This window comes from Streptomyces sp. NPDC001351 (assembly GCF_042896045.1).
In the GTDB taxonomy this organism is placed as follows: Bacteria; Actinomycetota; Actinomycetes; order Streptomycetales; family Streptomycetaceae; genus Streptomyces.
The window spans coordinates 565,790-681,132 of sequence record NZ_JBIAWS010000006.1 but is presented as its reverse complement, the minus strand read 5'-3'; the positions used below and the strand labels follow the sequence as shown (position 1 = coordinate 681,132).

Here is a 115,343-nt window from a genome sequence, read left to right as displayed (position 1 = left end):
TCGGACCGGACGGACGCCGTAGGGTCCTGAAGGCGTCCGGCGACAAGGAGCACCCCGCGAACTTCGGCCGCCTCTGCACCAAGGGCGCGACCACCGCCGACCTGCTCGCCGCGCCCGGCCGGCTGACCACGGCCCTGGTCCGGCACGAGCGGGGCGAGGAGCCCGTGCCGGACGCCGTCGGCGCGGCCGTCAGGGAGACGGCCCGGCGCCTTCGCGCGATCGTCGACGAGCACGGGCCGGACGCGATCGCCTTCTACGTCTCCGGGCAGATGGGCCTGGAGGCGCAGTACCTGGCGAACAAGCTGGCCAAGGGGTTCGTGCGGACCAACCAGATCGAGTCGAACTCACGGCTGTGCATGGCCAGTGCCGGCACCGGCTACAAGCTGTCGCTCGGCGCCGACGGACCGCCCGGCTCGTACCAGGACCTCGACAGCGCCGACCTCTTCTTCGTCATCGGCTCCAACATGGCCGACTGCCACCCGATCCTCTTCCTGCGCATGAGGGAACGGGTGAAATCGGCCGGCGCCAAGCTCGTCGTCGTCGACCCGCGCCGCACCGCCACCGCCGAGAAGGCCGACCTGTTCCTGCAGATCAAGCCGGGAACCGACCTCGCGCTGCTGAACGGCCTGCTGCACCTCCTGTACGAGAACGGTCACACGGACCCCGAGTTCATCGCCCGGTACACCGACGGCTGGGAGGAGATGCCCGCCTTCCTCGCCGACTACCCGCCCGCCACCGTTGCCCGGATCACCGGCATCCCGGAGGACGACATCCGGGAGGCCGCCCGGCTGATCGGCGAGGCGGGGGAGTGGACCAGCTGCTGGACCATGGGCCTCAACCAGTCCACGCACGGCACCTGGAACACCAACGCCCTGGTCAACCTGCATCTCGCGACGGGTGCGATCTGCCGGCCGGGCAGCGGCCCGTTCTCCCTCACCGGCCAGCCCAACGCCATGGGGGGCCGCGAGATGGGCTACATGGGCCCCGGTCTCCCCGGCCAGCGGTCCGTGCTCGTCGACGAGGAGCGGGCGTTCGTAGAGGAACTCTGGGAGCTGGAACCCGGCACCATCCGCGCCGACGGGGTCGGCAAGGGCACCGTCGAGATGTTCCAGAAGATGGCCGACGGCGAGATCAAGGCCTGCTGGATCATCTGCACCAACCCCGTCGCCTCCGTCGGCAACCGCAAGACGGTGATCGAAGGCCTGGAGGCAGCCGAGTTCGTCGTCACCCAGGACGTCTTCGCCGACACCGAGACCAACGCGTACGCCGACATCGTCCTGCCCGCCGCCCTGTGGACCGAGACCGAGGGCGTCCTCATCAACAGCGAGCGCAACCTCACCCTCGCCCGGCCCGCCGCCGACCCGCCCGGCGAGGCCACGGCGGACTGGCGGATCATCGCCGCCGTCGCACGGGAGATGGGCTATGAGAAGGGCTTCTCGTACGACAGCGCCGAGGAGATCTTCGAGGAGATCAAGCAGGCCTGGAACCCGAAGACCGGCTGGGACCTGCGCGGGGTGACGTACGAGCGGCTCCGCGGGGCCCCCGTGCAGTGGCCCGCCGCGAGCGAGGACGGGCCCGACCGCAACCCCGTCCGCTACGTCGGCGAGGACGGCTCCCTCACCTTCCCCACCGCGAGCGGCCGTGCCGCCTTCTTCGCCCGTCCGCACCTCCCGGCCGCCGAAATGCCCGACGACGACTACCCGTTCGTACTGAACACCGGGCGGCTGCAGCACCAGTGGCACACGCTGACCAAGACGGCGAAGGTGCCCAAGCTGAACAAGCTCAACCCCGGACCGTTCGTGGAGCTGCACCCGCAGGACGCCGCCGCACTCGGCGTCGGCGACGGTGACTCGGTGGAGGTCGCATCGCGGCGCGGCCGGGCCGTGCTGCCCGCGGTGGTCACCGACCGGGTGCGGCCCGGGAGCTGCTTCGCGCCCTTCCACTGGAACGACCTGTTCGGCGAGTACCTGAGCGTCAACGCCGTGACGGGCGACGCCGTCGACCCGCTGTCCTTCCAGCCGGAGCTGAAGGTGTGCGCGGTGTCGCTGACCAAGGTGTCGACTCCGGTGACGGTGCGAACTCCGGGCGCGGAAGCGGCAGTTGAGGCGGCACCGGTTACGGTTCCCGCTTCTGATCCCTTCGGGCTCGCGCCCGCCCCGCCGCCCGTGCTCACCGCGCAGGAACGGCAGTACCTCGTCGGGTTCCTCGCCGGCATCCCCTCCGGTGCCCCGGGCGTGCCGGTGCTGCCGGCCTCCGCGCCCTTCAGCCCCGAGCACGCCCTGTGGGTCAACGGGGTGCTGGCCGGCATGTACTCGCGGGCCGCCGACACGGCCGTACCGACCCCGTCGTCACCCGGCCGTGAGGTCGTGATCCTCTGGGCCTCGCAGACCGGCAACGCCGAGGAGTTCGCCGCCGCCGTCGCCGAGCGGGTCAAGTCCCACGGGCACGCCGCCTCCCTGCTGGGCATGGACGAGGCCGACCCCGCCGCACTGCCCTCCGGCGCCGACCTGCTCCTGGTCACCAGCACCTTCGGCGACGGCGACGCACCCGACAACGGCAGCGGGTTCTGGGAGACGCTGACCGCGCCCGACACCCCGCGCATGGAGGGACGGCGTTTCGCCGTCCTCGCCTTCGGCGACTCCTCCTACGACGACTTCTGCGGCCACGGCCGCCGCCTCGACCAGCGCCTCGACGAGCTCGGCGGGCTGCGCCTCGCCCCGCGCACGGACTGCGAGCCCGACTACGAGGACGCGGCACACGCGTGGCTCGACCAGGTGCTCACGGCCCTGTCCGGTACGCCGGAACGGCCGGCCCTCGCTCCGGCGGCCCCGCCCGCCCCCGCCCCGCGCACGAAGAAACCCGCCCCCGCCCCGCGCACGAAGAAACCCGCCCCCGTCACCGCCCGCCTCACCGGCAACCGTCTCCTCAGCCTTCCCGGGGCCGGCAAGGAGGTCCGCCGGTTCACCTTCGACACCCGCGACAGCGAGACCCCACTCCTCTACGAGGCGGGCGACGCGCTCGGCGTCCGGCCCCTCAACTCACCTGAGCTGGTGGCCGAGTGGCTGGCCGTCACCGGCCTGGACGCGGAGACGGCGGTCGAGGTGAAGGGCGCCGGCGAGGTCCCCCTCGGCGAGGCCCTGCTCCGGCACCTCGACATCACCCGCGTCAGCCCCGACCTGCTCCGCTTCGTCGCCGAACGGGCCCGCGACCCAAGGGAGCTGAAGAAGCTGCTGCGCCCCGACAACAAGGGCGAGCTGGCGAAGTGGTCCTGGGGCCGGCAGGCCGTGGACGTGGTCGCCGAGCACCGGGTCGGGGCCGACGCCCAGGAGTGGGCCGACGCGCTGGGCCGCCTGCGGCCACGCCAGTACTCCATATCGTCCAGCCCGCTGACCGACCCCCACCTGGTCTCGCTGACCGTCTCCGTCGTCCGCTACGAGAACCTGCGCGGCCGCCCCCGCCAGGGCGTCTGCTCCCCCTTCCTGGCCGACGCCGGGCAGGGCACCCCCGTACCGGTGCACGTCCAGCGCTCCGCACACTTCCGCCCGCCCGCCGACCCCGTCACCCCGATGGTCATGGTCGGCCCCGGCACCGGCGTCGCCCCCTTCCTCGGCTTCCTGGAACAGCGTCGCGCGCTCGGCCACCGTGGCCCGAACTGGCTGTTCTTCGGCGAGCAGCACCGGGCCACCGACTTCTACTACGAGGAGGAGCTCACCGCCTTCCTCGCCGACGGCACCCTGGCCCGCCTGGACACCGCCTTCTCCCGCGACCAGCGCGCCAAGGTCTACGTCCAGGACCGGATGCGCGAACACGGCCCGCTGCTGTGGTCCTGGCTCCAGGACGGCGCCCACTTCTACGTCTGCGGCGACGCCTCCCGCATGGCCAAGGACGTCGACCAGGCCCTGCGCGACATCGCGGTGCTGCACGGCGGCCTGGACGAGGCGGGCGCGACGGCGTACTGCAAGCAACTCGCGAGCGAGAAGCGCTACGTCAGGGACGTGTACTGACCTGCGGACTAAGCTGGATCCATGCGTGATGTGGCCGGTACGGCAGCACAGTGGGCGGCGGAGGGCCGCGCGGCCGTCCTTGCGCGACCGCTCAGCGAGCGCGGTTTCGGGCCGCGGCATCCGGCCGACGCGATCCTCGTCGACGAGGACGGGCACTGCCACGGCCGGCTCTACCGGGGCGCCTTCGACCGGCAGCTGGTCGCCGAGGCGGCCTCGCTTCCGCCCGGTCACACCGCCCGGGTGGTCGCGGTGGCCGTGCACGAGGACGGTGTGAAGGAGGCAGGGCTGACCTGCGGCGGGCAGGCCGAGATCCTTCTCCAGCCCCTGGCCGCCGTTCCGGCCCGCTGGTGGGAGCTGCTCGGTGCGGGAGCCGACGCGGCGCTGGTGACCTGGCTGGACGAGCGGCGTACGCATGCCGTCAGCGCCGTCGTGACCCCGGACGACAGGGCCGACGGCCCGGACGTGCCGCCCCAGGCCGCCGCCAGTGCCCGTGACCTGCTCGCCCGCCACCGCGCCGGGCGTGAGGTGCACGCGACCGAGGCCGGACTCTGTCTCGTCGAGACCTGCCCCGCCGTCCCCCACCTCGTCATCGTCGGCGGCGGCGAACTCGCCGAACTCCTGGTCGCCCAGGCCGGGTTGCTCGGCTGGCAGGCCACGGTGACGTCGGTCGCCCGGGACGCGGGCAAGGTGCTTGTTTCGCATCCGGCCGCCACCTGCCTGATCATGCTGAGCCACGAGCCCGATGTGGACGTGCCCACTCTGCACACCGCGCTGACCTCCGGAGTCCCGTACGTCGGTGCGTTGGGCTCCCGCCATACGCAGGAGCGGCGCGCCGCCGGGCTGCTGGCGGCGGGCCTGGACGAGGGCCGGCTCGGGCGGATCCATGGGCCGATCGGGCTGGACATCGGGGCGCGTACGCCGGCCGAGACCGCCATGGCCATCTGTGCGGAGGTGCTGGCGGCGCTTTTCGCTCCGCGGGGTGCGCCGTGATGGGTCGTCTTTTGACTGCTGCGCCGTCGTGGCTGGTCGCGCCCCGCGGCGGAGCCGCATATAGATACAGCCCCGCGCCCCCTGAGGGCGGGGGAGGGGCCGGCAGCGGTCCCTCCCCCCGGGGTGTCAGCTCTTGCCGAGGAGCTTGGTCATCTCTGTGATCTCGGCGGTCTGGCCGGTGATGATGTCGTCGGCCATGGAGGTGGCGGGGGCGTAGGCCCCCTTTGACTTCTCCGTGCCGGCCATCTGCACGGCTCCCTTGTGGTGTTCGATCATCATGGTCAGGAACATGGTGTCGAACTCCGCGCCGGATGCCTTCTCCAGCTTGTCCATGTCCTTGGTGCCCATCATTCCGGCCATGCCGGAATGGGCCGAGTGGTCCATGCCGGGCATCGCCGACGGCACGCTCTGGCCCCAGGACTTCAGCCAGCCGCTCATGGTCCGGATCTCCGGGTCCTGCGCCTTCTCGATGCGCGCCGCGAGATCCTTGACCTTGGCGGACGAGGCCCGGCCGGCGGCCAGCTTCGCCATCTCCAGGGCCTGCTGGTGGTGCGGGATCATGCCCTGCGCGAAGGACACGTCCTGGGCGTTGTGGGCGGCGGTGCTCGACGAAGGCGAGGACGAGGACGAGCCGGAGGCGTGGCCGTCGTGACCGCCGCTCCCGCTGTCGCTGCTGCCGCCGCAGGCGGCGAGGACGAGCCCGGCGGTGACGGTCGCGGCCACCAGGGCGGTACGACGGGCCATGGACGTACGGGTGTTGCGCATGCTGGAACTCCTGCGTTGCTGCGTGAAAGGGATCTGGACGTGCCGAGGCGCACCGCGTCGCCGGTCGTGTGCGGACGCGGTGCCGCGTGGTGTCTAGATCCGCAGGAGCTGTAGTTCCGCCAGGGAGGGCGGCGCGCGTGCACCGTCCGGGGCCGAGCCCGCACAGGGGCAGGGGGCGTCGGAGAGCGCGGGCACGGCCACCGGGTCGGCAACCAGCGCGGGCAGCGTGGGCCCGCCGCTCAGAGCGCCGGACGCACAGGTCTGGTCGGCGTGATGGACATGGCCGCCACCACAGTCGTGGCCCGCGCAGTCATCGTGCAGGGCGACCGCAGCGGTCATGTGCGGTGCGGCGGAGTGCTCGACGACACCGCCGCCGGGCGCCAGGCCATGCATGGCGAGCAGCCCGGCCAGCAGCCCGAGCACGAGCAGCACCCGCCACCGCAGGGAAGGCGGCGGCGCGTCGCGATGCTGTGCAGGGGCTGTCACGGCGCTCATGTTACGCAGACCGCCGCGGGCTCCGGGCCCTTACCCCTGTTCCGCGCTCCAGGCGATCTGCGGCGGTACCACCCGTGCGCACAGCGGGTTTCCGCGGGCGTCGGTCAGCCGCAGCCGCCCCACCAGCAGTCCCTCGCGCACGGCGGCGCCCAGTACCTCGGCGGGCACGGCGTCCAGCATCAGCTTGGCGCGCCGGAACATGCCGAAGGCACCGGAGTCGTCGACCGTCCCCCAGGACAGATAGACGAACCGCCCGCCCGGACGCCCTTGAACACAGGGCCCCTTGACGTCCGTACCTGTGACCGTGCACCCCAGCGTCCAACTCGCGGACACGGCGTCGCCGGGCTGTGGATCGAGAAGCTCGCCCGGCCGGTCCCGGCGCTGCACGGCCACGTGGATGTCGGTATACGACGGCATGTCCCCGTCGGGCCCGCACGCACGGCCCGGCAGGTCGACGCCCTCGATACGGATGCGCAGTCCGGCCGTCACCCCGTCACCTCCTTCGCCCGGCACTTCCTGGTGGGTCTCCAGTCTGCACCTGTGCGCCGGGGGATCCGCCGGGCGCAGCCACTCCGGCGCATGGCAGGATCGGGCGCCATGACGGCGTCTCCTTCGGTACGCGCGGTGCGCGCGGCGGTGTTCGCCGCGCTGTGCGTGCTGCTCGCCGCCGGGGGGCACGCACTCGCGACCGGGACGCCACCGCCCGTGTGGGTGCAGGCCTCGGGGTTCGTACCCGTCTTCGGAGCCGGCTGTCTGCTGGGCGCCCGGGAGCGCTCGCTGGCCGCGATCGGCGCGGGCACGCTCACGGCCCAGGGCGGCCTGCACCTCGCCTTCGACGCCGTACGCCCGCACCCCATGATGCTCATGCACGGCATGTACGGCATGCAGGGCATGGGCGCCATGCCCATGGACCACTCCCACGCCCTGACCCCGCACGCCACCGCCGCCCATGTCGGCGCGGCGGTGGTGCTGACCTGGTGGCTGCGGCGCGGTGAGGCCGCGCTGTGGTCGCTGCTGCGGCGGGCGGTCACGCTCGTACCGGGCCTCGCGGCCTGGTGGCGGGTGCGCGGCGGGGCGCAGAGCCTGCCGGCCGCGCCGGACGCCGTACGCCCGGGTGCCGACGGCCCGCGGCCGCTGCGACGGCTGCTGCTGCGGCACGCGGTGCAGCGGCGCGGTCCGCCGCCGGGGATGTCGTACGCGATCTGACCTCGACATCCCTTCCTCAGTACGGAGATCAGCTCACCCATGTCCACTGCACGCACCGCCCTGCGCCGCGCCGGCACCGTGACCGCGCTGACCGCCGGCGGGCTCCTGGCCGCCGCGGGAATCGCCTCCGCACACGTCACCGTCCACCCCGAGAGCTACGCGAAGGGCGCCACGGACGGCGTCCTGACCTTCCGTGTCCCCAACGAGGAGGACACCGCGAGCACCACCAAGGTGCAGGTGTTCCTGCCCACCGACCACCCCGTCCTCGGCGTGCTCGTGTCGCCGCCGCAGAACGGCTGGACGGCGAAGGTCACCAACACGAAGTTGAAGACGCCCGTCAAGACGGACGACGGCACCATCACCGACGCCGTCTCCGAGATCACCTGGACCGGCGGCAGGATCGGCGCAGGGCAGTACCAGGACTTCAACGTCGCCTTCGGTCAACTACCCGACGACACTGACCAGTTGACCTTCAAGACCCTCCAGACGTACTCCGACGGCAAGACCGTCCGCTGGATCGACGTGGCCCAGTCCGGTGCGGACGAGCCGGAGAACCCGGCCCCGGTCCTCAAACTGACCGCCAAGGGCGCCGAGGAGGGGGCCGCCTCGGCCTCGTCGGCGGCGCCCAAGAGCGCCGGCAGCTCCACGTCGAGCGCGGCCGGCAGCGACTCCACCGCCCGCGGACTCGGTGTCGCCGGGCTGGTCGTGGGCGTACTGGGCCTGGCGGCAGCGGCGTTCGCGGTCGTCCGGGGCCGCTCCGCCAAGACCTCCTGACCGCGGCGGCCCTCACCGCCGCAGTCCGCGGGTCAGCCCCGCCACGGCGGCCGCCGCGCTCACCCCGACCCCGGCCAGGGCGAGGGACCCGGCGCGGCGGCCCGGCGGGTCCGGCCGTACGCCCGCGCCGACGCCGTAGGCGCTGCCGTGCGCACCGTCGGGCAGCGCCGAGGCCAGCAGCTCCGCGAGGTGCACCGCCTCGTGGCCGCCGCTGTCGAACTCGTGGACCTGGGTGCGGCAGCTGAAGCCGTCGGCCAGCAGGACCGTCGCCGGGTCGGTCTCGCGCAGCCGGGGCAGCAGTACGCGTTCCGCGCAGGCCTCGCTGACGTCCAGGTGGCCGCGTTCGAAGCCGAAGTTGCCCGCCAGCCCGCAGCAGCCGGACTCCAGTTGCTCCGCGTCGACGCCGGCCCGGCCGAGCAGTTCGCGGTCGGCGTCCCAGCCGAGCACGGCGTGCTGGTGGCAGTGCACCTGCGCCAGCGCCCGCGCCGAGCGGTCCGGCACCTGCGGGGGCTGGTAGCCGGGGGAGTGCTCGGTGAGCAGTTCGGCGAGCGTCACCGTCTGGTCGCGGAGCCTGCGCACGTCACGGTCGCCGGGGAAGAGCTCGCCCATGTCCGAACGGAACACGGTGGTGCAGCTCGGCTCGAGCCCTACCACCAGTCCGCCCGCCCGGACATGCCCGGCGAGACGACGCACCGTTCGGCTCAACACCCGTTCGGCGACGGCGAGTTGCCCGGTGGAGATCCACGTCAGCCCGCAGCACAGCGGTTCGCGCGGCAGCTCGACCCGCCACCCGGCGTGCTCCAGCACCTCCACGGCCGCCTGCCCGACATGCGGGTGGAAGAAGTTGGTGAAGGTGTCCGGCCACAGCAGGACGCTGCCGCGGGATCCGTCGCCGTACGACTCGCGACGGCTCGCGAACCACTGCTGCAGGGTCCGCCCCGCGAACAGCGGTATCTCCCGGTTCTCGACCCCGGCCGCCGCCACGGCCGCCCGGGACAGCGGCGGGGTGTGGGTGAGCGCGTTGACGAGCGGCCCGAGCCTGGCCCGGCCGACGGCCTGGGCGACGGCCGGCAGCCAGCCCATGGACAGGTCGGAGCGGGGCCTGCGCCAGGGCCGGCCCTCGTAGTGGTGGGACAGGAACTCCGCCTTGTAGGTCGCCATGTCCACATCGGCCGGGCAGTCCTTCTTGCAGCCCTTGCAGGCCAGACAGAGGTCGAGCGCGTCCCGTACCGCCTCCGAGCGCCAGCCGTCCCGGATCGCGCTGTCGCCGTGCCCGTCGAGCATCTCGAACAGCAGCCGCGCCCGCCCCCGCGTGGAGTGCTCCTCCTCCCGGGTCACCTGGTACGAGGGGCACATCACCGCGCCGCTCTTGTTGGTGAGCTGCCGGCACTTGCCCACGCCGACGCACCGGTTGGCGGCCTCGGCGAAGGACCCCCCGTCGCCCGGGAAGCGGAAGTGCAGGTCACGCGGGGCGTACGGGGCCCAGTCGCCGCCCAGGCGCAGGTTCTCGTCCAGCCGGTACGGCGCCACGACCTTCCCCGGGTTCATCCGGTCGAGCGGGTCGAAGACCGCCTTCAGCCGCCCGAAGGCCTCGACCAGCTCCTCGCCGAACATCCGCGGCAGCAGCTCACCGCGGCTCTGCCCGTCCCCGTGCTCCCCGGAGAAGGACCCGCCGAACTCGGCGACCAGATCGGCCGCCCGTTCCATGAACCGCCGGTAGGCGGCCACGCCGTCGGCCGAGTACAGGTCGAAGGGGATCCGGGTGTGCACACAGCCCTGCCCGAAGTGGCCGTAGAGGCTGGGCCCGGTGTCGCTGAGATACCCGAACTCGTCGTAGAGGCGGCGCAGTCGGCGCAGATAGTCGCCGAGCCGCTCCGGCGCCACCGCCGAGTCCTCCCAGCCTTCGAAGGTGTCGGGCTTGCCCGGGATGTGCGCGGTGGCGCCCAGGCCGGCCTCGCGCACCTGCCACAGCTCCTCCTCGTGGGCGGGGTCGTCGAGGAAGGCGACCTCGGCGTCGTGCTCGGACTCGTGCAGCCCGTCGAGCATCCGGTGCGCCCGCTCGTCCGCCTCCTCGACGGTGTCCCCGCCGAACTGCACCATCAGGAAGGCGTTGCCCTCGGGCATCTGGGCGCGGGCCTTCGGATTGAGGTGCTTGATCCGCTCGTCCCTGACGAGCCGCGCGTCGACGCCCTCCAGCGCCATCGGCTCGTACGGCAGGATCGCCGGTACGGCGTCGGCGGCCACGGCGATCTCCGGGAACCCGAGCACGACCAGCGTCCGTTCCTTGACCACGGGCACCAGCTCCAACTCCGCCCGCAGGACGGTGACCAGCGTCGACTCGCTGCCCACGAGCAGTCCCGCGACATCGAAGCCGTGCTCGGGCAGCAGCGAGTCCAGGTTGTAGCCGGAGACCCGGCGCGGGATGTCCGGGTAGCGGCGGCGGACCTCGTCGCCGTACCGGTCCCGCAGGGCGCGCAGCTGCCGGTAGAGGGCGGCCCGCAGATCGCCGTGCCGCTCGATCCCGGCGTACTCCTCGTCGCTCGTCTCGCCGCACCAGAAGCGGGTGCCGTCGTAGAGCAGCACCTCCAGCCGGGCGATGTTGTCGACGACCTTGCCGGTCGCCTGGGCGGTGGCGCCGCAGGAGTTGTTGCCGATCATGCCGCCGATGGTGCAGTTCATGTGGGTGGCGGGCTCGGGGCCGTAGCGCAGGCCGGTCGGGGCGAGCTGCCGGTTCAGTTCGTCGAGGACGATGCCCGGCTGGACGACACAGGTGCGGGCCTCGGGGTCCACGGACTCCAGCCGGTGGCAGTACTTCGACCAGTCGATCACCACGCCCGCGTTGGTGCACTGCCCGGCGAGGCTGGTCCCGCCGCCGCGCGACAGGACGGGCGCGTCGTGCTCGCGGGCGACGGCCACCGCCTCCGCGGCCGCTTCCGGGGTGCGGGGCACGACGACGCCGATCGGGGTCTGCCGGAAGTTGGAGGCGTCGGTGGAGTACGCGGCCCGGCTCCCGGCGTCGAAGCGGATTTCGCCGTCGACCCTCTCACGCAGCGCGGCCTCCAGCCCCGCCGTGTCGACCGGCGGCGCGGCTCCGCTGCGGACGACGGGTTCGGGCAGGTCCAGTGCGCCCATGGAGCCCTCCTGCGATCGCCGGCACGGGACCGCCGAGTACCCAGGAGCGGGTGGGTCACCACGCGCTACGGCCGCTCGGACTCCTCGGCGAGTTCGGACTCCTGGGCGAGTGCGGCCTCCTTGGCCGGCTCGGGCAGCAGGCCGCACATCGCCTCGTGCTGGTCCGGGCCCATGACGTGGGTCAGGGCCCGGGTGACTGTCGAGGCGAGGGTGCCGGAGGCCTCCTCCAGGCGGCGGCGGGCCTTGTCGGTGAGGGCCACCTCGATGCCCCGCTTGTCTCCGCAGACCGACTGGCGGGTGACCAGCCCGGCGTGCTGGAGACAGGCGATCTGGTAGGTGAGCCGGGTCTTGGGGCGGCCGAGGAGTTCGGCGATCCGCGTCATGCGCAGCCCCGTCCTGGGCTGCTCGGCGAGCAGGCACAGGATCAGGAACTCGTCGTGCGAGACGTCGAGGCGCTCCTTCACGACCGACCGCAGCTCCTGCTCCACCGCTCCCACCGCCCCGAGCATCACCATCCAGGCCCGCAGCTCCTTGGGCAGCAGTCCGCCACCCTGCGCGGACGGGCATTCGGGCAGGGTGGTGGGGTGCTCCTCGGGGTCGGCCATGGTGTCGAGTCTACCCATGGTTCAAATTTGGACCGAAGGGTTGTCCAGATTTGGATAATGGCCTACGGTCGTAGTCATCCAAATTTGAAGCACTAGCTTTCCCCCGGATCTTCCGGACCCCCCGCTCACTGCTCACCGCTCACTGGAGAAGATCATGACCGTCGCCGTCGAAACCGGTGTCTGGCAGCTCGACGCCACCGCATCCACCGTCGCCCTGCGCCACAAGACGATGTGGGGTCTCGTCACCGTCAAGGGCACCTTCGGCTCCATCGGCGGACAGGGCGAGGTGCAGCCCGACGGCTCCGCCACCGGCACCCTCACCCTGGACGCCGCCACCCTCGACACCAAGAACAAGAAGCGGGACGAGCATCTGCGCTCCGCCGACTTCTTCGACACCGCGAACCACCCCGAGATCACCTTCGCCGTCCGCAGCGCGAAGGCCGGCGCCTCGGACACCGTCGAGGTCTCCGGCCGGCTGACCGTGCGCGGCATCAGCCGCCCGCAGACCCTCACCGCGCGCCTGGCCGGTGCGGACGCCGACGCGCTCACCCTGGACACGGAGTTCACCGTGGACCGCGGCGAGTTCGGCCTGGGCTGGAACCAGCTGGGCATGATCCGCGGCCTGACCACGGTCACCGCCACCCTCCGCTTCGTGCGTACGGCGGCCTGACGCGCGTCAGCGGGTGCCGCGCACCCGCAGGTGGAGGTCCATGCTGGACAGCGTCTGCGGTGCGGGCGTGAAGGCCCGCAGCCTGAGTCGGGCTTTCGGCCCCGGCAGGGTGAACCTCCCGTGGTCCGGCGGCCGGATCACATAGTCGGCCGAGGCGTGCGCGGGCAGGGTGGCCGGTCCCTTCAGGACCGTCCAGTACTGGTTCAGGCCCTGGCCGACGGTGAGCATGAAGTGCGGTTCCAGGGCGCTGTCGTCCTTGTTGGTGACCCGCAGTGTCAGCCGGCTGAGGACGTTCGCGTCCCCCGCCGTCCGGCGCACGGAGGCGATCTCCATCCTGAGCGGCGGCTTCCCGGTGACCGCCACGACGGCGCTCACCAGCGCCGGGGCGACCAGCAGCGCGGCCGTCGCGGCCAGCGCCGACCTCCGGTGGGGGCCGGTCAGCAGACGCGGGCGCGGCTGCCAGGCCCGCGTGAACTCGGACGGCGGCGCGGTGATGGCGGTCGCCAGCCACAGCGGCGTCATCATCAGGTAGTAGCCGTCCTGGGACCGGGTCGCCAGATAGAAGGCGCACCAGGGCAGGACGGTCGCCGCCGGCCCCAGCCGGCGCATGAACAGGATCAGCAGCCCGAGCAGGGCCGCGGCCAGCAGCATGCTCGCGTGTCCGTACCATTCGACCCGGTCGCTGCCGTTCGTGTAGTACAGGGACACGCCCACGAGGCCCTGCCCGTGCAGCGTCGCTCCCTGGGTCAGCGGCAGCGCGATGCCGCTCACCCAGGTGCCCGGCTCGCTCGCGATGAAGTACGTGTTGATCAGCAGCCACACGGTCGCGGCGATCCCGGCGATCCGCGCCACCACCAGCGCCGCGGCCCGTCCGCCCAGCTCACCGCGGCGCACCGCGTAGATCCCGGCCAGCAGAAACGGCGTCAGGAACCAGGGCAGCTGCTGCGCGGCACACGCGGCACCCAGGCATGCGGCCCGTGCGACACCGGCCGCCCCGAGCCGCCCGCCCTCTCCGATCCGCGGCCAGCGCACCACCACCGGGATGAGCAGGGCCAGCGCGGTGATCGCCGGGTAGCCCTCACGGCCGTAGGTCGGCAGAAACCCGAAACCCAGGCACGCCATGGTCGCCGCCGACCGCCACTGCGCGGGCAGCATCCGCCACAGCACGACCGTGCCGACGATCAGCGCGCCCGTGCTGACCGCCGTCGCCGGGGCGCCGCCGTGGCCGATCCACAGCAGGGGCGCGGTGAGCAGCGTGGCGAGCGGGGGATAGCCGTAGGTGTAGTCGTAGCCGCCGTCGAAGGTCGTGGTGAGGGCGATGCCCTTCTGGAAGAGCCACGGCCACGGATGCCCGTAGACGTGGTGGCCCGCGACCAGCTCCTTGGCGGCCTGGGTGGTCAGCACCGCCTCGTCCGAGCCGCCGTGGTTCATGGCCCACGCGCACAGGGCGAGCACCACGGCGGTCACCAGCACGACCGCGTCGAGCCGCGCGAGCGACCGGGACCGGCGCACGACGAGCGCCAGCACCCCGCACACCAGGATCGAGGCGTAACACACCGAGATGACGGCGGCCACGGCCGGCCGGTGACTCGCCGCCTGTGCCCACACCGTGCGTGTACCGATGAACAGGCTGACGTTCGCCAGCACCGTCAGCACGCGATGCCACTGCGCGGGAGGTTCCGGTACGGCGGGTACCGCCGACTGCGTTCGCCGGCCGGATGTCACCAGCTGCGTTTCTGCCAAGTGCACGTCAGGGCACGCTAGTGGCACTCGGTGACCAGTACGTGGCCGGAGGTGAAGAGTCCGGTGTGAGGCGGGTAAGAGCCCCGTTCGAGCAGGAACCGGTCCATACCCCGACCGGTTCTCGTCACCGTGAAACGGTTGTGACGGTCGCGGACCGTGTCGCTGTTGGGCCGAACGGGTGACTTGGCGTAAGAATTGGCTGGTGCAGGCAATGAGTGCGAGTCAGTTCGGGGGGAGCCGGTGAACAGCCACGACGTCACCGATGAACAGTGGGAAGGGCTCGCCCAGGTCGTGCCGCTGCGTGGACGCGACGCCTGGCCGTCCGCAGTGGACCACCGCGCGCACCCCGAAGCGCTGACGGAGGCCCGTCGCCGTTTCGTCGTCCTCAGGGTCAATGTCTTCGCCGACGCCCGCGAGGTCGCCGAGACCCTGATGGCCGGAGTCCCCGTCCTGCTCGACCTGAGCGGCGCGGAGGCCGAGGTCGCCAAGCGCGTCCTCGACTTCAGCACCGGAGTCGTCTTCGGCCTCGCGAGCGGCATGCACCGCGTGGACCGGAACGTCTTCCTGCTGGCCCCTTCGGACACCGAGGTCACCGACCTGGTGGAGAGCGCCTCGGTGGCCGGCTCCTGACCCTGGTCCCCCGATCGTAGGAAGCTCCCGACGCCGTAACGGTTCACCTTCCGGGCATGGTCCTACGGTCCGGACATGACCGTGTCATCCGTGCCGCCCGCGGCGAACTCCGATACGTCGTACCCGCTGCGAACCGTCGCGGACCGCCCGCGCCCGGACCGGCCCTGTGTCACCGAGCTGCGGCTGTCCGCCTTCGCCGGACACCGGCGGGCCGGGTTCGAGCTCGGCCCGGTCACCCTTTTCGCCGGGGGCAGCGGCTGCGGGAAGACCAGTGCGCTGCGGGCGTACGAGGCGCTGGCCCGGCTCGGCGGCGGAGCCGAGGTCGGGGAGGTGTTTCCCGACGCGGCCGACTGCGTGCCGGAGCGGGCGCGGCCCGATGCGCAGCGGCGGCGCGGATTCCGCATCGGCTGTACGGCCGACGGGCCCGAGGGGCCGGTCCGGCTCGACGTCGCCGTGCAGGCCGAGCCCGAACTGCGCATCGTGGGCGAGCGGTTGACCGCGGGCGGTCTGGTGCTCCTGGAGACCGCCCTGCGCGACCCCTCCCGCCGCACCGTGCAGGCCGCCTGGCACACCGCGGGTTCGGCACCGGTGACGCGGGCGCCGCTGCCCGACGACCGGCTCGGCACCGCACTGCTGCCGCTGCGCGTGGCCGGCAAGACCGACGGACAGCGCCGGGTGCTCGCCGCCGCCGAACAGATGGTCGTCGCCCTGCGGTCCGTCTTCGCCTGCGATCCGCGCCCCGGCCGGATGCGGGCCCCCGCCCCGCTCGGCTCCGGACTGCTCCTCGGCGGCTGCGACAACCTCGCCGACGTTCTGTGGCGCACCCGCGCCGAGTGCACACGACGGCACGCGCAGCTCGTCGAGGTGGCGCGCGCCGGATGCGCGGGACCGGTGGCCGACGTGCTCGCCGAGCCGCTGGGCGACGGGACCGTGCAGGCGCTTCTCGACCGCGGCGACGGTTTCCGGACAGCTCTGCGGCGCCTGGGCGACGGCGAGCTGCGCTATCTGGCCCTCGCGCTGGTCCTGCTGACCGGGCCGGGCGTCCTGGAGGTGGACACCGCGGGCGAGGTGCCCGCGGCCATGCAGACGCTCACCGTCCTCGCCGACGGCTTCGACCGCTCCCTCGACCCACGGCAGCGACGGGAACTGCTGCGGCTGGCCCTGCGGACCGCGGGCCGCGGCCACATCCGCGTCGTGGCCGCGGTCAGCGATGCCTCGTGGGCCGCCGGCGCGGCCGGGCCGGAGCCCGTCGCGGTGGTACACCTGGAGCCGTGACCGATCATCTCGACGTGGCGAAACTGCAGCGCAGGCTGGCCGACTTCGCCGCCGCCCGCGACTGGCGGCAGTACCACACGCCCAAGAACCTCGTCGCCGCGCTCAGTGTGGAGGCCTCCGAACTGGTCGAGATCTTCCAGTGGTTGACGCCGGAGGAGTCGGCCCGCGTCATGGACGACCCGGACACCGCGCACCGCGTGACGGACGAAGTCGCGGACGTGCTCGCCTACTTGCTGCAGCTGTGCGACGTGCTGGACATCGACCCGCTCGCGGCGCTGGACGCGAAGATCGACCGCAACGAACGGAGGTTCCCGGCGCCGTAGTCGAACAGGGCGGCCACCAGGAGTGGTTCAGTCCACTTTCACTCTCCGGAGTCAAAAACCGGCCCGAAACCGATTTGTTGTCCACAGATTTCGGTCTTCCTCTGGCTTTTCGTCCCGCACACCCTCACTCTGGGTAGTGGACAGCGGAGTTCGGGCGGACGTGCGGGCAGCGCGTCCAGACAGACGGGGGCAGCGGCATGGACGCTGTGCGGCTCATCGTGACGAGCAGACGTGCCCTTGCAGGGAGCGGCGATGCTCCGGAGACCATGACCGAGGTGTGGCAGGCACAGGCCCTGGCGCAGGCGATAGGCAGCCGCCTCGCGGTCTCCGGACCACCCGAACTGCGCGGCGAGGCGCTGGGGTTGACGGAGCTGGCGGGCCGGGGCTGCGGGGTCCTCGACAACCCGCACATCGCCACCGAGGACCTGCGCGCGGCCCAGCTCACCGACCTGGGCGACGCCCGCCAGGCCCTCCTGTGCCTCGGCAGCCTCCTGGGCGAGGTGGGCATCGCCCTGGTGGGCCTCGCCTGCGCCGCGGACGACGAGAGCACCTACTGGCAGTGCATGGAGGCCATCGACGCGGCGGACGAGTCCAGGGACCGGGTCCGGGAGATGCTGCGCAGACTCGCGGACCGGGAAGAGGTGTTACCCGAGAGGGAGGCCGGCTAGAGACGGGGTCTCAGTCTGCCTCGCTCTCCTCCACGCCCCGCCCCGCGGACTGCAGATCCGCGTCAAGGGCCGACAGGTCCGCGTTCAGCGCCGCCATCAGCTCCTCCATCTGCTGCAGCAAGCCCTTGGGCCGGCCGGTGCCGCCGCCCTGCTGCGGCACGGACTCTTCGGACATGACGGCCTCCTCGGCCCCAGGCCCCCGCGGGGAGGCCGATCGGGTGACATCCCGGCGACGGCCGCCGGCGCGGGTGCCGGGCGGTCCGGCTCCGCACGAGCCAACGACCACCACCACAACGGGTCACTGGCCAGGTACGCCCCGGGCCGGGCGACCACGGTTTTTCACCCGACCGTGGACGGGAGTGGCCGGAGGGACCGGTGGGGTTGACCGGCACCGTGGCGTGCAGGATGGAGGTATGGACCTTCGCATCTTCACCGAGCCCCAGCAGGGGGCCTCCTACGACACGCTGCTCGCGGTGGCCAAGGCCACCGAGGACCTCGGCTTCGACGCCTTCTTCCGCTCCGACCACTTTCTCCGCATGGGCTCCGTGGACGGCCTGCCCGGCCCCACCGACGCCTGGATCACCCTCGCGGGGCTGGCCCGTGAGACCAAGCGCATCCGCCTGGGCACCCTCATGACCGCCGGCACCTTCCGCCTCCCCGGCGTGCTCGCCATCCAGGTCGCCCAGGTCGACCAGATGTCCGGAGGCCGCGTCGAACTCGGCCTCGGCGCCGGCTGGTTCGAGGAGGAGCACAAGGCGTACGGCATCCCGTTCCCGAAGGAGAAGATCGGCCGGCTCGAGGAGCAGCTCGAGATCGTCACGGGCCTGTGGCAGACCAAGGTCGGCGACACCTTCGACTTCCACGGCACGTACTACGACCTCACCGGCTCGCCCGCGCTGCCCAAGCCCGCCCAGGAGAAGATCCCGGTCCTGGTCGGCGGCCACGGCGCGACCCGCACCCCGCGGCTTGCCGCCCGGTACGCCGACGAGTTCAACATGCCCTTCGCCTCGATCGAGGACAGCGAGCGTCAGTTCGCCCGGGTCCGAGCCGCCGCCGAGGATGCCGGCCGGCGGCCCGAGGACCTCGTCTACTCCAACGCGCTGGTCGTCTGCGTCGGCAAGGACGACCAGGAGGTCGCCCGCCGGGCCGCCGCGATCGGCCGCGAGGTCGACGAACTGAAGGCCAACGGCCTGGCGGGCACCCCGTCCGAGGTCGTCGACAAGATCGGCCGCTATGCGCAGACCGGCGCCAGTCGCTTCTACCTCCAGGTCCTCGACCTCGCCGACCTGGACCACCTGGAGCTGATCTCGGCCCAGGTCCAGTCGCAGCTGTCGTAGCGGCGCCGGATCCGGGTCAGGGGCCGCTCGGAGGTGAGCGGCCCACAGCACGGCATTGCCGCCGCGGTACCCGTCGCGCAGTCGGCGGACCGCGGCGTGCACCGCGTGGGCCGGCCCGGTTCCCCGGAAGAGCCGGAAGATGCGGAGGGTACGTGCCGGCCGCGACCGTCACGGCCGCCGAGTCGCGTACGGGCCGGAGCGTGGACACGACGTGCGGACAACCCGCCGGCTGGAAGGCCGACGAAAGGTGAATCACCTCGTCGGCCGGCCGTTCCCCTCGCGGTGGTCCGGGAAATGGGCGCGTGCGGCAGCCGCTTCGGCGTCGGCCTGGGGAAGCGCCTCCAGTCCCGGCAGCGCGGAGACGGCGACGGCGACGGACAGAAGTCTCCCCGGGTTCTCGGCCTGCGTTCCGGTGAGGTCCTTCGCCACGGCACGCGCGTGCCGTGGCGAAGGGGGTGCAGGGGAGGCGTGCAGGGTCGGGGTGCAGGAGGAGGCGACCCGGTCCATGACGGTGCGTCCGTCTCCCGCCGTGGTGACCGGCCGCGTGCAGTGGCAGGAAGCAGAGCTCGCCGGTCGGCATCCGCCACAGGCGGGGCAGCGGGTCGGCCGGCCCTCGGCCGGGTCCGATGCCGGGGGCGTCGAGCACCGGACGGCAGAGGGTGTCCCACAGCCACTGCAGGGTGCGGTCGACATAGCGGGAGGCCGCCCAGCGGAGCGGTACGGCGCGCACCCCGGACGTGATGACGGCCAGGGCGTGGCAGCTGTACGGACTGACGTTGACCGCGACCACCGGGCCCTGGACGGCGAGCCGCCCCGAGGCCGCCGGAGTCCGCCGCGGCCCCCAGCCCCAGTACAAACCGTGGCCCGTGGTGCGTACGACGTGCAGAGGGGAGCGACGGCAGTCTGCAAGGCAGCCTCACAGGTGCCGCCGGATCTCCCGAAGTGCCCGGTGGCCTCCGCCCGCCTGAAGTACGGTGACTCGGCATGATCGAATCCGAGATCGAGATCAGCGAGGATCTGGTCCGCGGACTGCTGCGGGAACAGCATCCGGACCTGGCCGAGTTGCCCATCCGCGAAGTGGCGGGCGGCTGGGGCAACCAGATGTGGCGCCTCGGCGACGAGTTGGCCGTCCGGATGCAGCGGATGGACACGAGCCCCGAGTCGCAGCTCAAGGAGCGCCGGTGGCTGCCGACCCTGGCAGCGCGCCTGCCGCTGCCGATTCCCGTCCCCCTCCGGGACGGCGCGCCGTCCGAGCGCTTCCGCAAGATCTGGACCGTCATGACATGGGTCGAGGGCACGCCGCTGGACCACGGTTCGATCACTCGCGGCGACCACGCGGCCGAGACGCTGGCGGGCTTCCTCAGGGCGCTGCACGTGGAGGCGCCCGCCGACGCACCGACCGCTTCGGACTTCGGCGCTCACCCCAAGGACTGCACGGACGGCTTCGAGCACTTCTTCCAGGACGTCGCCCCTGCCGGCCTCGCCGACGAGATCCGTGAAGTCTGGGGCGAGGCGGTGGCGGCCCCGGGGTGGGCGGGCTCACCGGTGTGGGTGCACGGCGACCTGCATCCCGCGAACGTGGTCGTCGCGGACGGGACATTGGCGGGTGTCGTCGACTTCGACGCACTCGTCGCCGGCGACCCGGCGTGGGACCTCGCGGCCGCCTGGCTGCTCCTCCCCGCGGGCGGTGCCTCACGGTTCTTCGACAGCTACGCACAGGCGGACGAGGCAGCGGTGCGAAGGGCGCGCGGACTGGCCGCGATGAGGAGCCTGTTCCTGATGGCGATGGGCCAAGCCGGGGACCGCGGCCTGCCCGGCGGCAAGTCGCACTGGGGGCCCCTGGGCCGGTCGGCACTTGATCGCGTCCTGAAGGGCCTTTGACGCGCCCCCACCGTAAATCAGGCGGTGGAGCGGCCGTACCGGTGTGCCGAGTGATCGCGGGGCGCCGGAAAATCCTGAGTGCGCAGTGGGGGGATCGCGTACGTTGGGCGGGCGCGCCGACGAGAGCGCTCCCGTGGCCGTCACGGCGAGTATCCGCAGTTCAGAACCCATTTTGAGGTTTCCGTCCCATGTTCCTGACCATCACCACCACCGGCACACCCGAACGCCCCGCCACCGACCTCGGCTTCCTGCTGCACAAGCACCCCGAGAAGGCGCAGGCGTTCTCCACGTCCTACGGCACGGCGCACGTCCTCTACCCCGAGGCCGATGTCCGGCGCTGCACGGCGGCGCTGCTCCTGGAGGTCGACGCGGTGGCGCTGGTGCGGCGGGGGAAGGGCAAGGGACGCGGCGGTGCGCCCGACGCGGCACTCGCGCAGTATGTCAACGACCGCCCGTACGCGGCCTCTTCGCTGCTCGCGGTGGCGCTGAGCAGTGTGTTCTCCAGTGCGATCCGCGGCGTGTGCAACGCCCGGCCGGAGCGTGCCGCGCAGCCGCTGCCGCTGCGTGTCGAGGTGCCCGCGCTGCCCGCCCGCGGTGGCCCGGAGCTGGTACGACGGCTCTTCGAGCCGCTGGGCTGGACCGTCACCGTCGAACCGGTGGCGCTGGACACCGAGTTCCCCGAGTGGGGCGACTCGCGGTACGTGCGGCTCGTTCTGGAGGGCGAGACACTCACCCTCGCCGAGGCCCTGCGCCACCTCTACGTCCTGCTCCCGGTCCTCGACGACGCCAAGCACTACTGGGTGGCCTCCGACGAGGTCGACAAGCTGCTGAGGGCGGGGGAGGGCTGGCTGCCCGACCACCCGGAGCAGAAGCTGATCACCAGCCGCTATCTCTCGCGCCGCTGGTCGCTGACGCGTGAGGCGATGGAGCGCCTTGAGCTGGTGCGGCTCGCGGAGGCGGACGACAGCGAGGTCGAGGACATCGACAACGCCGTCGAGGCGGAGACCGAGACGGAGGAGAAGCCGACCCCGCTCGCCGTGCAGCGGCGCGACGCGATCATCGCCGCGCTCGGCGCCCGCGGCGCCGCCCGGGTGCTCGATCTCGGCTGCGGACAGGGGCAGTTGGTGCAGGCGCTGCTGAAGGACCCGCGGTTCACCGAGATCGTCGGTGTCGATGTGTCGATGCGCGCGCTGACCATCGCCTCCCGGCGGCTGAAACTGGACCGCATGGGCGAGCGGCAGGCCTCGCGCGTCAAGCTGTTCCAGGGCTCGCTCGCATACACCGACAAGCGGCTCAAGGGGTACGACGCCGCCGTGCTCAGCGAGGTCATCGAGCACCTCGACCTGCTGCGGCTGCCCGCCCTGGAGTACGCGGTGTTCGGCTCGGCCCGCGCGAGGACCGTCCTGGTGACGACCCCCAACGTCGAGTACAACGTCCGCTGGGAGTCCCTCCCGGCCGGCCATGTCCGGCACGGTGACCACCGCTTCGAGTGGACCCGGGAGGAGTTCCGCACCTGGGCGCACACGGTGGCCGAACGGCACGGGTACGACGTGGAGTTCGTGCCCGTCGGGCCGGACGACCCCGAGGTGGGCCCGCCCACCCAGATGGCCGTTTTCGAAATGAACACAGCCACCGCAAAGACAGAGAAAACCGAGAAGACCGAGAAGACCGACAAGGCTGAGAAGACCGACAAGGCTGAGAAGACCGAGAAGGAGGCGAAGGCAGCATGACCGAGACGCAGAAGCAGGGACGGGTCCTCCCCGTCACCGACCTCTCCCTCGTCGTCCTCGTCGGCGCCTCCGGCTCCGGCAAGTCCACCTTCGCCCGCCGGCACTTCAAGCCGACCGAGGTGATCTCCTCGGACTTCTGCCGCGGCCTGGTCTCCGACGACGAGAACGACCAGAGCGCGACCAAGGACGCCTTCGACGTCCTGCACTACATCGCCGGCAAGCGTCTGGCGGCCGGCCGCCGTACCGTCGTCGACGCCACCAGCGTGCAGCAGGACGCCCGCCGTCAGCTGATCGACCTGGCCAAGCAGTACGACGTGCTGCCCATCGCCATCGTGCTGGACGTGCCGGAGGAGTTGTGCGCCGAGCGCAACGCGGCCCGCACCGACCGGGCCGACATGCCCCGCCGGGTCATCCAGCGCCACATCCGCGAACTGCGCCGGTCCATAAGGCACTTGGAGCGCGAGGGCTTCCGGAAGGTCCATGTCCTGCGCGGGGTGGAGGACGTCGAGAACGCCTCCGTCGTCACCGAGAAGCGCTTCAACGACCTCACCCAGCTCACCGGTCCCTTCGACATCATCGGCGACATCCACGGCTGCGCCTCGGAACTGGAGTCGCTGCTGGGCAAGCTGGGCTATGTCGACGGCGCGCACACCGAGGGCCGTACGGCCGTCTTCGTGGGCGACCTCGTCGACCGCGGCCCGGACAGCCCTGGCGTGCTGCGCCGTGTGATGTCGATGGTCGAGTCCGGCAACGCGCTGTGCGTACCCGGCAACCACGAGAACAAGTACGGCCGGTATCTCAAGGGCCGCAAGGTCCAGCACACCCACGGCCTCGCCGAGACCATCGAGCAGATGGAGGGCGAGAGCGACGAGTTCCGCGCCCGGGTGCGGGAGTTCATCGACGGGCTGGTCAGCCACTACGTCCTCGACGGCGGCCGGCTGGTGGTCTGCCACGCCGGTCTGCCCGAGAAGTACCACGGCCGCACCTCCGGCCGGGTCCGCTCACACGCGCTGTACGGCGACACCACCGGCGAGACCGACGAGTTCGGGCTGCCGGTGCGCTACCCGTGGGCGGAGGACTACCGGGGCCGGGCGGCGGTCGTCTACGGCCACACACCCGTCCCGGAGGCCAGTTGGCTCAACAACACCATCTGCCTGGACACCGGCGCCGTGTTCGGCGGCAAGCTCACCGCCCTGCGCTGGCCGGAGCGTGAGCTCGTCGACGTACCGGCCGAGCAGGTCTGGTACGAGCCGACGCGCCCCCTGCGGGCCGAGGCGCCCGGCGGGCACGACGGCCGGCCGCTGGACCTGAACGACGTGCACGGCCGCCGGGTCGTGGAGACCCGCCACTCGGGCCGGGTGTCCGTCCGCGAGGAGAACGCGGCGGCGGCCCTGGAAGTCATGAGCCGCTTCGCGGTCGACCCGCGCCTGCTGCCGTACCTGCCGCCGACCATGGCACCCACGGCGACCAGTCACGTCGACGGCTATCTGGAGCACCCGGTCGAGGCCTTCGCGCAGTACGCGGCCGACGGGGTCGCGCGAGTCGTGTGCGAGGAGAAGCACATGGGCTCGCGGGCGGTCGCCCTGGTGTGCCGGGACGCCGACGCGGCGCGTAAGCGGTTCGGCGTCGACGGTCCTACGGGGGCGCTGTACACCCGGACCGGACGGCCGTTCTTCGACGACGAGTCGGTCACGGAGGAGATCCTCGGGCGCGTGCGGACGGCGGTTGAGGCGGCCGGTCTCTGGGCGGAACTCGACACGGACTGGCTCCTGTTGGACGCCGAGCTGATGCCGTGGTCGCTGAAAGCCTCCGGGCTTCTGCGGTCCCAGTACGCGGCCGTCGGTGCCGCCTCCGGCGCTGTGTTCCCCGGTGCGCTCGGCGCGCTGGAGGGTGCCGCGTCCCGGGGCGTCGAGGTGGCCGGCCTGCTGGCCCGCCAGCGGGAACGGGCCTCGAACGCGGCCGCGTTCACTCAGGCGTACCGCCGCTACTGCTGGACGACCGAGGGCCTGGACGGCGTACGACTCGCCCCCTTCCAGATCCTGGCCGTCCAGGGCCGCAGCCTCGCCGGGCTGCCGCACGACGAGCAGCTGGCCCTGCTCGACCGGCTCGTCGAGCACGACGCGGGCGGCCTGCTGCAGACCACCCGACGGCTCTACGTCGACACCGGTGACCCGGAGTCGGTGCAGGCCGGCATCGACTGGTGGCTGGAGATGACCGGTCGCGGCGGCGAGGGCATGGTCGTCAAGCCACTGGGCGCGCTGGTGCGCGGCAAGGAGGGGCGGCTGGTGCAGCCCGGCATCAAATGCCGGGGCCGCGAGTACCTGCGGATCATCTACGGTCCGGAGTACACGCGCCCCGACAACCTCGTCCGGCTGCGCAGCCGCTTCCTGAACCACAAGCGGTCGCTGGCGATCCGCGAGTACGCCCTGGGCCTGGAGGCCCTGGACCGGCTGGCGGAGGGCGAGCCGCTGTGGCGGGTGCACGAGGCCGTGTTCGGGGTGCTGGCGCTGGAGTCGGAGCCGGTGGACCCGCGGCTTTGAGCGGTAGGTCCTGGGACGGCCTAGATAGGCCGGTGGCGGCGTGCTACGTTCGCTGGTCAGTCAGGTGTACCGGCTCGTGGGGGAAGGTCGGTGGAGAAAGCGGCGGGATTAGGCGGGTTCGGGCGCGCTCCGGGAAACGACCTGCTGTCTGGCCTGATCGAGGCACTTTGCGAACTGAGCTGCCTGGAGGATCAGCACGGACGCAATATCTTCGCGAGAACGCTCTCGGACGCGCTCGGCGTTGATGTCGAACTCAGGGGTATCAAACGGCGTGAAGACGTCGTCGCACTGGTGCAGACGGCCTTACGGGTATCCGGAGGTGAGCGAGCGCTGGTCGGTGTGGTGCGTATCCACGAGAGCCTCCCGGCTGCCGCCGAACTCGAAGAGCTGCTGCTCTCCTTGGGAGGCGCTGCCTTCGCCCCGCCGCTGCCCGGTCCGTTGACCGAGCGTGACATGAATTCCGCGCTCGCACTCCTGGAGGCCGTCGAGGACAAACTGTCCGGGGCCGGCTTGCGCGACGGCCTCGCGCGTGAGCTCCACCTGGCCCTGCCCATGGACCTCACGGTGCAACAACTCTTCGTGCACGTGGCTGAGTTGAACGTCCAGCCGGACGGCATTCCGCCGGCGGTTCTCCTCGTGGACCAGGCCGCGGAACTGATCCGGCCCCAGAGCTGGCGGCAGGCCCTGTCCTTGTGGGCCGACAACTGGGCGGAGCGCGGCGGACTGCTCGGCGCGCTCGAAGAGCGCAGGTCCCGGCGGGCGGATGTGGTGCCCGACCCGACGATTCCCCGATGCCTGGTTGTCGCCGTCGAACCGGCCCGTGACGGTTCGGGGGACATCGTCGTCCGTCCCTGGCTGAACACGGTTCCCGGCTACTGGCACCCCCAGCCCGGCGATCAGGAGACGACCACGCTCGACGAACTCGGCCAAGCCGTCGAGCGGGCCCTGACACAGGTCCTCCGGTTCCCGTCCGGAGCCCACGAAGCTCCGTCCGACGGTGGCGCGTCACTGCCCCCCTACGTCGAGTTCGTCCTCCCTTACGACCTGCTCAACCACGACGTGGCAGGCCTGTCGGTCCGGTCGTGGGACGGGACCCCGATGCGCCTGGGGCTGAAGTACGGGGTGCACTTGCGAAGCCTGGAGCGCATGCGCAGTGACGACGTCCTGGTCCGGGCTCAGTGGCACGAACGGTGGCAGACGCTCCAGAGCCGGGGGATCACGGTCCACGGCTGGCAGACCGCCCACCCCGGCGGGCCGGATCAATGGCGTCTCAAGCTGGCCGCCGAACCGAGTCGCACCGCCGCGGTGCTGGACGCACCCGACGGCGGCGCGGCGACAGAGGCACTCAAGGCCGCCATCGCCGAAGGCATCGGGCTCGCCGTCTGGGACCGCAGGGGCGAGTTCCCGGAGGAACGACGTGAAGTGGTCGCGGCCGTGTTCGCCGCCGTGCAGCCGCCGACCCGGCTGCCGACCGTCATCCAGAACCTGCGACGCATGGCCGAACTCAAGGCCGACGGCCCAGAACCCGTGAGTAGACACATCGCGTTCTTCTGGGACGACCCGAACCGGTTGGTGGACGTCCAGAGTCCTGTCGAGCACGCCCTTGAGCAGGGGCGCGGCATCGGGTACGCCGTCAGCATGGACAGCATCGACAGTGAGGAGACGACGGTATGAGCGCGCCGGACACGGTGAACGGCGAGGGCTGGCGCATCTTCCACGCGACGGGGTCCAGCCCGGACGGTGTGCCTCCCCGCCTGCCCTCCGCTCCGCCGTGGCGTCAGTTCCGCGGCGAGCCACCACAGTCCCAGCCGCCCGACGACGACGAGGCCGCGATACGCCGGCTCGGAAGTGCCGACGACGTTCCCCAACTCGATCAGGACGGCATCGACGTCGTCAACGCCGCCCTGATACTGCGCCGGCCGCTGCTGGTGACCGGCTCACCGGGGATCGGCAAGTCCTCGCTCGCCTATCTGATCTCCCGTGAGCTCGGCCTCGGCCGCGTTCTCGAATGGAACATCGTCAGCCGCACGACGCTGCGCGATGGTCTGTACTCCCATGACGCGATGGGGCGTGCTCAGGCCATCGCGGGCTGGCGGGCGAATCTACTCCCCGGCGTGGCTGCTGTCGGCCGAGACGGAACCGGCGGGGAACAACCTCCGCCTGCGCTGGGCGACTTCATCACCTTGGGTGCCTTGGGTACCGCGCTGCTCCCGTACGACCGTCCTCGCGTCCTGCTCGTCGACGAACTCGACAAGAGCGACATCGACCTGCCCAACGATCTGCTGCACGTGCTGGAGAACGGTAGCTACGACGTCCCCGAGTTGATCCGGGCTGCAGCGGACACCGCACGGGTGCACACCGCCGACCCTGGTGGTCTCGCCGAGATATGGCAAGGGCGGGTGGAGTGCCGGGAGTTCCCGATCGTGGTCATCACCAGTAACGGGGAGCGGGAGTTCCCGGCCGCCTTCCGTCGGCGCTGTCTCCCTCTGGAAATGCGCCCGCCCACCCGGGAACAGTTGTTGGGCATGGTGGTGAGCCACTTCGGGGTGCTTCCGCAGGGTGCCGAGCCCCTGGTCGACGAATTCGTCAGCCGGATCCAGTCGGGTGGTACCCACGCTCTGGATCAGCTACTCAACGCCATACAGCTGACCGCCACAGGCACGTTCCGGACCGATACGAAGGGGCGCACGCTGGTGGAAAAGCTGTTACGCGACCTCTCGAAGGGCCGCTGAATGGACGGTACGCCTCGGGAGCGCGCGCCCGGGACCGGCCACGAGGGTGCGGGCCCGGACCGTACGGACGACCTGCCGCACTGGCGAGAGCTGGCCGACGCCGTCTGGCTGAGCGCCCACTGGGCGCGGGCCGGACGACCCGCCGTGGCGGACGGCGGGGCGTCCGACATCGGCGGACCGGACGGCGGCACGGCGGTGCATACGGAGTCCCGTCTGCCACCCGACGCCCCTTACCGGCTGCCGAGCGAAGAGGCGGCCGCACCGCCGCCGCTGTTCACTCCCGCCCCGGAGGGACCTGGCCGGATACGCCTGGGACGGCCCCTGCTTCCTGGGCCGGAGCGCGGTGAACCGACCGTGCCCGGGCGCTCTGCCGGGCTGGCCCGCGCCCTGCACCGGCTCGCTCGTCGGGTACCGTCCTTCGATGCCGTCCAACTGGACGAAGAGGTCACGGCTGAGCGCGGCCTCCTGGACGGGCTGTGGATGCCGTGGTTCCGGCCCGCCGACGCCACCGCACTGGATCTGGTCGTCCTCGTGGACGAGGCGCCCACCATGGCGATCTGGGCTGCGGAGACCGCCGCCCTGTCCACCGCCGCCGAGCACAGCGGGGCCTTTCGGGCCGTGCGTACCGTGAACCTGGTCCTGCCTTCGGCCGGCGAGCCGCGGCTGAGGTGGGGTACGGCTCGGGCCACGGCGGATCCCGGCGAACTCCTGCACGGCAGGGGCGACCGGGTCTTCCTCGTCGTCACCGACGGACTGGGCCACGGCTGGACCACACCGGGTGCGGATCGTCTGCTGCACGACCTGGGCCGGTCCGGCCCCACGGCCCTCGTGAACCTGCTGCCCCCGCACCTGCGCCACCGCTCCTCCGTCCACCCCCATCAAGTCACCCTGGAAGCGGGTGGATTCGGTGTCCCCAACAGTGGGCTCGCGCATCGGCCGCCCTCCGGTGGCCATGACCCGCTCCGGCCGCTGCCGGCAGGGAGCGACACAGCTCTGCCCGTGCCCGTGCTCTCCTTCAAGGAAAGGTCCCTCGCCGCCTGGGCCGAACTCGTTGCCGGAGAGCGCGGAACACAGTGCGACCTGCCGGCCCTTCTGGTGGGAGCCTCGGCGGACACGACCCCGGCGGCCGGCCTGCGCGCTCCGCGCTCCCGGAGCGCCGCCACCGACGCCGTACGACGCTTCTTCACCCTCGCCACTCCGGCGGCGCGCAGACTCGCTGGCCAACTGGCCGTCGTCCCGTTCGAGTTCGAGCTGATGGAACAGCTGAGGCTGCGCACCATGCCGGACACCGGTCCCGAACATCTCGCCGAGATCCTGATGGGCGGACTGATCGACTGGGACGGTGAGAAGAAGGCCCCCGACTTCGCCGACGGAGTCCGTGAGGCACTGCTTGCCACCATCACGCGTGGCGAACTCGCCCGGACGATCGGTGTCGTGGGTGGGTTGCCGGCGGCTGGTGAGCGGGGCGTGGCCCTGCACATCGCCCTACGCAATCCGGCGGCGGCTGCACTGCCCCACCCGGCCGAACAGGGGTGGGTACGCAGTGAACTGGCAGTGATGAAGGCTTTGGCGGGTCCTTACGCCGAACGCGCGAAGCGCATCGAAGAGGGTGCCGGAAATCCTGACGGTCCCGTCACCGACCAGGGCGAGGCGTCAGCCGACCGGACCCAGCAACCGACGGAGGCACGGGCGGGCATGAACAAGTCCATGAAGTCACCTGCTCTCATGGTGAACGTCCCTTTGCGGAACACCTCGTTCGTCGGTCGCCAGACCCTGCTGAGGGCCATGGACGAACAGTTGAGCACCCAGGACACGGCGGCTGTACTGCCGCACGCGCTGCACGGCCTGGGCGGTGTGGGCAAATCCCAGCTCGTACTGGAATACGTGTACACCCACCAGCACGACTACAAAGTCATCTGCTGGATCCCAGCCGAGCAGGAGGGTCTCATTCTGGCGGCGTTGGCGACTCTGGCGGCCCAGCTCGGCGTCGCTCCGACCGAGCAGGACAACGCGGGCGCGCCGGCAGCGATCTCTGCCCTGAAAGCGCTGCGGACCGGAGTGCCGTACGACGACTGGCTGCTGGTCTTCGACAACGCCGAGAACATCGAATTGGTGCGCGGCTACTTCCCGCACGACGGCCCGGGCAAGGTCGTTGTCACCTCCCGAAACCGAGGATGGGAACGAGTGGCCACCTCGCTGCCGGTCAACGTCTTCGAACGCGACGAGTCGATCGAGTTGCTCCAGAAACGCTCCCCAACTTTGAGCGGTGAGGACGCCGAACGGCTCGCCGACGCCCTGGGCGACCTGCCACTGGCTGTCGAGCAGGCGGGCGCCTGGCTCGGTGTCACCGGCATGCTTGTCGACGAGTACCTTGAACTGCTCGCCCAGCGCAGCCCTGAGATCCTTGAGATCGAGCAAGCTCCCGACTACCCGGTCTCCGTCGCCGCGGCCTGGGACATCTCCCTGGAACGCATCAAGGAGAACAACCCGGGCGCCCGCCAACTCCTCGACATCTGCGCCAGCATGGCTCCCGAGCCGATCCCGCGGTCCCTGCTGCGCGGCAGCCGGGGCATCAACATCACTCCGGAGATCGACCCGCTGCTGCGCGAGTCGATCAAGCTGAACCGTGCCATCCGCGACCTCAGCCAGTTCTCGCTGATCAAGGTCGATCCGCGTGCCGACACCCTCCAGATGCACCGCCTGCTACAGACCGTGCTCCTCGCCAAACTGAGCCCGCAGGAGCGCGAGCACATGCGGGACGCGGCCCACCAGTTGCTGTCCGCCGCGAAACCCGGGCCGTACGGCTCTTCCCTGGAGTGGCGGGACTATCAAGCACTGCTGCCCCACGTCCTCGCCTCCCAGGCGGTCACCAGTACCGACCAATATGTCCGTGACCTGGTCCACGACACCATGTGGTTCCTCTATTACTGGGGTGACCACGAAGGAGCGGCGGCCTTCGGGCGGCAGGCCTGGAGCGCGTGGCTCGCGGCGTCCGGAGAGGAGGACATCCACGTCCTGCGTATGACGAAGGGTTTCGCGTTCCTGCTGCGCCAGGTGGGCCAGATACCCGAGTCGATCCCGCTCACGGAGAAGGCGCTTGACGTCTCCCGGCGTATCGATGTCGATCCCGAGGAGCTGATCGACTCCCTGTGCGACATGGCTGATTCCTATCGCTACCAGGGGCGGTACGGGGAGGCGCAGGAAGTGGGCAAAGAGGCCACGGACCTGGCGCGTTCGCTGTTCGGCCCTGACGACCCCGCCAGCCTCCGGGCGGCCCACAGCTGGGCCGTGGACCTGCGACTGTGCGGGCGGTTTCGGGAGGCGCTGGAGCTGGACCAGGAGACGGCTCGCCAGCGAGACCTGCTGTTCGGGCCCGTCAGCTTCTTCACCCTCAACTCCCTCAACTGCGTCGCCATCGACATGCGAGAGACGGGGCGGTTCCCCGAAGCACGTGACTTTCAGGAGGACACGTACCGTCGGGCACGCGCCGCGCTGGGCGACAAACACACTCTGACGCTGCGGATCGCCCGCAACCTCGCGGTCTGCCGCAGGCTGGACGGAGACCTCGCCGAAGGCGCCAAGCTCGCCGAGGAGACCCTGGCCAACCTCAGGGCCCGATACGGCGTCGAACACTTCGACTCGCTGTCCGCGGCGACCAATGTCTCCGTCGACCGGCGTCTGGCCGGTGATCTGGAAGGCTCCCGCCGACTCGCCGAGGCGACCGTGACCCGGCTCGGGCGGCGGCTCGGCGAGAGCCACGGCCACACCCTGGTGGCCAAGGCGAGCCTGGCCGCGACGGAACGGGTCCTGGGCGTCCTGGATGCCGCGCAGGCACACGAGGATGATGTGGTGCGCAGACTGAGCGAGACGCTCGGCCCGCGCCACGTCAACACCCTTACCGTGGGTCTCGGTCAGGCCAATACCGCGTACGTCCGCGTCGACTTGGAGCGGGCGCATGCGATCGATTCCGCCCACCTGCCGCTGTTGACCAAGGTGGCGGGCGAAGACCACCCACTCACCCTGTCGTGCACCTCCAATCTCGCTCTCGACCTGCGCGGTCTGGGACGCGGTGCCGAGGCCGACGTGCTCCAGCACAAGGCGGTGGAGGGATTCGCCCGAGTGGTGCGTTCTGACCATCCCTGGCTCCAGGCGGCCCGCCAGCGCCGCCGCATCGAGTGTGACATCGCACCCATGCCACTCTGACCCGGCAACGGGACGGCGGCGAACGAACCCGCGCTGAACAGGGCGCCCAGGAAGTGCATCACCGTCGTATCTTGGCTCGACGTCAACTGCGGGTTGATAATGGTCAACTGACCTCGCAACGCAAACGTACCAGGCAAGGTGCAGGTGTCACGGGGGGCACATGGCGGCGGTCGTCTTCATCCATGGGACGGGAGTGCGGGAGCCGGCCCTGTCGGGGCTGGTGGAGCGCGTGGCAGCCGGTCCCGCCGCATTGCGGGACGGACCTCGCGTCCTGCCCCGTTCCTGGGGAACGACGTACGGAACCACGCCCGCGATCGGGGGTGCCAGTCGACCTCTGGCGGTCGGTATCTCGCGCGGCCCCACTGAAGGGCTGGCCGGATCGGGTACGGAGGACGATACGACCCCTGACCGGAACCCCTTGAACACCGAACCGGCCTCGACCTACGCCCTCGCCACCGATGTCCCGCCGGTGCCGTCCGGTGAAAACCAGGATGCCGTGACTTGCCGACCTGCCGAGACCCTGCGCGCACTCCCGCGTGGCAGGGAGCGGGGGCTCCGTTCCTGTCTCGCCGCGGATGTCGGGCTCCCCACCGTCCTTCGATTGCCGCGCGCCCCTGCAGCCGCACGTCCCCGCCCCTGTGAATCTCCATCATCCTCGCGACCCGTTCGGGCCTGTCGCCGACGGACTCACCCGGGCCGGGTCATCGGCATGGCCGTCGACCGCCTGCAACCGTTCGCCGCCGCCACAGCGACTATTGGACGAATCCCGCCGTGTACCGATACACCGTGGAGCGCATGTCATGACAACCGTCGCCCCCTCGCGGGTGCACGCTCTCATCGTCGGGATCGAACAGTACGAAGCCGGGGCGTCCTGGGCGCTGCCGGGGCCCGCCCGGGACGCCGTACGTTTCTGGCGGCTGTTGCGGGACGCCGGCGTGCCGCATTCCCAACTTCGGCTGCACCTATCCCCGTTGGCACCGTACGACCCGGGAGTGCAGTACGCGGCCGCCGACCGGGCCACGCTGAGACGGGTCCTGGTCCGGGAACTGTCCGTGGCCGACGGTGACCTCCTGTGGGTGTGGTGGGGCGGGCACGGGGTGCTGGACCGGACCGGGCGGCTCAGGCTGTTCTGTGCGGACGCCAGCAACGCCGACAAGGTGGGCATCGACCTGGACTCCGCACTCGCTCGATTCGCGGGCGACGCCGTGCGTGGTCTGAGCGACCAGACGTGGATCGTGGACGCCTGCGAGACTTTCGAGGAGGATCTCGCCTTGCAGGAGGCGCTGCCCGCTGACGCGCTGCCCGTGGGGCGGCCGAATCACGCACACCGGCAGACGGTGCTGCGCGCCGCCGGACGGGGCCGGGGCGCGGTCAACGACCCCGTCCGGGCCACCGGTCTGTTCTCGGACCTGCTGCTCGGGCTGCTGGCCGAGCGGGCGGAGGCGCTACCGCTGCCCCCCGACCCGGAGGCACTGTTCGCGGCGGTCCAGGCTCGTATCGCCACCCTCAGAGAAGAGGGCCGTACTCTTCAGCACCCTGAGATCCGGCTCCAGAGCCCCGACCGCACCGAGGTCCTTCCCCCGGCGGGACCGCCCGCCGTGGCGAGGCCGCTCTCGGCACTCTTGCGGGCCGTGGAGGCTCTGCTCGCCTATCCTCTGACGGCCGACCCCACCGAACGGCAGACGGTCGTGGCCGTGTTGAATCCCCGAGTAACCGCCAACCTGGCCCGTCACAACAGGGCTCGTACGGATGTCGTCAACATTCTCGGCGGGCTGGCGAGGCGGCACCCCGAGGCGCTGTGGGATTTGTTCGACGCGGTGGTCGCAGTGGACGGCGATCCCGCACGGAAGGACGAACTCAAGGTCGCGCTGGTCGAGTTGGAGGCCGCTTACGTACGCTCCCACGGCCGCGAGTGAGCGGTGGTGTGATCGTGTAGTTTCTGCCCTGGACGCAATTGGCCATGATGGAGCTGCGGGGCATCGCGTGCCACCGTGCGAGAAGGGGGAGCATCTTGGATCAGCCGCCCGCTCTGCACCATGCCGTAACCGCCGCATCTGAACCGGCCGTAGTCCTGCCGGAGACCGACGTTTGGGAATCGGACTTGGCAGACCTGGCCGGGCTGCCCCTGAGCGCCTTGGACGGTCTCGCCGCCCTGCCACCCTCGACGCGCCTGCTGACCGAAGTGCTGCGCGCGCGCAGCAGCATGTGGTCGGGCGAAGGGCCTGGCGGCGCCAGAGCCGACTAGGGTCTCCTTCGGTACAGATGCGTGCCGTGACCCCGCCACGCCCGATCGATCCGAAAGGCAGGCCCCCGCACGTTCGCCCACCCGACCGGAGGCCCGAGACGATGACCAGCGAGCAGGACTGCGCTCCCTTCCGCATGCCGGACCGGCTCTTCGCGGAACTGGCCGCTGGAGGGGGTTCGGCCGAGGCCATCGCCTTTCTCGAGCGGGTTGAACGGGCACGCCGTCTGTTGCTGCTGCGTACCCTCCTCGATCGTCTCGGGACGCTGTCCACGCCGCTCACACCGGTCACCGAGGCCTGGGGTGTGCTGAAGGAGGCGGCCGAGAAGGCGCCCCGGGCGGTCGACGACCTGCTGCTCGCCCCGGCGACCGGCGGCTGGATCGCTCACATGTTGCGCCGGGTACACGGTACGGCGACTGGGCCGCCGCTGTGGCTGGAGGCCGGGCACTTGTGTGCGCTGGCGCTCTCGGCGTCCCTGCAGGCCGGCACGGAAGCCGCCCTCGACGTCCCGCTCACCGGTGGGCGGTTGCCCATTCCCGGCCTCGGACTGCTTCAACTGCCGGGCGCAGACGAGGACTCGACGGTCGGTCGGGCCGTGGCGAGCAGAGGAGAGCTGACCGTCACGGGGCCGGGACCGGCGGGCAGCACAGTTCGGGTGACCTGTCGGCCGGCCAGCGCGGGGGGCAGGGCGTATTCGCCGCAATTCGGACCGGAGCCCGACGCATGGGTGCCGTCGCGCACTTTGACGCATCGGGGTTCCGACGGCACGGTCAACGCCATCGCCCTCGACGACCTCGATCCCTACCGTGACCTCGACGACCACCTGCCGCCGGCCCGGCTCGACGAGGACGAGGCACGTGAGTGGCAGCGCCTGTTCGGCGAGGCCGCGCGGATCCTCGTGCATCCGGACGGGACGGGGCCCGGGCGGGTCGATCCCGCCATGGTCCGGGCGATCGTGCCCCTCGGACGCACCACGGTGAACCCGCCCCCGCCGCCCTTTGTCCAGGTGTCGGCATCCAGTGGCGACTCCTTCGCAGGGATGCTGGTCGCCCGTCCGGGCTCCGCGCTCGCTCTCGCCGAAACCCTGGTGCACGAACTTCAGCACAGCAAACTGGCCGCCCTGCTGCATCTGTTCCCCCTGCTGGAGGACGACCGTGCCGAACGCTTCTACGCCCCCTGGCGCACCGACCCGCGTCATCTCACCGGTCTGCTGCACGGCTTGTACGCCTTCACCGGTGTCGCCGGCTTCTGGCGGGACCGGCTGGCCGGTGCCGAGGGTGCCGAAGCGGCTGACCGGGCCGCCTACTTCTTCGCGCTGCGTCGTCTGCAGAGCCGGCTCACGGCGCGCACCCTGCTGACCAGCGGGCGGCTCACGGCGCAGGGCCGTGCCGTCGTCTCGGGGCTTACCCGGGTCCTGGACGGGTGGTTGCGCGAGCGGGTGTCGGCGGCCGCGCTGGCTCGCGCCCGCACCGCCGCCGTCCTGCACCGCACCGAGTGGCGGCTGCGCAATGTGGCCGCCTCGGGCGGTGGATCGTCGGACTTGGGCTTCCGGCCGGACCGCACCCCCTGGCCGGACGTGTGCACCTACGCCTTCGCCGCGCGCCCCGCCGTTCCGCGCACCGCGGACGAGTACCTCGCCTCGGGGGACCCGGGCGCCGCGTGTGTCCGATACGCCGACCTGCTGGCCGACGATCCCACCGAACCGCACGCCCTGGCGGGCTGGATCGTCGCCCGCGCCCTTCTCGAGCCGGGCCACACCGCCCGCCGAACTCTGGCCCGGCCGGAGGAACTGCTCCAACCGCAGCCTCGTGCCTGACCGCGGGCAAGGAGGGTCGGTGCGGCCGCGCACCGCTAGCCGATCAGCCGCAGTGATGTCCCAGCCACCCCCACCCGCACCGACTGTCCCCACGTCAGCTCCAGCGCGTCCGTCTCCATCCCGTCCCCGAACGCGACCAGCCGTTCGGACTCGACGGTGAGACAGAGGCGTGTCGAGGCGGTGAGCTGGCCCAAGACGTGGGTTGTGCCGGTGCTCGGGGAAGGCCAGGCCTCGCGGACGAACCAGAGGAGGCGAGTCTCCGTCGGGCCGGGCAGCCGCAAACCCCCGCCCCGCTCCCGCCACACCGACCCGATCCACCCGGTCCCCCCGGTTCCCGTCCCCACCAGCACCCCGGATGAAGCCTGGGCCTCGACGACACCCCCGTCGCCCTCGAGGCCCAGGCGGTATCTGGCCGTCTGATGTCCGGCGGCGCCCAGGTAGATCTCGTTCAGCGCGACGAGCCGCTGCGTGTCGTCGGCGATCGCCTCGACCATCGTCAGTTCGTCCACACCGGTACGGGGTGCGAGTGCTGCGGGCAGCAGGGTGGCCGCGTCCGCCGGGTGGTGCCGTACTAGGACGCCGGGGTTGCGGCCGGGGTCGGTGTCGATGCCCACGACCGGCTGCCCCGCCAGGTACTTGGCGACATTCGCCACCAGTCCGTCCTGACCGACCACGACCACGACGTCCTCCGGCGCGAACAGGAACCGGTCCAAGTCGCCTCGCTCGACCCTGCTCTGACGCCACGTCAACGGGATCGCCGAGGTCACCTCCGCGAGCGCTCGCCGGGTCCGCCGGTGCCGTTCGGCGACCTCCTCGATGTCCCGCCCACGGGAGGAGAGAAAGAAGGCGGCCTGCCCATGGGTGCCGTGATGGGCCACCAACTCCTCGTACTCGGTGGTCCGATGGATGAGGACGACCCTGGGTGCGAGGCTCACGCGGGGCGCTCCGGGGAGGCGCCGGGCTGGTCGAGCGACTCCACCGGTGCGACGAAGCACCACAGCCGCTTCGCACCTCGGCCCGCACCCAGGAGCCCGGGTGACTCGGCCGACCGCAGACTGCCATGCTCGGCACCCTGGCCCGCACCCCGGAACGCGGACACGTCGGCCGCCGGCAGGCTGCCGACCGGGCCGGCTCCGGACGATCCGGCCCGCTCGGCTTCCGGGATCACTCCCTCGCCAGCGCCGAGCCGCAAGTCGTCGGCCAAGTCGGCTCCGGGCGATCTCGCCCGCCCGGCCTCCGCGATCACTCCCGCTCCCCGGTGCCGAGTTTGGCCAGCAATCCCGTAAGTACATCCGGCGAGATGGTCACGCTGTCGATGTTCGGCAGGTTCTCCGCCAGCCGGGTCCCGGCGAGGGCGTGCAGGGTCGCGACGTCCACGTCGGCATGCACCCGCAGCCAGGCCGCCTGCGCCTGAGCCCGCGCCTCCCCGACCTCACGTGCGCCTTCGGCCTCCGCCCGCGCCAGCCGGACGGACCGTACCGCCTCGGCATCGGCCATCCGCACCGTCCGCGCCGCCTCCGCCTCCGCCAGCCGCTCGGTACGCCGCGCCTCGGCGTCCGCGAGCTGCACGGACCGCGTGGCCTCCGCGTCGGCCAGCCGCAGTGAGCGGTCCGCCTCCGCCTGAGCCAGCTTCACCGTCCGCGCCGCCTCCGCCTCGGCCCGTACCGCGTCCGCCGCCGCGTGCTCCTCGGCCTCCCGGCGGGCGTTGGTGCCGCGCTGCTCGACCAACTGCTCCTCGCGGCGGGCGAGTTCGATCTGGCTGGCCAGTTCGTTCTCGGCGATCGCCCGCTCCCGCTCGACGGCCACGGCCCGCCGCTCGTACGTCGCCCGGTCCGCATCCTGCTGGATCTGCTCGCGGGCGGGTGTGCGCAGGGCCCGCTCCACCTCCGGCTCCGGACGCAGCGCCACCACACGGACGGCGACGACCTCGATGCCGGTCGCCGGCAGCCGGGGCTCGGCACCCAGCCCGGCCGCGACCCGCTCCCGTACCGCCGCCACCCCGTCGACCAGCGCCGACGACAGTGACGTACGAGCGAGGACGTCCAGCGCGTGCTGCTGGGCCGTCTCCGTCAGCAGCGTCCCCAGCTGCTCCAGCGGCGCGCCCCGCCACACCCCCGTGTCCGGGTCGACGGAGAAGTCGAGACGGGCGGCGGCGAGCGCCGGGTCGCTGATCCGGTACGTCACCGTCGCCTGCACCGCCACGTCCTGGAAGTCCGACGTACGGGCATGGAAGGTCATCGCCAACTCACGGTCGTCCACCGGGACTTCGGAGAGCGCCGCGGTCAGTGCGCGGAACCAGAAGCTGAGCCCCGGGCCGTCGTGCAGCAGCTTCCCCGCGCGCTGGTGCCGGATGTGCGCCGTCGGTGCCCCGCGCAGATGGCGCCAGCCCAGACGCCGTGTGATGTCGGCCATCGAACCCCCTCGTTTCTCGTCCGTTCGACGATAACCGCCGCAAGCGTTTATCGTCAAGGGGACGAAAACAAGAAGATGAAGAAACCGGTCGACCAGCGGGTCAAGCAGGCCCCCGGTGGTCAGGATGGAGGCATGGGAATGCATGTCGACTCCGAGGCCGGGCGGCTGCGCCGCGTCATACTCCACCGGCCGGATCTCGAGCTCAAAAGGCTCACCCCCAGCAACAAGGACGCCCTCCTCTTCGACGACGTGCTCTGGGTGCGCCGCGCACGCGCCGAGCACGACGGTTTCGCCGACGTCCTGCGTGACCGCGGGGTCGCCGTCCATCTCTTCGGTGACCTGCTCACCGAGGCCCTGGAGGTCCCGGCGGCCAGAACGCTCGTCCTGGACCGGGTCTTCGACGAGAAGGAGTACGGCGTCCTCGCCACCGACCACCTCAGAGCCGCCTTCGAGACCCTCCCCGCCCAGGAGCTGGCCGAGGCCCTGGTCGGCGGCATGACCAAACGCGAGTTCCTGGACGCCCACGCGGAGCCCACCTCCGTCCGCTTCCACGTCATGGACCTCGACGACTTCCTCCTCGCGCCGCTCCCCAACCACCTCTTCACCCGCGACACCTCCGCCTGGATCTACGACGGTGTCGCCGTCAACGCCATGCGCTGGCCGGCCCGTCAGCGCGAGACGGTCCACTTCGAGGCGATCTACCGCCACCACCCCCTCTTCCGTGACGAGGACTTCCGCGTCTGGTCCGAGGGGCAGGCCGACTACCCGTCCACGATCGAGGGCGGGGACGTCCTCGTCATCGGCAACGGCGCCGTCCTGATCGGCATGAGCGAGCGCACCACCCCGCAGGCGGTGGAGATGCTGGCGCACAAGCTGTTCGAGGCCGGCTCCGCGCAGACGATCGTGGCCCTCGACATGCCGAAGCGGCGTGCCTTCATGCACCTCGACACCGTGATGACGATGGTCGACGGCGACACCTTCACCCAGTACGCGGGCCTCGGCATGCTCCGCTCGTACACCATCGAGCCGGGCGCCGGAGACAAGGAGCTCAAGGTCACCGACCACCCGCCGGAGCACATGCACCGCGCGATCGCCGCCGCCCTCGGTCTGAGCGAGATCCGCGTCCTGACCGCCACCCAGGACGTGCACGCCGCCGAGCGCGAGCAGTGGGACGACGGCTGCAACGTCCTCGCCGTCGAGCCGGGCGTGGTCGTCGCCTACGAACGCAACGCCACCACCAACACCCATCTGCGCAAGCAGGGCATCGAGGTCATCGAGATCCCCGGCAGCGAACTGGGCCGGGGCAGGGGCGGCCCGCGCTGTATGAGCTGTCCCGTCGAACGGGCTGCCGTATAGAAATGCAATTCCTCGTATAGACTTCCAGCGGTACAACGTCCCCGCATTCCTGGAGCGCCCCCATGGCGACAGTCCCGACCGCCCTCGCCGGCCGCCACTTCCTCAAGGAGCTCGACTTCTCCCAGCAGGAGTTCCTCGGCCTGATCGAGCTGGCCGCCGAGCTGAAGGCCGCCAAGAAGGCCGGGACCGAGACGCAGTACCTGCGGGGCCGGAACATCGCGCTCATCTTCGAGAAGACCTCGACGCGTACGCGCTGCGCCTTCGAGGTCGCCGCCGCCGACCAGGGCGCCTCGACGACCTACCTCGACCCCTCCGGCTCGCAGATCGGGCACAAGGAGTCCGTGAAGGACACCGCGCGCGTGCTGGGCCGGATGTACGACGCGATCGAGTACCGCGGGCACGGGCAGGGCGTCGTCGAGGAACTGGCCGCGTACGCGGGGGTCCCCGTCTACAACGGCCTCACCGACGAGTGGCACCCCACCCAGATGCTCGCCGACGTGCTCACCATGACCGAGCACGGCGACAAGCCGCTCAACGAGACGGTCTTCGCCTACCTCGGCGACTCCCGTTACAACATGGGCAACTCCTACCTGGTCACCGGCGCCCTGCTCGGCATGGACGTCCGGATCGTCGCGCCCCGGGTGCTGTGGCCGGACGAGACGATCGTCGAGGTGGCCCAGCAGCTCGCCGCAGCCTCCGGCGGCCAGGTCACCCTCACCGAGGACGTGAAGGAGGGCGTGCGCGACGCCGACTTCGTCGCCACCGACGTCTGGGTGTCGATGGGGGAGCCCAAGGAGGTCTGGGACGAGCGCATAGCGCTGCTCGGCCCCTACGCCGTGACCATGGACGTGCTGCGCGCCACCGGCAACCCCGACGTGAAGTTCATGCACTGCCTGCCGGCCTTCCACGACCTCGGCACACGCCTCGGCCGAGAGGTCCACGAACGGCACGGCCTCACGGAGCTGGAGGTCACCGACGAGGTGTTCGAGTCGGAGCACTCCGTGGTCTTCGACGAGGCCGAGAACCGTATGCACACGATCAAGGCGGTCCTGGTGGCGACGCTGGCCTGACGCCCGGCGTGGCGCTCAGGCGGAACGTCGCTGCCGGGGCACCGTGGGCAGCCGGAACCACACGGCCTTCCCCGACTCCGTCGGCCGGTGTCCGCAGGACGAGCTGAGCGCCCGGATCAGCAGCAGCCCGCGCCCGTGTTCCTGCCAGGGGTCGGGCGGCTCGGTGCCCGGCCAGGTGAGATCGAACGGCGGTACCGGGTCGGGGTCGTGCACCTCGACCCGGCAGCCGCTCGGCAGCAGTTCGACCACGAGCTCTATCGGCGAGTCGCCGTCGACGGTGTGCTCCACGGCGTTCGCGACCAGCTCCGCCGTGAGCAGTTCCGCGGTGTCGCAGTCGGCCCCGTGCTCCAGCTCGGCCAGCGCCGTGCGCACGAGTGCACGGGCGACGGGCACGGCCGCGGCGGAGTGCGGCAGTGCGATGCGCCAGGAGGCGGCGGACGCGGAGGGGCGGTCGTACAAGGCGGGTCCGTTCATGAGCAGGCTGTCCTGCTTTCAACTTTTACGAATGGTACGGCGCCGCCCGACGAGAGGCCCGGCGGGCACCGTGCGGGACCTTCGGCCCCGCTGACGGGCGGCTTACCCGTAGCAACGGCTTGCCTCGCGGCGCCGCTCCCGCCGTAGCCGCTCTGTCGACGAGCCGTGACAGATGTGACCGAGGCGGGTCATATCCGGCCAGCTCTATCGCGCCATCATGACGACAGTCACGGATGGGTGATAGCTTCGAAGGGTAGAGCTCAGTGAGGCAGCGCCCGCCCCCGAGGAGGCCGCACGTCATGAGTCCCTTCACCGGCTCCGCCGCCCGCACCTCCGACTGGCGGCATCTGCGTGTGGAGCACGCCGACGGGGTCGCCACGGTCACCCTCGCCCGCCCCGAGAAACTCAACGCGCTCACCTTCGGCGCCTACGCCGACCTGCGCGATCTGCTCGCCGAACTCTCCCGCGAGCGGTCGGTACGGGCGCTGGTCCTGGCCGGCGAGGGCCGCGGCTTCTGCTCAGGCGGCGACGTCGACGAGATCATCGGCGCGACCCTGTCCATGGACACCGCCCAGCTCCTCGACTTCAACCGGATGACCGGCCAGACCGTGCGGGCGATACGGGAGTGCCCGTTCCCGGTGATCGCGGCGGTGCACGGGGTCGCGGCGGGCGCCGGGGCGGTCCTCGCCCTGGCGGCGGACTTCCGCGTCGCGGACCCGTCCGCCCGTTTCGCGTTCCTGTTCACCAGGGTGGGCCTCTCCGGCGGCGACATGGGTGCGGCGTATCTGCTGCCGAGGGTCGTCGGCCTGGGCCACGCGACCCGCCTGCTGATGCTGGGCGAACCGGTCCGCGCCCCCGAGGCGGAACGCATCGGCCTCATCAGCGAACTGACCGACGAGGGCCGCGCGGACGAGGCGGCACAGGACCTGGCCCGCCGCCTGGCCGACGGCCCGGCCCTGGCACACGCCCAGACAAAGGCCCTTCTCACGGCCGAGCTGGACATGCCACTGGCGGCATCGGTCGAACTGGACGCCTCGACCCAGGCGCTGCTGATGAACGGAGAGGACTACGCGGAGTTCCACGCGGCGTTCACGGAGAAGCGGCCGCCGAAGTGGCAGGGGAGGTGAGACCGCCATGCGTGTCGCGATCATCGGCGGAGGCCCCGGCGGCCTGTACGCCGCCGCCCTCCTGAAACGACTGGACCCGCAGCGCGACATCACGGTGTGGGAACGCAACGCCCCCGACGACACCTTCGGCTTCGGCGTCGTCCTGTCCGACGAAACCCTCGGCGGCATCGAACACGCCGACCCCGTCGTCTACGAGGCCCTGCAAAAACACTTCACCCGATGGGACGACATCGACATCGTCCACCGAAGCACCCGCCAGACCTCCTCAGGACACGGCTTCGCCGCCCTCGGCAGAAAACGCCTCCTGGAGATACTCCACGACCGCTGCCGAGACCTGGGCGTCGAACTGCGCTTCCGTTCGGAAGCGCCCTACCCCGACTGGCTGGCACAGTCGTACGACCTCGTCATCGCCGCCGACGGAGTCAACAGCACCACCCGCGAGGCCTACGCCGACGTGTTCCGCCCCCAGGTGGCCACCCACCACTGCCGCTACATCTGGCTCGCCGTCGACTTCGCCTTCGACGCCTTCCGCTTCGAGATCGCCGAGACCGAACACGGCGTGATGCAGCTGCACGGCTATCCGTATGCCCCCGATGCCTCCACGGTGATCGTCGAGATGCACGAGGACGTGTGGCGCGCCGCCGGTTTCGAGGAGCTCGACGAGACGGAGTCCGTCGAACGCTGCGCCAAGATCTTCGCGGAAGCGCTCCGCGGCCGCCCGCTGCGCTCCAACAAGTCGGCGTGGACCACGTTCCGCACGGTCGTCAACGAGCGCTGGTCCCACGGCAACGTGGTCCTGCTCGGCGACGCCGCCCACACCGCCCACTTCTCCATCGGCTCCGGCACCAAGCTCGCCGTCGAGGACGCCCTCGCACTCGCCGCCTGTCTGGAGGAACAGCCGACACCGGCCGAGGCGCTCGCGGCCTACGAGGAGGAACGCAAACCCGTCGTCGCCTCCACCCAGCGCGCGGCCCGCGCCAGCCTGGAGTGGTTCGAGAACCTGGGGCTCTACCTCGACCAGCAGCCCCGCCAGTTCGCCTTCAACCTGCTCACCCGCAGCCGCCGCGTCACCCACGACAACCTGCGGCTGCGCGACGCCCGCTTCACCGGAGCCGTGGAGCGCGAGTTCGGCTGCCCGCCCGGTACGCCGCCCATGTTCACGCCGTTCCGGCTGCGCGGTCTGACCCTGCGCAACCGGGTCGTGGTCTCGCCCATGGACATGTACTCGGCGGTCGACGGCGTCCCCGGCGACTTCCACCTCGTCCATCTGGGCGCACGGGCGCTCGGCGGCGCCGGCCTGGTGATGACCGAGATGGTGTGCGTCAGCGCGGAGGGCCGGATCACCCCCGGCTGCACTGGCCTCTACACCGGACGGCAGGCCGAGTCCTGGAAACGGATCACCGAGTTCGTGCACGCCCGGTCGCCCGGCACCGCGATCGGTGTGCAGCTCGGCCACTCCGGCCGCAAGGGCTCGACCAGGCTGATGTGGGAGGGCATGGACGAACCGCTGCCCGAGGGCAACTGGCCCCTGGTGGCCGCCTCACCGCTGCCGTACAAGCCGGGCAGCCAGACCCCGCGTGAGCTGACCCGCGCCCAACTCACCGACATCCGCGAGCAGTTCTCCGCCGCCGCCTGGCGGGCCGCCCGCGCCGGCTTCGACCTCCTCGAACTCCACTGCGCCCATGGTTATCTGCTCTCCGGCTTCCTCTCCCCGCTCACCAACCGCCGCACCGACGCCTACGGCGGCTCGCTGGAGAAGCGGCTCCGCTTCCCGCTGGAGGTCTTCGACGCGGTACGCGCGGTGTGGCCCGAGGAGAAGCCCATGACGGTCCGTATCTCGGCCACCGACTGGGCGGAGGGCGGTACGACGGCCGAGGACGCCGTCGAGATCGCCCGCGCCTTCGCCGCCCACGGCGTCGACGCCATCGACGTGTCGACCGGGCAGGTCGTGGCCGACGACCACCCGGAGTTCGGGCGCTCGTACCAGACGCCGTACGCCGACCGCATCCGCCACACCACCGGCCTCCCCGTGATCGCGGTCGGCGCGATCTCCTCCTGGGACGACGTCAACTCCCTGATCCTGGCCGGGCGCACGGACCTCTGCGCCCTCGCCCGCCCCCACCTCTACGACCCGCACTGGACCCTGCACGCGGCGGCCGAGCAGGGCTACGACGGCCCCGGCGTCGTCTGGCCGGCCCCCTACCGAGCGGGCAGCCGCCGCCCCCAGACCGGCCGCACGGACGCCCCCAGACCCCGTCTGACACTGGAGACCTGACGGAGCACGCCGTCACGCGCGAGGGCCTCGGGGGTCATACGCCCGCGAACTCGGCCCCCGCGTCCCTCAGCCGCGCATGCAGCTCCCGGAAGACGGCCGCCGAGCGGGCGCCGGGCCAGTCCTCGGGGAGGAGGCGGGCGGGCAGGCCGGGGTCGGTGTAGGGGAGGTGGCGCCAGGAGTCGAGGGCGAGGAGGTAGTCGCGGTAGGCCTCCTCGGGCGGGGTGTCCGCCCGGTGCTCCCACTCGTGCAGCACGGGCGCGTGCCGGTCGAGGAAGGCCTCGTGCTCCTTGGCGATCGCGGCCAGGTCCCACCAGCGGGCGACCGCCTCCTCGGTCGCCGCGAACCCGAGGTGGTCGCCGCGGAACAGGTCGACGTACGGGTCGAGGTGCAGCCGCTGGAGGGTGTGCCGGGTCTCCTCGTAGAGCCGGGCGGGAGCGATCCACACCCCGGGGGTCGCCGTGCCGAACCCGAGCCCGGCCAGCCGTGAGCGCAGCACATGCCGTTTCTGCCGCTCCGACTCCGGCACGGAGAACACGGCGAGCACCCAGCCCTCGTCCTCGGGCGGGGCGGTGGAGTAGATGCGCCGGTCGCCGTCGTCGAGCAACTGGCGGGCGTCCGGCGACAGTTCGTACCCGGCCGCGCCCTGCGCCGTACGGGCCGGCAGCAGCAGTCCGCGGCGTTTGAGGCGGGAGACCGACGAGCGCACCGAGGGTGCGTCCACACCGACCGCGGCGAGCAGCCGGATCAGTTCGGCGACGGGCACGGGGCCCGGCGCGAAGCGGCCGTACGCGCCGTAGAGCGTGACGATGAGAGACCGTGGTGCATGCTGGTCGGACACGTTGATCATCTTAGGTCTTCGGCATCAGTGCTGGTCACCTTCGGTGCGCAGTCTGAAGCGCTGCAGCTTGCCGGTGGCCGTGCGGGGCAGGGCGTCCAGGAAGACGATCTCGCGGGGGCACTTGTAGGGCGCAAGCTCGGACTTGACGAAGCCGCGCAGGGCCTCGGCGTCCCGCCCGGCGCCCTCCTTGAGGACGACATACGCCACGACGACCTGCCCGCGCGCCTCGTCGGGCCGTCCCACGACGGCCGCCTCCACCACGTCCGGGTGGCGCAGCAGGGCGTCCTCCACCTCGGGTCCCGCGATGTTGTACCCGGCCGAGATGATCATGTCGTCGGCGCGGGCGACATAGCGGAAGTAGCCGTCGCTCTCGCGGACGTATGTGTCACCGGTGACGTTCCAGCCGTCGCGTACGTAGACGCGCTGGCGCGGGTCGGTGAGGTAGCGGCAGCCGACGGGCCCGCGCACCGCGAGCAGCCCCGGCCGGCCGTCGGGCACGGGCCGGCCGTTCCCGTCCTGCACGCGCGCCTGCCAGCCGGGCACGGGCACACCCGTCGTGCCGGGTCTGATGTGCTCGTCGGCCGCGGAGATGAAGATGTGCAGCAGCTCGGTGGCGCCGATGCCGTTGATGATGCGCAGTCCGGTCCGCTCGTACCAGGCCTGCCAGGTGGCGGCGGGCAGGTTCTCGCCGGCCGAGACGCAGCGGCGCAGGGACGAGGTGTCGTGGGCGTCGAGCTCGTCGAGCATCGCGCGGTAGGCCGTCGGGGCGGTGAACAGCACGGAGACCCGGTGCTCGGCGACCGCCGCCAGCAGCTGCCGGGGATGGGCCTGTTCGAGCAGGAGCGCGCTGGCGCCGGCCCGCATCGGGAAGACGACAAGACCGCCGAGCCCGAAGGTGAAGCCGAGCGGGGGGCTGCCCGCGAAGACGTCGTCCGCCTGGGGCCGCAGCACATGCTTGGCGAAGGTGTCGGCTATGGCGAGCACATCCCGGTGGAAGTGCATGCACCCCTTGGGGCGGCCGGTCGTACCCGAGGTGAACGCGATCAGCGCGACGTCGTCGGCCGCCGTCGCGACGGTCGGGTACGGGGTGTCGGGCGCCGGGCGGTGCAGGAGGTCGTCGGGGGCGTCGCCGCCGTACGTGGTGATCTGCAGGCCCGGTATCTCGGCCTTGGCGAGGTCGTCGACGGCGCGTATGTCGCACAGGGCGTGCCGGATCAGCGCCATGTCGCAGATGACCTCCAGCTCGTGCGGCCGCTGCTGGGCCAGCACGGTGACCGCGATCCCGCCCGCCTTCAGCACCGCCAGCCAGCAGGCCGCGAGCCAGGGCGTGGTCGGGCCGCGCAGCAGGACGCGGTTGCCGGGGAGGAGGCCGAGGTCCCCGGTCAGTACATGGGCGATGCGGTCGACGCGGGCCCGCAGATCGCCGTACGTCCACGAAGGCCCGGCCGGGGTGTGGAACACGGGGCGGCCCGGGTCGGCGTGGTCCAGCAGCTCGGCGGCGCAGTTCAGCCGATCGGGGTAACGCAGTTCCGGCAGGTCGAACCGGAGCTCCGGCCACTCTTCGGGCGGCGGGAGGTGATCGCGCGCGAAGGTGTCGACGTGGGCCGAGACGTTCATGGCGGTGCGCCCCCTTGCCGTTGTGGGCGTCCTGGTGGGCTCGTTCGAGCGTATCGTGTTGGTGACGACAGTCAACGGTGCGCGATATCGTCGAGAGGTCACGTCGAGAGAGGGGACCGCCAATGCCCGCATTCTCGCTCGATCCCGCACAAACCGCCTGGTGTGCCGAGCTGCGCTCCCTCGCCGCCGACCGGCTGCGCCCGCTCGCGGAGAAGGCGGAGAGGGGCGAGCCGGGGCGCGTCAACCGCCCGCTGGTCGCCGAGCTCGGCCAACTCGGCCTCCTGGAGCGGCTGTTCACCTCGGGGGCCCTCGACCTCTGTCTGATGCGGGAGTCCCTCGCGTACGCCTGCACGGAGGCGGAGACGGCCCTCGCGCTGCAGGGGCTGGGCGCCCATCCGGTCCATGCGTACGGCACGCCCGCCCAGCGGGAGCGCTGGCTGCCCCGGGTGAGTGAGGGCAGCGCGGTCGCCGCGTTCGCGCTGAGCGAGCCGGGGGCGGGATCGGATGCGGCGGCGCTGTCGCTGACCGCCCGTCCGGACGGCCCCGGCCGCTGGCGGCTCACCGGCGAGAAGTGCTGGATCTCCAACGCCCCCGAGGCCGACTTCTGCACCGTCTTCGCGCGCACCACCCCCGGCGCCGGCGCCCGCGGCGTGACCGCCTTCCTGGTGCCCGCCGACCGTCCCGGCCTGACCGGCAGGGCCCTCGACATGCTCTCGCCGCACCCCATCGGCGCCCTCGACTTCGACGCCGTGCCCGTCACCGTCGACGATGTGCTCGGTGAGGCCGACCGCGGGTTCCGGGTCGCCATGGGAACCCTCAATCTGTTCCGCCCGAGTGTCGGCGCGTTCGCGGTCGGCATGGCGCAGGCAGCGCTGGACGCGACCCTCGCGCACACCGCTCGGCGGGACGCGTTCGGCGGCAAGCTGAAGGACCTGCAGACGGTTGCCCACCAGGTCGCCGAGATGGCGCTGCGCACCGAGGCGGCCCGCCTCATGGTGTACGCGGCGGCGACGGCGTACGACGAGAACGCCGCCGACGTCCCGAAGCGTGCGGCGATGGCGAAGCTGCTCGCCACCGAGACCGCGCAGTACGTCGTCGACCAGGCCGTCCAGCTGCACGGCGCCCGCGCCCTGCGCCGCGGCCACCTCCTCGAACACCTCTACCGCGAGGTGCGCGCGCCCCGTATCTACGAGGGCGCGAGCGAGGTCCAGCGGGGCATCATCGCGAAGGAGTTGTACGCGGACGCGGAGACCCTGGAGGCACCCCAGTGAGCACCGAGCGCGTCAACCCGCCCGATCTCTCCCCGCCCGCGGGCTTCTCCCACGCCGTCGTCGCCATCGGCACCCGCGTCGTCTTCCTGGCCGGTCAGACCGCGCTCGACACGGACGGCAAGGTCACCGGCGACACCCTCCCCGCCCAGTTCGAGCGGGCCCTCACCAACCTCCTCACCGCCCTGCGCGCGGCGGGCGGCACCCCCGCGGACCTCGCCCGCGTCACGGTCTACGCCACCGATGTCGCCGCCTACCGCACCCACGCCCCCGAACTGGGGCGCCTCTGGCGGGAGCTGGCGGGCCGTGACTACCCGGCGATGGCGGTCGTGGAGGTCGTACGCCTGTGGGACGAGGAGGCGATGGTGGAGCTGGACGGGTTCGCCGTCCTGCCCTAGGCGTGCCGATCAGGCGGCGACGGCGAGCCGCTCGGCCGGTGCCCGGTGCGGTGCGACGGCCCTGCCGTCGGGTGTCAGCTCGCCGCTGTCGTCGAACACGATCCCGCCGTCGCACAGGAGGCTCCAGCCCTGCTCGGGGTGGGCGGCGACGACGTGCACGGCGAGCTCGTCGAAGGAAGGGCACGAAGTCTGGTGGGAACACATGGCGCACCTCCACGTCGGTCGGGACCGTCCGCCGGTCCCCATGGACAGACCATGCTCCCGTGCCGAACTCATCGGAACGGCCGGGCGTGAAGCGTGACAACATGCGGACAACTCCAGGACGGTTCCACGACCGTCGGTGCGGACTCGCCACCGAGTGGGTGACGGTCACGGCCCGGGGCGTGTCCGCCGGGTACCAGTGGAAGCCCCACCTACAGGAGGTTTCCGATGTTCAAGCGTCCCGCCCTGGCCCTCGCCGCCGGTGCCGCCCTGCTCCTGCTCGCCGCCCCCGGCGTGACCGCGGCCCCGCACAGGGCCACGGAGCTGGAGGAGACGGTGACCGTCGACCCGACAGGCCACATCTCCGCGGACGGCACCGTCACCCTCTCCGGCACCTACCGCTGCACGGACAGCGCGGGCGCGGCCTTCATCAGCTCCTCCGTGAGCACGACGAAGGCCTCCGCGACCCATGGCACCTCGACCCTGATCCAGGGCATCGGCGGCACGGTCGCCGTGTGCGACGGGGTGACACACCGCTGGGAGAACACGAGCAGACCGTCCCCGGCCATCGGCCCGGGCAAGGTCAGTGTCGAGGCCACCGTCGCGGAACTCCGCTTCGAGGGAATCCTGCCGCTGCCGCGCATCCACGCCGACGAGCGGCACGAGGTCACCCTGACCAAGGCCTGAGCGCCGCCCGTGCGCGCCGCCGGACGCCCGGCGGCGCGCACGGGCACGACACTCTACGGATTGTTCGCGCTGCGACAAGATATTGTGTAGGCATGGCGAAGGACGCGTCCGCACGGCCGGTGGTCAGCCGGCGCCGGGAGGTCGGTGACACGAGCGCGCGGTCACTGCTGATGACCGTGCTCGGCGAGTACGTCCTGCCCCACGGTCGCCCGGTGTGGACGTCCGCCCTGGTCGAGGCCCTGGCGCTGTTCGGAGTCGAGGAGAAGTCGGCGCGTCAGGCGCTCGCCCGCACGGCCGCGGAGGGCTGGCTGGCCTCGGAGCGGGTGGGCCGCCGGGTGCGCTGGGCGCTCACCCCGCCCGGGCGGCGGCTGCTGACCGAGGGCGCGCAGCGCATCTACGACTTCGGCAGCGGGGAGCGCGTCTGGGACGGCACCTGGCTGGTGGTCCTCGTCTCCGTACCGGAGGCCAAGCGCGACCTGCGCCACCGCGTCCGCACCCGGCTCAGCTGGGCCGGCTTCGGCTCCCCGGAGCCCGGGGTGTGGATCACGCCCCGTACCGACCGTGAGGCGGAGGCGCTCGGCGTCCTGAAGGAACTGGGACTGGCCGACGGCGCGATGTCCTTCACCGCGGCCTACGGCGCCGTGGGCAGCGAGGCCGCCATGGTCGCCCGGGCCTGGGACCTGAGCGAGGTGGAGGAGCGGTACGAGGCGTTCATCGACGAGTTCACCGGCCTGCACCCGGCGGACGGCGACGCCGTCCTGCACGACCTCACCAAGCTGGTGCACGAATGGCGCCGCTTCCCCTTCCTCGACCCGCGCCTGCCCCCGAAGCTGCTGCCCACGGGCTGGAGCGGCGCCCGGGCGACGGAGCTGTTCCATGGCAGGCGTGCCGAGTGGACCACCGCGGCGCAGCGGCGCTGGGAGGAGCTCGAAGGCTAGCTCCGCCGGGAGTGTCGCGGGGGCCGTCGATCGTCTGCGTCAAGGCCGCCTCACACCAGTCGGACGTACTCGTAGTCGAACGGTTTGCCGTTGATGCCGTTCACCGGCGGGGCCACCCAGCTCGCGATCTTCCCGCGCTCGTACACCAGCTGCATCAACGACCGTACGAACGCCAGGTCCTCGGTGGTCGGCAGCCAGTGCCGGCGGCTCGCCTCCCAGGTCTCCTCCTCGACGATGGTGCCGTCGGGTGTGATGTGGTGTCCGGCGGCGAGGCCGACGTGCCGGTTGAAGCCGGGATGCGGGAGCTGCAGCCGGAAGTCGATGCCGTGCTCCTCCAGGATGCGGTTCCAGCGGTTGACGCCGGTCCTGCAGTCGGCGATGTACTCGTCGCGCAGATCGAGATTGAGGGCGAGCAGGGCCGGGACCTCGTCGGCCGCCCAGGTCCCGTCCCCGGCCGGCCTGTCCAACCGGACGCCGTCCTCGGTGAGTTGGTGGTCGTCCGTGCGCCGCTCCTCCTGCCAGCGGCCCTTGAGCCCCGCCGTGTAGTAGTTGGCCGCGTTGGTGGAGGTCTCGCTGCCGAACAGGTCCAGGGACACCGTGTAGTGGAAGTTGAGGTACTTCTGGATGACGCCGAGCGGGATGCCGCCGCACGCGGCGATGTCCAACGTGTCGTGCTCGCGGGAGAGCTGGGCGCTCCTGGTGACCACCCGGTCGACGCCCGTCGTCCCGACCATCATGTGGTGCGCCTCCTCCTTCAGCATGAAGGTGCAGGTCCGCGACAGCGGGTCGAAGGCGCTCTCCTTCAGCGAACCGAGCTGGTACTTGCCGTCCCGGTCGGTGAAGTACGTGAACATGTAGAAGGCGAGCCAGTCGGCGGTCTCCTCGTTGAACGCGCCGAGAATGCGCGGCGAGTCGGGGCTGCCGGAGTTGCGGTGCAGCAGCGCCTCGGCCTCCTCACGGCCCTCCCGGCCGAAGTACGCGTGCAGGAGGTACACCATCGCCCACAGGTGCCGCCCCTCCTCCACGTTGACCTGGAAGAGGTTGCGCAGGTCGTACAGGCTCGGCGCGCTCAGCCCCAGCAGGCGCTGCTGCTCCACCGAGGCCGGTTCGGTGTCGCCCTGGATGACGATCAGCCGCTGCAGATCGGCCCGGTACTCACCGGGCACCTGCTGCCACACCGGTTCCCCCTGGTGCTCGCCGAAGGCCACGCGCCGGTCGGGGGTGGGCTCCGCCAGGAAGATGCCCCACCGGTAGTCGGGGACGTTGACGTGGTCGAAGTGCGCCCAGCCGTCCCGGCCGACCGACACGGCCGTACGCAGATACACGCCGTGGTTCTCCAGGGCGGGGCCCATCTCGCCCCACCAGTCGAGGAACTTCGGCTGCCAGCCCTCCAGGGCGCGCCGCAGCCGGCGGTCGTCGGCGAGGCCGACATTGTTGGGGATCCTGGAGTCGTAGTCGATGTCCGTGGGCATCGGGTCACACCCGCTTCCGGTCGTGGACCGCCCGCCGCCCGGTGCCGTACCGGCGCAACGCGCCTTCCGGACCCGAGGCGCCCGGGCGTGCGAAGATCCAGTTCTGCCAGGCGCTGAGCCGACCGAAGATCTTGGTCTCCATGGTTTCCGGTCCGACGAACCGGTGGTTGGCCTCCATCCCGGTCAGCGCGTCCGGGCTCAGCGCCGCCCGCTGCTCCAGGACGAGACGGACCTCGTCCTCCCAGTCGATGTCGTCGGGTGCGTCGGTGACGAGACCCAGCTCGCGCGCCCGGGCTGCGCTCAGCGGCTGCCCGGCCTCCCGGTGCAGCCAGTCGAGGTGGTCGTCCCGGCCGTAGAAGCGGGACTGGAGCCGCGACAGCCCGTTGCCCATGGGGAAGACTCCGAAGTTGGCCGCGGACAGGGTGAGTCGGGCTCTCGCCCTGCTGTCCGGGTCGTCGATCGGCGGCCCGTCCAGCATGTACTGCAGATCGCAGGCCAGGGCGAGCTCGAGCAGCAGCCCGGCGAAGCAGCCGCCCGGCTCGATCAGCGCGACGAGACTGCGGCTGGTGACGTCCAGCCGCTTCAGGGTGCGCTTGTAGTAGTGCAGGATCTCGTTCGCGAGCCAGTGGTCCCTCGTGCTCAACAGCCGCTGTTCATGGGCGAGTACGAGCTCCGGGTCGCCCTCGGTGCGCAGGACCCAGGTGCCCGGCTCGGGCTCGTTCGTCCTCAGATGCAGGATCACGTCGTCGAGTTCGCGGGTGAGGGTGAGCAGCCAGCCCTCCCCGCTGTCGTCGTCGGGCCCTCGTACGGTGAGGTGGACGACCCCGGCCGGACGGTCGAACTCGGCGCGCACGTACCGGTGGAAGACCCCGTGCTCATTGATCTCCCGTGCCAGCGGGGCGAGTGCGATGCCGTGGGTGTCCGCCGGACGGGAATTGCGGGCAGCCGCCTCCCTCGCCCGCTGCTCGACGACCGCACGGAACTCCCGCCGTGGCACGACCTCGTCCACCAGCCGCCAGTCCACCGCCGTCTTGCCCCGCACACCGTCACTGCGGGTGGCGAAGACATCGGCCAGGTCCCTGCGCACCCGGCGCTTGTCGGTCAGCCGGGTCAGCCCGCCGGTGCCGGGCAGCACCCCGAGGAGCGGCACCTCGGGCAGCGCCACCGCCGAGGAGTTGTCGTCGATCAGCAGGATCCGGTCGCAGGCCAGCGCGAGCTCGTAACCGCCGCCCGCGCACGACCCGTTGACGGCGGCGATGAAGGTGAGGCCCGAGTGCTCGGAGGCGTCCTCCATGGCATTGCGGGTCTCGTTGGTGAACTTGCAGAAGTTCACCTTCCACGCGTGCGGGGAGGTGGCGAGCATCCGGATGTTCGCCCCGGCGCAGAACACCTTCTCCCTGGCGCTGGTCAGCACCACCGCCCGCACCTCGGGGTGCTCGAACCGCAGCCGCTGCAGCGCGTCGTACAGTTCGATGTCCACGCCAAGGTCGTAGGAGTTCAGCTTCAGCTCGTACCCCGGAACGAGCCCGCCCTGCTCGTCGACGTCCAGCTCCAGCCAGGCGACCGGCCCGTCGGTCCGCAGCTTCCAGTGCCGGTACGTCTCCGGGCTCCGGTCGAAGGACACCACCACCATGCCGAGCGCCTCCTCGCGCCGCAGGGGCACCTGCCGATACCGAAATCCTCTACAGAAGGGCGGAAGGCCGTCAAGGTTCAGTAGAACAAAAGCCTGGCGGTGTCGCGGGCGCTCGAGGCCTCGGTGGCCCTCAGGCGGGATAGGCGTGCGTCTGAGCCGCCTTCACCGCCGCCCAGACCGTGGCGCCGGGGTGCAGGTCGAGTTCCGCCGCGGCGACGGTGGTGAGGTCGGCGGCGAGGGGGAGTTCGCCGGTGAGGGCGGCGCGGATCTGGTCGCCGTGGGTCTCCAGGCCCGCCACCTCGCCACGCCAGAGGTTGCGGGCGCTGGCGCCGGTGGGGCGGTCCCGGTAGAGGGTGACCGCGCTGGGCGGGAAGGCCACGAAGACGGGGCCGGTGAGGTCCTCTTCCGTCGTGATGCCGGGGCCGCCGTCGAGGCGGACCGTGTGGCCTTCGGCCTCTCCTCGGTAGAGGTTCAGGCCGACCAGGTGGGCGATGTAGTCGGTGCGGGGGTGGCGGGCGATGTGCGCGGGGGTGCCCTCCTGGACGATGCGGCCGTCCTCGATGACGACCAGGTGGTCGGCCAGGACCATGGCGTCCAGGGGGTCGTGCGTGACGAGTACGGCGACGGCCTCGAAGTCGGCCAGGTGACGGCGGAGCTGGGCGCGCACGTCCAGGCGGGTGCGGGCGTCGAGGGCGGCCAGCGGTTCGTCGAGGAGCAGGAGGCGGGGGTTGGTGGCCAGGGCGCGCGCGAGTGCGACGCGCTGGGCCTGGCCGCCGGAGAGGCGGCGGGGTCTGGCCCCGGCGTGGTCGGCAAGGCCCATGCGTTCCAGCCATACGGCGGCCTGTGCGCGGGATTCGGCCTTGGTGGCGCCGTGGCAGCGCGGCCCGAAGGCCACGTTGTCCAGCGCGGTGAGATGCGGGAAGAGCAGGTAGTCCTGGAAGACGACGCCGACCGGGCGGGACTCGGGCGGCGTACGGTCCAACTCCTCGCCGTCCAGGCGCAGATGGCCGCCGGTGAGCGGCACGAGCCCGGCCAGGGCGCGCAGGGCTGTGGTCTTGCCGGCGCCGTTGGGGCCGAGGAGGGCGACGACGTCACCGGGTGCCGCGCTCAGCGTCACGTCGAGGCGGAAGGAGCCGCGCTCGACCCGCAGCCGGGCGTCGAGGCCCTCGCCGGTGCGGGTGGGGGCGCCCACGGTGGCCTTGTCGATGTCGGTCATGAGGGGGTCATCCAGCGGTCTCGCAGCCCCGCCAGCACGGCGATCGACACCGCCAGCAGGACCAGGCTGAGGGCGATCGCCGCCTCGGGGTCGTTCTGGAGGGCGAGGTAGACGGCGAGGGGCATGGTCTCGGTGCGGCCGGGGAAGTTCCCGGCGAAGGTGATCGTCGCGCCGAACTCACCGAGCGCACGGGCCCAGGCGAGCACGGCGCCCGCGGCGACGCCGGGGGCGATGAGCGGCAGGGTGACCCGGCGGAACGCGGTGAAGCGGGACGCACCGAGCGTGGTGGCCGCCTCCTCGTAACGCGGGTCGGCGGCGCGCAGGGTGCCCTCGACGCTGATGACGAGGAACGGCATGGCCACGAAGGCTTCGGCGACCACGACTCCGGCGGTGGTGAAGGGGAGGGTGACGCCGAACCAGGAGTCCAGCCACTTCCCCACGACCCCGTTGCGCCCGAGCGCCATCAGCAGCGCGACGCCACCCACCACCGGCGGCAGCACGAGCGGCAGGGTCACCAGGGCCCGTACGACACCGCGTCCCGGGAACTCGACGCGGGCCAGCAGCCAGGCCAGCGGCACCCCGAGCACCAGGCTCACCGCGGTCGCCGCCGTCGCGCAGACCAGGGAGAGCTGGAGTGCCTGCCACACCTCGGTGCTGGTCAGCAGGTCGGGCATGCTCCGCCACGGGGCCCTGATGAGCAGGGCGACGAGCGGCAGGACCAGAAACGCCAGGCCGATCAGCGCGGGAACGAGGAGAGGCAGCGGAGCACCGCCCCTGAGGACGCGGCGCCGCCGCGGGCCACCGCTCAGGGTGTCCGCGGCTGCGGCCTTGTCCGGGGAGGCAGCGGTCACGGCTTGAGGAACCCGGCCCCGGTCAGGACCTGCCGGCCCTCGGCGGACTGCACCAGGGCGATGAACGCCTTGGCCGCCGCGGCATTGGGCGCGTCCTTGAGCAGGGTGATCGGGTAGTCGTTGACGGCGTCGGCGGACTCGGGGAACTCCACGCCCTGCACCTTGCTGCCCGCCGCCTTCACATCGGTCTTGTAGACGACCGCGGCGTCGGCCTCCTTCAGCACCACCTTGTTCAGGGCGGACTTGACGTCCTGCTCGTAGGAGACCGGGGTGAGCTTCAGCTTGCTCGCGTCGAGTGCCTTCTGGGCGGCGGCGCCGCACGGCACCGTCTTGTCGCACAGCACGACCTTCAGCGAGGACTTGGTGAGGTCCTTGAGGGAGGCGACCTTGTCGGGGTTGCCCGGCAGGGTGGCGATCTCCAGCTGGTTGCGGACGAAGGTGGCCGGCGTGCCCACCGCGTCACCCTTGGCGGTCACGATCTTCATCGTCTTGGGGCTCGCCGCGGCGAAGACGTCGGCAGGGGCGCCGCCGGTGATCTGCGCGGCGAGGGTGTCGCTGCCACCGAAGCTGAAGGTCACCTTGGTGCCCGGGTGGGCCTTCTCGAACTCCTTGCCCAGCGTCGTGAAGCTCTCCTTGAGGGAGGCGGCGGCGAAGACGGTCACCGTCCCCGACAGCTTCGGCGACGAGGACGCCGACGCCGAGGTGTCGGACTTGGCGGAGTTCGGGTCGGAGGACGAACAGGCACTCAGGGCCAGCAGCGCGGCGGCGCTCACACCGGTCACCTGCAGCATCCGGCGGGTCCGACGCGCACAACGGGTCATCACGGGTCCACTCCCTCGAGGTCCTGACGGACCCAGCTACGGTCTTGCGACCTTCTCTACGGTCTCTCGACGACCACGTTGGTCGACTTGATCACGGCAACCGCCGGAACACCGGGTTCCAGCCTCAGCTCCTCGGCCGACTCGCGGCTGACCATGGCCACCACCCGGAACGGTCCGGCCTGGATCTCCACCTGCGCGGAGACGTCCCCGAGGATCACCTCGGTGACGATGCCGGAGAACCGGTTGCGGGCCGAGGAGCCGGTGGACTCCCGCTCCGCCCGGTGTGTCTCGCGGGCGTGGGCCGCGAGAGCCGGCCCGGGGATGATCCGGTGGCCCAGCTCGTCGCGTTCGGCGGTCAGCCTCCCCGCGTCGACCAGACGCCGCACGGTGTCGGGGCTGACGCCGAGTAAGGCGGCGGCGTCCCCGATCCGGTAGGTGTGCATGCGCCGATGATACTGCCGCAGATGCAAGGCGAAAGTCTGCTGTCGCATCGCATGAGCCGGAACTGTGATCTGCTGGCATGGCATGTGCGTTTGTACGGGAGGCTGGTCCGGGTACGGTCATGCGGGAGGTGGTAGCCCGTGAGCCAGACCCTCGCAGCTGCCCGTACGGCCGCCGGACCCGCGGCGGAACTCGTCCTCACCGGAGACCTGGACCGACCGGCCCGGCTGACGGTGCCCGACCTGCTCGCCTGGCCCCAGCACCGCGCCGAGGTCGCCTTCGAGTGCGCGACGAGCGGCGGTCGGCAGCACACCTTCACCGGCCCGCTCCTGCACGAGGTCCTCATGGACGCGGGGCCCGTTTTCGATGCCGCCCGCCGCAAGGACCGCCTCCGCTTCCTCATCGCCGTACACGGCACCGACGGTCACCACGCCCTGCTCTCCTGGGCCGAGATCGACCCCGACTTCGGCCGCGCCCCCGTCCTGCTGGCGGTCACCCTCGACGCCACCCCGCTCGACCGCGCCGGCGCCCAGCTCGTCCTGCCCCAGGACCGCTGCGGTGCCCGCTACATCAGCGGCATCGACGCCATACGCGTGGACGGCGGATACCCCACGTGGACGTGACGGCGACCGGAGGCCCCGCCCCTGGGCAGTCGTTGCCGTGAACGATCCGGGTCACTACGTTCGGCCCCATGGCGGACGATGACGAACCCACGCGTGCGGCGCGCTTGCTGGACGCCCAGGCGAAGGCCGTGCGGCTCTTCGCGGAGATCGAGGAGCGCGGGCTGGTCGCGCCCGGGCAGGGGGAGCGGGCGGTCAGCGACCGGATCCGGGACCTGGCGAACGAGCTGTTCGGCACGACCCGGCACTGGCACAAGCGGATCGTGCGCTCCGGCCCCAACACGCTGAGGCCGTACAGGGAGAATCCGCCGGACCGGGTGATCGGCGCCGACGACATCGTGTTCGCCGACTTCGGGCCGGTCTTCGAGGAGTACGAGGCCGACTTCGGCCGGACCTTCGTCCTCGGCGACGACCCGGTCAAGCAACGGCTCCGCGACGACCTGCCGAAGATCTTCGCTGCGGGCCGCCGCTTCTTCGAGGCCGATCCCGGCATCACCGGCAAGCGGCTCTACGCCGAGGTGGAGCGGCGGGCCGCCCAGGCAGGGTGGGAGCTGGGCGGCTGGCACGCCGGACATCTGGTCGGGGAGTTCCCGCACGAACGGATCGACGGAGCGGACGCGGAGTCGTACATCACCCCCGCCAACGACACCCCCCTGCGCCGCACCGACAAGGCCGGGCGCACCTGCCACTGGATCCTGGAGGTCCATCTCATCGACCGTGAGCGGGAGTTCGGCGGGTTCCACGAGGAGCTGCTCACCCTCTGATCGCGCGGCCTTGCCGACCGATCGCAGATTCCGGCGTGTCAATGGACGATGTCGCGATTTTTCATATTAACGTCATGTCACTGTACGGAATCGATCCCTTACGGATCGCACTCACCTCGCTCCCAACGGAGATGACATGCACAAGCTTCTCAAGGCCGCCGTCCTGACAGTTGCCCTCGGCAGCGTTGGACTCCTGAGCGCCGGCACCGCAACCGCCACCGGGGACGACGGTCACGGCGGCAACGTCCTGCAGAGCTCCCAATGCAAGTCGCACGACCTGAACGTCGACGTCCTCGGCCAGGTCGGCATCCTCAACGGCGCGCTGGGCAACGCGCTCAACGGCGAGGGCAACTCGGGCGGGCAGAACAGCCACGTCGGCTCGTCCACGGGCTGCAACAACAGCGCCTTCTAGGCCGTGTGATACGACCAGGGGCGTCCGTGGCGAGACCAACCGGTGGAGCACGGGCCGTGCAGACGGTCTGTGGGTTGTTCCGCTGATGTCGGCGCGCCAGTCCGGCGAGCCGTGCTGACCGGGCTGCAGGCCCATGCCGATGACACCGTGACGCCTCGCAAACCAGTTCAGGGATCTTGTCCGCTATCGCGGTCAGGTTCCTGAACTGGTTTGTCTCTGTCGGGGCCGGACGTATCTTCCGGCGGGCCGAACGCGCTGCGGGCCTTCCAGCAGCCCTTCGATGAACGTCCGGGTCTGCGTTCGTTGCCGGCTGGGGCACTCCGGTCCCACATTCGCGTATCAAACGGGGCCGCGTGCCCGTCGCCGGATCAGGAGGGTTCCGGTCCATGCGGCCGGTGTGGCACTGAGGAGTCCTGGTCCGGGCAGCAGCGCGCCCGCCGGTCGTACGCCATCTGGTGCGCCCGGATCTGGTCTGTGTTGGCGACGGTCCAGTCGTGCAACCGGTTGAACGGTTCCCTCAGGGATTCGCCGAGTGGAGTGAGGGAGTACTCGACCCCGACCGGTGAGGTCGGCAGCACCCGGCGGGTGATCATCCCGTTGCGCTCCAGGCGACGAAGGGTCTGGGTCAGGACCCGGTGGGTCACGCCGTCGATGTGGCGCTTGATCTCATTGAACCGCCTCGGCTCTTCGAGGACCTCCATGACGATCATCGACCACTTGTCGCTGATCTGGTCGATGATGGCGCGGCAGGTGCTGTCGGGGCTGTGGACGGGGCGTTCGGTGGTCATGGTCCCCCTCGTTACTCATGGGGCGCAGCAGCCGCCTTGAGAGGGATATGAGTCATCCCGGGCGGCGCGTGGTGCGCACGATGCACCCTTGGTCAGGTGGTGCATGTGATGTGTTCATGATGTTGTCGTGACAAAAGGCTGTCAATAAGGGCGGTACCCCAGGGGACCGGGCCCGGCGGGTGCGCACGGTTCACGCGACGGCCGGCAGCTCGTCGGGCAGAGCGAACAGCAGGTCGTACAGCGGCCGGCCGGTACCGTGCCAGATGGACAGCGCGTAGACGCTGATCGGGAAGTGGATCCAGCGCGGCGGCGCCCACACCGTGCCGCGCACGATGCTCCCCTGGTTGCCGGTGTCGAGGCTCGACGGCACGTCCCCGGAAGCGACGAGCAGGTCCCAGCCCCGCCTCGGGACGGCGAAGTCCGTCTCGGAGAGCTCCCCGTGCAGACTCGCGCGCAGGATCGTCGTCGCCGCGATGTCAAGGGTCAGCGCGCCGTCGACCAGAACGCGGTCGACCTCGAACCCGGTGCCGGCCAGCCAGGTGCACAGGTGGTCGACCGCCGCGCCGAGCAGGTCCGCGGTGGCCCGCCCGGTGCGCACGGCGCGGCACAACAACGCCTGGTAGTGCACCTCTTCGGGCACGATGGGCCGGTTGCCCATGACCGTCTTCAGCATCGCCATGTCCAGGGAGGACGGGTCCCGGTAGACGGCGGAGACGTCGCGCGCCACGGCACGCAGGAACGGGTCGGCACAGTCGTCCAGCAGGAATGACCACAGCTGCCGGCACAGGTCCACCATGCGGACGCCCGTGGTCGTATGGAGGACGCGGAGCGCGCAGCGCAGCAGGATCTTCTGGAACAGCGTCATGGACACCCGGAACTCCATGCCCCGCACCCACTCGTCGGCGGTCATGCACCCGTGCTCCACGACCACGTCGGCGACGAGTTCGGGATTGGTGATGTCGGCGGGCATCCAGCGCGTCCTCAACGCGTGTTCGTTCCGGAAGGAGTCGCGCGAGTACTCGGTGTTGTTCAGCAGCAGCAACGGATAGATCACCGGAGACCCGCCCGCGGTCAGCACCTCCTCGATGCCGTTGAGGTACGAGTCGAACGTCTCACCGGGCAGGCCCCAGATGAGGTCGGTGTAGGTGGGTACGTCGAGTTCGCGGAAGCGGGACAGCAGCCGACGGTAGTGGTCGGTGCGGATGTTGGCGCGGTTGGCGATCTTCAGCACGTCCGCGTCGAAGGACTGTGCTGACAGTGTGATCGCACCGGTCAGCTCGGCGGCGTGCAGCATGCTCGCGATCTCCACGATGCGCTCGTTGCCGTTCTTCGCCCAGTTGGTGCTGACGATCAGCCGCTTGCCGTAGCGCCGGCTGAGTTCCACGATGTGCTCGGCGATCTGCCGGTCGCGGCCGAGGATGCCGAAGTTCGCGTCCGCGATGAACAGCGTCGCGTCCTGGGGCATCAGCCGGATCAGCCGGTCCAGCTCGGCGAAGATCCGCTCCAGGTCGAACTGGCGGACCTTGGAGTTGGTCGCGCCTCCCCAGTAGCAGAAGGCGCACCCGTACGGGCAGCCCCGGTTGGTCTCGTAGACGATCATGGATGAGCCGGTGATCTCCTCGTCCGAGTACACGGGGGTGAGAATCGGCGAGACGATCTGGTCGAGGTCGGTGATGCGGTCCGCGTCCGGGTTGGTGACGACGGCGCCGTCGCGCCAGTGGCTGATGCCTGGGATCGCGGCGAGGTCCCCGTCGGTCAGGAAGGCGTGCAGCAGGTCGCGGAAGCGCAGTTCGCCCTCGCCGTGCACCAGCACGTCCAGCCAGGGCGCCTCGGCGAACAGCGGCTCCTGCTGGTAGCTGACATCGTTGCCGCCGACGACGACGCGGCAGTCCGGCCAGCGCTCCTTCACCTGACGGGCCAGCTCCAGGGACTGGGCGCGGTTCCAGAAGAACACCGTCAGCGCGACGACGAACGGCTCGTCCCAGGTGTCGAGCAGTTCCTTCGTCGCCTGCTCCCCGCCGCTCTGCTCGCGCACGCTGATCCGGAAGTCGCAGGCCGCGTCGAGTACGGGGTCGGCGATCGCGGCCGCCTTGAGGTAGCCGAGGGTGACGCTGTACCGGACCCCCTGCATCGCGGTGAACTCGACGAGCTGAACGGATTTCCGCCGGTCGGGCACCAGCGGCTGCCCGCCGGTATGGGCGACGTCGTTCGTCTCGATGGCGGAGGTCATAGTCACACATCCAAATAAATCGAGCAGGACGAATATTTCGGACGCCCAAGCGACCCTCGCGCGCCCGTTGAGACCGCACACAACACAACATCGACTGCACGTGCCCGAGGCGCGGCTTCGCGCGTGCGGAGGAAGGAAAGGAGTCGCCCCCGCCGGTCCGTCCCGTCCGGCCGGCCCGCAAGGCCACGGTCAATGGCCGCCAATTGCCGCCAACATTTCCAGTGGCGCGCATTGGCGTCAATAACGCACCCCAGGCACCGTAAGTATCCCCGAGGATACCCGGGCCGGATTTGAGCTTTATTTGAGGTTCGTAAAAATGCCGGAGCGTAATTGACGGCCCCAGTGCCCCCATGTAGCGTCAGCGCCGAAACACCTGGTGGCGTGCCGACAGTCCCCGGTGTTCGGGCAGTGAACCTCCGGAATTCATCCGGCGGATATATGGAGTGTGGTATCGGTGCGCTTCGGGCTTTCTTTTCTTCCTGACTGCACGCCGGAGATGAAATCTCCGCAGACCTATTTCAGCGACGCGCTTGAGTTGTCGGTCCAGGCGGAGGCGGGTGGCCTTGATTCGGTCAAGATGACCGAGCACTACCTCCATCACTACGGCGGTTACTGCCCCAGCCCGCTGGGTTTCCTGTCCGCGGTGGCCGCTCGGACGAGCTCGGTCAGGTTGATCACGGGATGCGTCCTGCCGGTCTTCCACCATCCGATCCAGTTGGCGGCGGAAGCCGCGCAGGTGGACGCGATCAGCGGTGGCCGGCTCGACGTGGGGTTCGCCCGGGCGTACCTGCCGGACGAGTTCGACGCGCTGGGCGTGGAGATGGACGAGAGCGTCGACCGGTTCCGCGAGACGATCCGCGCGGTGCGGCGGATCTGGACCGAGGAGAAGGTCAGCGAGCAGACGCCGTTCTTCTCCTACCGCGACGTGACCGGCCTGCCGCGGCCCACCCAGCAGCCGCACCCGCCGATGTGGGGTGCCGCGGTGCGCACACCGGACAGCTTCACCTGGCTGGGCACGGAGGGGCTCGGGCTGCTGATCACGCCGATGATCTCGCCGCACGAGTTCCGCGCCCAACTGACCCTCTACCGCGACGCCTTCCAGGCGGCGCACGGTGATTCGGAACGGCGGCCCCGGGTCTCGGCCAGCCTGCCGCTGGTGGTCGCCGAGACCGACGAGCGCGCGGCCGAGATCGCGGAGACCTACCTGCGTCGTTACCTCGACGTATGGGCGGAAGCGGTGAGCCCCTGGGACAGGCGTGAGTCCTCGGCCTACCGCGGCTACTCCGGGTTCGGCTGGATGCTGCGCGGCATGCAGCCCAAGAAGCTCTACACCGAAGGCGGCGCGATCGTCGGATCGCCGGCCACGGTCATCGACCGCATCCGCGCCTTCAACGAGGACATCGGCGGCGTCGACCAGATCCTGTGGCAGGTCGATTTCGGCGCGATGCCGCTCCCCGAAGCTCGGCAGACCCTGGAGCTCTTCTGTGACCAGGTTCTGCCGGAGGTGAAAGCACTCTGACCGTCGGTGCCGGTCCCGATCGGGACCCGCACCGGCCGTACGCCGGAAGGAGGTGAAAGACATGGAGGGATTCGACGAGCTGGTGCTGGATGACAGCGCCTTCGAGCTGGTGGACCTGGGCGAGGTGGTGCCCGAGTCGGTGACGGCCGGCTACGGCCTCACGGAGCTGTCCGCTTCCGGCGGCGCCAGCAGCTGTTGCTGCTGCTGCCCCTGCTGCTCCTGCACCTGATCCGGGGCCTGCCCCGACAGATGCGCTCCGCACGAGACAGGCGAAGGAGGTGAAAGACATGGAGGACTTCGACAGCCTGGTGCTGGACGACAGCGCTTTCGAGCTGGTGGACCTGGGCGAGGTGGTGCCCGCGTCCGTGACGGCCGGTTACGGGCTCACGGAGCTGTCCGCGTCAAAGGGCCAGAGCAGCTGCTGCTGCTGCTGTCCCTGCTGCTCCTGCACCTGATCGGGCGCTGAATTCTCGGCACATGTGCTCTAGCCGGTGCGTGTTCACCAAAAGGGACCGGGTGGCTCTCGGCCCTTCCTGCTGGCCAGTTGTCAATGAATTTGCAAAGAAGCGGTGGTCATGGGAGTCGATGTGGAGCGGATACGGCCACGACTGCGCGGTGACGTCTACGTCATGCGCGTTCCGGAGGGTGCGTACATCCGCAGCAACCTGGGCGGGTCAATACTCAAGGGCGCGTCGACGTACGAATTCATCCAGCGGATCGCGCCGATGCTCGACGGCACCAGGACACTCGGCGAGCTGTGCGCCGCCGTGCCGGAATCCAGCCGTAGCGCACTGGCGAAACTGATTATGCTTCTGCAGGGCAAGGGATACGTAAAAAATGTGCTGGACGACCGTCCGCACACCCTGTCCGGCGAGCTGGCCACCACCTACGCGGCCAACATCTCCTTCATCGAGTACTTCACCGATTCGCCGGAATTGCGCTTCGAGTCCTACCGCAACAGCTCCCTCGTGCTGACCGGATCCGGTCCGCTGCTGCAGGCCCTGGTCAACTCGCAGCTGCGCGCCGGTGTGCGTACGGTACGGCTCGCACCGTTCGCCGAGTCGCCCTTCGATCGCGACCGCGTCGCCGAGCACCTGGCCGCGTCCCGTGAACGGGACCCGGAACAGCGGATCGCCTATCTGGAGGCCGACACCCGGCGGCTGGACCAGGTGACCGCGGACGCCACCATGGTGCTGCACGTCGCCGACCGCCCCATGATCGAACGTGCCCGGCTGCTGCCCGCAGCCGCCGTCGCCGCGGGTGCCGCGTTCGCGCAGGCGGTGGTGGCGGGTGACGAGGCGTGGGTCGGCCCGGTGATCGGCAAGGACGACGACGCCGGCGCGTGGGATTCGGCGTGGCGTCGACTGTCCGCACTCACATCGGACCTGACCGGCGCGGATCTGCGGGACCACCCTGAGGTGGCCCCGAGCGGGTTCCTGCGCGGACCCACCGTCGCGCTGGTCGCCAACCAGCTGTGCTTCGCGGCGTTCCGCCATCTCACCGGAATCGACGAGGGCAGCGGGGCCGGTCACCTGGTGCGGTTCGACCTGGAGACGCTGGAGACCTCGAAGCACGCGTTCCTGCCGCACCCGCTCGCCCGGCCCGTGGTTCCCGACGACCCGGCGCGGCTGACCGCCCTGGCCGCCACGGCGCCGGTCGACGACGAGGAACTGGCCCGGCGCGCGGTGGACTTCGTCGACCCGCGGACCGGTGTGTTCGCCGAGGTCACCGAGCGCGACTACGAGCAACTGCCCCTGTTCGTCAGCGAGGTCGTGGTCTCCGACCCGGTCGGTCTGGCCGGTGGCCCCTTCCCGGTCCACGGTTGCGGCGAGACCGTGGTCGAGTCGCGCCAGCGGGCCGTCCGGCACGCGTTCGAGCGCTACGCGGCCGTCATGGCCGACTCCCGCAAGGGCGAGAGGCTGTACGGCCTGGACGTGCTGACCGGTGAACAGGTCGCGGTCGACGCCGCGGAGGTCTTCCCCGCGCGGACCGCGGCCAGTGGGCAGGACTGGTCCGACGCCGTGCGCGCCGCGGTGGTGGCAGCGGCCAACGACCGCGTCGCGGAGGCACTTTCGACCGCCTCCGGACCACTGCCGCGGCTGGACCCGGACACCGCGGAGCTGACCCCGCGCGGTGAGCGCTACCTGAAGCTGCTGGGGATCGTCGAGCAGTCCTTCGAGGTCCACGATCTGTCCGGCCTGCTCGGATTGCCCACGTTCGCGTTCACCACCCCGACCGGAACGGTCGCGTACGTCAGCGATCTGGAGGCGGGCGTGGCGCTGGAGCAGGGACTGGAGCGGACCCTGCTCGCCTACCAGGCCCGGGCCACGGACCAGCCCGGTTACGCGCCGGTGCCCGTGCCCGAGCTGCCCGTGGCCCTGCGCGGGCCGGCCGCCGAGGACGCGGCCGGGGTGCGGCCCCGTTCGGCGACCCTGGAAGAGGTCGTGGCCGGGCTGACGCGGGAAGGCGGCCGGGTGGTCGCGGTGCCGCTGGACCACGATGCCTCCGTGGCCCGGGCCTGTCCGTTCGTGGTGCGTGCCGTGGTCGTCCATGGCTGACCAGCCGCAGGTGCTCCGCGAACCACATCAGGTGGTCGTGGGACCGTGGGCGCCGGGCTGCCCGGAGTGCCTGCGCACGCGTCGTGCCGCGTCGGCCTCCACCGAACGCGCCGCCGAGATGGCAGCCGTGGCGCCGGACCGGGAGCTGCCGAGCTTCCTGGCCGACACCGTCGCCGGGCTGGCCGCGGCCCGGCCCGGGGCCCAGCGGTTCTGGATCGTCGACACGGCCACGCTCGCGCTGTCCCGCCACGGTTTCCTCAACGATCCGCACTGTCCGGCGTGTTCGGTGCTGCCGGCCGACACCGAGCAGGCGGCTAGGCCCGTCCGGGAGGCGCGGCCGAAGCTGTCGCCGGAGTCGAGCCGCGTCCGCCCGCTGGACCAGGGCGCACTCCGGGCGGCCTACGTCGACGAGCAGAGCGGCCTGATCCCTTCGGTCACCTCCTACACGCAGCACGCCTTTCCGTTCACCGGGGCCGTCATGGCCGTACCCGGTGCCCCGATGGAGCCGGCCGGTTACGGCCGCACCCGGGACTTCGCCTCCGCGTGGTCCATCGCGGTGGCCGAGTCGCTCGAACGGCTCGCCGCGTACGCGCCCGCCCGGCGGACCGGTGTCAGGGCCGGCTACGCCGACGTGGCCGCTGCCGCGATCGATCCGCGCTCGCTCGGCCTGTATCCCGACGACCGGTTCCTGACTCCGGACTTCCCCTACCGGCCGTTCACCGAGGACGCGGTGACCGACTGGGTGTGGGGGTACTCCTTCGGCCGCGGGCGGCCGGTGCTGGTGCCGGAGAGCTTCGTCTACCACCGGTCGCCGATGCCCGCCGGTGAGCGCAGGTTCGCCTGCGAGATCTCCAGCGGTTTCGCGCTCGGGGGCTGCTACGAGGAGGCCGTGCTGCACGGCGTCCTCGAGGTCGCCGAACGCGACGCGTTCCTGATGGCCTGGTACCGGCAGATTCCCCTGCCCCGCATCGACCTCGCCACGGTGCCCGATCGCCGTATCCCGCTGGTGGCCGAGCGCATCGAGCGCCAGGGGTACCGGGTGCACGTCTTCGACTCCACTCGGGAGCACGGGATCCCGTCGTTCTGGACGCTGGCCGAGGACGTCACCGGGACCGGCCGGCCCAGGGCCGTGTCGACCGGCGGCAGCGGACTGCGCCCGGCCGAGGCGATCCTGGCCGCGCTGCACGAGCTGAGCCAGACAGTCGAGTACGTGACGATCCTCGCGCTCGACCCGGGCTGGAGCGAGCGCGCCCGGCATCTGGCCGGCCACCCGGACGAGGTCGTGTCGATGGCCGACCACCTGCTCTGCGCGGCCGATCCGGACACCTTCGACCGCTACGCGTTCCTGCTCGACGACCCGGTGACATCGACCTGGCAGCGGGGGCTCGAACGCTGGCAGTGGCCGGTCAACACCGACATCGGCGCGGATCTCGACGAGTCCGTCCGGCGCTTCGCGGCGGCGGGCATGGACGTCGTCGCCGTCGACACCACCTCCATGGAACAGACAGCTGGAGGCTTCACATGCGTCAAGGTGATGGCACCGGGGTCGGTGCCGATGACCTTCGGACACACGGCCCGGCGGGTGACCGGGCTGCCCAGGCTGCCCGAGGTGCGCAACCCGCACCCGCATCCCTTCCCGTGACCGGGGCAGCCGTGAGCGAGGAAGCCGTGATCGAGCACGAAGCCCTCGTGGGCCGGGAGTTCCTGCGGGTCAGCCTGGAGGACCTCGCCGAGGCGATGGAGACCCGGCAGTCGGAGTACGCCAACCCGGACGAGCCGCTGAAGTTCAAGATCTACCGGGGTCTGCCCCGGCGCCCGCTGACGACCAGGGTGCCCAGGCGGCTGACGGAGGTCGAGGCGCTCGACGAGCAGGCGCTCTCCACGCTGCTGCGCTACGGCTACGGCATCTCCCGGCAGGAGTTCGACACCAACGGCACCTGGCCCTACCACCGGATGGTCGCGTCGGCGCGCTGCCTGTTCGCCGTCCAGCTGTACGTGTGCCTGCCCGACGGCGTCCACCACTACGACGCCCCGCACCACTCGCTGGTGCAGCTGCGCGCCGGGGACCACCGGGAGCTGCTGGCCAGGGCGACCGGAAGCACGGGGGCGCCGCCTCAGGCCGTGTTCGTGCTCTCCGGACTGTTCTCCAAGGCCGCCTACATCTACCGCGACTACGCCTACCGGCTGTGCACCCAGGAGGCCGGTCTGCTCACCGGGAACCTCGACCTGGTGGCGCAGTCCATGGGCCTGCGGGCCCACGTGCACCACCAGTTCGTCGACGAGCCGGTCAACAAGTTGCTCGGGCTCGACCCCGACGAGGAGCCGGCGCTCGTGGTCCTGCCGTTGCACCTCGCCGGTGCCGACCCCGGAATCCGGCGCCGGGAGGTGGTGGAGACGGCGGCGGCACTGGCCGGGACCATCGACCCGATAGAGCCGTACGTGGTCCGCAGCGGACTGCGGGTCGCGCAGGCGTGTCCGACGCTGACGGCGGTCAACCGCGCGTCCTTCCGCACCGACACCGGGGGTTTCGCGACGGCCGAACCGGCCGAGCCCGCGCTGCCCGCCGCCGAACCCCTGGCCCTGCCCGGGACGGCGGCTGAGGAAGTGGACCTCGCGGAGGTGCTGCGCGCCCGCGATTCCGGTCCCGGGATCTTCCGGCCGGTCGCCTCGCAGATCGACGGAGCCGAACTGTGGGCACGGCTGGCCCGGGTCCGTACCGGGGTCAGCAGCGATGCCGTCCCGGCGGGTGCGCCGGTGCCGGTGGAGATCTTCCTGACCGTCGGTGACCTGACCGGCATACCCGCGGGCTGCTACCGGCTCGACCAGGGCACCGGCGCGCTGCACCCGGTCCGCCCGGCGACCCCCGATACAAGGCAGGGCGGCACGGACGCCCTCACCTCGATCGAACGCGTCACCATCCCCGGACCGGTCTTCCGGAACATGAACGCCGTCGTCCATCTCGTCGTCGACCGCGACTGGGCGTTCGACACCTTCGGTGACCGCGGCTACCGGGTGCTCAACCAGGAGGCCGGGCTGCTCGCGCACCGAGTGTGCGTCGCGGCCGCCGCGCAGGGAGTCTCCGGCCGGATCGTCAACGCCTACCACGCCGACGGAGTGCGCGCGGCCCTCGGACTCACCGGACAACGCCACGCCCCGGTCTTCCAGATCCTGCTGGCCAGGACCGGGCCGGGCGGTCGCGTGATCGTGCCCGTCGAACCGGAGGGGGCTCAGTGATGGACAGGCCGCAGGAAGCCGGCCCCGAGCCGGAGCGGTACGTGCTCGCCCCGGCCGCCGTGGTCCGCCTCGCCGGCAGCCCGCTCGCCGCACTGGAAGGACTGCGCTGCGCGCAGAGCTGGCGCACCGCCACCCGCCTGGTGCCGCTGCGCGCCGAGATCGCCGCAGCGGCCGGCGAGCTGTCGGACCTGCTGCACGCGGCGGTCGGCGCCACCGGCGACGGCGAACTCAAGGCCAGGCTCGTCGCGGTACGCAGGGCCGTGCACCGCGGCCGACGCGTCGGCCCGGCACGGCTGGCCGGCCTCCCCGCCGAACTGGCCGGCCCGGTACGGGAATGGACGGCGCGGCTCGACAAACGCGACCGCCTGCTCGCGGCACTGCCGCAGCAGCTCGAACAGGACTGGGCCGCGAGCTACGAGTCCCTGCTCGCCGCGGCCCGGCTGCCCGCCTTCCAGCTCGGTCTCGTGCACGCCAACCCGGACATGTTCCTGTCCCTGCGGAAGTGGTTCGACACCGGTCGCGCGCCGCAGCGCCAGACCGTGCTGCGCCTGGCGCAGTACCTGGCCCGTTCCGCGGCGAAGACCAGCCCGTACTCCACGTTCACCAGCAGCGGCCTGGCCGCCTGGGGCCGGGCCGAGGACCTCGTCCAGCCGGCCGGGGGGCAGCTCACCGCGGTGACCGCGACCGAGGCGAGCGTCGGATCGCTGCACCGGATCGCGCGCGCGGTCTGCGAGCGCCCCGAGCTGGTCGGCGGCTGCCGGATCCGGATCAACCCCAGCGCCACGGCCTTGGACGGCGCCCTGCTGTTCCTGGGCCGTCGGCCGGGCGAGTACGTGCACACCCTCGCGCTCACCCCGACCCTGCGCCGGGTGCTGGAACTGACCACGCACCAGAGCACGTTCGACGACCTGCGCGGCGAGCTTCTGGCCCTGGCGGCCGACGGACACCAGGTCGACGTGTTCCTGCGTCGGCTGGTGACGCTGGGTCTGCTGGAACTGGTCCCGCCGCTCGCCGACCAGTCCGCGGACCCGGTCGCCGACCTGCGGGCCTGGCTGCAGCAGCGCCGGCAGCCCGGCCTGGAACGGCTGGACCGGACCCTGCTGGGGGTGGCCGAGGCCCTGGCGAGCTACCCGGCGGTCACCGAGCCCGGCGACCGCGTAGCCGTCCGCGACGCCGTCGTCCGGGGGCTGGACACGGCGCTGCGCGAGGTGGGCGACCACGCCCACGCCCACAGCCCGAAGATGGCCCAGGAGTTCGCCCGGTACAGCTTCTACGAGAACGCCGTGCATCCCGGAACGACGGCCGTGCTGGACCGGGAGGGCTGGCGGCCGCTGCTGGACGACCTCGACGCGGTGCGCACACTGCTCGGCCTGATCGGTCCCGACCTGCCGTTCAAGCTCACCCTCAGCGAGATGTTCCGCAGCCGCTACCCGGCCGGCGCGCAGATCCCGCTGCTGGTGTTCTACCGGGACGTGCTGGCCGCGCAGTCCGCCGGCGCCGCTTCGGGGCCGGCCGGGCCCGGGTCGCTCCTCGCGCACAGCCGGTTCGCCGCCGCGGACAGCCCGGTCGAGGCCGTGCGCGAGCTGCACCGCCTGCGCACCGCCGTCAAGCGGCTGCTGGGCGAGCGGAGGCCCGACGGGGACGGCGTGGTCCGCGTCGACCCCGAGGAGGTGCGCACGCTGGCCAAGGAATGGCCGGACTGGGCGCGCACACCGACGTCGCTCGCGGTCTACTGCCAGGTCGCCGACGCCCTGCGCGGGCCGGAACTGGTGGTCAACAGCATCGGTTGCGGCTTCGGCCGCGGCCGCAACCGGGTACGGCAGATCCTGGACGTGCTCGACCTGCACGCCGACGTCCCGGACGAACCGGGGCTGGCCGCGCACCGCGACGACGTGCTCTTCGCCGAGTTCGAGGCCGTGGCCCGCTCCGCCGTCAACGTCAGAAAGCCGGGCGTCCCGCTGGTCGTCGACTATCCCGGTGTCCGCAGCACGCGGGGGGACGACGACCGGGTACCGGTCAACGACCTCTACGTGCACAGCGGTGACGACGGGTTGCTCGCGCTGGTGTCGCGGCGGCTGGGCAGGCGGATCTGCCCGGTGCACCCGGGCCTCGGAGCCGACCGGCTGCTGCCGCCCGCCGCTCGCTTCATGATCGAGGCATTCGGCGAGTCCAACACCTGGTTCGGTGCGCACACCGAGCTGAGGATGACCTCGGACCCACGGTCGGACGACGGCATGCGCCACCTGCCCCGGCTGATGGTGGGCAACGTGGTGCTGCGCCGCGCCATGTGGATGACCCGCGCGGACCGGCTGCCCCGGCGGGCCGACGCCGAGACCGCACCGGCCTGGATGCTGAGAACGGCCGCCTGGCTGGCCGAACACGGCATCCCCGAGCGGTGCTTCGTCACCGTGCTCGACCCGGCCTTTCTCGGCCAGGGCGAGCACGCGCAGGGGCCGAGCAACGACACCAAACCGAACTACGTGGACTTCGCGAGCACGCTGCTGCTGCTCGGCCTGGAACGCCGACTCGCCGAACCCGACGCGATCGTGCAGATCAGCGAGATGCTGCCGGACCCCGGCCAGGTCCGCGGCGAGCACGTGGCGGAGTACATCGTGGAACTGAACGAGCCCGGAGTCACATATGTCTGAGCACAGTTGGGTCAGCGCCCACCTCTTCTACCACGGAGACCAGGACGCCGTGATCGTCGGTGTCGTCAAGCCCGTCGTCGAACGGCTGGGCCGAGCCGGGCTGGCCGACGGCTTCTTCTTCCTCCGCTACTGGGAGGGCGGCCCGCACGTCCGGCTGCGGGTGCGCACCCGCCCGGAGCAGGCCGCGGAGGTCCGCTCGGCCATCGAGGAGACGGCCGCGGAGTTCTACCGCACCTCGCCGTCGCGGTCCGAACTGACCGAGCAGGGCTACGCCGAGTCCGCCGCCGCACTCGCCGCGCTGGAGCAGATGACCGACTACGACACGGTGCTGCACCCGGACAACTCGGTCGCGTTCATCGACTACGTGCCCGAGACCTCGGTGTTCGGCACCGGCCGCGCACTGGAGGCCGTCGAGAAGCAGTTCATGGCCGCCAGCGCGCTGGCGGTCGAACTGATCACCCGCGGCCGGACCCCGGGACAGCGCGCCATGGACGCCTTCGCCATGATGGCCGCCAACCGTACGGTCTTCACCGGCATCCTGCCCGAACTCGCCTACCAGGCGCGGTTCATGGTCGAGAGCGGCGGCTCGGCGGCCCAGCTGCTGGAATCGTCGGACTTCGAGCGGTACTTCGACGCCAACAAGGACCAGCTGCGCGCCGGCCTGGAGACGGTGTGGGCGGCGACCAGGGGGGTGGCGCTGCCGGACTCGTCGGTGGCGAGCAACTGGCTGAAGACCGTGCGGGAAGCCAACGACACCCTGGTCGAACTGGAGTTGCTGGGTCAGCTGGACGCCTACCCCGACTTCGCGGCTCCCGCCGATGTGCTGCAGCACATCAACCACCTGGTCCCGCAGCTGATCGTGGAACGGTGCATGCACCTGATGTGCAACCGGCTGGGCATCAGCCTGGCCCAGGAATCCCACCTGCGGCTGCTCCTGACCAGAACCGCCTTCGACCTGTGCGGCGTGTGACGCCATGAGCAACGAGGCGACCCGCTACCACGAGAACGTGCACACGCCGACCGAGGTGGCGAACCCGGAGGCGTACCCGCCCCGGGTGGTCAAGAGCTACCCGGGCGCACCGCGGCACCCGCTGCCCTGGCCGCCCGAGAAGTCCGGGCACCGGCTCGGCAGGCAGCTCGCCGAGCTCGGCGGCATCACCCGGGCCCAGTGGCTGACCCCGCTGGACATGCTGCCGTTCACCGACAGCTTCGAGGCCATCCCGGACGACGATCCGCTGCAGTGGCTGGTGACCCGGCGTCCGACGCCGTCGGGGGGCGCCCGCTACAGCGCCGAGTGGTACGTGATCGCCGGGCCCGACTCGGAGGTGCCCGCCGGCGTCTACTACTACGACCCGGCCCGGCACGACCTGGTGCGCCTGCGTTCGGGTGACCACCGCAGCTGGGCGGCTTCCCGGCCGGCCACGACGATCCTCGTCCAGACCAATGTGTTCTGGCGGCTGGCCGCCAAGTACGGCGAGATGTACTACCGCCTCGCCTGCCTGGAGGCCGGGATCCAGGTGGCCCAGGCGCTGGTGGTCGCCGCCGACGAGGACGCCACGGCCCGGCTGTGCTTCCCCGACGCCGACCTCACCGAGCTGCTGGGGCTCGACCCCCGCAGCGAGGGGGTGCACGCGGTCGTCGAGCTGGTCGCACCGGTGCCCGCCGCGTTCGAGGGCCCCGCGCTGTCCGCCTTCCCGCGCGCCTTCGCCGCACATGCGGCCGTGCTCACCGAGAGCCGTCCGGCCCCGCAGCCACTGCCGTCCGCGCCCCCTCGGGAGACCGAACGGATCAGCCTGCCGCATGCGGAGGCGGACCTGCGGGCCGGAACGCGCAGCCGTCGTGCGGCGATGCGCGGCTTCAGCGGCGAGACCATGCCGATCGGGACCCTGGCCACGATCCTCACCGCCTACGGCCGGCCGGTGCGCTGGGACCTCCCGGCGAACCTGGTCGAGTTCTACTGCGTCATCGCCGACGTGCCCGGGGTCCCGGACGGCGCCTACCGCTACCTGCCCGACGAGCACCAGCTGGAACCGGTCGGCGAGGGCGGCAACCCCCGCCAGGTGCTGCGCGAAGCCTCCCTTGCCGCGCTGACCCAGCAGGGCGCCCGCACGGCGAACGTATGGCTGCTGCCGGTGGGGGACGCCGAGGTGGCCGAGGAGCGGTTCGGTCCCCGCTGGTACCGCGTGCAGCAGGCGGCCGCCGGTGCCGCACTGCACCGGGCCTGCCTCGCCGCCGCGGCAGTCGAGGTGGCGGGCCGGATCCAGAACGACGTGCTCACGCACCTGCTGGACGGCCGGCTCGGCCTGGACGGGCGCAAGCGGAGCCTGCTGGTGGCGCAGTTCGGCACCGAGCACCCCGCTGGGCCGCGCCCCGAGTTCCGGCTGACGTGGTGAGAGGGAACGGCTCGTGAGCGACACCGTACTCGGCGACGGCCTGCTGGCCGACGCCATCGCCCGGCGCCCGCCCTCGATGCTGGTGGCGGCGCGCGACGGCTGGGACACCGGCGACTGGACCGCGGCGCAGGACCGGGGCGAGCCCTGGCTGCCGGTGTGGACCGAACTCGACCGGGCCGTGATCGGCCCGATGGTCCGCCCCGGTGAGCCCGGCTGCGTCTGGTGCCTGCAGAAATGGCGCTCCAGCGCGCCCGAACGGACGCCCTGGACGGCCGAACTGCGCGCGGACGAGCGGATCGCGGCCCGGCCGTCGGCCTGGCTGTCCGGCTTCGCCGCCGAGGCCGTGTGCGACGTGCTGCACTCGGGCGTCGCCGGGGACTGCTGCTGGTACCTCGACCTGCGCGACCTGTCGCTGACCCGGCACACGTTCCTCCCGGACCCGCTGTGCCAGGCCTGCGGCGCGCTGCCCGAGGACACGGCCGCACGAGCCGCGATCGTGCCCCTCGCCCGGCCCAAGCCCCGGGCCCGCTCCAGCAGGATCCGTGAACTCTCCGAGTCCCGGCTGACCGAGCTCTACGTGGACGCCGAGACCGGTGTGGTCGCCCCGCCCCGCGGCATGCGCGACTCGATGGTCCCGCTGACCGAAGCGGTCCTGGCCGAGTACGGCTACCGGGGCGAGGCCGGGTTCGGGCGCACCCGTGACTTCGCGTCGAGCCGGGCCACCGCGGTCGCCGAGGCACTGGAACGGCTCGGCGGCCAGTGGCCCTGGGGCAAGCGGACCACCGTGCGCGGCAGCTACGCGGAACTCGCCGCGGACGCCCTGGACCCGCGTACGCTCGGTCTCCTCGCCCCGGAGCGCTATCTGGAGCCGGACTGCGCCTACCAGCCGTTCACCGAGGACGCCGTGGTGTCCTGGGTGTGGGCGTACTCGTTCGGTCGGGCCCGGCCGGTGCTCGTGCCGGAGACCCATGCGTACTACCGGATGCAGCTCCAGCCGGGCACCCGGGCGGACAAGCCGTTCACCTTCGAGATCTCCAACGGCTGCGCGCTCGGCGGCTGCGTCGAGGAAGCGGTCCTGCACGGGATCCTGGAGGTCGTCGAGCGCGACGCGTTCCTGATGACCTGGTACGCCAGGCTGCCCGTGCCCGAGGTGGACCTCACCCGGGCACCGGATCCGCGCATCCGGCTCGTCGCGGAACGCATAGAACGCCACGGCTACCGGGTGCGGGCCTTCGACATCACCCTGACCGAGGGGATCCGCGCGTTCTGGGTGCTTGCACAGGACACCACCGGAGTCGAGACCCGGCCGAAGGTCGTCTGCACCAGCGGCTCGGCCCTGGACCCGGTCGCCGCCGTACTCACCGCCCTCGGTGAACTGGCGCCCATCGTGGAACAGGAGCTGACCAGGTACCCGGCCGAGGCCGAACGGGCCAGGCTGATGGCCGCCGACCCCGAACTGGTGCGGATCATGACCGACCACGCGCTGTGCGCCGCGACACCGGAGGCGTTCGACCGCTTCTCCTTCCTGCTCGACGGCGACCGCATGACCGGCTGGGACGAGGTGATCGCCCGCAGCCCCTGGCCGCTCCACACCGACCTGCGGGACGACCTGACCGAGGCCGTCGACCGGATGCTCGCGGGCGGCATGGACGTCGTGGTCGTCGACCAGACCTCGCCCCTGCACGCCGCCGGCGACCTGCACTGCGTGAAGGTGATCGCGCCCGGCGCCCTGTCCATGACCTTCGGCCACCGCAACCGGCGGACCACCGGGCTGCCCCGGCTGCGGGAGGTGCCCCACCGGCTCGGCCACGCGCCGCGCCCGCTCACCGACACCGACCTCAACCCCCACCCCCACCCGTTCCCATGACCCGCCACGCCACCACCTTCGGAGTACGCGTCGCGGGCCTGCCCGCGGACGTGCTCGACCGGCTCGTCGACCACCGTCTGCGGCGCGAGCTCCTCGCGCTGGCCGATACGGCGGCCGAGCTGACGGCCGCCGCCGCGGGACTGTCCGACCGCTGCCACGACGTGATCGGCGCGCTCGTCGACCCCGGGGCCAAACCCAGGCTGGTGGCACTGCGCCGCACCGTCCACCAGCAGCGTGACCCCGACCGGCTGCTCGCCGACCCGCGGGTCGCCGCGTCCCTCGGTGACGAACTCGCCGCGGACATAGCCGAGTTCGGCCGCAGGCTGCGGCGCTATCGCGGCGACCGTGCGCAGTTGCCGACCATGCTGGCCGAGGCCTCCCGGTCCATCGACGCCGCCCTGCGCGAGACCAGCGCGGATCCCCGGTTCGACCAGGGCCTCGCCCATGCCAGCCCCACCCTGCACGAGGTGCTCGGGCGCAGGCCCGGTCGTCAGGAACTGATCCGGCTGGCCCTTTACGTCGCCCGCGCCGCCGTCAAGACCAGCCCGTTCAGCACGTTCACCGCCAGCGGCCTCGGCCGGTTCGTGCCGGACGGGCCGGCCCTGCGCTGGACCGCGACCGAGAGCGCGCGGTCGATCGTCGAACTCGACCTGTCGGTCCTCACCCCCCTGGCCGACAGGCTGTCCGGGGCGACGGTCCGCATCAACCCCAGCGCGCGGTTGGAGGCCGACACCGTCCGGTACCTCGGCCCGGCACCGGCGGAGGACCTCCTCACCCTGCCGCTGACACCGCCGCTGCGGCACTGCCTGCGGGCCGCCGCCGCCCGGCCGACCCTCGCCGCGCTGGCGGCGGACCTTCCCGCACCGCCCGAGCAGGCGGCCGGATATCTGCGCTCACTCGTGGCGAGCGGACTGCTCCTGCTCCAACCGGACTTCGACGACCACGGCATCGATCCGCTGCGACAGCTGGCCGAACGGGTTCCCGAACTGGTCCCGGTCCGGGAGGAGTTGCGTACGTACGCGAGCGCCAAGGGAGCCGACCGGGTCCTGCTCGGGGCGGCGCTCCACGAACGGCTGCGGGACGCCGGCATCACGGGCAAGCTGCGGGACGTGGTGACCGAGCAGTCGGTCGTCCCCGGAGTCGTGGTCGAGGCGGGGCTGCCGTCCTGGCAGGACGCACTGGACGACCTGGCCCTCGCCTGCCGGCTGCTCGCGGTCTTCGACCACACGCTGCCGTTCAAACTGGCGGTCGCCTCGTTCATCCGGGAGCGCTTCGGCGCGCAGGCGCCGGTGCCGTTCGACCGGTTCTACGCCGAACTCGTCCGCGACGGCCACGAGGCCAGGCGGCTGCACCCCGCCGCGGTCGCCTTCGACATGACCGGGCTGACCGCAACCCTGGCGGCCAGCTCGGTCGCGGAGGTGCGCCACCTGGTGGACCTGGTCGCCGAGGTCCGGCGCGCGTTGCCGGACCGGCGGCGGCTCGAGCAGGTCCTCGACGCACTGCCGGCCTGGGTGCGCCCGGTCGGCTCGGTCGCCGTGTACGCCCAGCGCGACGGCGAGGAGTTGGTCGTCAATGCGGTGAACTCCGGGTTCGGCCGGGCCCGTTCACAGGTGCGCCGCCTGCTGCACTACGTCGAGGGTGACCCGCTCCCCGTCGATGCGGTGTACCCGGGCACGCCGACGTACGCGGAGTTCACCCAGACCCTCGCCACCTCGCTCAACCAGCGCGAGGCGGCCCTGCCGTACCGGCTCGACTACCCGCCGCCCGCCCGGCTCACGGTCGGCCTGGACAGCGACGGACTGCCCGCCCTGTTCGACGGCGGCACGGTCGTCCGCCCGGTCCACGGCGGACTGTCCTACGAGCGGCAGCTCCCGCCGGTCATGGCGCTGCTGATCGAGGCGTTCGGCGAGAATCCCCAGCTGCTGCGCCCCGACCAGCCGCTGCAGCACGACGCGAGCGCCGGGAGCGGACAGGGCCGCGTCCTGCACGCGCCGCGGCTGAGCATCGGACAGGTGGTGCTCCGGCGGGCCACCTGGGTGGCGCAGCCGGGAACGCTCCCGCGCCGCGCGCCCGGCCAGTCCGATGCGGACTTCCTGCTCACGCTGTCGACCTGGCTGACCGGGCACGGCCTCCCACCGAGGTTCTTCGTGTCCGTGCTGCGGATGGGAACCGTGCCGGCCGGTTCGTTCGCGGGCGACCGCAGCCGCAAACCGATGTATGTCGACATCGGATCGCCGCCCCTCGTCCTGGCCTTCGAGCGGCTGGCCGGGGATCCGACCGCCGCGGCGGTGTTCCAGGAGGTCGCACCGACGCCCGAGGCCGCGCTCCTCGACCACCAAGGCGTGCCGAGAGTGACCGAATACGTCATCGAGCTCAACTGCCGAGGAGACCAGGAATGACAGAGTCCGTGTGGCGCACCGTGAACGTGTTCCACCACGACGGCGACCGCACCGATCTGCTGCTCGACGCGGTACGCCCCTTCATCACGGCCGTGGCCCCTTCGGCGGCCAGGGTGTACTACCAGCCGCACTGGCGGCGCGGTCCGCATGTGCGTATCCCGATCCAGGCGAGCGCCGAGGTCTTCGACGAGGTCGTCGCACCGGCCGTGGCCGACGTGCTGGAGCCGTACCTGCGGGCGCACCCGTCGACCGTCCTCCTCGACGAGCAGGCAGCCCACGCCGAGCACGTCCGGCTGGCCGAGGTGGAGTGCGAACGCGGGCCGCTGACCCCCTGGGCGCCCGACAACACGGTCGAGACCGAGCCCTACGACCGGCGTGAGTACGTGCTCGGCGGACCGACCGCGGCGGACCTGCTCGCCGACTACTACGTCGACACCAACGACCTCGTGTTCGACATCCTCGACTGGATCCGTGGCGGGGGCTCGAAGATGGCGCTCGCGGTGGACCTGTTCATCGGGGCGGCGAACCGCTTCCTCCCGCCGGTGACCTACGGCTACATGTCCTACCGGGGACACGCCGACGCCTTCCTGGCCAAGATGCCCGACGGCCTGCGTTCCCGCTTCGACCAGGTCTACGAGGCCAACGCCGGGACCTTCAGACAGCGGGTCGCCGAGATCACCGCGGCGGCGGACTACCACGACGTCGTCCCGTTCAGCGACCTCCTCGACACCCTGCTCCGCTATCGCAACCGCGCCAACGAGCTGATCGGGACAGGCGAGTTGGCGCTCAACACCGATATGAACGGCGAGCCGGAGGCCTGGGGTTCGACCTGGAGCGCCTGGTCGGACCGCAGCGAGTTCCACCGGGTCCTCGGCGGCCACCGGACGGCGGCCGACCAACTGGGCGGCTGGAACACCTTCCAGCAGTACCGGGTGGTCCTCAACTGGCTCTACCTCAACATGTACCGGCTCGGCATCGGCGAGATGGAACGCAACCTGATCTGCCACGTCGTCTCCCGCGCCGTCGAGGACGTACACGGAGTGACCGCGATGGACCGGATCGAAGACCTGATCGGTTTCGTCGACAGCGGCGGCCGGCTGTGACCGGCCCACGAACCCGAGGAAGGACGAACCCGTGACCCACGCCGTCACCGTCAGTGAACTCGTCAAGCGCTACCACCCGCACGCACCTGCCGCCGTGGACGGTCTGAGCTTCACGGTCGAGCGGGGCGAGGTCTTCGGCCTGCTCGGCCCGAACGGAGCCGGCAAGTCCACCACCGTCGGCGTGCTGACCACCCGGATACGGCCGACGTCCGGCCGGTGCCTGGTCTTCGGCACGGACGTGGTGGCCCGGCCGGCCGCGGCCAAGCGGCTGCTCGCCGTCGTACCGCAACGCCAGAACCTGGACCGCTCCCTCGACGTGCGGCAGAACCTGCTCTTCCATGCGCGCTACCACGGCGTCGGCAAGGACGAACGGACCAGCCGCGCCGAGGAGTTGCTCGACCTGATGGGGCTCACCGAGCAGGCCGGCCAACGGGTCGAGCGGCTCTCCGGCGGCCAGGCGCAGCGGGTCGTCATCGCGCGGGCCCTGATGCACGCGCCCGAGGTGCTGTTCCTCGACGAGCCGTCGACCGGCCTGGATCCCCAGTCGCGGCTGTTCCTGCACGAACGCATTCGCGAACTGCGCGACCGCGGCGTCACCGTGGTACTCACCACCCACGACATGGACGAGGCCGAGAGCCTGTCCGACCGCATCGGCATCGTCGACCACGGCAGGCTCCTCGCGCTGGACACGCCGCGCGCGCTGACCGGGGCACTCCAGGGCGGCACCACGATCACCGCACAGGTCCGCGGTGCGCAGGTGCCGAGCGTCGAGATCCTCGCCGCGCTGACGGATCTGCCCGGGGCCGGCACCGTCGAGCACGATGCGCCGGGCGGGTCCGGGAGCGGCGACAGCCAGTACTTCCGGGTGCGGACCGAGAAGGACCCGTCAGTCCTGCTGCCGGACGTCCTGCGCATCATCGTCGACCGCGGGGTCGAGCTGGTCGATCTGTCGATCGCCCGGCCGAGCCTCCAGGACGTGTTCATCAGTCTGACCGGAAGGGAACTGCGGTGACCACCGTGAGCGAAAGCGCCGAGGCCGTCGAGGCCGCCCGATCCGCCGGGGCCGCCGGCCGGCGACCGCGTCACGACGCCGCTTCCGTGACGCGGACCTTCCTGGCGGTGCTGTGGCGCGACGTGTACACCACCACCCGTCGGCCGACCGCGTTCCTGCTGCAGGTGATCGTCCAGCCGCTCCTGCTGTTCTTCGTCTTCGGCAAGGTGCTCGGCGAGGCCGGCTACACCAGGGGCGACTTCGGCGCGACCCTGCTGCCCGGCGTCATGGCGCTCAACGCGCTGCTGGTCTCCCTGGAGAACACCGCGATGCCGCTGATCATGGACTTCTCGTGGTCCGGCGAGATCGAGGACAGACTGCTCGCACCGCTGCCGGGAGAGCTGGTCGCCGTCGCCAAGATGGTGTTCGGAACACTGTGCGGCCTGTTCGCCGGGCTGGTCATGGCGCCGGTCGGGTTCCTCGTGCTGGGGGGTGCCGGCTGGCCGCTCACTGCCTGGCCGGGCGCGCTGCTGATCCTGCTGCTCGGCTCGGCGACCGGTGCCGGCCTCGGCCTCACACTGGGCACGATCGTGTCGCCGGACCGCATCGGTGTCACCTTCTCGCTCGTCATGGCCCCGCTGACGTTCACGGGGTCCGTCCAGTACCCCTGGTCGTCCCTCGGTCATCTGAGGTGGTTCCAGGTGATCTCCGCGATCAACCCGCTGACGTACGTGAGCGAAGGACTGCGAGCCGCGGCACTGCCCGGTCCTGTGTCGTCGATCCCGCTGTGGACGGACGCACTGGTGCTGCTGTTCGCCATGGCGGTCACCGCAGTGACCGGCATCAGAGGATTCATGTCCCGGGCGCTCGGCTGAGACGACCTCAAGAAGAAGTTAGAGAAGCATGCGAGAAGAAGAGCAAGAAGGAGCACGACAGATGAACAGGAACCTCAGGACCGCCGCACCGATGGTCTTCGCGGCCGTCGTCGTCAGCGGCTTCATGATCAGCCCCACGATGGGGGTCGGCGTCTGTGTGGTGGGCGGAATGCTGCTCGGAACCCTCTACGCGATCACCAACGGCCGTAACCGGGACCGCGATTGACGGGCGGCCTTCAGAGCCAGCCGCGGGTCCGCGCCACCCGAGCCGCCTCGGTCCGGTTGCGCGCGCCCAGCTTGGCCATGGCACTGGAGAGGTAGTTGCGGACGGTCCCCTCGGCAAGACACAGGCGCGCCGCGATCTCGGCGTTGCCCGCCCCCTCCGCGACCGCGCGCAGCAGCTCACGTTCCCGCTCCGTCAACGGATCGGCCGCGTCCCACGCGGCCACCGCCAGCTCCGGCGAGACCACCCGCTCGCCCGCGTGCACCCGGCGCAGGGCCGCTGCCAGCTCACCGATCGGCGCGTCCTTGAGTACATACCCAGCCACACCCGCGTCGACCGCGCGCCGCAGGTAGCCACTGCGCGCGAACGTGGTCACGATCAGCACCCGGGTGGGGTCACCCAGGCGGTTCAGCTCCACGGCCAGGTCGAGACCCGTACGGCCGGGCATCTCGATGTCGGTCACCAGCACATCCGGCCGGTGCTCGCGCACCGCGGCCAGCGCGTCGTCGCCGTCGGTCGCGGTCGCCACCACCGTGATGTCCGCCTGCAGGTCCAGCAGGGACGCGAACGCGCCCAGCACCATGCCCTGGTCCTCGGCCAGCACCACCCGGATCATCCGGCCGCCTCCACCGGCACCGTGATGACCAGCGTCGTGCCGGCGGAGCCGGAGCGCTGCACCGAGCCCCCGAGTTTCGTGATCCGCTCCCGGAGCCCGGTCAGCCCGGTGCCCTCCGGGGCGTCGCCGCCGACCCCGTCGTCCGCGATCACCAAGCGCACCCGTTCCCCGTCCGTATCCAGTCCGATGCGGCAGCTGGAGGCTCGCGCGTGCCGGGCCACGTTGGTCACCGCCTCGCGCAGCGCCAGCCCCAGCTCGTGCTCGGTCGCCGCGACCAGGCCCGGCTCGCCGTCGACGTTCACCCGCAACGTCACCCCGGTCCCGGCCAGCGTACGCCGTGCCACCTCCAGCTCCGCCCGGACGCTGGTCCGCCGCCAGCCGGTGACCGTGCTGCGCACCGCGCTCAGCGCCTCCCGTGCGTTGCGCTCGATCTCCTCGGACTCGGCGCGCGCCCGTTCGGGATCGGCGAGCACCAGCTCCTTGGTCAGCTGCGCGCGCATCACCACCGCGGTCAGCGAATGCCCGAGCAGGTCGTGGAGGTCACGCGCGATGCGTTCGCGTTCGGCCAGGGTCGCGAGCAGTTCGACCTGGTCATTACGGAGCCGCTGGTTCTCCAGCTCCTGCCTCCGGTCGCGCTGCCTGAGTTCGAGCAGCCCGATCACCCAGATCATGACGAGCGCCGAACCGAAACCCAGCAGCCGGTAGGACACCGGTACCTGTGACAGCAGTGCCGTGACACAGTCCAGCACGGTCAGGCCGGCGAACCAGCGCCGCGCGACCCGCCACGGCAGCGAGTTGCCCGCGGCGGCCGCGGCATAGATGAACAGCACGCTTGCGGCGGCGTTGAACGGCGTGGCCAGCGCGCCGAGCACGGCCATCGGGACCACCGACGCCCAGACGCTCCACACGGACCGGCTCCGCAGCAGGGCGATCGCGTACAGCAGGACCGTGGCCGCGCACACCACGATCGCCAGCGGCCACTCCCACCACGCGGGATCCGGGGAGAAGTACGGCTGCGCCGGCAGGAACACCAGGTAGCCGAGGTAGATCCACTCCCAGGTCCGCAGCCGCTCGGCCACGGACCCGGCAGCCGTACCGTCGAAGCCGCTCATGTCCACGTCCTGCCCATGTCGGACCGGCCTCAGATCCGCGCGTGCCGGTAGGACGCCGCCGCCACGCCGGCCGCCACAACTGTGGTGACCACCAAGGCGAGCACGTGGAGCAGGGAGGTGCCCTGACCCAGCTGGGCGAGCCCGAGCTGGGCGAGGTGGTACGTGGGCAGGAACTCGGCGATGTCCCGGACGACCGAGGGCAGCAACCGGATCGGCATCCACAGCCCGGACAGCACCGCCAGCGGGAAGAGCACCGCATTGAGCAGCGCGTTCGCCGCGCCCGTGCGGAACCGGAAACCGACCGCCACGCTGAACAGCGTGAACGGGACACTGCCCAGCAGCAGCACCAGAGCCACCCGCAACAGCGCCCAGGGCGAGGCGTGGAGCGTGCCGAAGGCCGCGGCCGCCGCCCCCATCAGTACCAGCACGCCCACGCCGTACAGGAGCGCGGCGGTGGCCTTGGCGGTGAGGCTGATCCAGATCGGTACGGCGGACACCCGCTTCATGCGCAGCCAGCCCAGGTCCCTGTCCTGTGCGACCCCGATCCCCGGCTGCAGTGAGGCCACAGTGATCACCCCGTAGGTGCCGAACGTGGCCACCATCGCCGTACCGGCCGACAGGCCCTGCACGGCATCGTGCCCGTACAGCAGGTTGAACAGCACGAAGATCCCGACCGGCATGAGGACGCCGAAGAACAACGAGGTGGGTTCCCGCACGATCGACCGGAGTTCGTCCCGCAGCTCGGCGCGGAAGATCCGTCCCATCATCATGTTCATGCCGTGCTGCCTTCGTGAGTGCGTCCTGAGGTTCCACGATCCGGCGACGGCGCGGACGGGGAAGGTCCGACCGCCTCCCCGCCGTCGGTCAGTGCGACCACGGCCTCCTCCAGACCGGCGTCCCGTACCCGCAGTTCCGACAGCTGCGGGTCCCGGTCCAGCAGCACGCGCAGCAGGTCCTCCGGCGAACGCGTCTGGATCGTCACCAGACCGTGCTCCCGCCCGAGCCGGAGCACACCCGGCAGGCGCTCCAGTCCGTCCTGGTCGAGGGTGGTCCGGACGGTCACGGTCCGGTCGGGCAGGCGGGACACCAGCTCCTGCGGCGACCCGTCGGCAAGTACCCGACCGTGGTCGAGCACCACCACACGGTCCGCGACCGCGGCCGACTCCTCGATCAGGTGCGTGGTCACCAGCACGGCGGCGCCCTGTGCCCGGCGCCGCGCCAGGATCTCCCAGAACTGCCGCCGGGCCTGGGTGTCCAGTCCGACCGTCGGCTCGTCAAGGACCAGCAGCGTCGGCTCGGTGACCAGTGCCATCGCCAACTGCACGCGTTGCTTCTGACCGCCGGACAGCTTCGCCACCCGCCTGCGCGCCAGATCGGTCAGCCCGAGTTCCTCCAGGACCGGCACCGCCGCGGTCGCCCGCAGCCCGCCGCGGACGGCGGCACCGCTCACGAGCTCGCCCACGGTCAGCGTGTTCGGGAATCCCAGGGTCTGCTGCGCCACGCCCAGCCGCCGGCGGGTCGTCGCCCGGAGGGGATCACCGCCCAGGATCCGCACGGTCCCCTGCTGCGGCGCGAGCAGTCCGACCGTGAGCGCCACCAATGTGGACTTCCCGGCCCCGTTGGGTCCGAGCAGCGCGACGCACTCTCCCGGGTCGACCCGCAGGTCCACGCCTGCGAGTGCGACAGTCTCTCCGTACCGGTACCGCAGCCCTTCGGCCGTCAGCACCGCCTGTGTTGTTGCCATGGTCACCAGACTCCCGTCCAATGACCGGGCTCGGCAGTGCCGCCCTGTCACCAGCGCGAGATGACAAAAGTCAACCCCTGCTCACCCGGGGTCCGCGGGCGAGTGATCTGGGGTTTCGGCACTATAGCGCGGGGGCGTGAACCGACAAGTGCCCCGCGATGCCGCCCGGAACCCAGCGGGCACACAGCCCCGGCTCTTTCCTACGTGCGGGGAAGCGCCGCCATCGACGCGATCTTCGTGCAGCCGCGGTCAGCCGACAGGGGCCGTCGAGCGTGGCCCGCAGCCCGCCGCAGGCCCGAAGTCCCGTAGAAGCCCCGGAGATGCCGCCGCACCCCTTCCTGACCCGCTGAATGTCAGGTCAGACGGGGTACGGCGGCATCCGCACATCAAATGTCCCGGAAGATCTCGATCTGCGCCCCGACCGAGTTCAGCCGCTCCGCCAGATCCTCGTAACCCCGGTTGATGACATACACGTTGCGCAGGACGGACGTGCCGTCGGCCGCCATCATCGCCAGCAGGACGACCACGGCGGGCCGTAGCGCGGGCGGGCACATCATCTCGGCGGCGCGCCAGCGGGTCGGGCCCTCGACCAGTACCCGGTGCGGGTCGAGGAGCTGGAGGCGGCCGCCGAGGCGGTTGAGGTCGGTGAGGTAGATCGCGCGGTTGTCGTAGACCCAGTCGTGGATCAGCGTCTTGCCCTGCGCCACGGCCGCGATGGCCGCGAAGAACGGGACGTTGTCGATGTTGAGGCCGGGGAACGGCATCGGGTGGATCTTGTCGATCGGCGCTTCGAGCTTCGAGGGCCGCACGGTCAGGTCCACCAGCCGCGTACGGCCGTTGTCCGCGGTGTACTCGGGCGTGCGGTCGTGGTCAAGCCCCATCTCCTCCAGGACCGCCAGCTCGATCTCCAGGAACTCGATGGGCACCCGACGCACCGTCAGCTCCGACTCCGTCACCACCGCCGCGGCCAGCAGGCTCATCGCCTCGACCGGGTCCTCGGAGGGGGAGTAGTCGACGTCGACGTCGATCTGCGGCACGCCGTGCACGGTGAGGGTCGTCGTACCGATGCCCTCGACCTTGACGCCGAGCGCCTCCAGGAAGAAGCACAGGTCCTGGACCATGTAGTTGGAGGACGCGTTGCGGATGACGCTGACGCCGTCGTGGCGGGCGGCGGCCAGCAGCGCGTTCTCGGTGACGGTGTCCCCGCGCTCGGTCAGCACGATCGGCCGGTCGGGCCGCGCCGTCCGGTCCACCAGCGCGTGGTACTGGCCCTCGGTGGCGGTGATGTCGAGCCCGAACCGGCGCAGCGCGATCATGTGCGGCTCGATGGTCCGCGTGCCCAGGTCGCAACCGCCCGCGTACGGCAGCTTGAAGTGGTCCATGCGGTGCAGCAGCGGGCCGAAGAACATGATGATGGACCGCGTCCGTACGGCCGCGTCGGCGTCGATCGCCGCCATGTCCAGCTCGGCGGGCGGCACGATCTCCAGGTCCACGCCGTCGTTGATCCAGCGCGTGCGCACCCCGATGGAGCCCAGCACCTCCAGGAGCCGGTAGACCTCCTCGATCCGCGCCACCCGGCGCAGCACCGTGCGGCCCTTGTTGAGCAGGGAGGCGCACAGCAGCGCCACACACGCGTTCTTGCTCGTCTTGACGTCGATGGCGCCGGACAGCCGACGGCCGCCGACCACCCGCAGATGCATCGGCCCCGCATAGCCCAACGAGACGATTTCGCTCTCCAGTGCTTCACCGATTCGAGCGATCATCTCAAGACTGATGTTCTGGTTACCGCGCTCAATGCGATTGACGGCGCTCTGGCTGGTGCCGAGCGCCTCCGCGAGCTGGGCCTGTGTCCAGCCGCGATGTTGCCGGGCGTCACGGATGAGCTTGCCGATGCGTACGAGGTAGTCGTCTGCCATGGGGTTGAGGTTATCTCAGATATGAGATGAGGCACGTGAAGGGGGTCCGTTCGGGTGACGGGCCGTCAACGTCGCCTCATGGGAGGCCGGTGGGCGAGTGCCTCCCTTCATGCCGGACGGACTTCCCCGTGGCGGGTCGAGTACCCAGGCTCGGCTCACTGATGGGCGCCCGCGCCAAATGTTCTATTTCGCCAGATAATCGCGGGGCGGGACGGGTTGTGTGAGCGGTGGCGGGCGGAGGCGTCGGGGCGCGACTGTGACGAGGTCGGGCATGACCATCCCGGCCCCATGTACTAGAGTTATCTCGACATCGAGATATCTGCCGAGGAGCACCACAGCCGCACGCCGCAATTCAGTCTGACCGGTAAGGCATGCCTAACTTAGCCTTACCTTAGCGGATTGGCCGAGATGCCGTGGCGGCAGGATCGTGGTGAGTACGCGCACATCAATGAAGGAGACTGTCGTGTCGGCGAACAGCTTCGACGCCCGCAGCACGCTGCAGGTGGGCGACGAGTCGTACGAGATCTTCCGGCTGGACAAGGTGGACGGCTCGGCCCGACTGCCGTACAGCCTCAAGGTCCTGCTGGAGAACCTGCTCCGCACGGAGGACGGCGCGAACATCACCGCCGACCACATCCGCGCCCTCGGTGGCTGGGACTCCCAGGCGCAGCCCAGCCAGGAGATCCAGTTCACGCCCGCCCGCGTGATCATGCAGGACTTCACCGGCGTGCCCTGTGTCGTCGACCTCGCCACCATGCGTGAGGCCGTCAAGGAGCTCGGCGGCGACCCGGCGAAGATCAACCCGCTGGCCCCGGCCGAGCTGGTCATCGACCACTCCGTCATCGCCGACAAGTTCGGCACGAACGACGCCTTCAAGCAGAACGTCGAGCTGGAGTACGGCCGCAACAAGGAGCGCTACCAGTTCCTGCGCTGGGGCCAGACCGCCTTCGACGAGTTCAAGGTCGTCCCGCCCGGCACCGGCATCGTCCACCAGGTCAACATCGAGCACCTCGCGCGTACCGTCATGGTCCGTAACGGTCAGGCGTACCCCGACACCCTCGTCGGCACCGACTCGCACACCACCATGGTCAACGGCCTCGGTGTGCTCGGCTGGGGCGTCGGCGGCATCGAGGCCGAGGCCGCCATGCTCGGCCAGCCGGTCTCCATGCTCATCCCGCGCGTCGTCGGCTTCAAGCTCACCGGCGAGCTGCAGCCCGGCACCACCGCCACCGACCTCGTGCTCACCATCACCGAGATGCTCCGCAAGCACGGTGTCGTCGGCAAGTTCGTCGAGTTCTACGGCGAGGGTGTGGCCGCCACGAGCCTCGCCAACCGCGCCACCATCGGCAACATGTCGCCGGAGTTCGGCTCCACCGCCGCGATCTTCCCGATCGACGACGAGACCCTGAACTACCTGCGCCTGACCGGCCGCTCCGACCAGCAGGTCGCGCTCGTCGAGGCATACGCCAAGGAGCAGGGCCTCTGGCTGGACCCGAAGGCCGAGCCGGACTTCTCCGAGAAGCTCGAGCTGGACCTCTCCACGGTCGTCCCCTCCATCGCCGGCCCGAAGCGCCCCCAGGACCGCATCGTCCTCGCCAACGCGGCCCAGCAGTTCAAGTCCGACGTCCTCAACTACGTCGACTCCGTGGACGAGTCCGGCAAGGAGTCCTTCCCGGCCTCCGACTCCCCGGCCGTCGCCCCGAACGGCGCCCCGTCCAACCCGGTCACCGTCACCGCCCCCGACGGCTCGACGTACGAGATCGACCACGGCGCCGTCACGGTCGCCGCGATCACCTCCTGCACCAACACCTCCAACCCGTACGTCATGGTCGCCGCCGCGCTCGTCGCGAAGAAGGCCGTGGAGAAGGGCCTGACCCGCAAGCCGTGGGTCAAGACCACCCTCGCCCCCGGCTCCAAGGTCGTCACCGACTACTTCGACAAGGCGGGCCTGACCCCGTACCTCGACAAGGTCGGCTTCAACCTCGTCGGCTACGGCTGCACCACCTGCATCGGCAACTCCGGCCCGCTGCCGGAGGAGGTCTCCAAGGCCGTCAACGACCACGACCTCGCGGTCACCTCGGTCCTCTCCGGCAACCGGAACTTCGAGGGCCGTATCAACCCCGACGTCAAGATGAACTACCTGGCCTCCCCGCCGCTGGTCGTCGCGTACGCCATCGCGGGCTCCATGAAGGTGGACATCACCCGTGACGCCCTGGGCACCGACCAGGACGGCAACCCGGTCTTCCTGAAGGACATCTGGCCCTCCGAGGCCGAGGTCAACGACGTCGTGGCCAACGCCATCGGCGAGGACATGTTCAACAAGTCCTACCAGGACGTCTTCGCGGGCGACGCCCAGTGGCAGGCGCTGCCGATCCCGACCGGCAACACCTTCGAGTGGGACGCCGAGTCGACGTACGTCCGCAAGCCCCCGTACTTCGAGGGCATGGAGCTGGAGCCGTCGCCGGTCTCCGACATCTCCGGCGCCCGCGTGCTCGCCAAGCTCGGCGACTCGGTGACGACGGACCACATCTCGCCCGCCGGCGCCATCAAGGCCGACACCCCGGCCGGCAAGTACCTCACGGAGCACGGCGTCGAGCGCCGCGACTTCAACAGCTACGGCTCCCGCCGCGGCAACCACGAGGTCATGATCCGCGGTACGTTCGCCAACATCCGCCTGCGCAACCAGATCGCGCCGGGCACCGAGGGCGGCTACACCCGCGACTTCACCCAGGACGGCGGTCCGGTGTCGTTCATCTACGACGCCTCCCGCAACTACATCGAGCAGGGCATCCCGCTGGCCATCCTGGCCGGCAAGGAGTACGGCTCCGGCTCGTCCCGCGACTGGGCGGCCAAGGGCACGGCCCTCCTCGGCGTCAAGGCCGTCATCGCCGAGTCGTACGAGCGCATCCACCGCTCGAACCTCATCGGCATGGGCGTGCTGCCGCTGCAGTTCCCGGAGGGCGCGAACGCCGAGTCCCTCGGTCTGACCGGCGAGGAGACCTTCTCCTTCACCGGCGTCGAGGAGCTCAACAACGGCACCACGCCGCGCACGGTCAAGGTCACCACCGACACGGGCGTCGAGTTCGACGCGGTCGTCCGCATCGACACCCCCGGTGAGGCCGACTACTACCGCAACGGCGGCATCATGCAGTACGTGCTGCGCAGCCTGATCCGCAAGTAAGCGGCACAGCAGGGCAGTCGAGGGCCGCATCCCCGGTACGCCGGGGGTGCGGCCCTCGCCGTGTCCCGGCCGGGAAATCCCAGGTCATCACCCACCCTCAGGTGGAACACAGGGTTCCCTCAGCAGACCGGGACAGTATCGAGACATGTCAGGCACCTCCGCGTCCCGAACCGGCCGGGCCCGCGTCCTCGTCGTCGACGACGAGCCCGCGCTCACCGAAGTGCTGTCCGCCGCCACCGAGGCGGGCTCCGCCGCCGACGGACGCAGCGCGCTGCGGACCGCCCGCGACGCCGTGGAACACCGCATCGACGGCCTCCACAACAGCGCCGACGACCACGTCACCAAGCCCTTCTCCCCGGAGGACGTCGTCCTCCGGCTGCGCGGTCGGCTGCGCCGGGCCGGCACCGGGGGCACCCGGGCCGACGGTTCCGTTCGCGTCCTCGGCGACCTCGTACCGGCCCGGGAGACCCGCGGGGTGCGCCGCGCAGGCCGGCCGATCCGCCTCACGGCCGAGGAGTTCGACCTGCCGGTGATCCACACCGTGCGGGGGACGGGGTGCACCATCAGGTCCGCGGAGTACGGCAGATGACCGCCCGCCCGGTCGCCCGCTCCCTGCGCGCCCGACTGCTGCTGTTCGTCTGCGCCACCCTCGTCGTCGTGTGCGCGGCGACGACGTTCACCACCGCCCTGGTCCAACGGGCCTCGCTCATGGGCGAGTTGGACCGCCGCGTCAGCAACGCCGCCGAGCGCAGTCTGGGCGGGGCCGCTCTGCACCGGGACGACCAGGCGAACCTCTCCTTCCTCACCGAGAACGGTCACCCCGTCGGCATGCTCGCCGCCCGCCTCGACGTCCACGGCAGGGTCGTCTCCGCGGCGATCGTCAGCCAGGACGCCCCGCCGCAGTCCCTGACCGCCCCCCAGCGCAGCGCCCTGAAGGGCATCGCACCCAACGGCTCCCAGCACACCGTCCCCGTCCCCGGCCTCGGCACCTACCGGATCACCGGGCTCGACTCGGACGGGGTCCGCGTCCTCGCCGGACTCCCCATGGACGACGTACAGCACATGATCGACGGACTGGTCGGGACCGAGGCGGTCGTCGCGGCCACCGGCCTTGCCGTCACGGGCATCGTCTGCGCCGTGGTCATACGACGTCAGCTGCGCCCCCTCGGCCGGGTCGCCGCCACCGCGGTCGAGGTCACCCGCTCACCGTTCGGCCGCGGCGAGGTCACCGGCCTCACCCGCGTCCCGGCCCGGGACACCGACCCCGCCGGCGAGGTCGGCCAGGTCGGCGCCGCCCTCAATCGGATGATCGACCACGTCGAGTCCTCCCTCGCCGAACGCCGGCGCAGCGAGGAACGGATGCGGCGCTTCCTGGCCGACGCGAGCCACGAACTGCGCACCCCCCTCGCGTCCATCGCGGGCTACGCGGAACTGATGAACCGCGGCACGGACCGCATCGAGCCGGTGCTGGCCTGGCGCCGCGTCTCGGCGGAGTCGGCCCGTATGACAGGCCTGGTGGAGGACCTGCTGCTGCTCGCCCGCCTCGACGAGGGCCGGCCGCTCCAGTCCGCCGAGGTGGACCTCGCGGCCGTGGTCGCCGAGGCCCTCTGGGACGCACGGGCGGCGGGCAGCGGCCACGACTGGCAACTCGCGCTCTCCCTCGCCGAGACCCCGGCCCTGGTCACCGGCGACGAGGCCCGCCTCCACCGGCTGGTGGCCAACCTGCTGGCCAACGCGCGTGAGCACACACCCGCGGGCACGACGGTGGTCGCGGAGGTGGATGCCACACGGCAGCGCTGCCTCATCAGGGTGCGGGACGACGGGCCCGGCATCTCCCCGGACCTACTGCCGAAGGTCTTCGAGCGCTTCACCCGCGCCGACACGTCCCGCTCGCGCGCGCCGGGGACGGCGGGCGGGTCGGGGCTCGGGCTGGCCATCGTCGCGGCGATCACAGCGGCGCACGGCGGACGGATCGACGTACAAAGCCAACCGGGACGTACGGAGTTCACGGTGGAACTGCCGGCCGCTGGGGACAACGCCGTGGCGAGCGGCTCGTGCCGGGTCCTGCACGGTTGACAGGGCGGTAGCCGCGAGAGGGGTCAGAAGCCGACGAGGGCGTCGAGGTCGATCTCGGTGGGGAACGGCAGCTCGGTGACCAGCTTGTCGTGGTGCACCGGATGGGACGGCGCGGGGAAGTACGAGAGGGTGTCCGCGTTGAGCCAGTACTCGTGCACCGCGATCTTCTGGTCTCGGTCCAGTTCCACGCGCCAGTAGTAGGGGACCTTGTTCGCGGAGAAGAGCGCGGGCTTGCGTACGCGGTCGTCCTGCCGGGAGCCGGGAGAGACTACCTCCACGATCAGGGAGACCTTCCCCACCGGAACACATTCGACCTCGAAGAAATTCAGCTTTCGGGGGTCAAAGACGATCACGTCGGGCTTGGGCGTGTTCTGGTCATCGACCATCACACATTGCTCGGCCACGACCTCGTACGGCTGGGTACACGCGGCCTCCAGGGCCCTTGCAATCCTGTCCCGCACACGGTTGTGCCAGAACCTGGTTTGTCCTCGAACCACGATCCGTCCATCCACGAGTTCCCAGTCGAAGGGCAGCTCCAAGTCCTTGACCTGGTCGAAGGTCCAGCCGTCTGCCGGCGGGAACATCCAGGTGTCCTCGGTGGCCTGCTGGGGTGTGGTCATCACTGCTCCCATGGGCGTCAGTGTGGACGCCGATACGCGGCGTGATCGTACGTACGAAGGTACCGCCACCCGAAGTGGCGATGCCACGGCGCGCCATTGACGCGCGCCATAACCGTTTACAACCACGCCCCACAGCGCTACCTTCCGCAACAGACGGGGTGGGAGCGCTCCCATTCGGGGCGGCGGACCGGAACCCGCCGCCCTGAGGCGCCCCCACCCCGTCCACACCTGCACCCCGCATCCACCCGGCCGTACTCGAAGGATGTAAGTGTCATGATCCTGACAGAACCGCGCCGACCGGCGCGCCGATTAACCACCAGGGCTCTCTTCTTCGTCCTCGTCTCGCTCCTCGCCACCATCCCCGCCTTCGCCCTCGTCGTCACGGCGGGCGGCAGGGCGCAAGCCCACGGCACTCCCATGAAGCCCGGCAGCCGTACCTTTCTGTGCTGGCAGGACGGCCTCACCAGCACCGGTGAGATCAAACCGGTCAACCCGGCCTGCAAGGCGGCCCAACAGGTCAGCGGGACCACGCCGTTCTACAACTGGTTCTCCGTGCTGCGCTCCGACGGAGCCGGCCGCACCCGTGGCTTCGTACCGGACGGTCAGCTGTGCAGCGGCGGCAACCCCAACTTCACGGGCTTCAACGCGCCGCGCAACGACTGGCCGCTCACCCATCTCACCTCGGGCGCGACCGTCGACTTCTCGTACAACGCCTGGGCCGCGCACCCGGGTTGGTTCTACGTCTACATCACCAAGGACGGCTTCGACCCGACCAAGCCCCTCACCTGGGACGACATCGAGGACAAGCCCTTCCTCACCGTCGACCACCCGCCCCTCAACGGCACCCCGGGCACGGTCGAGGCCAACTACTCCTGGACGGGGCGGCTGCCCGCCGACAAGTCGGGCCGCCACATCATCTACATGGTCTGGCAGCGCTCGGACAGCGCCGAGACCTTCTACTCCTGCTCCGACGTCGTCTTCGACGGCGGCAACGGCGAGGTCACGGGCATCCATGACCCCGGCAACCCGACCGATCCCGTTCCGGGCAAGTGCGAGGCCGTCCGCAGGACCACCAACAGCTGGAACGGCGGCTACCAGTCCGAGGTGACCGTCACCAACATCGGCGACGTCCCGATGCTCGGCTGGATGGTCGACTGGCCGCTGCCGGGCGGCCAGAAGGTCGACAGTCTGTGGAACGGCAACGCCACCTACAACGGCCAGGACGTGATGGTCCACAACGCCGACTGGAACGGTTCGCTGGATCCGGGGAAGAGCACGACCTTCGGATACGTCGTCACGGGCGACGGCGGTGACACGGCGACGAGCCTGCCCTGCCGGGTCGGCTGAAACGCCGCTCTGGGCGGACCCGGTGGTGATGGGTCGTTCCACCGGGTCCGCGAGCCGGTGCAGGCCGGGGGAGTACCTGCCCGGGGGTGTTGGCCTGTGGTGACACGGAATGCGACGACAACGTTGTCGCGTGGTCTACACAAGACCCTACCGCCTCAACCGACAACCCTGTCAAACCAGTTGACGCGGGCAGGCCCCCAACACTGGTATTCAGGCCAGCAGTTCGACTTCCGACACCACCGCCTCTCCGTCCAGCACCAGCCGGTACTTCCCGTACGTCCCCGGGGCCCCCACGGTGAACGCGCGTGTCTGCCGGTCCCAGGTGAAGGACTCGCCGGACCGCTTGTCGAGGGTCTGCCAGGTGGTGCCGCCGTCGTCCGATCCCTGGAGCGTCCAGCCGGTCGGCGCCCTCGTGTGGTCCGCGGACGAAGTCAGCGTGTACTGAAGGCCCTTGACCGGCCCGGAGACCGGGAGGTCGACGGAGGTCACCGTCGCGTCCGTGGCCGAGGTGTCGTCGAACAGCGGCCCGGCACCCTTCAGCACGTCCGCGCGCGGCGTCGGCACCTTGTCGTCCTGGGTGATCGACACGGGCGCCGCGTTCCTGCCCGTGCCCCACGAGGACGGCTTCGCGCTCATGTCGAACTCCAGGACCCCGCCCTTGGCGAGCAGCGAGTGGGGGAGCGAAGTCGAGTTCCACGCCTGCCCGTTGAAGCGCACGCCCTGGACGTAGATGTTCGTCCGGCTGTTCCCGGGTGCCTTGACCACCAGGTCGTGGCCGTTCTCCAGATGCACGGTGGCCTTGGTGAACAGCGGGGAGCCGATGGTGTACTCACCGCTGCCCATGACGAGCGGGTAGAAGCCGAGGGCCGAGAAGAGGTACCAGCCCGACTGCTCGCCGTTGTCCTCGTCGCCGTGGTAGCCCTGGCCGATCTCGCTGCCGGTGTAGAGCCGCGAGAGGATCTCGCGCACCTTCTCCTGCGTCTTCCACGGCTGTCCGGCCGCGTCGTACAGATAGGGGATGTGGTGGGCGGGCTGGTTGGACTGCCCGAGCATGCCCATCCGGGTGTCCCGCGCCTCGGTCATCTCGTGGATGACGCCGCCGTAGGACCCGGCGAACTGCGGGTCGGCCGTCTCCGGGGTCGAGAAGAACTGGTCCAGCTTCTTGGCCAGCGCGCCCTTGCCGCCGTACAGGTTCGCCAGGCCCCGGGTGTCCTGCGGGACGGTGAAGGCGTAACCCCAGCCGTTGCTCTCGGTGTAGTCGTAGCCCCACACCCGTGGGTCGTACCTGGACGCGTCGAGTCGCCAGTCGCCCTGGTCGTTTCGGCCCTGGAAGAAGTCGGCCGACTTGTCGTAGAGGTTGACGTAGTCCTGAGCGCGGTTGAGGAAGTACTCGGACTCCTCCTTGTACCGCTGGTCACCCGTCTTCCGGTAGAGGGCCTGGCCCATCCGGGCGATGCCGTAGTCGTTGTTGTAGCCGTCCATCGCCCATGAGAAGCCCTCGTTGGTGGAGGTCGTGGTGTAGCCGAGGAAGGGCGAGGTCGCCATGCCCTTGCGGCCCACGCCCGACATCGGCGGGACGACCGTCGCGTTCTTCACGGCCGCTTCGTACGCCGCCTTCGCGTCGAACTTCACGCCCTTGATGTACGCGTCCGCGAACGCCACGTCCGAGGAGGTGCCGGTCATCAGATCCGCGTAGCCGGGGGAGGACCAGCGCGAGGTCCAGCCGCCGTCCTTGTACTGCTGCACGAACCCGTCCACCATCTCGCCCGCCTGACCGGGCGTCAGCAGCGAGTACGCCGGCCAGGTCGTCCGATAGGTGTCCCAGAAGCCGTTGTTGACGTACACCTTGCCGTCCACGATCTTCGCCCCGGTGTGCGTCGGCGTGTCCTGGCTGGGCATCGGGGAGAACGGGGAGGCGTACTGGAACGTCGACCCCACCTTCTCGAAGCCGGAGTCGGGGTACAGGTACAGCCGGTACATGGACGAGTACAGCGTGGTGAGCTGGTCCGGCGTCGCGCCCTCGACCTCGACCTTGCCGAGCAGGCGGTCCCAGATCCGCTGGGCGCGGTCCTTGACCGCGTCGAAGGACGTGCCGTCCGGGATCTCCTGGCGGAGGTTGTCCTTGGCCTGGTCGATGCTGATGAGCGAGGTGGCGAGGCGGAGGGTGACCGTGTGGTCGTCGCCGGCGTCGAAGCGCAGATAGCCCTTGACCCCGCTCGACGAGCCGTCCGTCACCTTCTTGTCGAACACGCCGTACACGAACAGCCGGGTCGCGCCCGTGGACAGCCCGGACTTCACGTCCGAGTAGCCGGTGACGATCCCGTTGTCCTTGTCGAGGGTGAGCCCCGCCTGCTCGGTCACATTGTCGAAGATCACGCTCGCGTCGTCGCCGGGGTAGGTGAACCGGAGTGCCGCAGCATGGTCGGTCGGGGCCATCTCGGCCTTCAGCCCGTTCTCGAACCGCACCCCGTAGTAGTACGGCCGCGCGGTCTCGTTCTCGTGCCGGAAGGCCAGCTCACGGGCCTGACGGCCGGTGTCAGGGGCGCCCGGCGCGGCGGACGGCATCACCTGGAAGGTCTGCCGGTCGCCCATCCACGGGCTCGGTTCATGACTGGCGCTGAACGCCTGGATCGTCGGCAGATTGTCGTCGTTGTTCGCACGCGCATAGTCGTACAGCCAGCTCAGCGAGGACGCGTTGGTCACCGGCGTCCAGAAGTTGAAGCCGTGCGGCAGGGCGGTCGCGGGGAGGTTGTTGCCGCGCGAGAAGCCGCCGCTGGAGTTGGTGCCGCGGGTGGTGAGCGCGTAGTCGGACAGATGGGCCTTCGGTGGTTCCGGCGCGACCGGCTTGATCGCGATGTCGTCCAGCCAGCCGCGGAACTTCGCCGGGCCCTTGGGGGAGTCGTACGCCACCAGGATCCGGTCGACCGTCTTTCCGGCCGCGACCGATCCGATCCGCGCGGCCACGTTGTTCCACTGGTTGACGTAGAGCGCCTTCGAGGCGCCCTGGCCCTGCGGTGACAGCGTGAACCCGTGCTGGTCCCGCGCGCCGAGATCGCTCAGGTAGGTGCCGTCCGTGAAGGCGAGGTCCACCGACACGTTCGTCGCGTCGTAGTCGCGGTCCCCGTCCGCCATCGACGGGAAGATCCGGTACGACAGCAGGGTGCCCGGGCCGACGGCCACATTCACGTCGAAGACCTTGTTGTACGAGTACGCCCGCCCGTCGGCGGTGTGCCGTCCGGCGTAACGCAGCGCTCTCTTTCCGGTGAACCCGGCGCCCGCCTTCGCGGTGGGCGACCCGCTCGGGCCGTGGTCGACCAGCGAGAGCATGTCCTGCGGGACGGGGCCGCCGCTGCCGCCCGTGGAGAACTGCACATCGGCCAGCTGCAGGATGTCCGCGCCGTTGTTCCTCGTGATGTCGAGCCGGAAGTGCTGGTACTCGGCCGGCTCGGCGAGATCGAACGACCTGGTCTGGAAACGCTCGGAGAAGGACTCGCCGGAGCGGGTGTCGACGGTCTTCCAGTCCTTGCCGTCCGTGGAGCCCTGCAGGGTCCAGTCCTTCGGGTCGCGCTCGGCGACGTCATTGGCCGAGGTCAGCGCGTATGTCACCAGCTTGATCGGCTTGTCCAGGTCGAACTCGACCCAGCCGGTGGGCGCGAAGGTCAGCCACTTGGTGCCGGACTCGCCGTCGACGAGGTTCTCCTTCACCTCGCCGCCGTCCGTGTTCTCGGCGCTGGCGCGTACGTCCGTGACATGGTCGGTCACGTTGCCCGGGATGCCGGTGCTGTAGCCGCCGTCGACCCCCAAGGCCCGCTTGCTGCCGTCCGCCGCGGTGTCGACGGTGTTGAGCCAGTCGGGCGCCGGATCACCCGCCTCGAAGGAGGAGGCGAACTCCCGGTCGGCCTTGGGCGGCGCGCCGGGCAGGGCGACCGCCGCCCCCTGCGAGCCGACCGCCATGACAAAGGCGGCCGTGATCACGACCGCCGGACCCCATCTGTGCCGAGCTCTGTGCCGCATGCGCAAGCACCTCCTGCGCTCTTGGACAACGTTGTCAACTAGGACGCGCAGAGACCAGTAGTGGGTCAAGTGCACAGTGATGTCAAGGGTGTTGACTGTGGCATTCGGGGCGTATGTCGCAGATTTTTCCGGCAAGGTGGCCACAGGCGCCTCATATTTCCTGGAGGTCTCAACTCGGATAAGACCATTGGCCAACCCTGCATTCGATCTTGCTCCGTTGGCGGGAAGTGGACTATACCTGTCGGCGATTCACCCGATCCGTTCTTCACCATCCGCACTTCCTGCACGACCCTGCTGACCTGACCGCGGTGCCGGGGAGGATCCGGTTCACCGCCTGAGTCCTGGAGAAGGCGAGGACTTGAGCATGGGATCCACTTCCGCCGAGAACACCGGAAACGCGGGTGTCGGCCGCCGCGATCTGATCAAGCGGTCCGCCGCGCTCGGACTGATCTCCGTACCCACGATGAGTTTCCTGTCGGCCTGCGCGAGCAGTGGTGGCGGCGGCAACGAGAGCAAGGCCAAGGCGGGCAAGAAGACCGCCAAGAACCCGCTGGGCGTGAACGACACCGCGGGCATGGAGTTCGTCCTGTTCGACGGCGGCTTCGGCAAGGAGTACGCCCAGGACGCCGTGAAGATCTACGAGAAGAACTTCCCCAAGGTGAAGGTGAAGTTCTCCGCCACCCAGAAGATCCAGTCCACGCTCCAGCCGCGCTTCAACCAGGGCACCCCGCCGGACCTCATCGACAACTCCGGCGCCGAGCAGATGGACATGGGCGTCCTGGTCGGCAAGAGCCAGCTCGCCGACCTCACCCCGCTGCTCGACGCCCCGTCCTACGACGACCCGAACAAGAAGGTCCGCGACACGCTGCGCCCCGGCATCGTGGAGATGGGCCAGTTCGACGGCAACCCGGTCTGGATCATGTACTACGCCTACACGGTGTACGGCGTCTGGTACTCGCAGAAGGCGCTGGACTCGCTCGACGCGCAGTACCCGAAGACCTGGGACGAGATGCTCGCCGTGTGCGAGAAGGCCAAGAAGAAGGGCATGGCGGGCTGGACGTACGCGGGCAAGTACCCGTACTACATCCCCTTCTCGCTCTACCCGATGATCGGCAAGGTCGGCGGCCGCGAGGTCCTCGACGCCATCGACAACCTGGAGCCGAACGCCTGGAAGCACCCGGCCGTCAAGGCGTGTTTCGACGCCTACTACGAGCTCTACAAGAAGGGCTACATCCTCAAGGGCACCCCCGGTCTCGACCACATCCAGTCGCAGACCGCCTGGGCCAAGGGCAAGGCGCTGTTCATCCCGAACGGCTCCTGGGTGGAGAACGAGTCGGCGAACGTCATCCCCGCCGACTTCAATCTGGCGGTCTCGGCGCCCACCGGCATCGACAGCTCCGACAAGATGCCCTTCGGCACGATCTGGGCCTCCGGCGGCGAGCCCTTCATCGTCCCGGCCAAGGCGAAGAACCCCGAGGGCGGCATGGAGCAGCTGCGGATCATGCTCAGCGAGGCCTCCTCGAAGAACTTCACCACCAAGGTCAAGTCGCTGACCGCGTTCAACGGCGGCACCACCGGTATCTCCCTGACCCCGGGCCTGAAGTCCGGTGTCGCGGCGCTGAAGCTGGCCGGGGACAACGTCCTGAATCCGCGCCTGCAGGACTGGTACGTCCAGTTGCAGAAGGAGCAGATCGGTGTGGCGGGCCTCGGTGAGATGATGGCCGGCCGCAGCACCCCGGCCGAAGCCATCAAGAAGATCCAGGGCTTCGCCGACGCGGCCGCCAAGGACTCGTCGATCAAGCACTACAAGCACCAGTGAGGGTCCGTCACCAGCGGCAGCACCCGCCCAGAGATCGGGGTAGGTAGTAATGCAGCACGGCAAGTACCGGTTCATCGTGGGGTTTCTGGCGCTGCCCCTGGGGCTTTATGCGCTGTTTGTCGTCTGGCCGTTCATCCAGTCCATCTACTACTCGTTCACGGACTGGACCGGTCTGAGCCCCGAATTCAAGATGGTCGGCTTCGACAACTACAAAAGGATGCTCGACGACGAGATCTTCTGGAAGTCGTTGCAGCACAGCCTGCTGTTCGCGTTGGTGCTGCCGGTGGTGACGATCAGTCTGGCGCTGTTCTTCGCCTTCATGATCAATGTCGGCGGACGCAGAAGGCGGGGCGGCCCGGTGATTTCCGGTGTCCGCGGTTCGTCCTTCTACAAAATCGTCTATTTCTTCCCGCAGGTGCTCTCGATCGCGATCGTCGCCCTGCTGTTCGCCTTCGCGTACAACCCGGACAGCGGCGCGATCAACTCCCTGCTGCGGGGCATCGGGCTCGACAGCGTCCAGCCGCTCTGGCTCGGCGACCCGAGCCTGGCCCTGTGGTGTGTGATGGCCGTGCTGGTCTGGTCCTCGGTCGGGTTCTTCGTGGTCCTCTTCTCCGCCGGTATGGCCTCCATTCCGGCGGACCTGTACGAGGCCGCGCTGCTGGACGGGGCGAGCCGCGTCAGCACGTTCTTCCGGATCACCCTGCCCCTGCTGTGGGACACCGTGCAGTCCGGCTGGGTCTACATGGGCATCCTCGCGCTGGGAGCCGAGTCGTTCGCGGTCGTACAGATCATGACGACCGGGCCCGGCGGTCCCGACTACTCGACCACCGTCATGGTCCTGTACGTGTACCAGAAGGCGTTCCGCGACGGACAGGCCGCCTACGCGACCACCATCGGCGTCGCCCTGCTCATCGTCACGCTGGCCTTCGCGGCGATCGTGATGCGGCTGGGCCGGCGCGAGCGGCTGGAGTACTGATCAGATGAAGACGACCGACACCCCCGCCTCCGTACCGGCCGAGTCCGGTGCCTCCGTCTCCAAGGTCGACGTCCCGCGCGTCGTGCCCCGCAAGGAGAAGAAGGAGGGCAACGTCCTCAACGTCTTCTCCCACGGGATGCTCGTCCTGTGGGCGTTCATGGTCGTCCTGCCGCTGCTGTGGGCGGTGATGACCTCCTTCAAGGACGACAGCTCCATCTTCAGCTCGCCCTGGGCGCTGCCGGACAAGCTGCACTTCGACAACTGGGCGCGGGCCTGGACCGACGCCAACATGAGCGACTACTTCCTCAACACCATCCTGGTGGTGGGCGGCTCGCTCATCGGCACGCTGGTGCTGGGCTCGATGGCGGCGTATGTGCTCGCCCGGTTCGACTTTCCGGGCAACCGCTTCATCTACTTCCTCTTCATCGGTGGCATGAGCTTCCCGATCATGCTGGCGCTGGTCCCGTTGTTCTACGTCGTGAACAACATGGGCCTGCTGAACACCATCCACGGTCTGATCCTGGTCTACATCGCCTACTCGCTGCCGTTCACGGTCTTCTTCCTGACGGCGTTCTTCCGCACTTTGCCGACCTCGGTCGCGGAGGCGGCCTTCGTCGACGGGGCCTCGCACAGCCGGACGTTCTTCCAGATCATGCTGCCGATGGCCAAGCCCGGCCTGATCAGCGTGGGGATCTTCAACTTCCTCGGGCAGTGGAACCAGTACATGCTGCCGACGGTGCTCAACACCGACCCGGACAAGCGCGTGCTCACGCAGGGCCTGGTGCAGCTGGCGGCCAGTCAGGGGTACAAGGGCGACTGGTCCGGGCTCTTCGCCGGCCTGGTGATGGCGATGCTGCCGGTGCTGGCGGCGTACATCGTCTTCCAGCGGCAGGTGGTGCAGGGGCTGACGGCGGGCGCGCTGAAGTAGCGCTCCCACACCCGGCGTGCGCGCCGTTCCCCGGAGCGCGGGGGAACGGCGCGCACGGGTCTGTGCGCGGTGCGTCCGGGTGTGTTCGACGGCCCGGATACAGTTCAACCTCTTGACGGGAGGCGACCCTAACGGCTCAGCTTAGAGTTCACTAGTTGGACATAGACGGGGCCTCATTGAAGCGGTCCCGCGCGCAGGAGGTCGTCGTGGAGACTCCGGGGTCGCAGTCGTCACTGCACCGAGCCAACCTGGAGCGGGTCGTCCGGGCCGTCCGGCTGGCCGGGTCACTCACGCAGGCGGAGATCGCGAGGACCACGGGGCTGTCCGCGGCAACGGTCTCCAACATCGTCCGCGAGCTCAAGGACGGCGGAACGGTCGAGGTCACGCCCACATCGGCGGGCGGCCGAAGAGCCCGCAGCGTCTCCCTGAGCGGCGACGCCGGGATCGTCATCGGCGTGGACTTCGGGCACACCCATTTGCGCGTCGCGGTCGGGAACCTCGCCCACCAGGTGCTGGCCGAGGAGTCCGAGCCGCTGGACGTGGACGCCTCCTCCGCGCAGGGCTTCGACCGGGCGGAAGAGCTGGTCAAGCGGCTGATTGCAGCAACCGGTGTCGACCGGTCCAAAGTCGCGGGCGTGGGCCTCGGTGTGCCCGGTCCGATCGACGTCGAGTCCGGCACCCTCGGCTCGTCCGCGATCCTGCCCGGCTGGATCGGCACGAAGCCCGCCGAGGAGCTGCGGGGGCGGCTCGGCGTGCCCGTGCACGTGGACAACGACGCCAACCTCGGCGCCCTCGGCGAGCTGGTCTGGGGCAGTGGCCGGGGGGTCAAGGACCTGGCGTACATCAAGGTCGCGAGCGGTGTCGGCGCGGGTCTGGTGATCAACGGGAAGATCTATCGGGGTCCCGGTGGCACCGCAGGAGAAATCGGACATATTACACTCGATGAATCCGGCCCTGTCTGCCGCTGCGGCAACCGGGGATGCCTGGAAACCTTTGCGGCGGCGCGCTATGTGCTTCCGTTGCTCCAGTCGAGCCACGGCACCGACCTGACGATGGAAGGCGTCGTGCGGCTGGCCAGGGACGGAGACCCCGGCTGCCGTCGGGTGATCGCCGACGTCGGCCGTCACATCGGTTCCGGAGTTGCCAATCTCTGCAATCTGCTGAACCCGAGCCGGGTGGTCCTGGGTGGTGATCTCGCCGAGGCCGGTGAGCTGGTGCTCGGGCCGATCAGGGAGTCGGTCGGCCGCTACGCCATCCCCAGTGCGGCGCGCCAACTGTCCGTTCTCCCGGGGGCACTTGGGGGCCGTGCGGAGGTGCTCGGAGCGCTCGCTCTCGCGCTCAGCGAGATGGGTGATTCGACCCTTTTGGACGGCACCCTGACGACGGTGACACCTGCCTTCACTTAGAGAACGCATGACGCCGTTGCCATCTCGTTAAGTATTTACTTCTTGACGTCGCACGTGTGGCCGAGTTGACTTCCAGCCACCTCGGCCGCAGCGTTGCGGCCCTGTCAGGGAGGCACCCCCAAAATGAACGCAACGATGCGTAAGGTCGTGATCGGTACGACCGCGGTCTCGATGGCCCTTGCAGTGGCTGCTTGCGGTAAGGCCGGCGACAACAACAAGAAGTCGACGAGCACCAGCTCCGGCGGCAACACGTCGATCGGCCTGCTTCTTCCCGACAACACCCAGACCCGCTACGAGCAGTTCGACCGGCCGCTCTTCGAAGCCAAGGTCAAGGCCCTCTGCTCCGGCTGCTCCGTGCAGTACGCCAACGCCAACGCCGACGCGGCCAAGCAGGCGCAGCAGGTCAGCAGCATGATCACCAAGGGTGTCAAGGTCATCGTGATCAGCGCCCAGGACTCCGCGGCCATCAAGTCCTCCATCCAGACCGCGGTGAACAAGGGCATCAAGGTCGTCGCGTACGACCGCCTCGCGCAGGGCCCGGTCTCCGCGTACGTCTCCTTCGACAACGTCAAGGTCGGCGAGCTGCAGGGCCAGGCGCTGCTCACCTCGCTGGGCTCCAAGGCGACCAAGAGCTCCAAGGTCGTCATGATCAACGGTGACGACGCCGACCCGAACGCCGCCCAGTTCAAGCAGGGCGCGCACAAGGCCCTCGACGGCAAGGTGAACATCGCCTACGAGCAGTCCGGCCTCTGGAAGGACACCGTCGCCGCCCAGAAGGTGTCCGCGGCCATCACCCAGCTCGGCGCGAAGAACATCGCCGGTGTCTACTCCGCCAACGACGGCATGGCCGGTGGTATCGCCAACACCCTCAAGGGCGCCGGCATCGCCGGTATCCCGCTGACGGGTCAGGACGCGGAGCTCGCGGGCATCCAGCGCATCCTCGCCGGCACCCAGTCGAGCACCGTCTACAAGGCCTTCAAGCCGGAGGCCGAGGCGGCCGCCACGCTCGCGGTCGACCTGGCCCAGGGCAAGAGCATCTCCTCCCTCACCACCACGACGCTGACCAGCGGCTCCGGCGACAAGGTGCCCTCCCAGCTGCTGACCCCGGTCTCGGTCACCAAGGCCAACATCAAGGACACGGTCGTCAAGGACGGTCTGTACACCGTCCAGCAGATCTGCACCTCCGCCTACGCCAAGGCCTGCAAGGCCGCCGGCCTCCAGTAGGCAAGCAGCCCGAGTGACTGCCCGGACCCCTGGGCAGTCACTCGAGCCGTGACCGCCCCGTGGTGGTCCCGCGAAGCCTGTCCGGTGCCCGCCCCGGCTTTCATACCCCGCTACCGGGACGGGCACCGGACGGAACCGTTGCCAAGGGCAGCGGATTCGCGCATGTTCATCCTGTAAACCTCGTGCGTCTTCGCACACCTCTCCGCGCACTACCCCAAGCGCGGCATCCCCGCCGGTCAGGCGGCGAAGGAGATGGTTCACGTGTCCGCTACGCCCGTGCTGGCGTTGCGCGGAGTCTCCAAGCGATTCGGTGCGGTCCAGGCCCTCACCGATGTCGAACTGGAGGTCCACGCCGGAGAAGTCGTCGCCCTGGTCGGCGACAACGGCGCAGGGAAGTCGACCCTGGTCAAGACGATCGCCGGAGTCCACCCCATCGATGACGGCGTCATCGAGTGGGAGGGCCGGCCGGTCAGCATCAACAAGCCGCACGACGCCCAGGGACTCGGCGTCGCGACCGTCTACCAGGACCTCGCCCTGTGCGACAACCTTGACGTGGTCGGCAACCTCTACCTCGGACGCGAGCTGCTGCACCGCGGCGTCATCGACGAGGTGTCGATGGAGAAGAAGGCCCGGGAGCTGCTGAGCACGCTCTCCATCCGGATCCCGAGCGTGCGCATCCCGATCGCGAGCCTCTCCGGTGGCCAGCGCCAGGTCGTCGCCATCGCGCGCGCCCTGATCGGTGAGCCCAAGGTCGTCATCCTCGACGAGCCCACCGCCGCCCTCGGTGTCGAGCAGACCGCCCAGGTCCTCGACCTCGTCGAGCGGCTGCGCGAGCAGAACCTCGCCGTCATCCTCATCAGCCACAACATGGCCGACGTGAAGGCCGTCGCGGACACCGTCGCCGTCCTTCGCCTGGGCAGGAACAACGGTTCCTTCTCCGTGAAGGACACCAGTCACGAAGAGATCATCGCCGCGATCACCGGAGCCACGGACAACGCCGTGACCCGTCGTGCGGGGCGTCGCAGCACGGAGGCGGCACAGTGAGCGACACGTCCAAGGTTTCCAAGACGGACAGCGCGCCGGAGGAACAGGGGACGGTGGCCCCGGCCGACGACCCGACAGCCGCTCCGGTCGCCGTCGTCGACCCGCGGCTGCTGGTCCGCGAAGAGGGCTTCAAGGGCTACGTCACCGAGTTCAAGCGCAAGGTGAAGGGCGGCGAGCTGGGCTCGCTGCCGGTCGTCATCGGCCTGATCATCATCTGGACCATCTTCCAGCTGAAGAACGACCGCTTCCTCAGCGCGGACAACCTCTCCAACATCAGCTACTACCTGTCGGCCACCGGCATGCTCGCCATCGGCCTGGTGTTCGTGCTGCTGCTCGGCGAGATCGACCTCTCCGTCGGCTCGGTCAGCGGTCTGGCCTCGACGATCTTCGCCGTGTTCGTGGTCGAGCACGGGATGAACGACTGGCTCGCGCTGGTCCTGACGATCCTGACCGGTATCGGCATCGGTGCGCTGCACGGGTTCTTCTTCGCGAGAATCGGTGTACCGGCCTTCGTGGTGACACTCGCCGGCTTCCTGGGCTGGAACGGTCTGATGCTGTGGCTGCTGGGCTCCAGCGGCACCATCAACATCCCGGCCGACACCGGCCCGGTGCACCTCTTCGGCCAGAGCTCCTTCTTCATGGACCAGGCCATCGTCGGCGCCTATCTGCTGGCCGGCCTCGGCGTCGTCCTGTCCCTCGTGGGCCAGTTCAACGAGCAGCGCCGCCGCCGGGCCGCCGGGGTGCCCTTCCGTCCCACCAGCGAGATCCTCGTGCGCGTCGCTCTGCTCGGTGTGGCGTCCTTCGTGGCCGCGGCCGTGCTGAACAATGCCGCCGGTGTCTCCAACGCGCTGGTGATCTTCCTCGCCTGCCTCGTGATCGTCGACTTCGTGCTGCGGCGCACCACCTTCGGCCGCAAGGTCTTCGCGGTCGGCGGCGGCATCGAGGCGGCCCGCCGTGCCGGTATCAGCGTGCCGATGGTCCGCATCACCGTGTTCGCCATCTCCGGCATGTTCGCGGCCATCGGCGGCATGTTCTTCGCCGGCCAGACCGCGAGCGCGACGCTGACCGCCGGTGGCGGCAACACCCTGATGCTCGCCATCGCGGCGGCCGTCATCGGTGGTACGTCGCTGTTCGGCGGCCGGGGTTCGGTCTGGTCCGCGCTGCTGGGCATGCTGGTCATCCAGTCGATCCAGACCGGCCTGGACCTGCTGAACATGAACACGTCCATCCAGTACATGATCACGGGTGCGGTTCTGCTCGGTGCGGTGGTTATCGACTCCGTCAGCCGTAGGAGCCAGAAGGCTGCGGGGCGCGCGTAGCGCGTTTGCGCCGTGGGGGTGCGGTGGATTGGCGGGTGCCGGCCGTGTGTGGCTGGTCGCGCAGTTCCTCGCGCCCCTGAAGGCCGCCTGCGGCGGCCCTGTAGGGCGCTTGCGGCGGCCCTCCCCCATATCTGTGCCCGGTGCCAATGGCGGTGCCGGGCACAGTTGTGTCATGGGTGGGGCCGATCTTGGGTACAGCCGATCGCGTGACCTATCACGCACCGCCCGGGCGTCGGCCGCACGGGCGGAACATTAGACTCGACGAGCCCGGCAACAGCTCTACTGCAAGGAGGCACGGGTGCCGCTGCTGACCCGCATCAGGGGACCGCGCGATCTGGACCGGCTCAGCCTGGAGCAGCTGGACCAGCTGGCAGAGGAGATCCGGACCTTCCTCGTCGACGCCGTCTCCAAGACCGGCGGCCACCTCGGCCCCAACCTGGGCGTCGTCGAGCTCACCATCGCCCTGCACCGCGTCTTCGACTCCCCGAAGGACAAGGTGCTGTGGGACACGGGCCACCAGTCCTATGTGCACAAACTGCTCACCGGCCGCCAGGACTTCACGAAGCTGAAGCAGAAGGGCGGCCTGTCCGGCTACCCCTCGCAGGCCGAGTCCGAGCACGACGTCATCGAGAACAGCCATGCCTCCACGGTGCTCGGCTGGGCCGACGGCCTCGCCAAGGCCAACCAGATCCTGGAGCGCGACGACCACGTGGTCGCCGTGATCGGTGACGGCGCCCTGACCGGCGGCATGGCCTGGGAGGCCCTCAACAACATCGCCGACGCCAAGGACCGCCCGCTCGTCATCGTCGTCAACGACAACGAACGCTCGTACGCCCCGACCATCGGCGGCCTCGCCAACCACCTGGCGACTCTTCGTACGACCGACGGGTACGAGCGGTTCCTGGCCCGCGGCAAGGACCTGCTGGAGCGCACGCCCGTCGTCGGCAGGCCGCTCTACGAGACCCTGCACGGCGCGAAGAAGGGCCTCAAGGACTTCATCGCGCCGCAGGGCATGTTCGAGGACCTCGGTCTGAAGTACGTCGGCCCCATCGACGGTCACGACATCGAGGCCCTGGAGTCGGCGCTCGCGCGCGCCAAGCGGTTCGGCGGCCCGGTGATCGTGCACTGCCTCACCGAGAAGGGCCGCGGCTACCAGCCCGCCCTCCAGGACGAGGCCGACCGCTTCCACGGCATCGGCCCCATCCATCCCGACACCGGCCTGCCCATCAAGGCCTCCGGTGCCGACTGGACCTCCGTCTTCGGCGACGAGATGGTCCGGCTCGGCCGGGAACGGGGGGACATCGTCGCCATCACGGCGGCGATGCTGCAGCCGGTCGGCCTGAAGAAGTTCGCGGACGCCTTCCCGAAGCGGATCTACGACGTCGGCATCGCCGAGCAGCACGCGGCCGTCTCCGCGGCGGGCCTCGCCACCGGCGGACTGCACCCCGTCTTCGCCGTCTACGCGACCTTCCTCAACCGGGCCTTCGACCAGGTCCTGATGGATGTCGCCCTGCACAAGTGCGGTGTCACCTTCGTCCTGGACCGGGCCGGCATCACCGGCACGGACGGCGCCTCCCACAACGGCATGTGGGACATGTCGATCCTGCAGGTCGTGCCGGGCCTCAGGCTCGCCGCGCCCCGGGACGCCGACCAGGTGCGGGCGCAGCTGCGGGAGGCCGTCGAGGTCAAGGACGCGCCGACCGTGGTGCGCTTCTCCAAGGGCGCCGTCGGCCCCGCCGTACCCGCCGTGGGACGGGTGGGCGGCATGGACGTCCTGCGCGAGCCCGGCACGGACACCCCGGACGTGCTGCTCGTCTCCGTGGGCGCCCTGGCTCCCATGTGCCTGGAGATCGCCTCCCTGCTCGACAAGCAGGGCATCTCCACCACCGTCGTCGACCCGCGCTGGGTCAAGCCCGTCGACGAGGCCATGGCCCCGCTCGCGGAGCGGCACCGCGTGGTCGTCACCGTCGAGGACAACTCCCGTGTCGGCGGCGTCGGTTCGTCGATCGCGCAGGCCCTGCGGGACGCGGGCGTCGACGTACCGCTGCGCGACTTCGGCATCCCGCCGCGCTTCCTCGACCACGCCTCCCGCGCCGAGGTCATGACGGAGATCGGGCTCACGGCGCCCGACATCGCCCGCCAGGTCACCGGTCTCGTCTCCAAGCTCGACGGCCGGTTCAACCGTGAGGCGGCCGAGGTCGACTCGGTGGAGCCCGCGCGCGACTGACCCGCCCGAAGACGACCGGATGGGCCGCTTCCACCACCGCCAGGGGTGGTGAAAGCGGCCCATCTGCGTGAATCCGACCGCGCCGGGGCATACGCAGTACGCCCCCTCTCGATCATGTCGAGGACGACGAAGCGTGGGAGGTAAGCCCGTGAGCAGCACCCTCTTCCGGACGAAGAAGGTCGAGCAGTCCATCCTCGATACCGAGGAGCCCGAACACGCACTCAAGAAATCCCTGTCCGCGCTCGATCTGACGGTCTTCGGCGTCGGCGTCATCATCGGCACCGGCATCTTCGTCCTCACCGGCACCGTCGCCAAGAACAACGCCGGCCCCGCCGTCGCCCTGGCCTTCGTCGCGGCCGGCGTCGCCTGCGGGCTCGCCGCGCTCTGCTACGCCGAGTTCGCCTCCACGGTCCCGGTGGCCGGCTCCGCCTACACCTTCTCGTACGCCTCCCTGGGCGAACTGCCCGCCTGGATCATCGGCTGGGACCTGGTCCTGGAGTTCGCGCTCGGTACGGCGGTGGTGGCCGTCGGCTGGTCCGGGTACATCGCCTCGCTCCTCGACAACGCCGGCTGGCATCTGCCCGAGCGGCTGAGCGGCCGAGAGGGGGCGCACGGCTTCGGCTTCGACATCCTCGCCGCCGCCCTGGTCCTGGTGCTGACCGCGATCCTCGTGGTGGGCACGAAGCTCTCCGCGCGGGTCACCTCCGTCGTCGTCGCCATCAAGGTGACCGTCGTGCTGACCGTGATCGTCGCGGGTCTCTTCTTCGTCAAGGGCGACAACTACAAGCCGTTCATCCCGAAGTCGCAGACGGTGGAGGCGGGCGGGAGCCTCAAGGCCCCGCTCATCCAGCTGCTGTTCGGCTGGGCGCCCTCCAACTTCGGCGTGATGGGCATCTTCACCGCCGCGTCCGTGGTCTTCTTCGCGTTCATCGGTTTCGACGTCGTCGCCACGGCCGCCGAGGAGACCAGGAACCCCCAGCGGGACATGCCGCGCGGCATCCTCGGCTCGCTCGTCATCTGCACGGTGCTGTATGTCGCCGTCTCGATCGTCGTCACCGGGATGGAGCACTACACCAAGCTGTCCGTGAGCGCCCCGCTCGCCGACGCCTTCAAGGCCACCGGGCACCCCTGGTTCGCGGGCTTCATCAGCTTCGGCGCCGCCGTCGGCCTGACCACGGTCTGCATGATCCTGCTGCTCGGCCAGACCCGGGTCTTCTTCGCGATGAGCCGCGACGGACTGTTGCCGCGCTTCTTCTCGCACGTCCACCCGCGGTTCAAGACCCCGCACCGGCCGACCATCCTGCTCGGCGTGATCATCGCGATCGTCGCGGGCTTCACCAGCCTCAGCGAACTCGCGGAACTGGTGAACATCGGCACGCTGTTCGCGTTCATCGTCGTCGCGATCGGCGTGATCATCCTCCGCAACACCCGCCCCGACCTGCACCGCGCCTTCCGCACCCCGTGGGTCCCGGTCATCCCGGTCCTGTCGGTGTGCGCCTCGCTGTGGCTGATGCTGAACCTGCCCGCCGAGACCTGGCTCCGGTTCGCCATCTGGATGGTGATCGGCTTCGCCGTGTACTTCCTCTACGGCCGCTCCCACAGCCGTCTGGCACGCGGCGAGCAGACCGGGGCCGAAGCGAGGTCCTGAAGCCTCCGTGCCGGGAGGGGAGCAGCCAGCCGGGTGTCACGCAGGCCTGACGGTACGAGGTCCCGCGACCTCCGCCCCCAACTCCCGCACCCTGCGCCGCAGTTCCCGGTCCGCGGTCACCACCAGGACCGGGCGTTCCCCCGCCCCGGCGACCAGGTCGACCATATGGTCGTCCCCGCTGCCCGGCGCCGACTCCACCCGGACGCCGGGCACGGTCGCCACTCCGCGCGCCGCTCCCTCCACCACGAGGACGATCTCCACGGGACCGGAGTGACCGGGGAGGCCGTCGGCTGCGAGCCGGTCGCGGAGGCGCTCGGCGGCCCCCCGCCGGTCACGCCACCAGCCGTCGGGCACCGACCCGACGACGTTCGCGGCGTCGACGATCACGAGCAGGGGGTCGCTCTCAGTCATGCGGCCAGGTTCGCACAGCCGCCGCTGCCGGCCGCTCAGTCCACCGGCTTCTCGTCGAAGCTGGCGAAGTACGCGGCGGCCATGTCCTCGTCGCCGTGTCCCTGCGCGGCGGCCCGCTCCATGCGTTCGGCGGTCGCGGCGGCGACGTCCAGACGCACCCCGTTCCGCCGCCCGGCCTCGACGATCAGACGGGCGTCCTTGGCGGCCGTCGCCACCGCGAACTGGGCCGGAGACAACTGGCTGTTCAGGACCAGCCCCGCCTTGGCCCTGAGATAGCCCATGTCGAGCGGGCCGCCCGCGATCAGGTCGAAGAAGTGCTGCGGATCGACGTCCAGGGCCTGAGACAGGGCCAGCACCTCGCCGGTCGCCGCGGTCGCGGCGAGCACCCAGCTGTTGGCGACCAGCTTCAGCCGGCTCCCGCTGCCGGCCGCGCCGTCGTCCCCGGTCCACAGCGTGCGGGCACCGACCGCGTCGAACACCGGCTCCACCGCCGCCCGGCCATCGGCGGGCCCGGCGGCCAGCACGGTCAGCTGCCCGGCCTCCGCGGGCTGGCGGGTGCCGAGCACCGGGGCGTCGTAGAAGACGAGGCCGTGCTCGTCGGCGAACGCGGCCAGGTCCGCGATCGCCTCGATGCCGACCGTGGTCGACTGCACCCAGGCGGCGCCGGGGCGCAGCGCGGGGGCCGCCTCGCGCATGACGTCCAGGGTGGCCGGACCGTCGTAGAGCATGGTCAGGACGACATTGGCGCCCTGGACGGCCTCTGCGGGCGTGCCGGCGATGTGCGCTCCGTCGGCGGCGAGCGGCTCGGCCTTGGCGCGGGTGCGGTTCCAGGCGCGGACGGAGTGACCGGCGTGGGCGAGGTTGCGGGCCATGGCGGCGCCCATGATGCCGGTGCCGAGGACGCTCACGGTGAGCTGGTCGGTCATGAGTTCGGCTTCCTTCTCACTGTCGCTGTGGTTGCTGAGGAACAGCCTGCCCGCTCGGTGTCCGGACGCACGCACCGGGACGTAGGCCCTGCCGTTTGGACCAGCTCGGCGTCGCGGGGTCTGGAACGCACATCTGCGGCGTTGTCGTCGGTTGCCGACGCTCCGCGTCGACGCCCTCCTCCGCCTTGCAGCTGCACGCACCAGACCCCGCTCGGGGAGGCTGCAAGGCACCGTTCTCAGCAGCCGACCTGATCCAAACGACAGGGCCTGGGGGCCGGGCCGTGGCCCGCGTGTCGCCCCGCTTAGAGTGAAGCGGTGAACGGCGACTGGCTTCTGCGCGGCCGTGACGGCCGGCTCAGTGTCTACCTCCCCACGGACGACGCCCTCCTGTGCCGGGCGGAGCGCTCACCCGGCGGCCCCTGGACGGCCGCGCACCGGGTCGGCGGCCAGCAGACGCTGTACCCGTCACCCGCGGTCGGACAGGGCATCGACTGCTACGCCCATCTGGTCTCCTGGCGGCCCACCGTGTCCGGCGAGGCGGGCCTCGTGCACTCCACCCACTTCCGGCCCCGGCTCGCCGCCCTCGACTGGGCGCCGCTCGGGCACCCGGACAAGAAGGGATCCCGCACCGGGCCGCCCGCCGTCGCGGTCGACGCCCAGGGGCGCGCCCATGTCTTCGTCCGCAACAACGGCGGCGGGGTGAGCATGGTCGCGCAGAAGGAGAAGGGCGGCTGGGATCCCTGGCGGGATCTCAAGGGGCATGACGTGCAAGGGGAGCTGGCGGCGGTGACGGGGGAGTCGGGGCGCGTCGAGATGTACGCGGCCGTCCCGGGCGGCATCCTGCACTGGCGGCAGGAGGAGGCGGGCGCCCAGCCGGCCCTCGAGGAGGCGATGGAGGCCCCGGTCCGCCCGGACACCCTGCGTGCGCTGGCCACCTCCCCGGACGGCACGACCCTCTTCTACACCGACGAGTCGGGCGACCTGTGCGCCTGGCGCCCCGGCGCCAAACCCGTCACCCTGCTGCCCTCCGCCGGGCCCGGCCCCGTCTCCGCGGTGCGCTGCGAACTCGACGGACACGACTGCACCTTGCTCGCACAGCGCTCGGCGAGCGGCCGGGTCGCCTTCGCCGCGTACCCGACCGAACAGGAGTCGGCCGGCGCCTGGTGGACCGAGTCGGGCCCGGCCCTGCCCGCGGACGCCGCGGTGTCCCTCGCGGTGGACGAGGACGGCCGCGTGGTGGCGGCAACGTTGTCCCCGTCGACCGGACAGCTCCTGCTCACCCGCCGCAAGGACGAGCCGGGACTGGCGCTGGAGGCCTGGCGGGAGGTGTGAGGCGGGGACAGGCACCCCGGTTACCGGAGGCAAAGAGGGCCCCCGCCCGAAAGCGGAGGCCCTCTTCACATGCGCCTGCGGGTTACGCCGGAACCGACGCCAGGCCAGGAGCCAGGAACTTCTTGCCGTTCACGCGTTCCGAGACACCCTCGCGGTCCAGGTACGGCGTGATGCCGCCCAGGTGGAAGGGCCAGCCGGCGCCCGTGATCAGGCAGAGGTCGATGTCCTGGGCCTCGGCGACGACGCCCTCGTCGAGCATGAGCCCGATCTCCTGGGCGACGGCGTCGAGGACACGGTCACGGACCTGCTCCTCGGTCAGGACGACATCGCCCTGCTTCAGCAGCGCGGCGACCTCCGGGTCCAGCTCCGGCTTGCCGGAGTCGTAGACGTAGAAGCCGCGCTTGCCCGCCTTGACGACGGCCGCGAGGTTCGGGGAGACCGTGAAGCGGTCCGGGAAGGCCCGGTTGAGGGTCTCCGAGACGTGCAGACCGATGGCTGGGCCGACCAGCTCCAGGAGCACCAGCGGGGACATCGGCAGACCGAGCGGCTCGACGGCCTTCTCGGCGACCTCGACCGGGGTGCCCTCGTCGATCACGTTCTGGATCTCGCCCATGAAGCGGGTGAGGATGCGGTTGACGACGAACGCCGGGGCGTCCTTCACCAGCACCGCGGTCTTCTTCAGCTTCTTGGCGACGGCGAAGGCGGTGGCCAGCGACGCGTCGTCGGTCTGCTCGCCGCGCACGATCTCGAGCAGCGGGAGGATCGCGACCGGGTTGAAGAAGTGGAAGCCCACGACCCGCTCGGGGTTCTTCAGCTTCGACGCCATCTCGGAGACGGACAGCGAGGAGGTGTTGGTGGCGAGGATCGCGTGCGCCGGGGCGACCGCTTCGACCTCCGCGAACACCTGCTGCTTGACGCCGATCTCCTCGAACACGGCCTCGATGATGAAGTCCGCGTCGGAGAAGCCCTCCGCCTTGTCCAGCACACCGGTGACCAGGGCCTTGAGACGGTTGGCCTTGTCCTGGTTGATACGGCCCTTGCCGAGCAGCTTGTCGATCTCGGCGTGGACGTAGCCCACACCCTTGTCGACGCGCTCCTGGTCGATGTCGGTCAGCACGACCGGCACCTCCAGGCGGCGCAGGAAGAGCAGCGCGAGCTGGGAGGCCATCAGACCGGCGCCGACGACACCGACCTTGGTGACCGGGCGCGCCAGGTTCTTGTCCGGGGCGCCCGCGGGACGCTTGCCGCGCTTCTGCACCAGGTTGAACGCGTAGATGCCGGCGCGCAGTTCGCCGCCCATGATCAGGTCCGCGAGCGCCTTGTCCTCGGCGTCGTAGCCCTGCTGGAGGTCGCCGTTCTTGGCGGCGGCGATGATGTCCAGCGCGCGGTAGGCGGCCGGAGCGGCACCGTGCACCTTGCTGTCCGCGATGAACCGGCCCTTGGCGACGGCCTGGTCCCAGGCCTCACCGCGGTCGATCACGGGACGCTCGACCTCGACGTCGCCCTTGAGCACCTGAGCGGTCCAGATCAGCGACTGCTCCAGGAAGTCCGCACCCTCGAAGATCGCGTCGGCGATGCCGAGGTCGAAGACCTGCTGGCCCCCCAGCTGCTTGTTCTGGTTGAGGCTGTTCTCGATGATCACCGAGACGGCCTTGTCGGCACCGATCAGGTTCGGCAGGATCGTGCAGCCGCCCCAGCCCGGGACCAGCCCGAGGAAGACCTCGGGCAGCGAGAACGCCGGAAGCGCCTTGCTGACGGTCCGGTACTTGCAGTGCAGACCGACCTCGACGCCACCGCCCATCGCGGCACCGTTGTAGTACGCGAAGGTCGGCACCGCGAGGCCCGACAGACGCTTGAAGACCTCGTGACCGCCCTTGCCGATGGCGAGCGCGTCCTTGTGCTCCTTCAGCAGCTCGACGCCCTTGAGGTCGGCGCCGACCGCGAAGATGAAGGGCTTGCCGGTGATGCCGACACCG

92 protein-coding genes (2 of these 92 running past the window's edge) are annotated in these 115,343 nt (G+C 70.6%); 58 read left to right on the top strand and 34 right to left on the bottom strand.

Annotated elements, in window-relative coordinates:
• Positions 1–4,004 carry the 3' portion of a molybdopterin-dependent oxidoreductase gene (locus ACFY1U_RS25335; RefSeq protein WP_390696396.1) on the top strand. It extends 106 nt beyond the left edge of the window, so the window shows 4,004 of its 4,110 coding nt (coding positions 107–4,110); its start codon lies off the left edge, out of view; its stop codon occupies positions 4,002–4,004.
• 21 nt (positions 4,005–4,025) lie between these two features.
• The gene (locus tag ACFY1U_RS25330; RefSeq protein WP_390696395.1) at positions 4,026–4,994 is read left to right on the top strand and encodes an XdhC family protein; all 969 of its coding nucleotides are present in this window, start codon (positions 4,026–4,028) and stop codon (positions 4,992–4,994) included.
• A 126-nt stretch (positions 4,995–5,120) separates the two neighbouring features.
• On the opposite strand, the gene ACFY1U_RS25325 is transcribed toward ACFY1U_RS25330, so the two are convergent.
• The 3 genes from ACFY1U_RS25325 to ACFY1U_RS25315 all read right to left on the bottom strand — a co-directional run bounded on the left by ACFY1U_RS25325 (position 5,121) and on the right by ACFY1U_RS25315 (position 6,743).
• Entirely contained in the window at positions 5,121–5,759 is a 639-nt protein-coding gene (locus ACFY1U_RS25325; RefSeq protein ID WP_390696394.1) for a DUF305 domain-containing protein, read from the bottom strand.
• Between the two features lie 93 nt (positions 5,760–5,852).
• Complete coding sequence (locus ACFY1U_RS25320) at positions 5,853–6,245, bottom strand: DUF6153 family protein (RefSeq protein WP_390696393.1); 393 nt, start codon at positions 6,243–6,245, stop codon at positions 5,853–5,855.
• A gap of 39 nt (positions 6,246–6,284) precedes the next feature.
• Positions 6,285–6,743: a DUF5990 family protein gene (locus ACFY1U_RS25315; RefSeq protein WP_390696392.1), complete on the bottom strand. Its 459-nt coding sequence runs from the start codon at positions 6,741–6,743 to the stop codon at positions 6,285–6,287.
• 108 nt (positions 6,744–6,851) lie between these two features.
• Between ACFY1U_RS25315 and ACFY1U_RS25310 the strand changes: the two genes are divergently transcribed.
• Positions 6,852–7,460, top strand: coding sequence for a hypothetical protein (locus ACFY1U_RS25310; protein ID WP_390696391.1), 609 nt, complete (start codon positions 6,852–6,854; stop codon positions 7,458–7,460).
• Positions 7,461–7,499: 39 nt separating this feature from the next.
• Positions 7,500–8,234 (top strand): YcnI family protein, encoded by a 735-nt coding sequence (locus ACFY1U_RS25305; RefSeq protein ID WP_390696390.1) that lies wholly within the window; start codon positions 7,500–7,502, stop codon positions 8,232–8,234.
• Between the two features lie 12 nt (positions 8,235–8,246).
• Here the strand turns inward: ACFY1U_RS25305 and ACFY1U_RS25300 are convergent, their stop codons facing one another.
• On the bottom strand, positions 8,247–11,366 hold the full coding sequence (locus tag ACFY1U_RS25300) for an FAD-binding and (Fe-S)-binding domain-containing protein (protein WP_390696389.1): 3,120 nt from the start codon (positions 11,364–11,366) through the stop codon (positions 8,247–8,249).
• Positions 11,367–11,431: 65 nt separating this feature from the next.
• On the bottom strand, positions 11,432–11,971 hold the full coding sequence (locus ACFY1U_RS25295; protein ID WP_390696431.1) for a MarR family winged helix-turn-helix transcriptional regulator: 540 nt from the start codon (positions 11,969–11,971) through the stop codon (positions 11,432–11,434).
• 154 nt (positions 11,972–12,125) lie between these two features.
• On the opposite strand from ACFY1U_RS25295, the gene ACFY1U_RS25290 reads away from it, so the two are divergent.
• Positions 12,126–12,641: a YceI family protein gene (locus ACFY1U_RS25290; protein ID WP_390696388.1), complete on the top strand. Its 516-nt coding sequence runs from the start codon at positions 12,126–12,128 to the stop codon at positions 12,639–12,641.
• 6 nt (positions 12,642–12,647) lie between these two features.
• Here the strand turns inward: ACFY1U_RS25290 and ACFY1U_RS25285 are convergent, their stop codons facing one another.
• Positions 12,648–14,390: a hypothetical protein gene (locus ACFY1U_RS25285; protein ID WP_390696387.1), complete on the bottom strand. Its 1,743-nt coding sequence runs from the start codon at positions 14,388–14,390 to the stop codon at positions 12,648–12,650.
• Positions 14,391–14,624: 234 nt separating this feature from the next.
• On the opposite strand from ACFY1U_RS25285, the gene ACFY1U_RS25280 reads away from it, so the two are divergent.
• The 4 genes from ACFY1U_RS25280 (at position 14,625) to ACFY1U_RS25265 (ending at position 17,280) form a co-directional block, all read left to right on the top strand.
• A complete protein-coding gene (locus ACFY1U_RS25280; RefSeq protein ID WP_390696386.1) occupies positions 14,625–15,014 on the top strand; it encodes a cell division protein SepF in 390 nt (129 codons plus the stop codon).
• Positions 15,015–15,089: 75 nt separating this feature from the next.
• Positions 15,090–16,289 carry an ATP-binding protein gene (locus ACFY1U_RS25275; protein ID WP_390696385.1) on the top strand — a complete coding sequence of 400 codons (1,200 nt, stop codon included), beginning with the start codon at positions 15,090–15,092 and terminating at the stop codon, positions 16,287–16,289.
• A complete protein-coding gene (locus ACFY1U_RS25270; RefSeq protein ID WP_344401805.1) occupies positions 16,286–16,612 on the top strand; it encodes a nucleotide pyrophosphohydrolase in 327 nt (108 codons plus the stop codon). The genes ACFY1U_RS25275 and ACFY1U_RS25270 overlap by 4 nt, the downstream gene beginning before the upstream one ends.
• 197 nt (positions 16,613–16,809) lie before the next feature.
• Positions 16,810–17,280, top strand: a complete 471-nt coding sequence (locus ACFY1U_RS25265; protein WP_390696384.1) for a DUF6099 family protein — start codon at positions 16,810–16,812, stop codon at positions 17,278–17,280.
• 10 nt (positions 17,281–17,290) lie between these two features.
• Here ACFY1U_RS25265 and ACFY1U_RS25260 read toward each other — a convergent pair whose 3' ends face one another.
• Positions 17,291–17,455, bottom strand: a complete 165-nt coding sequence (locus ACFY1U_RS25260) for a hypothetical protein (protein WP_390696383.1) — start codon at positions 17,453–17,455, stop codon at positions 17,291–17,293.
• Between the two features lie 238 nt (positions 17,456–17,693).
• On the opposite strand from ACFY1U_RS25260, the gene ACFY1U_RS25255 reads away from it, so the two are divergent.
• Complete coding sequence (locus ACFY1U_RS25255; RefSeq protein WP_390696382.1) at positions 17,694–18,617, top strand: LLM class F420-dependent oxidoreductase; 924 nt, start codon at positions 17,694–17,696, stop codon at positions 18,615–18,617.
• A 16-nt stretch (positions 18,618–18,633) separates the two neighbouring features.
• Here ACFY1U_RS25255 and ACFY1U_RS25250 read toward each other — a convergent pair whose 3' ends face one another.
• Positions 18,634–18,873 carry a hypothetical protein gene (locus tag ACFY1U_RS25250; protein WP_390696381.1) on the bottom strand — a complete coding sequence of 80 codons (240 nt, stop codon included), beginning with the start codon at positions 18,871–18,873 and terminating at the stop codon, positions 18,634–18,636.
• Positions 18,870–19,124, bottom strand: a complete 255-nt coding sequence (locus ACFY1U_RS25245) for a hypothetical protein (protein WP_390696380.1) — start codon at positions 19,122–19,124, stop codon at positions 18,870–18,872. Before ACFY1U_RS25245 ends, ACFY1U_RS25250 begins: the two co-directional genes overlap by 4 nt.
• Before the next feature lie 477 nt (positions 19,125–19,601).
• On the opposite strand from ACFY1U_RS25245, the gene ACFY1U_RS25240 reads away from it, so the two are divergent.
• The 8 genes from ACFY1U_RS25240 to ACFY1U_RS25205 all read left to right on the top strand — a co-directional run bounded on the left by ACFY1U_RS25240 (position 19,602) and on the right by ACFY1U_RS25205 (position 35,762).
• Positions 19,602–20,498, top strand: a complete 897-nt coding sequence (locus ACFY1U_RS25240; protein ID WP_390696379.1) for an aminoglycoside phosphotransferase family protein — start codon at positions 19,602–19,604, stop codon at positions 20,496–20,498.
• Between the two features lie 188 nt (positions 20,499–20,686).
• The gene (locus tag ACFY1U_RS25235) at positions 20,687–22,228 is read left to right on the top strand and encodes a 3' terminal RNA ribose 2'-O-methyltransferase Hen1 (protein ID WP_390696378.1); all 1,542 of its coding nucleotides are present in this window, start codon (positions 20,687–20,689) and stop codon (positions 22,226–22,228) included.
• Positions 22,225–24,768, top strand: a complete 2,544-nt coding sequence (locus ACFY1U_RS25230) for a polynucleotide kinase-phosphatase (protein WP_390696377.1) — start codon at positions 22,225–22,227, stop codon at positions 24,766–24,768. Before ACFY1U_RS25235 ends, ACFY1U_RS25230 begins: the two co-directional genes overlap by 4 nt.
• A gap of 90 nt (positions 24,769–24,858) precedes the next feature.
• Positions 24,859–26,442 (top strand): hypothetical protein, encoded by a 1,584-nt coding sequence (locus ACFY1U_RS25225; RefSeq protein WP_390696376.1) that lies wholly within the window; start codon positions 24,859–24,861, stop codon positions 26,440–26,442.
• Positions 26,439–27,500, top strand: coding sequence for an AAA family ATPase (locus tag ACFY1U_RS25220; RefSeq protein ID WP_390696375.1), 1,062 nt, complete (start codon positions 26,439–26,441; stop codon positions 27,498–27,500). The genes ACFY1U_RS25225 and ACFY1U_RS25220 overlap by 4 nt, the downstream gene beginning before the upstream one ends.
• Positions 27,501–31,703 (top strand): FxSxx-COOH system tetratricopeptide repeat protein, encoded by a 4,203-nt coding sequence (fxsT, locus tag ACFY1U_RS25215; protein WP_390696374.1) that lies wholly within the window; start codon positions 27,501–27,503, stop codon positions 31,701–31,703. It abuts the gene before it with no gap.
• An 800-nt stretch (positions 31,704–32,503) separates the two neighbouring features.
• Positions 32,504–33,619 (top strand): caspase family protein, encoded by a 1,116-nt coding sequence (locus ACFY1U_RS25210; RefSeq protein ID WP_390696373.1) that lies wholly within the window; start codon positions 32,504–32,506, stop codon positions 33,617–33,619.
• A 430-nt stretch (positions 33,620–34,049) separates the two neighbouring features.
• On the top strand, positions 34,050–35,762 hold the full coding sequence (locus ACFY1U_RS25205; protein ID WP_390696372.1) for an HEXXH motif domain-containing protein: 1,713 nt from the start codon (positions 34,050–34,052) through the stop codon (positions 35,760–35,762).
• Between the two features lie 35 nt (positions 35,763–35,797).
• Here ACFY1U_RS25205 and ACFY1U_RS25200 read toward each other — a convergent pair whose 3' ends face one another.
• Genes ACFY1U_RS25200 through ACFY1U_RS25190 form a run of 3 tightly spaced genes read right to left on the bottom strand, consistent with a single transcriptional unit; the run spans position 35,798 to position 38,174 of the window.
• Positions 35,798–36,697 (bottom strand): hypothetical protein, encoded by a 900-nt coding sequence (locus ACFY1U_RS25200; RefSeq protein ID WP_390696371.1) that lies wholly within the window; start codon positions 36,695–36,697, stop codon positions 35,798–35,800.
• The gene (locus ACFY1U_RS25195) at positions 36,694–36,966 is read right to left on the bottom strand and encodes a hypothetical protein (protein ID WP_390696370.1); all 273 of its coding nucleotides are present in this window, start codon (positions 36,964–36,966) and stop codon (positions 36,694–36,696) included. The genes ACFY1U_RS25200 and ACFY1U_RS25195 overlap by 4 nt, the downstream gene beginning before the upstream one ends.
• Positions 36,967–37,004: 38 nt before the next feature.
• Positions 37,005–38,174 (bottom strand): SPFH domain-containing protein, encoded by a 1,170-nt coding sequence (locus ACFY1U_RS25190; RefSeq protein WP_390696369.1) that lies wholly within the window; start codon positions 38,172–38,174, stop codon positions 37,005–37,007.
• A 132-nt stretch (positions 38,175–38,306) separates the two neighbouring features.
• On the opposite strand from ACFY1U_RS25190, the gene ACFY1U_RS25185 reads away from it, so the two are divergent.
• Positions 38,307–39,530 (top strand): arginine deiminase, encoded by a 1,224-nt coding sequence (locus ACFY1U_RS25185; RefSeq protein ID WP_390696368.1) that lies wholly within the window; start codon positions 38,307–38,309, stop codon positions 39,528–39,530.
• A gap of 62 nt (positions 39,531–39,592) precedes the next feature.
• Positions 39,593–40,600 carry an ornithine carbamoyltransferase gene (argF, locus tag ACFY1U_RS25180; RefSeq protein WP_390696367.1) on the top strand — a complete coding sequence of 336 codons (1,008 nt, stop codon included), beginning with the start codon at positions 39,593–39,595 and terminating at the stop codon, positions 40,598–40,600.
• Between the two features lie 15 nt (positions 40,601–40,615).
• Here the strand turns inward: argF and ACFY1U_RS25175 are convergent, their stop codons facing one another.
• A complete protein-coding gene (locus ACFY1U_RS25175; protein ID WP_390696366.1) occupies positions 40,616–41,074 on the bottom strand; it encodes an ATP-binding protein in 459 nt (152 codons plus the stop codon).
• 299 nt (positions 41,075–41,373) lie between these two features.
• Between ACFY1U_RS25175 and ACFY1U_RS25170 the strand changes: the two genes are divergently transcribed.
• Both ACFY1U_RS25170 and ACFY1U_RS25165 read left to right on the top strand, forming a co-directional pair.
• Positions 41,374–42,201, top strand: a complete 828-nt coding sequence (locus ACFY1U_RS25170; protein WP_390696365.1) for an enoyl-CoA hydratase family protein — start codon at positions 41,374–41,376, stop codon at positions 42,199–42,201.
• Positions 42,202–42,208: 7 nt separating this feature from the next.
• Positions 42,209–44,476, top strand: coding sequence for a bifunctional salicylyl-CoA 5-hydroxylase/oxidoreductase (locus ACFY1U_RS25165; RefSeq protein ID WP_390696364.1), 2,268 nt, complete (start codon positions 42,209–42,211; stop codon positions 44,474–44,476).
• Between the two features lie 34 nt (positions 44,477–44,510).
• On the opposite strand, the gene ACFY1U_RS25160 is transcribed toward ACFY1U_RS25165, so the two are convergent.
• Positions 44,511–45,323, bottom strand: a complete 813-nt coding sequence (locus tag ACFY1U_RS25160; RefSeq protein WP_390696363.1) for a PaaX family transcriptional regulator C-terminal domain-containing protein — start codon at positions 45,321–45,323, stop codon at positions 44,511–44,513.
• A gap of 15 nt (positions 45,324–45,338) precedes the next feature.
• Positions 45,339–46,931 carry an AMP-binding protein gene (locus tag ACFY1U_RS25155; RefSeq protein ID WP_390696362.1) on the bottom strand — a complete coding sequence of 531 codons (1,593 nt, stop codon included), beginning with the start codon at positions 46,929–46,931 and terminating at the stop codon, positions 45,339–45,341.
• A gap of 122 nt (positions 46,932–47,053) precedes the next feature.
• Between ACFY1U_RS25155 and ACFY1U_RS25150 the strand changes: the two genes are divergently transcribed.
• On the top strand, positions 47,054–48,202 hold the full coding sequence (locus ACFY1U_RS25150; protein WP_390696361.1) for an acyl-CoA dehydrogenase family protein: 1,149 nt from the start codon (positions 47,054–47,056) through the stop codon (positions 48,200–48,202).
• Positions 48,199–48,597 carry a RidA family protein gene (locus ACFY1U_RS25145; RefSeq protein ID WP_390696360.1) on the top strand — a complete coding sequence of 133 codons (399 nt, stop codon included), beginning with the start codon at positions 48,199–48,201 and terminating at the stop codon, positions 48,595–48,597. Before ACFY1U_RS25150 ends, ACFY1U_RS25145 begins: the two co-directional genes overlap by 4 nt.
• A 9-nt stretch (positions 48,598–48,606) precedes the next feature.
• Here the strand turns inward: ACFY1U_RS25145 and ACFY1U_RS25140 are convergent, their stop codons facing one another.
• Entirely contained in the window at positions 48,607–48,801 is a 195-nt protein-coding gene (locus tag ACFY1U_RS25140) for a DUF5999 family protein (RefSeq protein ID WP_390696359.1), read from the bottom strand.
• A gap of 225 nt (positions 48,802–49,026) precedes the next feature.
• Here ACFY1U_RS25140 and ACFY1U_RS25135 point away from each other — a divergent pair, with 225 nt between their 5' ends.
• Positions 49,027–49,485: a DUF6299 family protein gene (locus ACFY1U_RS25135; RefSeq protein ID WP_390696358.1), complete on the top strand. Its 459-nt coding sequence runs from the start codon at positions 49,027–49,029 to the stop codon at positions 49,483–49,485.
• 92 nt (positions 49,486–49,577) lie between these two features.
• The gene (locus ACFY1U_RS25130; RefSeq protein ID WP_390696357.1) at positions 49,578–50,423 is read left to right on the top strand and encodes a PaaX family transcriptional regulator C-terminal domain-containing protein; all 846 of its coding nucleotides are present in this window, start codon (positions 49,578–49,580) and stop codon (positions 50,421–50,423) included.
• A 50-nt stretch (positions 50,424–50,473) separates the two neighbouring features.
• On the opposite strand, the gene boxB is transcribed toward ACFY1U_RS25130, so the two are convergent.
• The 6 genes from boxB to ACFY1U_RS25100 all read right to left on the bottom strand — a co-directional run bounded on the left by boxB (position 50,474) and on the right by ACFY1U_RS25100 (position 56,859).
• On the bottom strand, positions 50,474–51,895 hold the full coding sequence (gene boxB / locus ACFY1U_RS25125) for a benzoyl-CoA 2,3-epoxidase subunit BoxB (RefSeq protein WP_390696356.1): 1,422 nt from the start codon (positions 51,893–51,895) through the stop codon (positions 50,474–50,476).
• 4 nt (positions 51,896–51,899) lie between these two features.
• Positions 51,900–53,558: a 2,3-epoxybenzoyl-CoA dihydrolase gene (gene boxC / locus ACFY1U_RS25120; RefSeq protein WP_390696355.1), complete on the bottom strand. Its 1,659-nt coding sequence runs from the start codon at positions 53,556–53,558 to the stop codon at positions 51,900–51,902.
• 100 nt (positions 53,559–53,658) lie between these two features.
• Positions 53,659–54,744 (bottom strand): ABC transporter ATP-binding protein, encoded by a 1,086-nt coding sequence (locus tag ACFY1U_RS25115; protein ID WP_390696354.1) that lies wholly within the window; start codon positions 54,742–54,744, stop codon positions 53,659–53,661.
• Positions 54,741–55,595: a molybdate ABC transporter permease subunit gene (modB, locus tag ACFY1U_RS25110; RefSeq protein WP_390696353.1), complete on the bottom strand. Its 855-nt coding sequence runs from the start codon at positions 55,593–55,595 to the stop codon at positions 54,741–54,743. Before modB ends, ACFY1U_RS25115 begins: the two co-directional genes overlap by 4 nt.
• Positions 55,592–56,416: a molybdate ABC transporter substrate-binding protein gene (gene modA / locus ACFY1U_RS25105; RefSeq protein ID WP_390696430.1), complete on the bottom strand. Its 825-nt coding sequence runs from the start codon at positions 56,414–56,416 to the stop codon at positions 55,592–55,594. Before modA ends, modB begins: the two co-directional genes overlap by 4 nt.
• A gap of 56 nt (positions 56,417–56,472) precedes the next feature.
• Positions 56,473–56,859 carry a molybdopterin-binding protein gene (locus tag ACFY1U_RS25100; protein WP_390696352.1) on the bottom strand — a complete coding sequence of 129 codons (387 nt, stop codon included), beginning with the start codon at positions 56,857–56,859 and terminating at the stop codon, positions 56,473–56,475.
• 138 nt (positions 56,860–56,997) lie between these two features.
• On the opposite strand from ACFY1U_RS25100, the gene ACFY1U_RS25095 reads away from it, so the two are divergent.
• From ACFY1U_RS25095 to ACFY1U_RS25085, 3 genes are all read left to right on the top strand, one after another.
• Complete coding sequence (locus ACFY1U_RS25095; protein ID WP_390696351.1) at positions 56,998–57,480, top strand: molybdopterin-dependent oxidoreductase; 483 nt, start codon at positions 56,998–57,000, stop codon at positions 57,478–57,480.
• Between the two features lie 68 nt (positions 57,481–57,548).
• On the top strand, positions 57,549–58,241 hold the full coding sequence (locus ACFY1U_RS25090; RefSeq protein ID WP_390696350.1) for a M24 family metallopeptidase: 693 nt from the start codon (positions 57,549–57,551) through the stop codon (positions 58,239–58,241).
• 136 nt (positions 58,242–58,377) lie between these two features.
• Entirely contained in the window at positions 58,378–58,653 is a 276-nt protein-coding gene (locus ACFY1U_RS25085; RefSeq protein ID WP_390696349.1) for a hypothetical protein, read from the top strand.
• A gap of 368 nt (positions 58,654–59,021) precedes the next feature.
• On the opposite strand, the gene ACFY1U_RS25080 is transcribed toward ACFY1U_RS25085, so the two are convergent.
• Both ACFY1U_RS25080 and ACFY1U_RS25075 read right to left on the bottom strand, forming a co-directional pair.
• Positions 59,022–59,441 carry a winged helix-turn-helix transcriptional regulator gene (locus ACFY1U_RS25080; protein WP_390696348.1) on the bottom strand — a complete coding sequence of 140 codons (420 nt, stop codon included), beginning with the start codon at positions 59,439–59,441 and terminating at the stop codon, positions 59,022–59,024.
• A gap of 190 nt (positions 59,442–59,631) precedes the next feature.
• Positions 59,632–61,671 (bottom strand): radical SAM protein, encoded by a 2,040-nt coding sequence (locus tag ACFY1U_RS25075; protein ID WP_390696429.1) that lies wholly within the window; start codon positions 61,669–61,671, stop codon positions 59,632–59,634.
• A 454-nt stretch (positions 61,672–62,125) separates the two neighbouring features.
• Here ACFY1U_RS25075 and ACFY1U_RS25070 point away from each other — a divergent pair, with 454 nt between their 5' ends.
• The 15 genes from ACFY1U_RS25070 to ACFY1U_RS25000 all read left to right on the top strand — a co-directional run bounded on the left by ACFY1U_RS25070 (position 62,126) and on the right by ACFY1U_RS25000 (position 81,484).
• On the top strand, positions 62,126–63,190 hold the full coding sequence (locus tag ACFY1U_RS25070; RefSeq protein ID WP_390696347.1) for an LLM class flavin-dependent oxidoreductase: 1,065 nt from the start codon (positions 62,126–62,128) through the stop codon (positions 63,188–63,190).
• A gap of 61 nt (positions 63,191–63,251) precedes the next feature.
• Positions 63,252–63,419, top strand: coding sequence for a thiomuracin/GE37468 family thiazolyl RiPP peptide (locus ACFY1U_RS25065; protein ID WP_232646936.1), 168 nt, complete (start codon positions 63,252–63,254; stop codon positions 63,417–63,419).
• A 58-nt stretch (positions 63,420–63,477) separates the two neighbouring features.
• Complete coding sequence (locus tag ACFY1U_RS25060; RefSeq protein ID WP_232646937.1) at positions 63,478–63,645, top strand: thiomuracin/GE37468 family thiazolyl RiPP peptide; 168 nt, start codon at positions 63,478–63,480, stop codon at positions 63,643–63,645.
• 120 nt (positions 63,646–63,765) lie between these two features.
• Positions 63,766–65,748: a hypothetical protein gene (locus ACFY1U_RS25055; RefSeq protein ID WP_390696346.1), complete on the top strand. Its 1,983-nt coding sequence runs from the start codon at positions 63,766–63,768 to the stop codon at positions 65,746–65,748.
• Entirely contained in the window at positions 65,741–67,390 is a 1,650-nt protein-coding gene (locus ACFY1U_RS25050; protein WP_390696345.1) for a TOMM precursor leader peptide-binding protein, read from the top strand. Before ACFY1U_RS25055 ends, ACFY1U_RS25050 begins: the two co-directional genes overlap by 8 nt.
• An 11-nt stretch (positions 67,391–67,401) precedes the next feature.
• Complete coding sequence (locus ACFY1U_RS25045) at positions 67,402–68,982, top strand: SagB family peptide dehydrogenase (RefSeq protein ID WP_390696344.1); 1,581 nt, start codon at positions 67,402–67,404, stop codon at positions 68,980–68,982.
• Positions 68,982–71,630, top strand: a complete 2,649-nt coding sequence (locus tag ACFY1U_RS25040; protein ID WP_390696343.1) for a lantibiotic dehydratase — start codon at positions 68,982–68,984, stop codon at positions 71,628–71,630. Before ACFY1U_RS25045 ends, ACFY1U_RS25040 begins: the two co-directional genes overlap by 1 nt.
• Entirely contained in the window at positions 71,623–72,600 is a 978-nt protein-coding gene (locus ACFY1U_RS25035; RefSeq protein WP_390696342.1) for a thiopeptide-type bacteriocin biosynthesis protein, read from the top strand. The genes ACFY1U_RS25040 and ACFY1U_RS25035 overlap by 8 nt, the downstream gene beginning before the upstream one ends.
• A 4-nt stretch (positions 72,601–72,604) precedes the next feature.
• A complete protein-coding gene (locus ACFY1U_RS25030) occupies positions 72,605–74,023 on the top strand; it encodes a nitroreductase family protein (RefSeq protein WP_390696341.1) in 1,419 nt (472 codons plus the stop codon).
• 13 nt (positions 74,024–74,036) lie between these two features.
• Positions 74,037–75,890 carry a TOMM precursor leader peptide-binding protein gene (locus tag ACFY1U_RS25025; protein WP_390696340.1) on the top strand — a complete coding sequence of 618 codons (1,854 nt, stop codon included), beginning with the start codon at positions 74,037–74,039 and terminating at the stop codon, positions 75,888–75,890.
• On the top strand, positions 75,887–78,289 hold the full coding sequence (locus tag ACFY1U_RS25020) for a lantibiotic dehydratase (protein WP_390696339.1): 2,403 nt from the start codon (positions 75,887–75,889) through the stop codon (positions 78,287–78,289). The genes ACFY1U_RS25025 and ACFY1U_RS25020 overlap by 4 nt, the downstream gene beginning before the upstream one ends.
• On the top strand, positions 78,286–79,392 hold the full coding sequence (locus ACFY1U_RS25015; protein ID WP_390696338.1) for a thiopeptide maturation pyridine synthase: 1,107 nt from the start codon (positions 78,286–78,288) through the stop codon (positions 79,390–79,392). The genes ACFY1U_RS25020 and ACFY1U_RS25015 overlap by 4 nt, the downstream gene beginning before the upstream one ends.
• Positions 79,393–79,423: 31 nt before the next feature.
• Positions 79,424–80,404, top strand: a complete 981-nt coding sequence (locus tag ACFY1U_RS25010) for an ABC transporter ATP-binding protein (protein ID WP_390696337.1) — start codon at positions 79,424–79,426, stop codon at positions 80,402–80,404.
• The gene (locus tag ACFY1U_RS25005; RefSeq protein ID WP_390696336.1) at positions 80,401–81,258 is read left to right on the top strand and encodes an ABC transporter permease; all 858 of its coding nucleotides are present in this window, start codon (positions 80,401–80,403) and stop codon (positions 81,256–81,258) included. Before ACFY1U_RS25010 ends, ACFY1U_RS25005 begins: the two co-directional genes overlap by 4 nt.
• A 61-nt stretch (positions 81,259–81,319) precedes the next feature.
• Positions 81,320–81,484: a hypothetical protein gene (locus ACFY1U_RS25000; protein ID WP_390696335.1), complete on the top strand. Its 165-nt coding sequence runs from the start codon at positions 81,320–81,322 to the stop codon at positions 81,482–81,484.
• A gap of 10 nt (positions 81,485–81,494) precedes the next feature.
• Here the strand turns inward: ACFY1U_RS25000 and ACFY1U_RS24995 are convergent, their stop codons facing one another.
• From ACFY1U_RS24995 to ACFY1U_RS24975, 5 genes are all read right to left on the bottom strand, one after another.
• Positions 81,495–82,097, bottom strand: a complete 603-nt coding sequence (locus ACFY1U_RS24995) for a response regulator transcription factor (RefSeq protein WP_365840653.1) — start codon at positions 82,095–82,097, stop codon at positions 81,495–81,497.
• Entirely contained in the window at positions 82,094–83,209 is a 1,116-nt protein-coding gene (locus ACFY1U_RS24990; protein WP_390696334.1) for a sensor histidine kinase, read from the bottom strand. The genes ACFY1U_RS24995 and ACFY1U_RS24990 overlap by 4 nt, the downstream gene beginning before the upstream one ends.
• Before the next feature lie 29 nt (positions 83,210–83,238).
• Positions 83,239–83,985 carry an ABC transporter permease gene (locus ACFY1U_RS24985; RefSeq protein WP_390696333.1) on the bottom strand — a complete coding sequence of 249 codons (747 nt, stop codon included), beginning with the start codon at positions 83,983–83,985 and terminating at the stop codon, positions 83,239–83,241.
• Positions 83,982–84,953 (bottom strand): ABC transporter ATP-binding protein, encoded by a 972-nt coding sequence (locus ACFY1U_RS24980; protein WP_390696332.1) that lies wholly within the window; start codon positions 84,951–84,953, stop codon positions 83,982–83,984. The genes ACFY1U_RS24985 and ACFY1U_RS24980 overlap by 4 nt, the downstream gene beginning before the upstream one ends.
• A 386-nt stretch (positions 84,954–85,339) precedes the next feature.
• The gene (locus ACFY1U_RS24975) at positions 85,340–86,869 is read right to left on the bottom strand and encodes a helix-turn-helix domain-containing protein (RefSeq protein WP_390696330.1); all 1,530 of its coding nucleotides are present in this window, start codon (positions 86,867–86,869) and stop codon (positions 85,340–85,342) included.
• A 463-nt stretch (positions 86,870–87,332) separates the two neighbouring features.
• On the opposite strand from ACFY1U_RS24975, the gene acnA reads away from it, so the two are divergent.
• The 3 genes from acnA to ACFY1U_RS24960 all read left to right on the top strand — a co-directional run bounded on the left by acnA (position 87,333) and on the right by ACFY1U_RS24960 (position 92,126).
• Complete coding sequence (acnA, locus tag ACFY1U_RS24970; RefSeq protein ID WP_390696329.1) at positions 87,333–90,050, top strand: aconitate hydratase AcnA; 2,718 nt, start codon at positions 87,333–87,335, stop codon at positions 90,048–90,050.
• A gap of 145 nt (positions 90,051–90,195) precedes the next feature.
• Positions 90,196–90,639, top strand: coding sequence for a response regulator transcription factor (locus ACFY1U_RS24965; protein ID WP_390696328.1), 444 nt, complete (start codon positions 90,196–90,198; stop codon positions 90,637–90,639).
• The gene (locus tag ACFY1U_RS24960; RefSeq protein WP_390696327.1) at positions 90,636–92,126 is read left to right on the top strand and encodes an ATP-binding protein; all 1,491 of its coding nucleotides are present in this window, start codon (positions 90,636–90,638) and stop codon (positions 92,124–92,126) included. The genes ACFY1U_RS24965 and ACFY1U_RS24960 overlap by 4 nt, the downstream gene beginning before the upstream one ends.
• A gap of 23 nt (positions 92,127–92,149) precedes the next feature.
• Here ACFY1U_RS24960 and ACFY1U_RS24955 read toward each other — a convergent pair whose 3' ends face one another.
• A complete protein-coding gene (locus ACFY1U_RS24955; protein WP_390696326.1) occupies positions 92,150–92,758 on the bottom strand; it encodes a Uma2 family endonuclease in 609 nt (202 codons plus the stop codon).
• 261 nt (positions 92,759–93,019) lie between these two features.
• On the opposite strand from ACFY1U_RS24955, the gene ACFY1U_RS24950 reads away from it, so the two are divergent.
• Positions 93,020–94,093 carry a lytic polysaccharide monooxygenase gene (locus ACFY1U_RS24950; protein WP_390696325.1) on the top strand — a complete coding sequence of 358 codons (1,074 nt, stop codon included), beginning with the start codon at positions 93,020–93,022 and terminating at the stop codon, positions 94,091–94,093.
• Between the two features lie 210 nt (positions 94,094–94,303).
• Here the strand turns inward: ACFY1U_RS24950 and ACFY1U_RS24945 are convergent, their stop codons facing one another.
• Positions 94,304–98,107, bottom strand: coding sequence for a GH92 family glycosyl hydrolase (locus tag ACFY1U_RS24945; RefSeq protein ID WP_390696324.1), 3,804 nt, complete (start codon positions 98,105–98,107; stop codon positions 94,304–94,306).
• A gap of 364 nt (positions 98,108–98,471) precedes the next feature.
• Between ACFY1U_RS24945 and ngcE the strand changes: the two genes are divergently transcribed.
• The 9 genes from ngcE to ACFY1U_RS24900 all read left to right on the top strand — a co-directional run bounded on the left by ngcE (position 98,472) and on the right by ACFY1U_RS24900 (position 110,698).
• The gene (gene ngcE / locus ACFY1U_RS24940; RefSeq protein WP_390696323.1) at positions 98,472–99,926 is read left to right on the top strand and encodes an N-acetylglucosamine/diacetylchitobiose ABC transporter substrate-binding protein; all 1,455 of its coding nucleotides are present in this window, start codon (positions 98,472–98,474) and stop codon (positions 99,924–99,926) included.
• Positions 99,927–99,975: 49 nt separating this feature from the next.
• A complete protein-coding gene (locus ACFY1U_RS24935) occupies positions 99,976–100,902 on the top strand; it encodes a sugar ABC transporter permease (RefSeq protein ID WP_344401837.1) in 927 nt (308 codons plus the stop codon).
• Positions 100,903–100,906: 4 nt separating this feature from the next.
• Positions 100,907–101,830: a carbohydrate ABC transporter permease gene (locus ACFY1U_RS24930; protein WP_390696322.1), complete on the top strand. Its 924-nt coding sequence runs from the start codon at positions 100,907–100,909 to the stop codon at positions 101,828–101,830.
• Positions 101,831–102,036: 206 nt separating this feature from the next.
• Complete coding sequence (locus tag ACFY1U_RS24925; RefSeq protein WP_390696321.1) at positions 102,037–103,236, top strand: ROK family transcriptional regulator; 1,200 nt, start codon at positions 102,037–102,039, stop codon at positions 103,234–103,236.
• A gap of 123 nt (positions 103,237–103,359) precedes the next feature.
• Positions 103,360–104,460, top strand: coding sequence for a sugar ABC transporter substrate-binding protein (locus tag ACFY1U_RS24920; RefSeq protein WP_390696320.1), 1,101 nt, complete (start codon positions 103,360–103,362; stop codon positions 104,458–104,460).
• A 252-nt stretch (positions 104,461–104,712) separates the two neighbouring features.
• Complete coding sequence (locus ACFY1U_RS24915) at positions 104,713–105,504, top strand: ATP-binding cassette domain-containing protein (protein ID WP_390696319.1); 792 nt, start codon at positions 104,713–104,715, stop codon at positions 105,502–105,504.
• Positions 105,501–106,823, top strand: coding sequence for a sugar ABC transporter permease (locus tag ACFY1U_RS24910; protein WP_390696318.1), 1,323 nt, complete (start codon positions 105,501–105,503; stop codon positions 106,821–106,823). The genes ACFY1U_RS24915 and ACFY1U_RS24910 overlap by 4 nt, the downstream gene beginning before the upstream one ends.
• A gap of 298 nt (positions 106,824–107,121) precedes the next feature.
• Positions 107,122–109,050 carry a 1-deoxy-D-xylulose-5-phosphate synthase gene (gene dxs / locus ACFY1U_RS24905; RefSeq protein WP_390696317.1) on the top strand — a complete coding sequence of 643 codons (1,929 nt, stop codon included), beginning with the start codon at positions 107,122–107,124 and terminating at the stop codon, positions 109,048–109,050.
• Positions 109,051–109,198: 148 nt separating this feature from the next.
• Positions 109,199–110,698 carry an amino acid permease gene (locus tag ACFY1U_RS24900; protein WP_390696316.1) on the top strand — a complete coding sequence of 500 codons (1,500 nt, stop codon included), beginning with the start codon at positions 109,199–109,201 and terminating at the stop codon, positions 110,696–110,698.
• A 36-nt stretch (positions 110,699–110,734) separates the two neighbouring features.
• On the opposite strand, the gene ACFY1U_RS24895 is transcribed toward ACFY1U_RS24900, so the two are convergent.
• Positions 110,735–111,109: an NTP pyrophosphohydrolase gene (locus tag ACFY1U_RS24895; protein ID WP_390696315.1), complete on the bottom strand. Its 375-nt coding sequence runs from the start codon at positions 111,107–111,109 to the stop codon at positions 110,735–110,737.
• A gap of 35 nt (positions 111,110–111,144) precedes the next feature.
• Entirely contained in the window at positions 111,145–112,035 is an 891-nt protein-coding gene (locus ACFY1U_RS24890) for an NAD(P)-dependent oxidoreductase (protein ID WP_390696314.1), read from the bottom strand.
• 315 nt (positions 112,036–112,350) lie between these two features.
• Between ACFY1U_RS24890 and ACFY1U_RS24885 the strand changes: the two genes are divergently transcribed.
• Positions 112,351–113,367 (top strand): hypothetical protein, encoded by a 1,017-nt coding sequence (locus ACFY1U_RS24885; RefSeq protein ID WP_390696313.1) that lies wholly within the window; start codon positions 112,351–112,353, stop codon positions 113,365–113,367.
• 82 nt (positions 113,368–113,449) lie between these two features.
• Here ACFY1U_RS24885 and ACFY1U_RS24880 read toward each other — a convergent pair whose 3' ends face one another.
• Positions 113,450–115,343: the 3' portion of a 3-hydroxyacyl-CoA dehydrogenase NAD-binding domain-containing protein gene (locus tag ACFY1U_RS24880; RefSeq protein ID WP_390696311.1), read on the bottom strand. It continues 233 nt past the right edge of the window; 1,894 of the gene's 2,127 nt are visible here — the last part of the coding sequence; the start codon falls outside the window, past its right edge — the gene reads right to left on this strand; its stop codon occupies positions 113,450–113,452.

What these genes read in the sequence shown, in the direction of transcription:
- ACFY1U_RS25330 (WP_390696395.1), top strand. Translation starts at nt 4,026, where the DNA reads ATGCGTGATGTGGCCGGTACGGCAGCACAGTGGGCGGCGGAGGGCCGC.
- ACFY1U_RS25325 (WP_390696394.1), bottom strand. Translation starts at nt 5,759, where the DNA reads ATGCGCAACACCCGTACGTCCATGGCCCGTCGTACCGCCCTGGTGGCC.
- ACFY1U_RS25310 (WP_390696391.1), top strand. Translation starts at nt 6,852, where the DNA reads ATGACGGCGTCTCCTTCGGTACGCGCGGTGCGCGCGGCGGTGTTCGCC.
- ACFY1U_RS25305 (WP_390696390.1), top strand. Translation starts at nt 7,500, where the DNA reads ATGTCCACTGCACGCACCGCCCTGCGCCGCGCCGGCACCGTGACCGCG.
- ACFY1U_RS25300 (WP_390696389.1), bottom strand. Translation starts at nt 11,366, where the DNA reads ATGGGCGCACTGGACCTGCCCGAACCCGTCGTCCGCAGCGGAGCCGCG.
- ACFY1U_RS25295 (WP_390696431.1), bottom strand. Translation starts at nt 11,971, where the DNA reads ATGGCCGACCCCGAGGAGCACCCCACCACCCTGCCCGAATGCCCGTCC.
- ACFY1U_RS25290 (WP_390696388.1), top strand. Translation starts at nt 12,126, where the DNA reads ATGACCGTCGCCGTCGAAACCGGTGTCTGGCAGCTCGACGCCACCGCA.
- ACFY1U_RS25275 (WP_390696385.1), top strand. Translation starts at nt 15,090, where the DNA reads ATGACCGTGTCATCCGTGCCGCCCGCGGCGAACTCCGATACGTCGTAC.
- ACFY1U_RS25265 (WP_390696384.1), top strand. Translation starts at nt 16,810, where the DNA reads ATGGACGCTGTGCGGCTCATCGTGACGAGCAGACGTGCCCTTGCAGGG.
- ACFY1U_RS25260 (WP_390696383.1), bottom strand. Translation starts at nt 17,455, where the DNA reads ATGTCCGAAGAGTCCGTGCCGCAGCAGGGCGGCGGCACCGGCCGGCCC.
- ACFY1U_RS25255 (WP_390696382.1), top strand. Translation starts at nt 17,694, where the DNA reads ATGGACCTTCGCATCTTCACCGAGCCCCAGCAGGGGGCCTCCTACGAC.
- ACFY1U_RS25245 (WP_390696380.1), bottom strand. Translation starts at nt 19,124, where the DNA reads ATGGACCGGGTCGCCTCCTCCTGCACCCCGACCCTGCACGCCTCCCCT.
- ACFY1U_RS25240 (WP_390696379.1), top strand. Translation starts at nt 19,602, where the DNA reads ATGATCGAATCCGAGATCGAGATCAGCGAGGATCTGGTCCGCGGACTG.
- ACFY1U_RS25235 (WP_390696378.1), top strand. Translation starts at nt 20,687, where the DNA reads ATGTTCCTGACCATCACCACCACCGGCACACCCGAACGCCCCGCCACC.
- ACFY1U_RS25230 (WP_390696377.1), top strand. Translation starts at nt 22,225, where the DNA reads ATGACCGAGACGCAGAAGCAGGGACGGGTCCTCCCCGTCACCGACCTC.
- ACFY1U_RS25220 (WP_390696375.1), top strand. Translation starts at nt 26,439, where the DNA reads ATGAGCGCGCCGGACACGGTGAACGGCGAGGGCTGGCGCATCTTCCAC.
- fxsT (WP_390696374.1), top strand. Translation starts at nt 27,501, where the DNA reads ATGGACGGTACGCCTCGGGAGCGCGCGCCCGGGACCGGCCACGAGGGT.
- ACFY1U_RS25210 (WP_390696373.1), top strand. Translation starts at nt 32,504, where the DNA reads ATGACAACCGTCGCCCCCTCGCGGGTGCACGCTCTCATCGTCGGGATC.
- ACFY1U_RS25205 (WP_390696372.1), top strand. Translation starts at nt 34,050, where the DNA reads ATGACCAGCGAGCAGGACTGCGCTCCCTTCCGCATGCCGGACCGGCTC.
- ACFY1U_RS25190 (WP_390696369.1), bottom strand. Translation starts at nt 38,174, where the DNA reads ATGGCCGACATCACACGGCGTCTGGGCTGGCGCCATCTGCGCGGGGCA.
- ACFY1U_RS25185 (WP_390696368.1), top strand. Translation starts at nt 38,307, where the DNA reads ATGGGAATGCATGTCGACTCCGAGGCCGGGCGGCTGCGCCGCGTCATA.
- argF (WP_390696367.1), top strand. Translation starts at nt 39,593, where the DNA reads ATGGCGACAGTCCCGACCGCCCTCGCCGGCCGCCACTTCCTCAAGGAG.
- ACFY1U_RS25175 (WP_390696366.1), bottom strand. Translation starts at nt 41,074, where the DNA reads ATGAACGGACCCGCCTTGTACGACCGCCCCTCCGCGTCCGCCGCCTCC.
- ACFY1U_RS25170 (WP_390696365.1), top strand. Translation starts at nt 41,374, where the DNA reads ATGAGTCCCTTCACCGGCTCCGCCGCCCGCACCTCCGACTGGCGGCAT.
- ACFY1U_RS25165 (WP_390696364.1), top strand. Translation starts at nt 42,209, where the DNA reads ATGCGTGTCGCGATCATCGGCGGAGGCCCCGGCGGCCTGTACGCCGCC.
- ACFY1U_RS25160 (WP_390696363.1), bottom strand. Translation starts at nt 45,323, where the DNA reads ATGATCAACGTGTCCGACCAGCATGCACCACGGTCTCTCATCGTCACG.
- ACFY1U_RS25155 (WP_390696362.1), bottom strand. Translation starts at nt 46,931, where the DNA reads ATGAACGTCTCGGCCCACGTCGACACCTTCGCGCGCGATCACCTCCCG.
- ACFY1U_RS25150 (WP_390696361.1), top strand. Translation starts at nt 47,054, where the DNA reads ATGCCCGCATTCTCGCTCGATCCCGCACAAACCGCCTGGTGTGCCGAG.
- ACFY1U_RS25140 (WP_390696359.1), bottom strand. Translation starts at nt 48,801, where the DNA reads ATGTGTTCCCACCAGACTTCGTGCCCTTCCTTCGACGAGCTCGCCGTG.
- ACFY1U_RS25135 (WP_390696358.1), top strand. Translation starts at nt 49,027, where the DNA reads ATGTTCAAGCGTCCCGCCCTGGCCCTCGCCGCCGGTGCCGCCCTGCTC.
- ACFY1U_RS25130 (WP_390696357.1), top strand. Translation starts at nt 49,578, where the DNA reads ATGGCGAAGGACGCGTCCGCACGGCCGGTGGTCAGCCGGCGCCGGGAG.
- boxB (WP_390696356.1), bottom strand. Translation starts at nt 51,895, where the DNA reads ATGCCCACGGACATCGACTACGACTCCAGGATCCCCAACAATGTCGGC.
- ACFY1U_RS25115 (WP_390696354.1), bottom strand. Translation starts at nt 54,744, where the DNA reads ATGACCGACATCGACAAGGCCACCGTGGGCGCCCCCACCCGCACCGGC.
- modA (WP_390696430.1), bottom strand. Translation starts at nt 56,416, where the DNA reads ATGACCCGTTGTGCGCGTCGGACCCGCCGGATGCTGCAGGTGACCGGT.
- ACFY1U_RS25100 (WP_390696352.1), bottom strand. Translation starts at nt 56,859, where the DNA reads ATGCACACCTACCGGATCGGGGACGCCGCCGCCTTACTCGGCGTCAGC.
- ACFY1U_RS25090 (WP_390696350.1), top strand. Translation starts at nt 57,549, where the DNA reads ATGGCGGACGATGACGAACCCACGCGTGCGGCGCGCTTGCTGGACGCC.
- ACFY1U_RS25085 (WP_390696349.1), top strand. Translation starts at nt 58,378, where the DNA reads ATGCACAAGCTTCTCAAGGCCGCCGTCCTGACAGTTGCCCTCGGCAGC.
- ACFY1U_RS25080 (WP_390696348.1), bottom strand. Translation starts at nt 59,441, where the DNA reads ATGACCACCGAACGCCCCGTCCACAGCCCCGACAGCACCTGCCGCGCC.
- ACFY1U_RS25075 (WP_390696429.1), bottom strand. Translation starts at nt 61,671, where the DNA reads ATGACCTCCGCCATCGAGACGAACGACGTCGCCCATACCGGCGGGCAG.
- ACFY1U_RS25065 (WP_232646936.1), top strand. Translation starts at nt 63,252, where the DNA reads ATGGAGGGATTCGACGAGCTGGTGCTGGATGACAGCGCCTTCGAGCTG.
- ACFY1U_RS25060 (WP_232646937.1), top strand. Translation starts at nt 63,478, where the DNA reads ATGGAGGACTTCGACAGCCTGGTGCTGGACGACAGCGCTTTCGAGCTG.
- ACFY1U_RS25055 (WP_390696346.1), top strand. Translation starts at nt 63,766, where the DNA reads ATGGGAGTCGATGTGGAGCGGATACGGCCACGACTGCGCGGTGACGTC.
- ACFY1U_RS25050 (WP_390696345.1), top strand. Translation starts at nt 65,741, where the DNA reads ATGGCTGACCAGCCGCAGGTGCTCCGCGAACCACATCAGGTGGTCGTG.
- ACFY1U_RS25040 (WP_390696343.1), top strand. Translation starts at nt 68,982, where the DNA reads ATGGACAGGCCGCAGGAAGCCGGCCCCGAGCCGGAGCGGTACGTGCTC.
- ACFY1U_RS25035 (WP_390696342.1), top strand. Translation starts at nt 71,623, where the DNA reads ATGTCTGAGCACAGTTGGGTCAGCGCCCACCTCTTCTACCACGGAGAC.
- ACFY1U_RS25030 (WP_390696341.1), top strand. Translation starts at nt 72,605, where the DNA reads ATGAGCAACGAGGCGACCCGCTACCACGAGAACGTGCACACGCCGACC.
- ACFY1U_RS25020 (WP_390696339.1), top strand. Translation starts at nt 75,887, where the DNA reads ATGACCCGCCACGCCACCACCTTCGGAGTACGCGTCGCGGGCCTGCCC.
- ACFY1U_RS25015 (WP_390696338.1), top strand. Translation starts at nt 78,286, where the DNA reads ATGACAGAGTCCGTGTGGCGCACCGTGAACGTGTTCCACCACGACGGC.
- ACFY1U_RS25000 (WP_390696335.1), top strand. Translation starts at nt 81,320, where the DNA reads ATGAACAGGAACCTCAGGACCGCCGCACCGATGGTCTTCGCGGCCGTC.
- ACFY1U_RS24995 (WP_365840653.1), bottom strand. Translation starts at nt 82,097, where the DNA reads ATGATCCGGGTGGTGCTGGCCGAGGACCAGGGCATGGTGCTGGGCGCG.
- ACFY1U_RS24990 (WP_390696334.1), bottom strand. Translation starts at nt 83,209, where the DNA reads ATGAGCGGCTTCGACGGTACGGCTGCCGGGTCCGTGGCCGAGCGGCTG.
- ACFY1U_RS24985 (WP_390696333.1), bottom strand. Translation starts at nt 83,985, where the DNA reads ATGAACATGATGATGGGACGGATCTTCCGCGCCGAGCTGCGGGACGAA.
- ACFY1U_RS24980 (WP_390696332.1), bottom strand. Translation starts at nt 84,953, where the DNA reads ATGGCAACAACACAGGCGGTGCTGACGGCCGAAGGGCTGCGGTACCGG.
- ACFY1U_RS24975 (WP_390696330.1), bottom strand. Translation starts at nt 86,869, where the DNA reads ATGGCAGACGACTACCTCGTACGCATCGGCAAGCTCATCCGTGACGCC.
- ACFY1U_RS24965 (WP_390696328.1), top strand. Translation starts at nt 90,196, where the DNA reads ATGTCAGGCACCTCCGCGTCCCGAACCGGCCGGGCCCGCGTCCTCGTC.
- ACFY1U_RS24960 (WP_390696327.1), top strand. Translation starts at nt 90,636, where the DNA reads ATGACCGCCCGCCCGGTCGCCCGCTCCCTGCGCGCCCGACTGCTGCTG.
- ACFY1U_RS24955 (WP_390696326.1), bottom strand. Translation starts at nt 92,758, where the DNA reads ATGGGAGCAGTGATGACCACACCCCAGCAGGCCACCGAGGACACCTGG.
- ACFY1U_RS24950 (WP_390696325.1), top strand. Translation starts at nt 93,020, where the DNA reads ATGATCCTGACAGAACCGCGCCGACCGGCGCGCCGATTAACCACCAGG.
- ACFY1U_RS24945 (WP_390696324.1), bottom strand. Translation starts at nt 98,107, where the DNA reads ATGCGGCACAGAGCTCGGCACAGATGGGGTCCGGCGGTCGTGATCACG.
- ngcE (WP_390696323.1), top strand. Translation starts at nt 98,472, where the DNA reads ATGGGATCCACTTCCGCCGAGAACACCGGAAACGCGGGTGTCGGCCGC.
- ACFY1U_RS24935 (WP_344401837.1), top strand. Translation starts at nt 99,976, where the DNA reads ATGCAGCACGGCAAGTACCGGTTCATCGTGGGGTTTCTGGCGCTGCCC.
- ACFY1U_RS24930 (WP_390696322.1), top strand. Translation starts at nt 100,907, where the DNA reads ATGAAGACGACCGACACCCCCGCCTCCGTACCGGCCGAGTCCGGTGCC.
- ACFY1U_RS24920 (WP_390696320.1), top strand. Translation starts at nt 103,360, where the DNA reads ATGAACGCAACGATGCGTAAGGTCGTGATCGGTACGACCGCGGTCTCG.
- ACFY1U_RS24915 (WP_390696319.1), top strand. Translation starts at nt 104,713, where the DNA reads ATGGTTCACGTGTCCGCTACGCCCGTGCTGGCGTTGCGCGGAGTCTCC.
- ACFY1U_RS24895 (WP_390696315.1), bottom strand. Translation starts at nt 111,109, where the DNA reads ATGACTGAGAGCGACCCCCTGCTCGTGATCGTCGACGCCGCGAACGTC.
- ACFY1U_RS24890 (WP_390696314.1), bottom strand. Translation starts at nt 112,035, where the DNA reads ATGACCGACCAGCTCACCGTGAGCGTCCTCGGCACCGGCATCATGGGC.